This window comes from Legionella sp. W05-934-2, assembly GCF_964199965.1.
Lineage (GTDB): Bacteria > Pseudomonadota > Gammaproteobacteria > Legionellales > Legionellaceae > JAFIFT01.
In genome coordinates this window covers 57,672-173,014 of record NZ_CAXMZT010000005.1, presented here as the reverse complement: position 1 = coordinate 173,014, position 115,343 = coordinate 57,672, and the positions used below count along the sequence as shown (strand labels likewise).

The following is a 115,343-nucleotide window of genomic DNA, read 5'->3' as shown; positions in this document are numbered from 1 at the left end:
TTTTTTTCTTGGGCAAGCCTTCTTGCGATTTTAGTTTCTTTTCTAGCTCATAATAGGCAACACGTCCCATTGGTGTTTGCGTCGCTGACGAAAGTTTAGGTACTTTTGCTTTATCCGTTGTTAAGATTAATCCCGTTTGCATTTTTGTGCCTTCAGCAAGTGCTTTGATCGGGAATGAGCCCCCTTGGGGAGGCAGTTGGACGATTAAATCCAGTCGATTGGCTGTGCCAATAGGGAATTCCTTACCTTCCATCGGCTGCACCGGTTGGCCATCAACAGCGATTAATTTGGCATTTAAAAGACCCGTATCTATCCTAAAATTTGTTGACGATGAAGCATTGATGATACGCAGTCTAACCGGATTGGAGGCGTTGACGGTGATAACATCAGGGGCAGCAAATGTCTTCTTATTAGTTAGGAATGCATCGTAGTTGACATCATTAATATCACCACTGCTTTTGGGTTTTGACATATCCATTTTTTGATTTTTTAATGCAGTAAATATTTTTTCCGGGGGGGTATAGCTAAAATCTTCTAAAAACATAATCACTTCTTGGCTGTTTTGATATGAGTCTTGCTCATCATACAAAATCAGTGGTGCTGACAGCTGCATTTGTTCTTGGAATTTCTGGTGGGAGTGCATCCAATAGGTTCCCGATTGCAAAAGACGATAATAAAAATGTTTACTCTTCCCCGGTTGGATTAATAGTTGGCTTACAAAAGGCACCCCATCTTGGCTGCTGGGCACAATTAATCCATGCCAATGTATCGTAATCGGTACGGTGGTTTTATTTTCGACGACGACATTAAACATATCACCTTTTTTAGCAAAATAGCCTTTCTCATCTTGAGAGCCGTCTGGGTGAGTGAAGGTTAATTTGAAATTTTTAGCTTTTTTACCTTTGCCATCCACTTGGAAATCGTCTTCCGTCACCGTAATCAGTGTCGGTTTTTCGTTGGTTGTTTGGGGGAACACACTCTGATTGATACTCATCATTAGGACTATCAAAAAAATAATCCCGGTTAGTTTCGTTTGTCGAATGCAATTTACCATAGTGCTACCCACCTCATTCCATTTGCGCGGTTATTTCTATCAATTAAAAAGGAGCTCAACAACCCTTTCCATTAATTCTAGTCAAAAAATGGCCCCCCCCGCTTGCGCGGAAGACAAAGGCTTGGTTTGATTTTTATACATTCCACTGGGGGGCGTGCCTAATGCTTGATAATGATCTTTAACGATCTGAGCTAATAACCCGGATTTGGATAAATAACTATTATAACAATCAATCAATTGTTGCCTGCTTTGAGGTGAATTCTCAAAAGAACGGATTAAATCACTGACGCCCAACGATAAATTCTTTAATTGTGCGCATAGGAAACGCTTAACTCGATTAAAGTCATTCACTTCAATTATCGGAAACGCTGGGCTGATAACAATGGCATGATCCCGTTTAGATGAAGTGGGGTTACTCGGTATGATAATGCAATCATCATGGTTTAGCTCAAATACACTAGCGTCTTTCGCAGGATCTAACACACCAACAACATCTAACGAACCGGCTTGAACAAATCCTCGTCGCTTAGGGTCTTCTGTCTCTTCGGTATTTTCTAAATGGCTATGATACGTGTTTTTCCCTGAAAAAAAATGATTCCCAAGCGGTGCGATTCTCATCCCTTTCGTATTGTCGTGTGCTTCGAGCCATGGGTTAATAATAGCTCCTTCAGAAATCACATTTCTCGTATTGGCGTCCATACCTGTTGAGAGCATATCCGGAATGATTGCAATTAATTCATCCCAGTGCATAATTCGCCCATGCGCATAGTTGTTAATAAGCTTGTACCAATCATAGGTTGCCTTTGCGGGTTTGTTTGAATCCAAATGGCCACTCACATGGTGATATTGATAGGACTTGCCTTCATGTATAATCGTAAACTTACTGATTAAACCACCCTTATTATAAGGGTGGGAATAATGAATTTTCGTTGAACGCCGGGATTTCAGCGTTTCTAATGGTTGTATTTCCATGCCCCCTTTTGCAATGATAAACGCTCCAATTCCAGTGGTTTTGTGAAAGAACTGAGATGGTTTCGTATGCGTGTGCATTTTGCCTAACTCGATCAGATGGTACTGACTGCCGGAAAATATTTGGCAAAATTGAGACTTGAACGTAGGAAAGTTAAATTCTTGACCACTTAGGATGAAGCAGTCCAGATCTTCCCGCTCTATTAACTGCTTTATCGTTTGAAGCGCATCGAGCCCCGGCCCATCATTACCGCAATTTGCCGTAGCAATGCGCACCTTTAATGGTATAGGCATCCTTTTACCATACCACTCATTTTTGTAACTTGGCAACGGGTAGCCCAACTCTATTCCATAGTATCGGTAAAAGCCTGGAGTTTAAGACAGCATGGCTATTAAAGAAAAGAAAATCAATAATATAAATACCATCGGCACAACGACATAACCAACCCGCTGACTAATCTTTTTCGCTTTCTCATGTTGGTCTGATTTTGCCAAATTAAAGACATAAAGTGTGGTAAATACAGCAATAAGAACTTGGGCAAAGGTTAAAAATTGAATGGCGTCGATTAACGTAAACTCTGTGACAGGCGGTATCAGTCCATCGATAATATATTTGTTTCCCACGGAAGCGAATAGCGAGCTTAATACATACCCAGAACGCGTACCGATCTCCTTAGGATCAATGAAAAATATGAGCGACGTTAAAATTAATGCCACGAAAAACCCAATAAAATAATTCACAAATAATCGCAAACCCTCTCGCTTCAGACTGATTGTGACTGTCAGTCTTGAATATAACCCATAGGAATAATCTTCATTTCCAAAATTGCTTTTATATTTAAACGGGTAAGTATTGATTTGCATACCTTGAACATCCCATCCTTCGACCTTAAGCGTGTGTATAATCCCACTTTCTTTGAGATCCGGTTTAAACTTGATGCTTAGCAAATCAGACGCATCTTCAATAATGATTTTTAGTTGTTGCCTATCAAATGGGAAATGTTTGACATTCCAATAGTGTAAGTTCGTATTGTATAAGTGGACGGTTGTATAGGTTGTACCATCGGGATTTTTCCCTCGTGTTTGATTGGCCATCCGATAGTCGATAGCGTTGACCACTTCTAAACTTTTTGTCGGGTCATAGTTGGGATCATCCGCGACGGTCCATAGGTAGTAGCCCGCGCTAAACGTGCCTTTGGAATAATCAAAATTATAAAGTGAAGTTAAGTAAATGCCGATGCGAATGGGTTTAACTGGCGCCTGTTTGGTTGCCGCAAAAAGACTTGTATTGAATAACAACAATAAAATCGCGATTCTTATCAATGTATCAATCTTATTGACAAAACTTAGTTAAAGTTTGGTCAAGCATAAAGCGGAAATCAAGTTTTGTGCTAGGAAACTTCATGCCATTAGCGCTTGCGCAGCTTTGGTAAAACCAATTAACAAAGCAACAGCACACGAACCATCACATCATCTGATTTTGCGCATTTTGCAAAGAAGAGAACGGGGTTGAGTTTGCAGGTGGAAAAAATCGTTTGACACCCGTTGGCGTCCCCAAGTCAGACACTTGTTTAACATCAGAGGTGTTCGTGACGCTTGATTGTAATTGATTCATTAATTGTGACGCGCTCAATCGTTTACTCGGTGTAACTTGCAACATCTGATGGACAACCTCCCACAATCGTCGCAAATGTTGACCATCCTCCGTTTGTGGTAAACGCTGTTTAATTTGCCGAATTTCTTCATCGATTTCCTCTTGCTCTAAACTGGCCATTTCTCCTAAATAAGTTTGTTCATGCTCTTTTCGTTGCAAGCGGTCTAAAATAAAATTTAATTGAGGAAAATAGACATTTTTTGCATAGGATTTATGCTTAATAATCTCACCTTGCAATAGACCGGCAAATACCAACCCTAAATTCCATATATCAATACCGGGACCTCTTTTTTTGTTAAAAGTAATAATATGATTGTTAGAATAATTGTTTTTATCCATTGCCTCTAACTTTAATATTTCCAATGCCAATTCCGGGGGCATATAACCCGAACTAGAGGTTAAGAAATCCCATTTGCCAATTTCCCCCAGATCACCAATAACCACATCATCGGCTGCTTTATCAAAAAAGATATTGTCAAGTTTGATATCGGCATGAAACAAAAATCCTTCCGTGTTTGAAAATTTATATGGGGTTTTATGAATCGCCTCCATCCCTTTGAGTAAAGACACCATCAATTTTTCTTTATACTCCGCACTCATCGGGGTGGATTTACAATCCATTATTAATTGAGTCAAATTTTTATCATACAGCTTGCCTATTTGAGAAGTAGCTCTTCTAAATCCACAAAAATCATAAATTTTCGCAATATGGGGATTCTCACTTAACTGCTTTAAATAGGGAATTAGACTTTTCAGCGTACTATTCTTTAAAACCATCCACTCCCCTCGCGAAAGGTTGTAAACTTTAAAAATAAGCGTATTTTTATTTTTATTTTCATAGATAATATCGAGGTTATCGGGATAAACGATAATCTCACCGTTATGCAAAAAGTCAATATTCACATGCGTTTTACAATTTTGATAGATGCCATTGATAGGTTCCGCATAGCATAATTCATAATCTAAATATTTAGGATTTGTGCTTATGTTCTTTCTTGCAATTGGATAGATAAGGCGGATAAATTCTTCTGTCTCAATTTTTTGCTCTTCACTCATCGCTAAACTTTTTTGGTAATCGTTAGGCCACTTCATTTCCTCATGCAATGCAGGTGAAAGCGTTTTAGGATATTGAGGATAAGTGGGTTTAAACAAGGTAGCGACATGACTTTTTAAGGGATTTGGATTATCTTTTGCGTAACCCACGTCCACAAACTGTTGATAAAAACGCTTGGCATCAAACCCACTCGTCAAAGAATAAATTGCCCCTTTTTCAAGGAGCTCATTGATAGCCCGATATATTTTTGTTCTTTCAACTGATTGGGGTGGGGTGTTTTCTGCATTAAAGGTTTGGCCTGTGTCTTGCAGTATATAGGCATTATCTGAATAAAATTGCGGATGGTCTTGTTTCAACGTCTCAAATAACGCCTTCCCGTTTTCTGTTTCCCAGAATCCCCCCCCAATAAGGCTTGAGATCAGTAAACATTTTAAGCTGGTAAACCGTTTTCGAATATCAAACGATGGAAAGTGGTTGTTATATGTCTGAGGGATGGTATCGCCGAGACTTGTTAATTCATTGAGAAAGCCAGGTTTTCGAAACCACCCCCGATCACTGCCTTCGGTTTCAATTCCTAAAAAAGGAAACCATGTGCCTCTTGAATGCGAATTTTCCCCGGAAGAGCAATAAAATGGCACACCATCAATAACGGATAATTTTCTCGATGTTCCTTGACTAGTTTTAAAAGTAACATAATGAACGGGTGACGCGACCATGCTATAACCAACCTTTTTTTGTATATTAATTCGCCAATATTGGTCGTGTATTATATTTGCTCATTGTTAAGGTAATATTAACAATTGATGCGCGTTTGCGCCACTCTGTACAAGGATAATTTCATAATAGCCCAGTCGTTGCGAGCTTTGCGAAGCAATCCAGTTCGATCTCTGAACAAATATCCGTTCTGGATTGCTTCACTACGTTCGCAACGACGGCTTATTTTAAAAATTGTCCGATACAAAGTTTTCCCGAAAATGGGAGCAAAGACATTAAGCAAAACTAATAACCAGAACACCACCCAAAATGAATAAACCACCAATAATCACCGAAAGATTGATGTGAACCTGATTAAATAAGAACCAAGTGAATACCATCGTAAACAAAGGATAGGTTAGCTCAACAATTCCCGCTGTCGTCGCATTTTTAAGCGTGATGGAGGTGACGATAAAATAACTGGCTATTAGGACAATGACTACCTCAGCTAACGTTAATAATAAGAGATTGGAATTCGTGGATAATAGCTCAACATCCTTTTTCATCGTGGTGAAATAAGAAATACCAGAAAACAAGACACTGCCGATTAACATTTCCATAGCCAATAAGGTAGCAGGGGAAATGCTGTTCACGATTTTTTCGGTTAATGCATAATTAAATCCCCATAAGATAGCGGCAAAAATAGCAAAGGCAAACCACATAACGGACTCCTGGGGTTATCATCGAATGGTTGTTTTATCCAATAATTTGCGACAAACTAGACATATTCCTAGAGACACAATGATGTTCAATTTATAAAAAATAGTTTCCGACATCCTACTGGTCTTTGAAACAGGTTGTTCATTTTATCATATATATGCATAATTTTCAACCATTCCTATTGCTTGCATAGATGGATAAACTAAAATCTTGATGATAAAATTAGCAACAAATCACTGTTTTATCCTGAGCTCACTTTGATTTATGTCGTTTTTTCTATAGGCCAATTTGTCAATTCAAATCTTGATTCCCTAAAAGAAGGCTTTTCTTCATGGTTTAAAGAAAATAGTAATCCCAACACTGGTGAAAGCGTGTGGGAATGGATGAGAACGTCTGGCCAGTTAAAATCGCTGAGGTTAGGTCAAATTACCACGAGTGACCTTCACAATGCTTTTAATTCAGAATTTGACGTAAATATGGATTTTAAGAAATTTAGCACTATTTTTAATTCGATGTGTCTGGTTAACCAAGAAATGTTAGATCGCATCAAGAATTACAAGGAATATTTAGACAAAACAGATGGCGTTCAATTTATTTTGGTATCGCATACCAACTATTCACACCTCAATTTTATCTTGTCACAAATAAGCCCCATTCTGCAAAATACAATCACCGTCATGAGCAAGGAGAAACCTTGGGATATCGACGCGAAATTTGTCTTGGTCCCCTCAATGGTTTCTCAATGCGAAGAGCACAAAGATACCCTGGCTTTTGCGATGAAAGAATTAGTTATAACTGAGAATGATCCGATCATCTCATTTTTAAACAGCATTAAAGGATTGGATCATGAGAAATTTCAGTATACAGACCCTGGCCAAGATCATGAACAAGTGACTGAAGCGATAGACAAAGCACACAGCTTGCATTTGTCAATTAGATATTAGTAGTACCCGCTTAAATTATTTTAACTTAAACACCTATCGAATCGTCATTCTCGAATACGGAGGATTCATGGATTATTGTTAACCCCTCTATTTAGTGATACACTCCGCTGCCAGGCCTCAAGAGGTTTTGCTAGATGGTGCGGGTGTAGTTCAATGGTAGAACTTCAGCTTCCCAAGCTGATAGCGTGGGTTCGATTCCCATCACCCGCTTATAAAACCAACACAATTACCAGTTCATCGTTTAGACGTTGCTTTTTAGACATATCACTTTCAAATAACTTTCTTCATTTTACCTTCTCCCCAAACATGGGGAGAAGGTGCCCGTAGGGCGGATGAGGGGTTACCGAATCGAAGTTATTATTTTGATGGATAGCACATTGTGCTTAAGATGCTATAGCCTAGCTAAATCCTGGCTAATGCCGATGAAAAGTTAATGTTTTTAAAGCTTGTTCTAAATCCTGACTCGATTGTAGCCATTTAATTGTGCTCTGATAAGAACGATCCATATAGTCTTTTGTTTGGGATAAATCCGTCGGGTTTGTTGTAATTGGGCACAGTGGCGGAATAACATGGAGTGCTTTATTCGTTTGATTAGCATGAATATCACTTAATAGCCGCTGTTGTATAAGTAAACTGATTGAATGCATCAACATGCTAACTGCTCTATCTGGGGGAGACGTTAAATCGCAAGCATACCCTGTGGGCAATACCCATATACTTTCTGCACCAAGTTTAAGTGCGTAAGATATGGGAGTATTGTTGACAACCCCGCCATCAACAAGTTGGTCCTGCCCGAAATTAACCGGGGGAAAAACACCCGGTATCGCAGCGCTGGCAGTAATGGCTTCAACGGCATTGCCTTCTGATAGAATGACTTCAGCCCCGCTTTTAACTTCTGTGGCAATAACATGGATTGGAATTTTAGCCTCTTCTAACAGCGTGTAATCCAAATTTTTGCGAATGATGGATTTAAGTCCTTCGTTGGAAACCAAGTGATTGCGGTGGCCAAAAATCCCCAAAAAAATGTTCTTGAAATTGCTTGGGAAAATATGGTGTCTTTTCATTTGCAACCATATGCTTTTTAGTCGATTTGCACCCGCGAGAGTCGGATCGCCTGCGATGAGTGATGCATTGATAGCCCCTACCGATGTTCCAACGATGAGATCAGGAAATATACCATTTTCCATCAGCGCTATTAGCATGCCTACTTGGACTGAACCAAGACTTCCCCCACCGGATAGAACAAATGCTGTTTTCATATGTATCCCTTTCAATAGTTCCACAGTATTTAGTTTAGATTATTCTATGATAGTTAGGGTTCGTAAATTAAAGTGGTATTTCATTCGAGTTGAATTATAATATTTGTTCCAAGACTACCCAACGGCTTGTATGAATGACCCAGCTCCTGATCTGGCAATAGCCTCCACACCCAGTACCGATGTTACAAAACATTGCTACGCCGTGATTGTCATAGGAGCAGGGATTGCTGGTCTTACTGCCGCGGAAAAGCTTATCGATGCGAATCAAGATGTCTTACTTCTTGAATCACGCGATCGTATCGGCGGCAGAATTGATACTAACTATTCCTGGGGTGAGCCAATCGAGCTAGGGGCTTCGTGGTTACATGGCAGTGAAGTCAATCCGGCTAAACATTTGTTTCGGCCCAATCAATTAGTCACCAACAGCTATCATGTTGACGACAGTGATGGCATGTTAGGGGATTTTGCCCTTTATGATCAAAAAGGACAGAAAATAGCGAGTCACGAAATAAGCGAGTTTAAGTCATTGATCAAGGATTTCCTTCACAGCATGGAAACCACCAATCCAGAGTTGGATTTTGATATGGCGTTTAATAATTATGCCATCTCTCAAAAACTCAGCGATAGACAAGAAGCCCTTTTATATTATGCATTACAAAACATCTATACCTATGAATATGCAGAAAGTCTCAAAAAATTAGGGTTTGCGAGCGAAGAGCCTTATATAAACACCACCTGTGACGGCAAAAACGCCTTAGTTGTCGGTGGTTTTGTTACGATATTAGAAGAAAAAAGTAAAAAAATTCCTATCCTCTTTCATCAAGGCGTTAGACGAATTGATTATTCAGGCAACGTCATTCACGTCGATACAGATAAAGGACATTTTCAAGCAAAGAAAGTCCTCATTACTGTCCCCTTGGGGGTCTTAAAAGCGAACAAAATTCAATTCTCACCCAATTTACCCATCGAAAAGCAACAAGCAATTAGGCAGCTTGAGATGGGCATTTATGATAAACTTTATTTAAAATTTGACCATGTTTTTTGGGATAGAGGGCATGAGTGGATAGGTTTATTACCAAAGCAGAAAGAGTACGGGTTTAATATTTTTAATTTTTACAAATACACCATGCAGCCGATATTGTTAGTCTTTATCAGCGGCCAGTTAGCCCATGAAAAGGGGCGTGAATCCTTAACCAGTTGGGCAATGAAACACCTACGGACCCTTTATGGTAATGATATACCCGAACCAACGAGTACCATGCAAACAAATTGGGCGGACGACCCCAACACGCTGGGTAGTTATTCGTACTTGCCCTATCAATATGACGCTGGCCTTTACCAAATCATGGCAAACCCTGTCACAGAAAAACTATTCTTTGCCGGTGAAGCAACCTCTACCACCGACCCCAGCACTATCCACGGTGCCTACCTTTCCGGCTTGCGTGCTGCAGATGAAATCCTTTCCTCAAAGACAGCAATGGGAAGCACCGATTCTTCCCTAAGCACTTTATAAACCCATATCAACATGCCAAACTTAGAAGCAAATTCGCTAAGGAACAACCCTAGCTTTGTTGAACAAACGATGTTACTTTAAAGATATTGATGAAATTTAACAGGGATGAATAAATATCACCAAACCCAGCTGTTCTGTAGCGATAGATGGTTAATGATGTTTTGTCTTGTATGTCCTGAAAGTGTTAGTAACCGTTAGTGCTCTAAACAAATTAGGAGAAAACGATGGCTTCTTTTCACTTCTTTAAACCTAACCAGGCTCAAAATAGCGAAGCAACTTCCCCCTCTTGCGAACACCGATTTGCACGATTGTACCATCACCTCATGGTATTATTTGCCAATGAAGACGACAAACGATTTCCTCATCAAACGGTTCTTAAAAAAGCCAATCAAGAATTAGAGGAATTGAAACAAACAGTTATTGATAAGATGCAGGAACATATGAATCAACAAGAAAATTTAACGTCCATACAACAAAAAGCGGATGAACTTTCGGCAGCATCTTCTTCTTTATTCAAAAAAGTTGAAGATGCGCCAGAGTCCTCTTTAGATATCCCAGCATCGCCTTAAAAAAACAGGCAGGTTAGTGTTTGAAATTTCTGCCATGCGTATTACCGTAAGAATGGTCATCCACTATTGAAACTAATTCAATATTTGAATTCTTCGCGATAGCATTTCGAATGCTTGTAATGACCTCTTCAGCACGTTGAAGGCCGACTAAATCAATGTCTGCCTCAACCATAGAGGGATCCTCTTTAAAAGCAGAAATACTCTTAATGGTAAAGGAAGCATTTGTTATATTTGTTAGCACGTTTGAAACGATTGATACCGGTGACTGAGAGGCATTTGCGGGACTAAAAAATCCATGAGGCCCTGTCGAAACCACTTGGCTTTTGGGTACGGATGGGGCTGGGTGTCCATGGTGGTGTGGTGGTTGATATGGCGCAGAGTGGGAATGGGATGAACTGGATGACGCGATTGGTGTTATTTGACCAAGCGGATTAAATTTCCCATAGGAAGATGGTGGAGGTACCGGGTTAGTTGTTGCAAGCGGAGCATAAGGAGCTGCAGGAACATAATAGCCAGTAGGGGCAAAAGGGCCTATTGGCGCATTGGGAGCTGTCTGCACAGTCGGTGAAGATACGACCACCGAAGAAGGAACCGTCACTTTAAAAATTAACTTCATTTCATTTCCTTTTTAAAAAGCCTGGCCCAATAGTATCGATTATTAGTCTATATGTATACCCAATTATTTATACTGCACAGGTTAGCGATGTTAAGTGTTCAGCAAAACGTGAAGCAGAATCTGGTTTAAACCTAAACCACAGCTCTGGTTCAATAAGTTCAAGCTCAGATAGATACCAACTGTCTGCCCCGTCTGCAATTAAATCCACACGTGCATAATGAGGGATTGGTTGACACAATGAGAGAATATTTTTTGCCAATGCGATTGTCGCCATATCCGCCTCATAGGCTGTTACCGTCCCACCAAAATCATCTTGCACGCGAAATTCTCCCTTCTTGGCTTGCTTGCGGATGGCATGCGAATAGTGTCCAGCGAAAAACATGAGTGAAATTTCACCAAATGACAACACCGAGGATTGGAATTGTTGAAATAATAACGATTCTTGTTTGATAAGGTCGGCAAAGATGGATTCATACATGTCGATGTGATCGGCTCTTATGCGATACGTATGATACCCACCTCCGCCAATCGCGGGCTTAATAACCACTTCGCGAAACCCTGTTTCCCTAAATAATGAGGATAACGTTTGTAACTCACCTTGGTTGATAAATCGTGTCGGTGCTATGGCAACGCCATGACCAGATAATGTTTGTAAATAATGCTTGTCCATATTCCAAAGCAATAATGGATAGGGGTTGATAAATCGGGTTAATTTGGTAGTGTTGTGCAGCCAAACCCGAAACGCATCAATTCTTTCAAAATAATCCCAGGTCGCTCGAATCAATACAGACGCTGTTGACGACCAATCAAAGGCCGCATCATCCCAACTGACCCGATGCACGTTAAGCCCCTGTGCTTTTAAGGCGGACATCACTAAATTATCTTCTAATAAAATATTGTTGACATAGGTATTGGGGTTAATTGGGTTGACATAGTCCGCTTTTGTTACCAGGGTTATGTCATAGGTATGGGACATATTTGTTCGCCTTAATTTTAGAGATTGGGGGACAGTCAAGGAGAAAGTCCTGGGTTTGTCATATAAACAGCCAAAGGACCTCTATCGTAATTATCCCCTTTTCCGAATTTATTATCCAGATCAACGACGTTGGATTGGGAATCATGACCATGGACATAATTGATGGAAAATGCTTTTCCTTCAGGCTTATGAACCCTCTCTAAAATCGTATAATTGCGATTCCATAACACCTGCTGGATAGGGCTTGGGGTATTCTCCGTTTTGTGTCTCTCATTCAAACGCTTATAATTGGTACTAAATTGATTTTGCATAATCCAAGATTGAATTTGCCGATTGATTGATGAATACGTTTGAACTAGATGATTCAAATCACTGTCTTGATAGTCAATATTGAGATCCTTAGCTAAATTCGAAAGGATTTGTAAGTCAACTGGCGCATGAGTGTAGAGCGTGATTTCCTGTTTGTTTTTATTCACCGTCATGCCGGGAAAGACCAAGTGTTTCAAATAGTTTGTTTGAATGATTTCAAGAATATCTTGTTTATCAACCAATCCCCTATCAATTAACTTGCCTAAATTTAACATAGAACGCACTAACGATTCGTGGTTGCCCTCCCCGTAAGGATTATAACTGAATGATTTTTCCGGCCGCTCATAGGCGCTTAGGAAAAAATTATTATGATTAGATAATACCACTTCAAAATTAACATTGGCTAAATCTAATTTTTTAAACAGGTGTAAAGTAAAATAATCGTTCATCCCTCTATCACAGAGATCATCGCCTAAAAATCTGACCGGATGGGCTGGATTAATCAACATCGCATTGATAATTGCATGAAATATGGCGATGTCTTTGCTAGTCAGATTGTCCGGGGGAGTATGATAAATTTCCACGAAATTTTGATAATCTTTGGCGGGCATACTGATAACTTCTTGATGAATTAAAAAATTCAGAAGCTTCAAGGCATTACCATGCAAATCACCAATGGTTATTTCCGTATCGGGGCCAAAGTGATTTATTTTTTCTGGATAATGATTTAAGTCAACATAGGCGATTTCTAATTCATTGTATGGCTGGAAGGCGATTGACTGAACGCTCAAAAATGAGCAAAAAATAATGACCCCCATTTTCCATGAATAGCGGTTCATAACAACTCTCCTATAATCATTCTATAAAACAGGAATTACAAAAACACCCATGATCGAGGCAAGACAAGTCTTAACACACCGCACTCACCTTCTCAGGTGGTGTATAAATCGTGTCAAACCTTGTTAAGATATCCTCAAGCAATTCTTTTACCTTAGAAAGGTTACTGATTCTATCTTCGTTTGACAATATTTGAATAGGCCAAAAACTGGGTCCTAGAGTGATTGGACCGTCTTTTTTACTTAAATCATATTCCATGATTTTTAACTCTAAAACAATCGCTTTTAACAACATCTTATGAGCATCCATATGACTCTCAAAAAGAAGGAAATTATCGATATATTGATTAACAGCGATAAATAAGTTGTTTTGGACTGTCACCAAATCAAGTCCTTTAAGCGCCACAATAATCGTATGAAAACTCAAATCCGTGGGAATATCATAGAGTGCATTTTGCAAATTGACTAATGCTGTTTGTTCAATGTCTAATAATTGGTTATCTTCATCGGTCAAAATGTTATTTATCCACAATCGTCCAAGCTCTATCGTCAAAGGTGTTTGTCCTTTTTTGCTATCTTCCTTATCTTTGACAGCCTGATTATCGATTTCTTTTAATGTTGGAATTTGCTCCAAATAGTTTTTAACCATTTCCAAGGTTAAACTCATACACCCTCCTTGTTATAAAAACACGGTACATCCATTACCGCCGTGAAACGAATTGTTAATAGCTTTATTAGTAACATAATTATGTAAAGGATAAAAATTGATGCAGAAACGCCACAGACAAGCAAAAAAATGGACGGTATGACGTTGCGCATGAGGACAAGCAAGCAAAATGAATCGTACTTGATCTTTAAGCCTATATTTAGCCCTTTGTGTTTGATATTTACAATTATGTGTTATAATCTACACACGAAATTATTGGCCATTCAATGCATTAAGGTTAAGAGATGAAATTGCAACGATTAAATGACTGTGAAAAAGGTATTAAAACGCTTCCTCCTGGAGAAATACAGTATTATCTTCATCTCGCTATTCTAACAGCGAAAGAAAGACACCAAGATGTTAGCGAAGAATTTATCCATGACCTTGCTGATTTTATCACCAAATTAAATCGTTTTTATGATAATACGGAAGATACCAATCTGAACACACTGGATGACGTATTGACGTCTTATCGTGCCTTACAATCCTCTTCAAAAACCAATTCTTATGGCTATTTGATTCAAACCTATCTTCTTCAGATAGGCTCACTGTTCACGGCAACCTTATTCGGAATTTTAGGTACTCAATTGGGCGGTTTCTGTGGCTTAATCCGTGGCTTATGGAATTTTAACCCGATAAGCGGAACGCTATTAGGAATGATGGCTGGGTTTTATATTGGTGCTGCGTTTGGTTTTAGAACGCCTAAAAAGCTCTTAAAAGATCCCTTGTTAAGACAAACGAAATACGCCCTTGATGGGATCGGGGTTGCAATCAAAGAGTTGCAAGAATCAATAACCATCGCTGACTATATAAAAGATCAAGAAACGTTGCTTATAGCAAACCATTTTGACAACGACCCCGAAAAGTATGCGGAATTCTTAGAAGAAGACATCACGTTTGAAATTCGAAGTTACAAGGCAAGCTTCATAGCAGCTTCCGCCCTGTATGGCTATGTCGGTCAACATGCTTATATTCGCATTCCTATCAAACAAGAAGAATGTTTAATTGAGTTTTCCCCAACTCCTTCGGATACATCCGATCCGCTGGATCAATGTGAAGCGAGGACGGTGAAAGGAAAGGTGATAGTCGAGATGCTAGCCTTACATAATAAATTGATTAAAACACATAGCGGCGATCTCAGTTTTGCATTGCATAAAATGAAACCTGGCGAAGTCGACTGTGTTAGCTACCTTAATAAAATTCTTCTTGGCACTCATCAGAAAGCAGCACAAATATCTCGCTTCTACGACATGAATATTGTCGGACGAGCGATCGGATTTTTTTCAGACTATCTTAGCCCATTTAGGGAATCCTTTTTACAAAAGGCCTTGGATGAGGATCCCATGAGCAGCCCAAGTCAATAACAGGGTTATCATCCTACGAAAAAATAATTTCTAATCAATGCGTTGCATAAACTTGATAAAAAGGGAACACTGAACTAGATTTAATAGTGTTAGTTATTTATGGAGAAAATTTACATGAAAGGAAAAAAAACAACAACACTACTTAAGGCGATTGCTTTTGGTACTATTTTACCAATGGCAACTAGCACTTATGCTGGTGCTGACCAGAGTGCGCTATATAAAGTCGTTTTTGTTCCAACGTGGAACGCTGCGTCTCACCCCGTTGAATACCCAACAGGCCTTGGGCATTTTTCACCCTTAATCGGTGCAACCCATGCTACTGGCTATCATATTTTTAAAGTCGGCACAAAACCAACACCCGGCTTAGAAAATCTTTCTGAGCATGGCCAACATAATCCACTAGATGAAGAAATCAATGCGGCTATCAAAGCAGGAAAAGCCGGTTCTTTAATCGAAACAAAAGAACCGCTAAAAGGTGAAGTTCACCAACCCGCCTCTACAACGTTTACCGCAACGACAAAATTTCCAATGGTCTCCATGGTCGCGATGATTGCGCCAAGTCCTGATTGGTTTGTCGGCGTTGGCGATGTGAACCTCTATAAAAATGGCAAGTGGGTTCCCACAGTCACTGTTGACGCTTATGCTTGGGATTCAGGCGGTGATGATGGCCAAACATATCAGGCTGATGATAAAGACACCAACCCTAAAAAACCAACGACCATGGCAAAAACGAAGCACTTCACGCAAAATGGTAAACAAGTCCCCGTTGGTGTGTTTGTTTTCACAAGAATACCGGGTCAATAATTTTGTAACCCAGATTAGTCCGACTACCTACGCTAAAAAGCGTGATTCAATTGAATCACGTTTTTTTTTTGCTAGTGATTCCTAGCAATCTAATTAATGGATACAATCAATTGTATAAAATAAGGGCTTTAGCCCAAGAAATTTCTTACAAAACGTTCCGCATTTCTCGTAAAGACAATTTGCTAGAATTTGGTATTCTAAGATCACGAGGCGAGTAATTGAGACGACATCATGGATGATGTTCAAGCCCAAGGACAAGGGTAGTTCTCAATTCCGACCTCGACCAATTATCCCCGACGTCTTGCCACGTCACTCTGATACACCATTAGCAATATTTTTTCCTCAACAGCCCTAGCATTTCTCAAAGGCTTATCGAGTCCATTGATAATAATGGAAAAAACTAACGGCGAATGCGCCCCGTCAATCACATAACCTGAGAGCGATGCAATGTCATGCATACTCCCCGTTTTAGCAAACACTTTTCCTTCAAGTGCCGTGCCATGCATTCGCCCTTCCAAACTCCCTGAGCGACTTGATTGCGGTAAGGCTTTTAATAGAAATTCTCTCATGGGCTTATCTTTGTAAACAGCCGCCAATAAACTAACCATATGGTTTGCCGTTATCAAATTATAGCGTGTTCCTTCGCCATCGTAGAGCCGAACCCCTTTCATATTAATTTTCGTGTTTTGTGAAATGAGTTTTTTAATGGCAAACGTCCCATGTTTATAAGATCCCTCTCCCGTTTGAGAATAGCCAAGTTCTTTTGTGATGCTATTGGCATAGATATTATTTGACTTCTTAAGCATGCGCTTAACCAATTTAAATAAGCTAACCGATTCTATTCGAGCGATCTCTTCTGCATCATTGGGTGTGATGCCATTGTTTATGGGCGTTGCTAGTTTAATGCCTTGTTCCGTTAAGCGACTCTTTATTTCCTGCTTTGCACGTAATAAAGGATTGGGAACGGCTAATTTCATGGTGATGGGATTTTTAGATTTGAGCATACATCCATAAAGACGCATGGTATTGTTAGGCTTCACTTCGATATTAAACTGGCAGTGATTATTTTTATCCTGTTTACTGGCAGTTTTTAGATGGTTGATAATGGTGATGCCCGTGTTTGCTTGATTGGTTGCTACCGCGACCGGCAAATTGGCCCGCTGGGATGGGAGAAATTGATAGGCAACGGCATTTTCATTGATAATCGCCGCTGTATCGGGTGCCGCATAATACCAACCCATATCATCATAGGACGTGCCGTCCGGATAATCAGGCGATTTAAAGCGAGAACTATCAATCACAACCTTGGTTTGATGATTCACCATGGACTGCTTTAAATTGGATAGTAAACTAGTCAGCTCTTCTTTTTTAAACGAAGGAGACCCCCCAAAGCGAAGATAATACTGGTTGGCCTTATGAAATAATTGCGTCACAAATCGATAGTTTGGCCCCAATCCATAAAGGGCTGCAATGGCTGTATAAACTTTAATGCCGCTGGCTGGCGATAATAATTTATCCGCATTCCTTTGATATAAAACGCGATTTGTTGCTATATCCTTCACGACAACAGCGACCGTTGCATTGGGCAATTGTTGCTTAATCAATTTCTCTATTTGTTCATTAAGCGACTGTCCAGCCGCTGCCGAATGAAAAAAAAATACCGTTGCAAAAAGGGTAATAACAATGCGATACATAAAATAAACCTGCATGGCGTTAGTCAATTAACCAGGTTGGGAATCATTCCTGGACTCCTGATCGCCCTCATCTATCAAATCAATTCGATTATTTTTATTTAAACATTGGATAGAACAGGACTTATGCAAAACATCAAAGTCTTGGCAAATAATGGTGTTTGGCATAGTCCAATAGGAGCAAGTCATTACTGATAAATTATCACCTTCGTCAATAATATGGTAGTTACGACGCAATAAAAAAAATGCTTGACTTGCTTGAAAGTAATTAAATTGACATTTCCATACATATCTGTAACTGTCAAAAGACATTCAATGCCTGTGAACAACAATGGATAACACACAACGATTTTCAAATCGGGTAGAAAATTACTTATTGGCTAGACCTGGTTATCCACAAGCTATCGTGGATTTGCTGAAAGAAAAATGTCATTTAACGGCTCACTCCCTCGTTGCTGATATTGGTTCAGGGACAGGAATATTTACCAAATTGCTATTGGACGAGGGAATTCAGGTATTTGGTGTCGAGCCAAACCAAGCCATGCGACAAGCTGCAGAGAAATATTTAGCCAACTATTCCCTCTTTCAGAGCATTGATGGACAAGCCGACCATACGCAATTACCCAAACATAGCATTGACCTTATCACCGTCGCCCAAGCGTATCATTGGTTTAACAAAGAACAAACGGAGGTTGAATTTTTAAGAGTTCTAAAACCCACAGGGTCTCTTTTTTTAGTTTGGAATCTTAGGGAAAACAATACCCCGATCATGAGAGACTACGAGCAACTGCTCATCGAATTTGGTACAGACTATCTCAATGTTTCTGCTGAAAATGCACAAAAGCAAGCACTAACGTTTCATGGCCAAGCGTTTAAGACGCATTCCTTCGATAACCATCAGGACCTCAACTGGCCACAGTTAAAAAGCAGATTATTGTCGTGCTCTTATATTCCGAGTGAAACAGCCCCTAATTATAACGCGATGATGCATACCCTTGAGAACCTATTTAATAAACACCAACGTAACGGTGTGATTCATTTTTCTTATATCACCAAATGCTATTATTTAAATCTCGTATTTTGAAAAGTCATTTATTATATCATTTTTGGTCATGTACAACAAATTTTGAACCATTCTGCCCTCGTTACCCTCCTTAATGGGGAATAGGGATTCTAATTCGCTTTTTTGCTCGCTTTGCGCTTGCCTATGCGAATCTTCATTGCCATAATTGGCGGCTTTTAACGAATTGAGAAGCAGGATGAAAAAACGATATTTAACGCTGGCCATTTTTTTGATTAGTTCAGTGCAAGCTAACCCCATTCTTTTAAAAGCAAAACGGTATTTGGATGTTCAAGCTGGCAAATATGTAAGTCCTGCAGCGATTTTAATCGAAAATGACACGATAACGGCTATCAATCCGCAACACGTTCCCAAATCGGCGCAAATCATCGAAAAACCACAGCTAACCTTATTACCTGGATTAATGGACATGCATGTCCATGTTCATTTTGAGTTTACACCAAATTATGCCTTGGAATATATTCAAACTGATGCCGCGATGGCAACCTTAAATGGTGTTAAAAATGCTCAAACGCTATTAATGGCTGGTTTCACCACCATTCGTGATATTAGTCAAGGTTATCCAGGCAATACCTTAGTTGATGTTGCCCTTGCAAAAGCCAGTGAAGAGGGAATCATTGCCGCCCCCCCATATCATTCCTGCGGGCCATGCGTTAAGCATCACTGGCGGACACATGGACCCGGAGATGGTCGGCAATTATCGCAGTGCTCATATTCCTAATAGCTATAAAAATGGTGTGGCGGATGGGGTGGATGAAGTTGTTAAATCCGTGAGATACCAAATCAAATATGGCGCAAAAGTGATAAAGGCGGGAGCGACAGCCGGCGTATTATCTCACGAGTCCACCGTGGGTGCCCAGCAATACTCCTTTGAAGAATTAAAAGCCATGGTTAACGAAGCGGCACGACACGGTGTGTATGTCTCGGTACATGCTCATGGCACCCAAGGAATAAACGATGCAATTAAAGCCGGTGTCCGCTCTATTGAACATGGATCCTTATTAAGCGATGAAAGCATCCGTTTAATGAAAGAAAAAGGAACCTATTTAGTGCCGACCTCTTACCTTGGCTATGCCATCAACTACGACATGTTACCCAATGATATCCGTCAAAAAGCAGAATATGTCATTCCGAAAGCACGGAAAAGCTTAGAAAAAGCGATACAAGCTCATGTGAAAATTGTATTTGGTACCGACACACCCGTCTTTCCTCATGGGGACAATGCAAAAGAATTTAGTGCCTTAGTCAAGCGGGGAATGTCTCCCATCGATGCCATCCGAACATCCACCACCAATGCGGCGGAAATGATGGATATTAAAAACAGGGGCCAAATTAAAATCGGTATGTTGGCTGATATCATCGGTGTTGAAGGTGATCCGATGACAAACATAACCGTCCTTGAAAAAGTGAAATTTGTGATGAAAACAGGTCGGACTTATAAAGACAGTTAATTTTTTTGGTTGATCATCATTATTGATGGACTTTCCTTATCCCACTATGCGTTTTTCCTGGAAGTTTTAGGTAAAAAATCCGGCGGATTTTCCCCTAGTTGTTTTTCGAGATCGATTTCTCGATCAGGGGATGCAGCTGGGAAAAATAGCCTCATCCAATAGTTTGCTGTTGAAGGGAAACAACATGCCCCATAACAAACCCCAAGCAGTACACTAACGGGAATGGTCCCCAGTGCCGCTCCTTTTTCTTCTCTCGTTAGAGAGTCTTTTATTAACCAATAGATCAGTGCATGGCTTCCACCCATCGCTATCGCTAATAAGAAGGAACAACATTTGCTGTAAATGGGGTGATGTTGAACATGATAAACAGCCTTTTCTATGCGCTCTTCTCGCTTTTCAAGCTCAAGTTGATAGTTTTGTTCTTCTGCTTCTTTAAGTTTTGCGATTCCTTGATCGACATACTTCTTAATTTCAGGAGGAATCTCCTTGTTATAAAAGCTAAAAAAGGTGCTCGGAGATGTTTGGTATAATTTTTTTGCAGCTAATTCAGATAGTTTTGGGAATGCCATTCTGTTTACTTTGAAATCAAAAGAGCGATGAGTATACAGGTTCCATAAAATACACTCAATTAAAAAATCACAAAGATCATTCCTGGATTCAATTGCTTGATTTTAACTCGTTTTTGACTAAAATTAAATAAGCAAGGACATTTTAAGGAAAACGATTATGAAGAAGGCAGTCTCAATCAGTCTGGTATTTGGTTCTATCTTATTATTAAGCGGGTGTGGCTTTAATTTCTGCCAACAGAGTGGCGGCTGCAGCACAGCTTATACCGGTTGTAACACAGGGTGCAATACAGGCTGTTCAACCGTTAGCTATGCAAGTACGTGTTCGAGCCCTTGCAATCGCATGAAATATTGCAACGATTATGACACTTGGTATCAAAACGATTATAACTAGTCACCTTCGGTCACCTCACACTTCGCATATAGATGGGCATTGGGTATTTATCTCAAATCCATCTTTATGTATTTCGCCTGTCTAAAAAGATAGCGAAATAATCATCCATAAGTTTCAACCACCTCTTGCCATTGTTACCCATTGTTTTTAGTATATTTTTTACAGTAAGATGGACATCAAATAACATCTAGACTTACGAAAAGGACATGTCATGTTATCACCCGAGCAAGTAAAAACCGTCGAAGACGCTAAACTCATTGTTGAACAACGTCAGTTAAGTCACGTCAAAGTAGGCATATGCGACATGGATGGTGTCCTACGTGGCAAATACATGCATAAAGATAAATTTTTCTCCGCTATCGACAAAGGCTTTTCCTTCTGTGATGTGGTATTAGGTTGGGACAGCAAAGATAAACTCTATGACAATGTCCAGTATACGGGCTGGCACACCGGTTATCCGGATGCGCCTGTTCAAATCATAGCAGATAGCTGCCGTAACATCGCTTTTGAAGAGGATCAGCTGTTATTCCTGTCAGAGTTTCAAGGGGAAGCGAAAGCCATCTGCCCTCGCTCCGTACTAAAGCGTGTTATCAAAAAAGCCAATGACATGGGATTTGAGCCTATGGCAGCTTTTGAATATGAGTTCTTCTTATTTGATGAAACACCGGATAGTGTTCGCGAGAAAGGCTTTCGTAATTTAAAAACCATCACACCGGATTTTTTTGGTTATTCGATGATTCGAAATTCTGTTTATGCTGAGCTGTATCATGATATTTTAAACATGTCAGAAATGATGCGTTTTCCAATCGAAGGCCTGCATACAGAAACAGGGCCAGGCGTCATTGAAGCGGCCTTAGTCGTCGATCATGCGTTAGAATCTGCTGATAAAGCCGAACTATTTAAAACCTTTATGAAAGTCCTGGCTCAGCGCCATCATCTGATGGCAACGTTTATGGCAAAATGGTCGTCAGATTACCCGGGTCAAAGTGGCCACATCCATCTCTCCCTTCGCGATAAAGCAACGGATAAATCCGCGTTTTACCAAGCGGATGCACCCCATGGCATGAGCCAAGTGCAGAAACATTTCCTTGGCGGACAACAGCAACTAATGCCACACTTTTTAGCTATGGTTGCACCGACAATTAATAGTTATACTCGATTAATTCCCGGCTTTTGGGCGCCAACCCATTCCACTTGGGGGATTGAAAACCGAACAACCGCATTGCGTCTCATTCCAGGACAAGACAAAAGTCAACGCCTTGAATACCGTATTGCTGCTGCCGATGCGAATCCCTATTTGGCTTTAGCGGCAGCTCTTGCGTCGGGACTTTATGGTATCGAGCATCAACTTGAACCGTCAGAACCGATTACTGGGAGTGCTTATGATGTTGACCACCCCGCACAGTTAGCCTTGCCAAAGACATTGATGGAAGCTGCACAAAATCTTCGGGATTCCGAAGCCGCACACCTCCTGTTTGGAAATGAGTTTGTGGATCATTTTGCCAGCACACGAGAATGGGAGACTCGGCAATATAACGCCCATATCTCAGATTGGGAACTCGATCGCTATTTTGAAATTATTTAGAGGAATGCATGAAATCTACGCTACAAGTCATTAGTCCCATCGATCAATCCATCTATGTGGAACGTCCCTATGCCAGCGAACAAGACATTTCAACCTGTTTGGAATTAAGTCATGCCGTTCAGAATCGCTGGAAACAGACTGCGCTTAATGTTCGTAAGGCGCTCTGCCGGGCAGCAGTTTTTAATCTTCTTTCGCAAAGACAAGCCATTGCCAGTGAGTTAAGTTGGCAAATGGGGAGGCCAATTGCCTATGCCGGCAACGAACTCGATGGGCTGGCCGAAAGAGCACATTATATGATAGATATTGCTGACACAGCGTTAGCCAACATTCAAGTGCCCCCAAAAACTGGGTTTAAGCGATTTATCAAACGAGAACCTCTCGGCACTTGTTTTATCATTGCCCCCTGGAATTATCCTTACCTGACAGCAGTCAATGGCATCATCCCAGCACTCCTTGCCGGCAATACGGTTATTCTAAAACACTCCGCCCAAACCCCGCTGGTTGCAGAGCGATTTTTTCAAGCGTTTACTGAAGCCGGTCTCCCCGAGGGCGTATTTCAATTCATGAACTTAAGCCATACCCATACTGAACAAGTCATTCAATCTGATTTAATCAATCAGGTTGTGTTTACAGGCTCGGTTAGTGGCGGCAAACAAGTTGAAAAAGCGGCACTGGGTCGGTTTATTCCCATTTGCTTAGAGCTGGGCGGCAAAGACCCTGCCTATGTTCGAGCCGATGCTAAGCTAGATTATGCCGTTGCAACAACGATGGATGGGGCATTCTTTAACTCAGGTCAGTCTTGTTGTGGCATTGAACGAATCTATGTTCATCGCGCTTGTTTTGATGAATTTATTCACCAATCAAAACTATTGGTGAACCAATATCGACTGGGGCCTGCAGACGATCCATCCGTTACCTTGGGCCCCATGGTCAGTGCCCAAGCCGCAGACTTTGTCCGCAAACAAATCCAAGAAGCGATTAAAAGTGGTGCCACACCCTTGATTGATCCTACTCATTTTGACCATGATAAACCCGGCACAGCCTACCTTGCCCCACAAATATTAGTCAATATCAACCATCAAATGCGCATCATGCAAGAAGAAACGTTTGGCCCTGTCGTTTGCGTGATGGCCGTGGATAGCGATGAAGAAGCAATTTACTTAATGAATGATAGCCAATATGGGCTAACCGCTTCTGTCTTTAGCGAAGATATTGATGCGGCAGTTGCTATTGGCGAGCAAGTGCAAACTGGGACGTTTTTTGTCAACCGCTGCGATTATCTCGACCCAGCCCTTGCATGGACGGGGGTGAAAGATTCAGGCCGTGGTTGCTCGTTATCCGAACTGGGTTTTGCCACCTTCACCCAACCAAAGTCATTTCACATTAAGCAGTTGAGTAAATAATTATGAATCAGTTTTTACAAGCCACTTGGAATTATCCAACATCCATCCATGTTGGAGCCGGAAAAGTCAATGAGCTCGGCAAATTATGTCACCAAATAGACCTGACTACCGTCTTATTGGTAACTGATCCAGGCTTAGTTCAACTGCCCTTTTGCCAACAATTGATCGCAAACGCTCAGCAATCAGGACTCACCATTCCTGTTTTTTCCAATATCCAATCAAACCCTACGGGTGAAAATGTTAATGCAGGCGTTGATGTCTATCGTCATCATCATTGCCAAGGTGTTATCGCTCTGGGGGGTGGTTCCGCAATAGATGCCGGTAAGGCAATTGCCTTGATGAGTGGCCAAGAACTCCCTCTTTGGACATTCGAAGATGTTGGCGATAATTGGCGTAAAATCCGTGTTGATGGTATTGCACCGAGTATTGCCATCCCAACAACCGCGGGCACGGGTTCAGAGGTAGGGCGCGCATCCGTTATCACCGATGCCAAACACCAAGTAAAACGCATTATTTTTCACCCACTCATGTTGCCTAAGCAGGTAATCCTTGACCCTGAATTAAGCGCAAGCTTACCCGCACCACTGACTGCCGCAACCGGCATGGATGCGTTATCTCATAGCTTAGAAGCCTATTGTGCCAAAGGATACCACCCAATGGCGGATGGCATAGCCATGCAAGCTATGGCTATGGTAAAAGATAATTTACTCAAAGCATATCAGGATGGACATAATTTAGAGGCTAGGACCCATCTCTTGGTTGCCTCAGCGATGGGGGCAACTGCATTCCAAAAGGGCCTGGGCGCCATGCACGCCTTAGCGCATCCGTTAGGCGCCGTTTATAATGCCCATCATGGCCGCTTAAATGCCATTTTAATGCCATATGTGTTAATGGCTAACCGACCTGCAATTCAATCCCGAATTGAAACAATAACGCCTTTTTTAAAGATTGCTAATGGCTTTAATGGGTTTGTCGATTGGATAATCGAACTAAGGCGCTCACTTGCCATTGAACCTTGCTTACGTGACATTGGCATCGATGAAGCACACGTTGAACGCATTGCCTACATGGCAACCGAAGATGCTGCCGCGGCCTGCAACCCTGTTTCGTTTACTGCCGCAGACTACGAACAGATATTGCTTGCTGCCATTGATGGGAAGGTTGGCTAATGGTACGCTTAGGACTCATAAATTGTGATCCACTATCACCACAGGTTATTGAACAGTATGGTGACTACCCAACGATGTTCGCCAACTTTTTTGCATCCACCCGCTACCCAATTACATGGACAGTTTTTGATGCCGTGAACCAAGCACTGCCGGAAAATGTGCATGATTTTGATGCGTATGTCATTACCGGCAGTCGTTATGGCGTGCTCGATCCCGATCCCTGGATCCAAATGTTGTTAACGTTTATACAACAGCTTTGGAAGTCACAAATCAAAACCATCGGCATTTGTTTTGGCCATCAAGCCATAGCGCAAGCCTTAGGCGGACAAGTCAATCGCGCAGCCAATGGCTGGGGGTTAGGCGTCAGTAAAGCAACGATATTAGAGCAAAAACCTTGGATGAAACCCTGGCAACCTGCGTTCCAGGTTTGTGTCAGCCATCAAGATCAAGTCCTAAAATTGCCGCCTCATGCACAATGTTTAGCTAAAACGAATCACTCACCGATAGCGATGATGGAACTTGGTGAAATATTCTTATCCTTTCAAGGGCATCCTGAATTTAACCAAACCTACGCTCGATATTTAATTGAAAAACGAAAGGGTTTATTTGAAGCTGAAATCTATGAAAACTTTATCAGCTCCTTATCCTTAAGCATTGATACCGAATTACTTGCAAACTGGGTAGTGAATTTTATAGTTCTTCCAAAACGCTAAACTCACTGCCTTACCACCAACCTATCTGTTCACATTTCAACAAATTCATTGATTAAAAGATCACATTATGTTATAAATGCTCATCATATTAACATTTATATCATTTTAAATTCAGAATCTCATACGGAGCAAAACATGCGTTTATCTCTACCACCGGCTAACTTTAAAGAGTTACATACACTCGTCGAACACTATAATCAGGTTCCCGAAGAGGAAAAGGTTAAGCAGCTATTTTATCTACAACAAATAAACTATCTATTAAATACGCTAACCTATGACGAGGATCTGTTTCTTTGGGTACACCAAAAAGGAGAGGAAGGTTGGCCTAAAGCTTTAAAACAAATGGGCATTAATGTGTATGGATCGTTTTTTCTAAAAACATTTCAATTTGCTCAAGCCGTTTCAGAAGCGGTTAAAGAAACCGTTGATTACGATAAAACGCCCATTGATGTCCATGAAAATCCATCCCTTCGCTATGATTTGATGCAAGAAAGAGATGCATTATTTGAGAAAAACACCCCATACGATGACTGTAAAGAGAAATATATCAAGCTATCTTGTCAATTAAATGCGATCAATCAGGCTGATGAACACACTAAAAGAAAAATAGCCAATCAAACATTAATTCTCGCAAACGCAAAACAAAAAATTCATCATATCGTCTATCCTGATACCGAAATGACGACCGGAACCGGCTATCAAACAAAAGCGCTAGGTAACCATGTCAATAATTACAATTATACATTCTCCATGAACGGTAGCCCTAAGAAAATGGTATTTCGTGCCGAAGACCGATTAAGCCGAAAAGACGACCAAATTTTGGAGAGTTTACCCGTCTCAAAGTACTTCATTGAAGATTATGCCATGTTCATGATGGCATTTAAGGAGAAAGAAGAAGATGAAATTGCTATTCAGCCAGTGGCATTAAGCCAATTTGCTAAAAAAGGTGATTTATCAAACATTGCCAAAACATTAAGAGAAAGTCCTACAAAAGCCAATGACATTGGGTCTCAAACGATCTACTATTTTGAGCAATTAGTTGATTTTTGTACGAAGTTGATTAACTCAGGGCACTACCATCCCGATATCAAGTTAACCAATTTCTTAGTAGATAATAATTTAATCCGCGTCAGCGATAGAAAAACCATTATCAAAGACAAGCAACCTAAGGCTGGAATGATACGTAGTACGCCAATGTTTGCACCAAATGAATATTTGCTATGCCTTAACCCTAGCATGGATGGATTTAACTTCCATGGCTTATTAAATAACATGGACATGGAAGCATTTATGGCTTTCCAATTAGGCATGGCATTAAAACAGTTTTTGATTTTAACCCAAATGGAAGAGCTTCCCAATGAATTCAGGGATCCCGACTTAAGCGTCGCATCCTATTTTAAAAAGCCCACCAATGTCATCCATAATTTATCCTTATTAATTAAAGAGCTTACCCGAGAAGACCCCAATAAACGCTTGAAAGTTACCAATATTCAAAAACTGCTAGGCCATCGAAACAAACCTGTTGATGAGTTTATGAAAGAAATCGAGAAGGTGCTCCCTTCTTCTGATTTAGGAGTTCAAGAGGATATTGATAAGATCCAAGAACTTCTTAAGCAGGACTTAACTGGCCAGGCATTGCTAGAAGGCGCAAACCCCCTCTTCAATAAAATAAAAACAATGCAACCTAAAGAGCATCGGGTAATCCGCTTGGCAGAAAAATTAGCCATCAAATGCTACGATAATGCTTCTAAGGATTTTTGCTCAAAACTTGTTAACGATATCGATAGTTTAATGGCAAAGCACGCCCAATATGATTGGGATAGTGCGCCTTGGTATCGGAAATTTCTTCATTATGTCACCTTTGGCTGGTTCAAAGTTAAGAGCACAACGACGGAAGAATATTTATCCAAGGTAAACCATGGATTGAATTTAAAAAGTGATGCGTTTCGAGCACACTTGCCACAATTTTTCTTCTTACCTGACAATCATCTTGATGCGTTAGGGAAATCGAAAGTTGAAAACTTGGGTATTTTTATCAATGTTCATCTAAAAGAAATTGATAAATCGTTTGACAAACAATCATCAAACTCAGGTTCTGCAAGCTCCGATTCAGAATCACCCAAAGGTAGCCCAAAAGCCTTAGGAACCCTTAGCTCTAAGGAAGATAACAGCAGCACTGGCTCATTACCAACAGGTTCTGTCCAGATTAACACTGGCAAGATTGCCGTTGAGGGGTCTAAAGAGGATGCTAAATGGTCTAAAATATGTGATAGCCTCCTGGATGAAAGTAAAAAAAAGCCATCGAAGTTAGAGTGGGTTGGTAGTCATAACTCTATTTTCTCCAAAGGAGATAGCGAAAGGCATAAAAAATTGAAGCGTCCTCCTCTTAGTGAAAAAACGTTTGTTCCACCAGAAGATGTAGCACCTGCTATTGGTAAATAGCTATTAGAGTGATGCCCTGAAAAGCCGCTGAATCACAGCTTCGCTTGATGCCTGCTTAATCCCGCATTAGGCGAAGCCGTGATGCGGGATTTCGGTGATAACAATTGCGATCTTTCAATCAAAAATATACGCCACCCGTAATCGATGCCCATCGGGGCATTGCCCTAAGAAAGTATATCCATACCCCATATTCATAGGCTTTTGGATAACGTCGACATGCCGTTGTTGCCAATGCTGATAATAGCTATCGACTGCTTCTTGATTATCAACCATCACACACAATTCACTAGAGCCAGGGACGCCATCGGTCTTCGGAGACACCGCTTGTTTTGACCAAAAACCAAGCTTGATACCGTTTTTAAGTAGAACAATGGAGTAATTCTCGGAAGAAGGGATATGCTCACCATCAAATAAGGCGGCATAAAACGCCCCACTTTTCGATGGCTTTTCAACATAATAAACAATATAATTGGGTAAACTCATAATACACTCCTATAACAAATAATTGGGATAACTTGACAGGCTAGCTATCAACCTTGATGTCATTTGATGAGAATACAAGAAGGGCATGACAGTTTCTGTCAGTAGTGATTAGGACGATGGAATATTATGAATGGCTCGCCATTGTTTTAATAATAACGCCTTGCTTTTGGGGTAACGGGTTTCATTCACTTCAATTTGGCATATTCGGTCGGCTCGAAAATGACGAAAATCTTGCCGCAACTGACACCAAGCAATCATGACTCGGACTTGATCAAAATAGGCAAGTCCAATCGGCCATACTGTCCGCTTCGTTTGCTGACCTTGGCCATCTTCATAGAGCATGCAAATTTCTCGCTCAAAACGTATTGCTTGTCTTATTAGCGTTAATGGCTCTTCTTCTGCGGATATGGTTTGGCTAGGCCCCACCAGTAAACTGGAGAGGTCTAATTGCCCTCGTAGCTTAGGAGGGAGAACCGCTGCAATTTTAGCCAAGGCATTGGTCGCGGCAGCCCCAAGGGTATCATCCGTTTTTTTACTCACCCAGCGAATGCCTAACACCAAGCTTTCAATTTCTTCTTCGCTAAACATCAACGGCGGCAACATGAAACTGGGCTTTAACACATAGCCAACGCCCGCTTCGCCACTAATCTCTGCGCCTTGGGCTTGGAGGCTGGCAATGTCTCGGTATAAGGTTCGTAAGCTGATATTTAATTCAGACGCAAGCCGTTGCCCACTGACTGGATGGCGGTGGCGTCTGAGAATTTGTAGCAGTTGAAATAATCGGTCAGTTCGGGACATGGTCAATCAATGTTGTAAAATGGATACCATACCAATTAATGAGAAACCTTGGTATAGTGCGCCTTTGCAATCATAACTTTGTACCGGACAATTTTTTAATTAAGCCGTCGTTGCGAGCTTTGCGAAGCAATCCGGTTCGATCTCTGAACTGAAATCTGCTCTGGATTGCTTCGCAAAGCTCGCAACGACAGGGTTAGTAAGAAATTATCCCATACAAAGCAATCATAACAGGATTTTGACAATGATTATATCTCACGGGCTAGATGAATCGATTGACCTTGACAGCATCAAAGAAAGAATATCCAAAAACCCAACGCCCATTTTACCGATTGACGTTGAGCTTCAATTAGCAGAAGAATTAGTGACATTTCCTTTAGGGCAATTTCTTCTGAAAAACAAAGGCCTCAATGGATTTTGGACTGCCTATATGATCCTGCATGGTCCTAAAGAAAAAAACCTATCCCCGCTTGAGTCGTGGATAGTGCATCAATCGCCTGGCTTTAAAGCCACTCAACAACGATTTGCTATTTTTCAACGCACACTGCAAGGATTGTTGTCGGATAATTGTCACTTGGCATCAGTTCCCTGTGGATTAATGGATGATCTGCTAAGGTTGGATTTTTCCTCTGTTAAAAATTGTCAGTTAACCGGCATCGATCTTGATGAAGAATCCTTATCCCTGGCTGAAAAAAATGCTAAAAATTTAGGCATAAAGCACGTCTCGTTTCTAAAAAAAGACGCCTGGCAATTAGCTATCGACAATCAATTTGATGCTATCACTAGTAATGGACTCAATATTTATGAACCCAAATCCAACCGCGTCATCGACTTATATCGCCAGTTTTATAAAGCACTCAAGCCAAAAGGGCATTTGGTCACTAGTTTTATCACCCCGCCACCTACCTTATCCAGCAAATCATCTTGGAAAATCGATAACCTCGATAATTTCATGAAACAAGCGGCCATCTTTACCGACATTATTCAAGCCGGTTGGCAATGCTTTCGCAGTGAATCCGAAACACACCAACAATTAGAAGAAGCGGGCTTTTCGGTTAAAAAAGTGATTTATGATGAGCAATGTATATTCCCGACGATTGTGGCTCAAAAATTACAATAATACCTTAATAATTAACATTTTTTTTCGTGAACGTTTGCGTTACCGATTGAAATTTTTCGGTAACGCAAACGTTCACGTACTTTATATATCAATTTTTAAGCTTTAGATCAGCAACAGTGATCAATACCCCGAATGCTTCGCACCAAACGACAACCGACTTCATCTTGGTGATATCCACATTATTAGGCACAAGATACACTTGGCTTCCTTTAAAACTCTTCAACATGCCAAGCTTGGTGTTTTTTGCCGATTTAAAATCTGCGGCCGTCCTGATATCGGCTTTATCCGATAAATAAATAACATACGCTGGGCCGGGGCCTACTTCAAAATCTTTTTGTAAAAACACTTCCGCTTGCTTTTTGCCTTGATAGATTTCAACGCCGCCTTTGCCATAGTGAATGGGATCCCAAGGCTTAAGGTGGATAAATTTACCCTCAGCAAAGACATGCTTGCCTTGGATATTTTGAACCTGTTCATTCACCTGTGGCGGAGGAAATATAAACGGATAGAAAAATACAGTACCAACAACTCCGATCACCACGCCGATAATTAAGGCTAATAAATAACTGAGCAATTTTTTCATACTTAGCCTCCTGGCTAGTGTTATACCCGCATTCCGCTACGCTCTATGCGGGCTACGACAAAAATTATCCCATATGCAGGCTTTAGGCCGGAATACGGGAAACAACGGCAAAGATACTTTCCTTTGTACTGGACAAAAACTCATATCTAAGACGTGCCCGTGCCCGGTTTTTTAATGTCAGAAATCACTTTTTTCGGTGCTCTGCTTCAAGATCAAAGTTTATCTTTTAATTTTTCAAAATCGGGCACGGGCACGGGCACGCTCACGGGCTCGTATTAGTTCTTTGTTTTTTGTCCGGTACAAAGGATACTTTCATTTACCGTTACCCTGATAATAAAACCTTAATCCTTTTCTATTATACTATAGCCCTTTTTTATCACTTTGAGCGCGCATGTCTGAACTTGTTGAATTATTTAAAGAATTTGAGTCTAAAAAGCTTGAACACAAGCAGGTAATCGAAAACAAAAACCTGGATTCGACAGCATTTACAATAAAAATTCTTGAAATAAATAACCAACTTTACCGACTCATGCAACAAATCTATGCGAAAGAAATAGCGACTTATACGCTTAAAGGACCCGCTAATGAAATGGGAGCATTAGAGGAATTAGGCTTGGCCGAAATTGGTGCTTTCAGGATAGTGCCTTGTACGCCAAATGAACATTGTTTTGTGTTTATCAAAAAGGCCCCCAACGTCATTGAGAAGTTATCCATCAGTGTGACAATCAGTGGGTATTCCGCTGAAGGAAAAATATGCCAAACATTAGACGAATCCCTCACGTATCTTAAGCAATTAGCAACCAAACCGAAAAGAAAACCAACAAACCAGCCAAGAAAGGTACAATATGCAAAGGAAAATGCATTCTACCTCATGTTAATTAACTCCCCCAATTTTATAAATAGCACGCAGAGTGAAGAAGTCCAGCAAAAGCGGAAAATGCTTAAAGAAGATGGTCAGTATTTAATACGCCCTAGCACAACAACGTTATCTAAGGGTCAGCCGTTATACACCATTGATATGAACGTTGGTGGCACAATTTATCGAAGTAAGCAACGGTTTACTCAGGGTAATCATGGCTTTACTTTTAATAAAAAAGTATATAAAAACTTGAGTGATATTGTTTCCATCATAAAAAAGAAGTTGAATAATTTGCATGAAAATATCCAAGCGATAAAAAAATCCCCTCGCTTCCGGCATGAAAAGCCTGAAATAGCAGAGATCAGTATATTGAATGCAAAAAATATTCCTGGCGATTATATTATTATCCCTCCCAATGTCGATAACGATGATTTTAGCTTATATATCCTTGGTAGCAATGAAAAATTCATCATCGCAGATTTCAAAGTCACCAATGAGGGGTATGAATACTTGGGCAAGCAATATGCCTATTTTGAAAATATCGTCAAAGAAGCCATTAGCCGATCACGCCAATGTCATTTTAAAGAAAAACTAAAAAATCATATGTCTGATTTGAGCCGGCATGTGCGAAGTTCTCAAGACGCTGAAACCTTGTTGGTAAATACAGACAACTATGTCGTCTGGACTGATAGCCGCATTGATCCGCTGCCAACTATCTATGTGTCTTTTGTCAAAGAAAACAAGGTTCATCATCAATTGCTTGGGAACCAGGGTGTGCCAGCTATTTTGATGAATAACCCAAAATTGACTAATCCGATTAAGCACTATAACGACCTTGTTGATGAAATTCGAGACGATCTCAGCAATTTTAGCACTTACTTTCATTCAAACATGATGTCTGTGACTGAGGTTAAACAATTGGAAAAAAGGATGTTAGAATTCCCTATGGGATCATTTATCATCCAGCCAACTCAAGAGATGTCCTTTAACCTAAATAAAAAGATTCAATTGGTTCTTCATAGTCAAAACGGCATTCAATATATTCCAATCAAACAAACACCCAATTTTCTAACCAACCTAAAAACTATTTTACGACAATTCCAAGCCACAATTCCTCTAACAGCCGAGCAGTTAAATCGCATTAAACCAAATGATCTCAAAACAAAAGTAAAAATCCAAATCGATGGCCATCCTGACGAAAGCGTTGAAATTGAGCTTTCTTTATTGCAGTGTCATTCTCAAATGGCTTTTGAATATTATGAGGAGCGCTCAGAAAGTGATATTCTGCTATTACCAAGCGATTTTTCTCTACAAACGGTACGTGACTGGGTGGACATCATCAAAGATAAGAAAGACATTTCTCAATTCGACCCATCTTCAATTAAGCATATTAAAATGCTGGCACACTACCTTGATGCATTTAAAGCCGTAACACTCATAAAAGATGATAAATATCAGCAGAAAATCTATGTAGCAAGATCCCAAGATAAAACCAGCAACTTCTCTCTCGTTTAGCGCCCCTCTTAAAAAGGCGTTGCAAAACGGAAAGCCACTGCTATATTGATTATTAATTATGCATTTTGATTATAATTAATCTATAATTTAGGAGGTAAGTCCCTATCTCGCCTAGATTGACTAAATAGCGGTACTCATGCCTTGAGGCGTTTGATGTGGATAAGGAGTGGTTTATGTTTGGCAAGTCCAATCCGGTGGCTGTTAAAGCGTTTTTTAGTATATGTCTTACTTTCTCCCTGATCAGTGATGTCTATTCTACGACGGCTAGCATTGAGCAATGCGCCAATCGATGCGCAATAAAATATTGCGGAATGGCTGCCGATACGAAGGTTTATACCTGCCAACCCAATCCTTCTCAAGATAATGGTGGCTATGTCAATTTTGAGCTTAGCGATGAAGATAAAATGAAGCTTCCTTATTGCTTTGAGTTAATCATTACCGGGACAGCGAATACTGACAATACGAATACGTTTAAAACACTTGAAAACAAGGCGAAGTTTGATGAGTGTCTACGAGCGTGCAAAATTGAGCTTGTTAATTGGTGTATACCATAACGAGGGAATAGGCTATGAAGCAATTGCTTTCGATTCTGTTTATGTTGGTCTCATTGCCATTAATGGCCACACAAACAGCCGCTCCCGTGCCAGACTTAGCATTTGAAACGCTGAAATATTGTTATGAGACAGAAAAAAAGCGCCAAACTGAGTTGATAAAATGCATGGTGTCTCGACTCAAGAGCCTCCCTAATCCCGATGGTTACCACGTCCAAGTGATTGAAGATTCAGATAGCAAAGAGCATCCCAATAAATTAACCTTTATTATTTACAATAAATTTGGGCAAAAACTTCATTGTGAAGGGGAAGCCACTGATATCATCACCATTAATCATTGCCAATTAACGGAGGGAAAATCGCTCACACCTGCCGAGCAGTTATCGATTACCCCCCCTAAATAATAACCCCTTATCGCATGGCAATTTCTTCCAGCGCTTCTATTCTCGTCATCATTAGGCCTATCAATACTGCAGGCGTAACCCCGGATACCATCTCAAAAAAAGACCATAAATGGGTATAAAAGACATAAAAGAAATAAATAACTTAAATCCAAGATCCACCCACGCAATTTCCACCCAGTGTGCCGCGAAAAAGGGATTGGTCGAATGGTAGAAGGCGATGAAGAAAAACCAAAAGGTATCGATAACATTGCCAACCAGACTAGAAGCAGAGGGAGCAACCCACCACTGTCGGTATTGCCTGAATCGCTGAAAGACAAAAATATCCATCAATTGGCCAAAAACATAGGCACTAAAACTGGCAAAGGCAACCCGAAAAGCAAGCGGATTCCAGGCAATAACGGCATGCAAATCACTACACCAATTCGCTAAGCCATAGGATATTATAAGTCCCGGAAACATGGCTGCTAAAACCGTTTGCCTGGCTTTTTCGGCACCTTGAAGACGCACTGTTAAATCAGTAATGATAAAAATCAACGGGTAAGTAAATACGCCATAGGTGCTGTGAAATCCCATTATGGTGATGGGAAATTGAACCGTCACATTGGTGATAGCAATAATAATGATATGCAAGACTGCTAACATAAGTCCTATTTAGTCATACAATTTGATTAATTTTTGTATGGTATCATAACTTTACCGATCAAAGAAGCACGAAGGTCTTTACCAATGTGACTATTTTTTGTTATAAGGATACTTTGGTAGGGCAAATCAGGCCCACTCAAAAACGTCCAAGATGGTTCGGTCAAGGAGTTTCAGATGTCAGGCTTAGAGACAGCATCGCAGGATTCAATGGATAGTCACCACATCCTAGCTCGCATTACCCATGTTGAGCCGCTTTCCAATGAGGATGTGCATACATTATGTCATCATTTATCCCTTTCCCAAATCATACAAGTCTACCTTGATTGCCGACAGCACCACAGGCTGATTCATGACGAAGCCCGCAAAGCGATTTATGAAAAACGATGCCACCAGCTTATTGACGTATTGATAGAGCAAGTTAAACAACAAGAATCGAATTTTGATGAAATATGTTCAAGCCATCCCGACCTTGCTAACCCAGTCATTCAAGCATTTCTAGCTAACCCAGTCCATTTAGCTAAAGTAATCGATCATCCTGAGTGGTTCGATTGGCAACATCCACAATTTGTGGAAAAAGTCGAAAAAGGGTTGTTAGCATCGTTGAAAAATGATCCGAGCAAGGAACATTCCCTGATATCGTATAGCGATTTTTGTCAAAAATCGCTTGGGTTGGAAAATTGGTATGGTTGGTTAGAACGTCTGTCAATTCACCTAAAACCTGCTGATTTTTTTCATCTCCTGGCGAAACGTGACCCTTCCCAAAAAAGCAGCATTCAATTTCTTAATCAGCACACGCGCGACACAGATACGCTATGGCAAGCTTTTTTTTTACAACTTAGCCAGGAGCAGTTAAACGATAAACTCTTTCAGTTTCTCTACATTGCTGACAGGAAACAATCCAACACCCTAATCAGAACCTGTTATGCCAAAGCAGTGATACAAAAAATACCTTCCAAAGAGGCATTAACAGAACTGATTCTAAAATTATTAGACCCGAGATTACCTTCCCAAGGAACCCTGTGGATCGAATCCATTATTTCTGAGTTGAATGACCAAAAAATGCTAAGCGAAGATTGCTTAGTATTACTGATAGAAAAATTGAACCTGCTCGGGTGCCTGACCCTTGAAAGCAAACAAACCTTAAATAAAGCGATTCAATTGTTATCTCAACAGTTTATCAGCCATGCCAAAGTCGTTTGGCCTAAATCCTCAAACGATGCCTTTCTGGCTTTTCAATTGTTGGTTGAACTGGATTCGCTCAAACTCATTGTCGGTGAAAAACCCTATTTACCATACCTAACTTCTTGGTATTCGGGAAAGAATCTTCATTTACAACATCTTATCGACACCTTGGATTTTAATAAACAGGGTGGAGATTTATTGGATCAATGGCTTATGCAAGGGTGCTCAGACTGGAAGCGTTTAAGCCAAATTATTCTATCAATATATGAGTTAGATTCGCCAAAAAGCTACAATCTCATTGGTAGTTTGACCAGTCGCTTAGGACTAAAAAGTGCCAAAAAATTAAAGGAGGCCTTTTCTAATGTGGATACTCAGAGTCGCATCTATCAACAGTATTTTTCTGCCGCCGTTGTGGCAAAACAAGTTGAATCGGGTCAAGTATCTGCTCGCTTACCCACCAATTATTGGCATAAAAATATAGCAGCTGTTGTCGAATCATTGGATGACAAATATTTATTCACATTATTCAGAATTTTACCCTATCCCGTGCTTGACCAATTTTGGCAACAACCCAAAGTCAAAAAAATCAGTGCCATTATGTTACTTCAGGCATTACAGACTAATGACATGAAAGCGACTACCAGCAGGAATTGGTGGGCTTGGCAAAATGAAAAACTTCTGGGAGAGGTGTTAAATACCACCGTGACCTTAGCGGCTCATACGCCACAGTCCGTAGAATGCCTCATTCAACTTAACAAATTAATCCTGGGTTATGGTGAAAATAAATCCGACTTGAATGATCTTCTTAACAATTGGCTGACCGCATGCGAGCAGGCCATTTCACAACCTGAAGGCATTAAGCCCCATCTGTGGAAAGAACTCGAACAAACGCTGGCAACAACGTTACCTGAGTTAATTAAATATGGCAAACTGTCTCAAGATATCACCACGAGTGAGTCGTTCACGAAAATTGCCGCCGCGTTAATGCAACAACAAAATAGCGCTTTTGTCGTTGTTAACCTGGCAATGCGGTATCCAACCATTCAATTTGATAACGCTATCAAACAGGATCCTGTTTTTTTGCATCAATTGCGCCTCACCTTGGCAAATTGGCCTTTATCGTTAAAACAACCCGATAATCGACATTTTCTATTTGAGCTACTACCAAAGACTGAACAATTTGATTTTGTTAATGCACAGTTAGGGAACCCAGAATGGGTCATTCAAAACTTTTCATTAAGCTGCTACCTTAGTCAGTATGTCGACAGCAGTTTTCTCTATACCCAAATTCAAAAAGCCCCTGATCCAAAGGCTTATGTCGACTTATTAATTCATAAGCCCTACCAGGAGGGCTTAGGAAAGCTAAATCATGCGCAAAAGGAACAAGTATTCCATATCATTCAAGACCGAGCGCACCTTGCAAGACTTTTACAAAGCAAGGCGCCCCCAGACAACAAGCGTCGTTTAATGACGGACTTACTTAATTACCACCTATCCTGTCATCAATTGGATGAATTTATAAGCCAATTACAACCGGATCTCACTTGCTTACTCCTGTTGCTAAATGATACTGACTTAAAAGCGTTAAAAGATAAGGTATACAGCGATCCTAATTGGTATCATTTAATTCAAAAATGGCTAATTAACCCGACCCCTCCTATTAAAATTCAGGCAAATAGCTTGCTCTATCAAATTGTAAAAGACAGTTTTTGTCAGGCACAATTTCATTATGTCCCGAATATTTCATTAATTAATCAATTGAATCCTTCTGATGCATGGGCAGCCCATCAAGCCGTTTGGAAATGGCAGCAATATGCTGACAGGGTGCATACTCTGTTTTCAGGTACATCCCATACGACCCCCCCGAAAATTAATTTCTTAAACAGCCGATGGGCCTATCAATTAGACTGGCTAACCCAATTAGTTTTCCCAATCATTAACACCTATCAAAACCAATCCAATTTAGCGATTAAAAAAATCATTGCAGAAACAGAACTGTTTAAACAAATTATTCACCCGCTCATACAAACCGAAGAGCCAAGTTATAGTGAACTTAGTAATTTATTTATTAAGAGCCAAACGCAATTAAGCGTCTTGGTGAGAGACTACTTAAAGCCATTGGCCTCAAAGTTGCCTCTTCACGTGACTCAAATGGAAAAGGTATTGACAGACATTGACACTCAATGCAAACAAGAAGCGGTCATTCTCCCCCCAAAAACACTGTCATTATTTCACCACTTGCCACCCTTTAAGGTTCAATCCAGCGGCAATATCCAATTTGAAGGCGAAGTGGATGAAACGGGATTTAAATTGGATATCGATGAAATCCCATATACGTTTTTGTTAGAGAAACAATGGCAAACTGATTGGCATAATCAAATCGCTGAACAACTCAATCTACTCAGCAAAGAACCGGATTTTATTCCTTGGTTCTACCAATTTGTATTGCCTTCTTTAAACGATAGTGAAAAAGTGAACCACTTTTTCCAACAACTCAGTTTAACGCAACTATTTGATTTATATCGGCAAACGAAAATGGACTTACGACATCTTCGGCAAGCGATGCCTCAATGGAAGGCTTGCCAATCTGAGACGTCGATATCCAATATCATGGCTAAATTATACCATGCAAGCCCAGAGCAACTGACACGATGGGCTAATTTCGCACTGCAAAATCATTGTCGCTTGTTAAGTGACCTTTTTCAGTTTCTGGCAAAATCCAAGAATGCTGGCTTAAACCTCACTCAACTCAATGGACTTTTACTGCCGAGTCATATTGCAAGCGATTGCCAAATGGGTTGGTGGGGGAAGGAATGGGAAATCCTCATTCAAACGAGTGAAACCACCCAACAAAGAATGTTCCAGCAAATTGAGCACGCTGTTTTACAACACAACACCACAGATACATTGCCGCAACTGTGTCAATTCCTTGCTGAAACCGACGATGATATGACAGAAATTTGGGTCAGACTCTATACGCAATACCAAAAGGATCGCATCAAATTAGGCCTGTTGATAGCACATACGCCAACGCACGTTGTCAACGTGCTATTACAACATGCCAACATCCCCTACACACCATTTATGAGTGCTTTCATTGACAATCTAAAAACAAATCTGAGTCCTTTTAACAAGCCGACGCTCTTTCAATCTTGGATCAAGCATCAATGGCCGTTGCATGCGTGTTTAGAAGGGATAGAAAATAGCAAAAACCCCCAACTGACTCGGTGCCTTTCATTATATTGCTTAACCTTAAAAGACTTTAGTCTTTTAGAAGGTATTTCGATAAGAGATGCCTTGGTAAAACAAACAGACACCCATGTCCTCTCTGCCTTTTGCCAGGCTATTTCAGCCAATGAATTAACTGATAACGAATGGCAACAAGTTTCAGAGGTCGGGGCGCTTGCTTTAATAATGGAAGCGCACCAATTTGGGAAACTATCCGATGAAACCTTTCAGCGTTTAACAACCAAAACAAAACCCGATCACGCCGTGTTAATCCATCGATTACTGATGTTACAAATGAATCGAGCGAACGCAAACCATCGCTTACGCCAGTGGTATCAATTTTATCCAGAGATCACCTTATCAAGCATCGACAAATTATTAGGAAATCATCGAACCGCTGCTTGGTTAAATTTGATTGACGCACTGGCCCCATCCGCCCCAGATGAGGCACTAATGAGGCGTTTACCTAAAAACGATCCCCAGTTATATTTTGCCATTTGTGAGCGGGCTTACCTGATTAAGGACGCCAATCATCCATTCATCTCATGGCTATGTGAGCAAGGTTCTGAGAAAATGCCGGACCTGGTGATGAAGCATCCCAATATAGTCCAAGTGGCAATGGCGCTTGCACAAGATAAACGATTTAACCCACAACTTATTGATCTCAATCAACTAGCAAGCTCTATTTTGTTAGCACAATCAAGCAATCCTGCCAGTCAAAAGGTATTATTCGAAGCATTGCTAAAACAGATTCATCATGCAGACGGTCAATTAATCGCAACAATGGCAAATCATGATGCCGAGACAACCCTGAAAACGCTTGCCAGCCAAACAAAATCCTATTCACAACTCAGTCAATTACTCAAACAAGCCGGTCCCTTTCTTAAAGATGCGCCTGACATTCAAAGCAAATTTGAGTTGGCCTATCAACACGCAGCACTGGAAAACACTATCCAAGAGATGACTGGTCTTTTTAAAGGTCTGCGTGCCTGGATTTTACGATTGTGGCATCAATGGTGGGTCGGAAATTCTCCTTATATACACCCAGATAGTAATCACCCAAACCCTTCGGATGCGCCTATCAAGGCCGTTGTGCAATCAACGCCCTTTAACGATATACCGGCACCCTTTAATCAATTCCTAAGCAGCGCCCCAAAAGCAATCATTGATTCACCGATTGCCACTTGGCCAAAACTTAAGAATGATTCCAATAAGGGGGCTAAGCTTCATGCGCATATGATTGAAGATTATGTGCCTGCTAACGAAAAAAGCAGCCCCATAAGCGTTTCATCTGCTAGCAAATATTCGCCAATCCTATTTTTTGGCAGTGAGGATCCGTTGCCTTCATCACCGACAAGTAGCAAGCAACATTCGCTTTAAGTCGATGAGGACTTACTTTGATTAGGCAATGCCTGTTTGATTGATGATCGTTGATGCCAAGCACAGGCCATCATACCCAATTCAAACAACATCCATAAAGGAACTGCCAGCAATATTTGGGAAACCACATCGGGTGGGGTTAACAACATGCCGACAATAAACGCACCCACGATAACATAAGGACGTGAACGTTTTAATGATTGGTAAGCCATGATATGGGTGCTTACCAACAAAAAGCACACCAACGGCACTTGAAAGCAAATGCCAAATAAGAGCAGCATGCGCGTGATAAAATCAATGCTGTAGGCCATATCGGGCATCATTTGAACTTGCGGTGGTAAATAACTGATAAAAAATTGGAACATAAACGGCAAGATCACCCAATAAGCAAAAGCCATTCCTAGAAAGAGTAAGCCCAAGGAGGCAAACAATGGCATTCTTAACCATGATTTTTCATGCCCGTATAAAGCAGGATGAATAAATTGCCATAGCTGCCACAGCAAATAGGGCATTGTTAAAAGGCAAGCCATATGAAAAGCAATCGACAATGGGGTAAAGACAGCGCTAGTCAGTTGGATGGCAATCAGGGTATGACCCGGCGGCAATTGGTGTTGCAAAGGGTAAATTAAATAATGAAATAACGGTTCCGAAAAATAAAAGCTCGCTATTAACGAAACAGCAAAAATAACAAATACGCGCATTAACCGATGGCGTAATTCAAGGATATAACTCATCATCTGGTCATTACCTATCTGAAAGATTAACCTTACTGTATCGTCAAGCTTTCCCTATTACAACACTTGCTTTTTAAGTCAAACTCATCAACAATTATATTAAGAGTATGTCATATTTCTTACCGAAGCTGTTGATATACTCCTAATAATTCAAAAAGGCGTTAACCCTTTAATCGTAGGAGGGAGCCATGTCAAATCGAATGCGTATGCCGTTGTCCCCCCAGGAATTATTTCGTATAGCCAGCGACCATGCCCAGTATGCCAATTATTTGTTGCAAAGTGATGTTCAGCAAAAGCTATCTTCAACCAATACATTGCTCCCTGTCATTAGCTTGCTATATACCGCCATAGAACTCAGTTTAAAAGCGTATATTATTCATGACACCGGGAAATTATTACCCAGTAAAAATTTGCTTGATTTATTACACGCAAACTTGTTTCTTGAACTTTCTCGCCAAGAAGAAGATTTAATCAGAGCCTTGCAGCAACAAAAAGCATTTCGCAAAGGCATGAATTATGATCTTTGGGAAAACGAACAGCAATTACTGGTGTTTTGTCATCAAATTCTCGATCTGTTTGCGGTCATCGACGAGCAAAAACCCATTGAGCTTTGTGACGAATATTTATAAGCGCATCGCCAAATCTAACCTTATTTAACGATTATTTGAGGCAAGCAGGGTATGTCTTGCATATAATTTAGAAAATATTCTGTTGTACTATGGTTATTGTGATGACATTCGTAACAAAAAATGCTATTAAGGGAGTAAAATTTATTGGGACAATTTCAAAGGGTTTGAAATGATAGACCGTAAACCAACTCTCAATCATAAATCATCAGGACATATCCTTTTCAAAGGTTTATTATTCAGCTTTATTTTGATATCCCATGGCCATGCAGCAGATAATCCGTGCGGTGTATCCTGCACTCAAACGATCGCGAATAATACATCTGCAAGCGCAATTAATCAGGCAAACAACTATACTGATAATGAAATTAATACCCGGGTATATGAAAAAATAGTAATATTTGCAGAAAATACTGCAAATATAACGACAGGCGGTGGGAATCAATGGGCATTTGGTGATGGCGATACTGGCGCGATCGGGATTCCGGTGGCTGAAGATTGGGAATTATTTGCCATTAGTTTCCAAGCGCGGTCTGTAACCGCTGCCACTACTGTGACTATGTTCGTTCGCAATATGAATGATGCCTCGAATTTATACACATTTACAGCTCCTCTAGCGATAACACCGCCATCAGCTAGCGGTGTTTATACAGAATTACTTGCCAATCCAGTTCCAATCCCTGCCGGGACAACCATTGGCTTCGTCACCTCGGCAGTATCTGCAGGAGCAGTGACGGGGGCTCGCGTGGCGGCTTGGTTAAGAAGGCATCCCGATTAATCAGTGTAAATGGAAATAATGTAACTGGGGATCATCCCAAATATTGGAGACCTAACCCAGATATTTGTAGTAATGAGGAACCCCCATGATAGTATTTAAATTTCGTGTCCCAACCATTTATAAATTTATATTATTAAGCAGCCTAATTTTTTCAATGATAACCGCAGGTTATGCTAATGAAAGCATGGCGTCTCAAAAATTAGAAAATACACTTACTCTAAATCAAGGCAGCAATGAACATATAACCGCCAGCAGCACAAAAACCTCCAACGGTGATAGCAATTTTCAGGCAAAATTAAGCGCGCCCGGAGTAAGCATAACCGAACAAGTCGATCAGCAAGCCCAGGGTGGAGTCATAAAGAAAAATAAAATTGTTGTCACCATTGGTAAAAACGAGTCCGTTGAATTTGTTCAGGAGTTTGATGGAAATGGCAGAAAAGCTTCTCGCTCCGTGATAAAACGACCAATTACAGTCTCTGAATTGCAGAGTACCCGTCGCGCAGGAAAGCATCATAAAAATTTGGTGGCCAGTAAAGGTGGTGCTGATAATTTAGCTATTGAGCATCAAACAGACATCAATGTCGATGGGAAGTATACTACAACAACAGTGCGGTCAAATAATTTTTCTTTTACTTCTGGAATTAAAAATTGGATGCTGATTGCAAGTGCTGGTTATGCTCGCTTCTCTAATGCTGTCAGTTCAGATGGTTCAACAGGGGTGGGACGTCTTGCGTTGAATCGCAGCTTCTCTTGTATGAAAGGTTTTGATTTTGGTATGGAAGCGGCAATTCAAAATGGCCTCAACATGAGGCCCATTGTTCAACAAAAGGTATTGGATGCGTTGGGTGGCACTCCAATTTTAGCAACTATTAAACCTGTAATAGAGCTCCTCCCAACTCTTTCAAAGCGATTTTCTGAAAATGGTCGGATTACTGGCTTTGCAAAGTTAGGAATAGCGTATCGTTCCATGACATTTGACCGCGATACGATTCCCAACATCAATAAAGTGTCTCCTGATTTACATTTAGGCTTGAGTTCGAATATATCTGACACCATCATTATGATGATTTATTACCAAGCTATTTTTGGCAAATCCCCTAATATAAATGCAACTTTGATTCCTCTTCCTGCAAATAATCTGGGGAGAGCAGCTAATATTCCGACCCAACAAGCCATTCTGTTAGGGATTGCTTTTAATTTTTGAGTATTTTCCAAAGGGCGAGGCTACTATTTTCTCATTCACACAACGAGAGAGATTTAACTGATGCAGATAATTAAATTTTCCCGTGTATACATCTCCCCTTGTTAAATCCTTCTTTCTGGGCGACAATATCGCTTTTTATAAAGCAACAAGAGCGATTTGTTATGCCTTCACATCAGCAATTAGCCAATGCAATCCGTTTTTTAAGTATTGATGCCGTCGAAAAAGCCCAATCTGGACATCCCGGCATGCCACTAGGAATGGCTGATATTGCCACGGTCTTATGGCATAAATTCATCAAACACAGCCCCGAGAACCCTCATTGGTATGACCGTGATCGATTTGTGCTTTCCAATGGGCACGGTTCGATGTTGTTGTATGCCTTGTTGCATTTGACTGGCTATCGTGTATCCATCGACGATTTAAAACAATTTCGTCAATTAGGATCAAAAACCCCAGGGCATCCCGAATACGAGGAATGCCCTGGGGTTGAAACCACCACAGGACCCTTAGGGCAAGGATTGGGAAATGCGGTGGGAATGGCTATTGCAGAACGGAAAATGGCCGCCGAATTTAATCGGCCCGGTTATGAACTAGTCAATCATTATACGTATGCATTCACCGGTGATGGATGCCTCATGGAAGGCATTTCTCATGAAGTATGCTCGCTTGCTGGCACATTAAAATTAGGCAAATTAATTGTATTTTACGATGACAATAACATATCCATTGATGGCCCGGTGGATACCTGGTTTACTGACGACACAGCTCAACGCTTTCATAGCTATCATTGGCAAGTGATTGGACCCATTGACGGCCATGACCCCGCGGCGATTGAACAAGCGATTCTTCAAGCCCGCGCAGACCAACAACGCCCGAGTCTGATTATTTGTAAAACAACCATTGGCTATGGATCGCCCGTCGCTGGGAGTGAAAAATCCCATGGTGCGCCTTTAGGCGCTGAAGGTGTCCAAGCCGTTCGCGACAAACTCCACTGGCCATACCCTGCCTTTGAAATTCCCAATGAGATAGCTCAGAGTTGGAATCAGAAAGAGCAAGGTAGTGTGATTGAAAATGCTTGGCTACAGCGATTACATGACTATGAGAAGGCATACCCAGCATTTTATGCAGAATTCTTACGCCGCAGCAATGGTGATTTACCCGATGATTGGTCCGAGTTTAGCCAGAGCTTACTTGATAAGACACTTGCATCACAAACCGATAAAGCCACTCGAAAAGCGTCGCAAGATTGTTTGAATGTCTTGGTTCCCAAATTACCTGAATTGCTGGGCGGATCGGCTGATTTGACTGGCAGTAATAATACCGACAGTAAAAAATGCATTGCTATCAATAGTGGTGAAGATGAGGGGAACTATTTATATTATGGTGTGCGTGAATTTGGCATGGCCGCCATTATGAATGGTCTTGCCCTTCATGGCGGTATTATTCCCTATGGTGGCACATTTTTAGTATTTAGTGATTATGCAAGAAACGCCATGCGTTTGGCGGCATTGATGCGACAACGTGTTATCTATGTCCTAACCCATGATTCCATTGGCTTAGGTGAAGACGGTCCGACCCACCAACCCGTTGAACATGCATCCATGTTGCGAATGACACCTAACTTTCACGTTTGGCGGCCCGCGGATACGGTTGAAACCACTGTTGCCTGGTTACAAGCTATTTCCCGCCATCAAGGCCCATCAGGCTTATTATTGAGTCGACAAACATTGCCTACCCTGGAAATTAATAAAGAAACAAGCCAGCAAATTCACCGGGGAGGATATATATTAAAAGATTGTGATAAAGAACCTGAATTAATCATCATTGCCACGGGCTCGGAGGTACAATTAGCATTGGAAGCAGCAAAGGCACATCCTAAACATGCCATTCGTGTGGTTTCAATGCCTTGCTGCGAACAATTTTTAGCTCAAGATTTGAGCTACCAACAATCGGTATTACCGAATAGTGTGCGCAAACGCGTCGCCATTGAGGCTGGCGCCAGTGCCTGGTGGTATCAATTTGTTGGATTAGATGGTAAAGTAATCGGATTAGATCGCTTCGGTGTTTCTGCAAAAGCCAAAGACGCATACAACTATCTTGGCTTTTCCCAATCAACCATCAATGAGCAGGTCTCTTCCTTACTCAAACAAACAGACTAAAGAGTTGGAGAAATTATCATGGCTATTCGTGTTGCTATTAATGGCTATGGCCGCATCGGTCGCTGCATTTTATGGTCAATTTTTGAATATAATCGTCTAAACGAGTTTGAGATAGTCGCGATCAATGACTTATCTGGGATGGAAGTGACAGCGCATTTAACTCAGTATGATTCAACTCATGGGCGTTTTAATCGAAAAGTTGAATCTCAAGGCCAAGATTTAATCATTGATGGCCACCCCATTCGTATTACCTCCGAGCGCGATCCCAAAAATTTACCTTGGGCTGAAATGAAGGTTGATTTAGTGTTTGAGTGTACCGGAAAATTCACTCGCCGCAGTGATGCACAAATGCATATTGATGCGGGGGCAAAGAAAGTGTTAATTTCAGCACCCGGAAAAGATGTCGACGCCACGGTCGTCTATGGCGTGAACCATGAGCAAATTACAGGTGGTCATACGATTATCTCCAACGCGTCTTGCACAACAAACTGCCTGGCACCAGTTGTCAAACCCCTTCACAAAGCCATTGGTATTGAAACAGGCTTGATTAACACCATTCATGCCTACACCAAAGATCAAATGTTATTGGATGGTTGTCATAAAGATCTTCGTCGTGCGCGATCAGCAACCCAATCAATCATCCCGACCAAAACCGGCGCCGCTGCCGCTGTTGGTTTGGTTTTGCCAGAACTTAATGGCCGTTTGGATGGCTTTGCCATGCGCATACCAACTATTAACGTATCAATCGTTGATTTAACCTTTAATGCCTCTCGAGAAACATCCGTAGAAGAAGTCAATCAAGTCATGAAGCAAGCTGCCAACGACATCCTCGAATATACTGACCTCCCTTTGGTTTCCATTGATTTTAATCACAACCCTGCCTCGGCTATTTTTGATGCAAGCCAAACAAAAGTTTTAGGTAAATTAGTCAAAGTCGCAGCATGGTATGACAATGAGTGGGGCTTTTCTAACCGAATGCTGGATGTTGCGTCGGTTATGATGTCTCGGTAAGGAGAATACAATGAAGGTGCTGACGCTTGATGATGTTTCTTTAAAAAATAAACGCGTTCTCATTCGTGAAGATCTCAATGTGCCCATCAAAGATGGCTTAATTACCAGTGATCAACGTTTACAAGCGGCTATACCCACATTGACGCGCTTGCTGGATGATGGGGCTGCGGTGATTGTTCTGTCGCACTTAGGCCGCCCCAATGAAGGCATGTATGATCCAAGATATACTTTACAACCCGTTGCTGACTATCTAAGCAGCCATATCAATTACCCAGTCCGATTTGTCAAAGATTACCTGGAAGGGGTCGATGTCCATCCCGGCGAACTCGTGTTGTGCGAAAACGTGCGATTCAACGCCGGTGAGAAAGAAAATGACGTCGAATTATCCAAAAAAATGGCCGCTTTATGCGATATTTTTGTCATGGATGCATTTGGTACAGCCCATCGTTCTCAAGCCTCTACTGTCGGTGTTGCTCATTACGCACCGATTGCTGTCGCAGGTCCTTTATTGGTGAAAGAATTAACGGCTATTGAAGCGGCGTTAAAAGCGCCTGAAAAGCCCATCGTCGCCATCGTGGGCGGGGCAAAAGTCTCCTCCAAATTAAGCTTGCTTCGCCAACTCGTCACCCAGGTTGATTACTTGATTCCAGGCGGTGGCATCGCTAATACATTCTTAAAAGCACAAGGCGTTGAAATCGGACGATCATTGGTCGAAGAAAATTTACTAAGCGAAGCGGCCGACATCTTACAGCTTGCCAAAGTTAATAATTGCCAAATAACCTTACCCGTCGACGTCGTGGTTGGCAAAGAATTTGCCGAAAGCTGCCCCGCTTTTAATAAATCATTAGCCAATATTTCAGGTAACGATATGATATTTGACGCAGGTCCGGAATCAGTTGGCCGTTATATCGACATTATTGAATTAGCTAAAACCATTATATGGAATGGGCCTATTGGCGTATTTGAATTTCCACAATTCGCTTATGGTACACGCGCTTTAGCCTTCGCCATTGCTGAATCTGAAGCATTTTCCATTGCCGGCGGCGGCGATACATTAGCAGCCGTCGATCAATATGGCATTCAAAATCAGATTTCCTATATTTCAACGGGTGGTGGCGCATTTTTGGAATGCTTAGAAGGCAAAACCTTACCAGCAGTTGCCATGTTAGAGCATCGTGCTAGCGAAAAATCGAACAAATAGTGAAAGATAACGCATCAGCTCACTGCTTGTTTCCGTCATCACCGATGGAGGGGATTCATACGCTAGACCAGCAGGATAGTTCATCCCCCGTTTCTGCCTCGTTGTTGATCACAATTTTCAGCTCAAAAAGCACACTTTACCTCATCATTGCATTATCTTCTGCGTTAATAGGCCTATCGACGGGGCTAGTCATCTTTGCGGGATTAACCGGTATTGGCACAACCGCTTTTGCGTTTGCCGAATCGATTGTTGCTGGTGTTGGCGCAGCTTTGGTTTGCGGTTTCGGATTAAGTATGCTCGCAGATTGTGCGGATAAGGCTAACCAAGCACCCCAGACCGGAAGCATGTTAGGGTAAATTTTAAATGGGCATAACGCTGATGATTAATCATCGTTTTCATTTTGACGATACAAGACCAAAATATTGCCGATGTGTTGCACCAATTCAGCGGCAACAGCCGGACAAATTTGCTCTGCCAGCAAGGCGCGGTCTTGCTTTTCCTGACCTCGAATTTTAACTTTTATTAATTCATGTGCCTTTAATGCGTGATCAACTTCACTAATGACGGCATCTGTTAAACCTTTATCGCCAATTAACACAACCGGTTTTAAAGAATGCGCTCGCGCTTTTAATTGTTGGCGAAAATCACTTTTCATGGTCTGGTTTCTCTTCGGTAAGGTTGATCAATCAAATAAATGACGAATTATTGCACGTTTTGCTAGAAAAAGATAGCGTAATTGTGTACCATTTACCTTTTCATCCATTTTTACCATCATGGGACGTTCAAAAAGCTCAAAAAGCTGGCTTAAGGAACATTTTTCAGATACCTATGTTAAACAGGCGCAAGCTGAAGGGTATCGCAGCCGAGCAATTTATAAACTGATCGAAATCGATGACAAGGAAACATTGCTTTATCCTGGAATCACCGTGATTGATCTGGGCGCTGCCCCTGGCGGATGGACTCAGTACGTCAGTCAAAAACTTGATGGAACAGGCAATATCATTGCATTAGATATTCTGCCAATGGATGCGCTAGCCGATGTGACGTTTATTCTAGGGGATTTCCAAGACGAACTTGTCTATCAAAATCTACTTTCTCATATCCCAAATGAAGGTGTAGACTTGATTTTATCGGATATGGCCCCAAATATGAGTGGCAATCCCGCGATTGACATACCCAGAGCAATGGCGTTAGCAGAGTTAGCATTCGATTTATGCTCGCAGGTACTAAAAAAGGATGGCAATGTGCTAATGAAGCTTTTTCATGGTGAAGGATTTGACCAATTAATTAAAGATGCGCGACAGCAATTTAGCAAAGTCGCTATTAAAAAACCCAAAGCGTCCCGTTCCCGATCAAGAGAAACCTATATGCTGGCAAAGGGATACAAAATGGGTTAATTTATGAGGATAATAGACTACACTTATAAATAGACATAAAATATTTGCGGACTTCCTTGAATACGTTATGTCGGGTCATAGACCCTTCTTAAGACAGTATTTTGTAGTTTTTTAGCAACGGTTAAACAACCTATCGCTTGATAAGAATAATAATATATACTTTCAAGCACAAAGTAAGTTATCTGACAGACCAACCATGAGGTTATTATTTTGAACGACATGGCAAAAAATTTATTCTTATGGCTTATCATAGCCATTGTGCTTGTTTCAGTGTTTAGCAACTTTGGCCCCCGGCACGCCGCAACTGAAAAAGTATCCTATAGCCAATTTTTGACCGAGGTCGGTCAAGGCATGGTGAGTTCTGTAACCATTGAAGGCGATAAGGTTGTTAAGGGCGTGACTAAAAATAATCGTCGTTTTGTCACCTACATGCCGATGAAAGACGATGCGCTGCTTGGCGAGTTGTTAAAAAATAAAGTCGACGTCAGTGGCGAAGAAAAGCAACAACAAAGTTTGTTATTGCATTTATTCATTAACTGGTTCCCCATGCTGCTATTAATTGGTGTATGGATTTTCTTCATGCGGCAAATGCAGGGTGGCGGCAGTGGCCGAGGTGCTATGTCCTTTGGCCGTTCAAAAGCACGATTAATGGGTGAGGATCAAGTCAAAGTCACCTTTAAAGATGTGGCAGGCGTTGAAGAAGCAAAAGAAGAAGTCGTTGAATTGGTTGATTTCTTGCGTGATCCGAGCAAATTCCAAAACTTAGGTGGACGTATTCCCCGTGGTGTTTTACTCGTTGGCCCGCCAGGAACAGGTAAAACGTTGCTCGCTAAAGCGGTTGCTGGGGAAGCCAAAGTACCGTTCTTTACCATCTCAGGTTCAGACTTTGTTGAAATGTTTGTTGGGGTTGGTGCCTCCAGGGTGCGCGATATGTTTGATCAAGCAAAGAAACATGCCCCATGCATTATCTTCATTGATGAAATTGATGCCGTGGGTCGCCACCGTGGCGCAGGGCTAGGCGGAGGCCACGATGAGCGTGAACAAACCTTAAACCAACTTTTAGTTGAAATGGACGGTTTTGAGGGTAACGAAGGGGTCATTGTTATTTCAGCCACCAACCGACCCGATGTCTTGGACCCAGCACTGCTTCGTCCTGGCCGCTTTGACCGACAAGTCGTTGTTCCTTTGCCCGACATCAAAGGTCGCGAACAAATTCTGAAAGTCCATTTACAAAAAGTCCCTCTGGAAAAAGAAGTGGATGTCATGGCCATTGCTCGTGGTACACCCGGATTTTCAGGAGCAGACCTGGCAAATTTAGTGAATGAAGCTGCGCTGTTTGCCGCAAGAGGAAATCGACGCACGGTAAGCATGAAAGAATTGGATGCAGCAAAAGACAAGATCATGATGGGTGCTGAGCGCCGCTCAATGGTCATGGATGAAAATGAGAAAAAATTGACGGCTTATCATGAAGCAGGCCATGCCATTGTTGGGCTTGTCGTGCCAGAGCATGATCCCGTCTACAAAGTATCCATTATCCCACGAGGGCGCGCATTGGGTGTTACCATGTTTCTTCCCGAACAAGATCGATATAGCCATAGTCGACGTCGTTTAGAAAGCCAGCTAGCCAGTTTATTTGGCGGTCGAATTGCTGAAGAAATTATTTTTGGCGAAGACAGCGTGACAACCGGCGCTTCAAACGATATTACCCGTGCAACCGATATCGCACGCAAAATGGTAACCTCTTGGGGTTTATCCTCATTAGGGCCATTAACATTTGGCGAAGAGGAAGGGGAAGTATTTTTAGGCCGATCAATGCAACAAACGCGAGAATTTTCGGATAAAACAGCCGAAGCCATTGATAAAGAAGTCAAAGCAATTATTCAGCGTAATTATGAACATGCTAAAACAATATTAATGGAAAATAATGATAAATTGCATTTGATGGCAGATGCTTTGATTAAATATGAGACCATTGATACGGCTCAAATCAAAGAAATCATGGCAGGCAAGGAACCCTCTCCTCCACAAGATTGGGAACCCAAAAAAGTTGTCCATGACGATTCTGACTCAAGCGGAAAACGGGCGCATAGTCCAAAAAATAGTAAGCCTATTGAAGATGTCTAATTAGATAGCTTACTAAAACGGAATATTGGTATTAAAAACAACAAGGTATCATAAGTTGAACATTCAGCAGTATCGACTTTGGCATCAACAATTGCTTGATGCCTCCCTACCGAAGCCCAAGCCTTTAGTGATGGGTATTGTCAATGTCACCCCCGATTCTTTTTATGACGGCGGAAAACACGATAAATGCGAGCAAGCCATTGAACATGCTCGCCTTCTCATCGCCCAAGGGGTTGATATTTTAGATATTGGCGGGGAATCATCTCGGCCAGGTGCCAAGACTGTCTCCGCACAAGATGAAATGGACCGAATTTTACCGGTCATCAAAGCCATCCGCGAAGAAAGTGATATCATAATTTCTGTCGATACCTATAAAACCTCGGTTATGCAGGCATGTGTTGAGTTCGGCGCCAATTTAATTAACGATATCACCGGCCTACCGGATAAGGCGACACGCCAATGGTTGGCAACAACCAACATTCCCTTGTGCATCATGCATATGCAAGCTAAGCCAAAGACCATGCAAGTCGCGCCACACTATCCCAACGGGGTGGTCCTAGAAATTAAAAACTTTTTGCAAAATCGTGCCCAGGAGTGCTTGGATGATGGTATTGAAAAAGAAAATATTATCCTCGATCCGGGTTTCGGTTTTGGTAAATCTGTTGAGCATAATTTATTAATGATAAAGCATCTAAAAGAATTTACAGCAATGCCTTTTCCTGTTTTACTGGGAGTATCCCGAAAAAGTACCCTTGGTGAAGTCACAGGCTGTCCTAAAGAAGACCGACTTGCACCGAGCATTGCAATAGCAATCTATAGCCAATTACAGGGCGTAGGGATCATCAGAGTTCATGATGTCGCCGAAACCGTTGCAGCAATAACGATGTTAGATGCTATCACCAAGCAACAAGCGAGTAAGGAAGTTTAAGGATGAATATACGACAATATTTTGGGACAGATGGTATTCGTGGTCATGTTGGCAGCGATCACATTAACCCTGAGTTTGTTTTAAAACTGGGTTGGGCAGTTGGCCGTGTATTGGCAAATGGTGATCGCAAAAAAGTCATTATCGGCAAAGATACCCGTATTTCAGGCTATATGTTTGAATCTGCATTAGAAGCAGGTTTATCCGCTGCTGGCGTTGATGTTCGTCTGCTTGGTCCTATGCCAACCCCTGCAATTGCCTATCTCACGCAAACCTTACGAGCCAATGCTGGCATCGTTATCAGTGCATCTCACAATCCATTTGAAGATAATGGCATTAAATTTTTCACTGCCGATGGTTCTAAACTCGATGACGACATTGAACTTCTTATCGAAGCAGAAATTAATCAACCATTAAAGTGTGTTCCTTCGGCAAAGCTAGGCAAAGTGGCTCGGATAAATGATGCGCCTGGTCGATACATTGAATTTTGCAAATCCACCATTCCGTCCCTGACACGATTGAATGGGCTGAAAATTGTCGTGGATTGCGCCAATGGCGCCACTTACCACATCGCCCCCAACGTGTTTGCTGAATTAGGTGCCGATGTGGTTACCATCGGCGATAAGCCCGATGGTTTTAATATTAATCAATCATGTGGGTCCACCAATCCCGAACAACTTCAGCAGGCCGTGCTCCAACATGGAGCAGATGTAGGCATAGCCCTCGATGGCGATGGCGATCGCTGCATCATGGTTAACCATGCCGGTGAGATCGTTAATGGTGATCAACTGCTCTATATTATTGCCTGCGATAGGTTACATAAAAATCATCTGCAAGGTGGAATCGTCGGCACAGTCATGTCCAATTTTGGATTGGAGAAGGCTTTTACCCAGAAACAAATTCCTTTTAAGCGAGCCAAAGTGGGCGATCGCTATGTCATGTCGATGTTAAAAGAAAACAACTGGAAAATTGGTGGCGAACCATCGGGGCATATTGCCTGCTTGGATAAAACCACCACCGGCGATGGCATCATCACAGCACTACAAGTGTTAGCAGCCATGATTAAACAACAATTGTCATTAATTCAGCTGTGCAAAGAACTGACTCTACTACCTCAGCATTTAATCAATCTAAGAACCGACCATGCCCAGCATTTGATGCAACTCCCCGCTACCCAAGACGCCTTGCTGCGCATAGAAAATGAAATTGGTAGCAGTGGCCGAGTCTTATTACGCCCATCCGGGACTGAACCACTCATCCGAGTGATGGTGGAAGGGCAAACCATGGAGCAGGTTCAATTGTATGCTGAAACGCTCGCGAACGATATCAGATCCATTGAAGCCGGGTTAAAATCCCCAACCCAATAAAATGGACACCCCATCTTGAGTATTTCCACCTACCAATTCCCGGATGAAGGCGCAGCCGTAATCCGGGAAACATAGCTTCAAACTCCCTAATTTTTTAGCATATATTCGGCTGGCAATCATAGATCCATTCGGTAACGCAGACGCTAACGCAAACGTTCACGTAAAAGGTCTTTTAATGGGAAGGCTTTTCAAGAAGGTCTTATAAACCTGGATTTTTAACAGTACTCCAGTATAATGTGTCGCGAACTACAATTTGAACTTTTGGTGTTAATAATGCGTCATATTTTACACTCTTTCTATGTGATAACCGCCTCGGTGTTATCCACAGCTTACTACGCATCTTGGACGGTATTTTGGCAATTGATTTCAAAACAGCCGCGTCAATGGACCGATAAGATTGTCACTTCATGGGCAAAGAGCATGGTTCGCATTGCTAAAATAGACTATACGGTTTCAAATCCGAACAATGTCGAAATCAATTCAAATCAACCAACTATCATCATGTGTAATCATAGTAGTAACTATGATATCCCGCTAAGCTTTATGATTTTTCCCAAAGCATCGATGCGAATGCTTGCAAAAAGAGAACTTTCTCGCATACCCGTGTTAAGCACCGCCATGACTCGCCTTGAATTTTTATTTGTTGATCGCAAAAACCATAATCAGGCAGTCAAAGATCTCGCTGAAGTTCAAAAATTGATGAAAAGTGGTATTGTCATGTGGATTGCCCCCGAGGGCACGCGTTCTCGATCAGGTCATTTGTTGAAATTTAAAAAAGGGGGATTTGTCACTGCCATCAACGCCAAAGCAACCATTATCCCCGTTGGTATTCGTGGATCATATAGCATAATGAAACCTGATTCCGCATGGCTGTCACTTAACCCCAAAGCCGAGCTACATATCGGCACCCCTGTGGATGCTTCTCAATTTAGTATGGATGATAAAGACCGCTTAATTGAGCAAGTAAGAGAACAAATTGCCCAGCTAAGCGGTGAAACCAAAATTGAAGAGGTCGGTAAAGCGCCTGCTTAACATCAATGGCTGAAACCATAGTTATCATCATTCACCGCAACGACAGCCCCTTGACCAATGTGTCTGGGGTCACTTGCTGCGGTAATAAAGTTTTTCGTTTGATCCCACGTAATAGCCTGCATATCGCCATAATATTGATTAAGCGACATCAACGCATACCCCATGCCGCGCAATTCATCTTGTTCTGATTTTGTTAGCGTCTCGGGTTCAAATTGAAGAAAATCGGGCAAATACTGATGATGGAACCGCATTTTTGATACCATGGTAATTGCCCCTTTCCCTTCATAAAATGTCAAAGCAGCTAATAACATCATTGACGGTATTCGGCTGCCACCCGGTGTGCCACAAATAGCCACCCGTCCGGGCATCAGTAAAAACGTTGGCGCCATACTTGAAAGTGGCCTTTTGCCCGGGTCAATGGCATTGGCAACGCTACCAACCAAACCAAAGACATTGTGAACACCGGGTTTGATACTAAAATCATCCATTTCATCATTGAGGAGAACCCCGGTGCCTTGCGCGATGACACTGGAACCAAATATGTAATTGACTGTGAGCGTTGCCGCCACACGATTGCCTTCTTTATCCAAAATTGAAATATGGGTCGTATTGCCTGCTTTTGCTTCCTGGCCCATCTTAGGCAGGGTGTCACTAGCAGTTGCTCTGTCTGGTTTAATCAATTGCCTTAATTGTTTGGCATTATCAGCAGATAACAAAAATGACAACGGTATCTTGTGAAAATCGGGGTCGGCTAAATAGGTATCTCGTTGCCAAAACGCTAATCGCATCGCTTCAGTTAAATAATGAATCCATTGCACCTTATTCATTTCAGGCAAGGAATAGCCTTGTAAAATATTTAACATGGTAATTAAACCAACACCCCCTGCAGAGGGTGGCGGGGCGGTTATAATCAACATATTTCGGTACGCACTGACTAAGGGATCGCGAATTTTTACCTGATAATTTGCTAAATCTTCTTCAGTCCAAATACCCCCCAAGTCCTGTACACTTTTAACTAATTGTTTGGCGACAGGGCCTTTATAAAACCCATCATGGCCTTGTTTGGCAAGTTGCTTTAATGTGTTTGCCAGATCTGGCTGCACTAAGCGCTCACCTATCTTATAAGGACGTCCCTGGTTGAGAAAGACGCTTGCTGTGGAGGGGAAGCGCTTTAATTGAGCGAGCCTGTCACCCATGGTAGTAAAATAAACAAATTGATGATCGACTTTGAAACCCTTTTCTGCCAAAGCAATGGCTGGCGCCAAGGATTTAGACAGGGGTAGTTTGCCATAATGCTTCGCCACATAAGCGATTGCAGCTGGTTCGCCAGGAATCGCTGCCGCTAACGGCCCATTAATGGATAACCCGGGAATAGGTTTGCCTTTGCTATCCAAATACATATCGCGACTTGCTTTGCTGGGCGCCGTTTCTCGACTATCGATAAAACTGTTTTTTTTATTCTTAGCATCATACATCAACCAAAACCCACCTCCCCCAAGTCCGGAATGATAAGGCGCAACAACCGCTAACGTCGCAGCCACCGCAATTGCTGCATCAAACGCATTACCACCTTGCCCTAATATGGTTAATCCCGCTTCGGTGGCTAAAGGGTGGGCACTACTAACGGCCATCCCGGATGGATATTGTGCAAGTTTTAGCGGTTCTTTTTTGGGTATATCGGCAAAAACCTGGAAGTTAGCCAAGCAAACCATTACTAACCCTATCCATTTTTTCATCAAATTTCCTTATTGATATTTTTTTATTAACTCTGAATGAACATTTTTAGGCACAAACGAGCCAATATCGCCACCCAAACTTGCTATTTCTCTGACCAAAGACGACGAAATAAACATGTAATTTTCAGCGGGTGTTAAAAACAGTGTTTCAACGGATTTATCCAATCGTCGGTTCATTCCGGCTAACTGAAACTCATATTCGAAATCCGACACCGCTCTTAAGCCTCGGACAATCACTGTTGCATTATGCTGTTTAACAAATTCAATTAATAGATTATCAAAGCCGATTACCTCGATGCCCTGGAGATGGCTCGTAGCCTGCTTTATCATCTGCAATCGCTTTTCTAGGGAAAAACAGGGTTTCTTTGTTTTGTTTTTAGCCACACCGATAATTAATTTGGGGAACAGCCCCGCCGCACGTTCAATCAAATCCAAGTGGCCATTGGTTAATGGGTCAAACGTCCCTGGGTATATCGCCGTATGAGAAATATTATTGGTCATGTTTTATCTCAAGCATTGAAAATGCTTTTAGTCTATCGTAAAGTAGTGCAAATGCAACTTTTAGCCGATGATTGACAAACTTAACGGGAAGGGATTACCAATGAAAAAACTATTTTGCCTCCTATTTATAAGCACATTCCTCACTGCCTGCGCACCACCAAGACCGGCTGCTGAACCACCCGAAAATAAACCCATGCCGGTTGAAGAAAGACAAGCAAAAACCCGGGTTGTTTCCAGCTGGGAATTAAATGGCGCCATGGCTGTCAAAAGTCCCAAAAAATCGTTTACTGCGACCGTAAACTGGCTTCAACGAGGTGGCGGTCAATACCAAATTCGCATGCTAGGACCACTTGGAAGTGGCGCATTAGTCATCAATAAATCGGGAAGCGCTGTCACCATTCAAGATGGTCCTAAAAAATTTAGCTCAAACAGCGCGGATAAATTATTTCTTCAACAAACAGGGGTTGCGCTGCCTGTGAGTAACCTGTTCTATTGGGTAAGAGGCCTAGCCGCCCCCGGTGCTGTTGATTCAACAAAACGGGACGCCTATAACCATCTCACTATGCTAAAACAAGCGGGTTATTCCATCCAATATTTAAGCTTCACATCAGTCAATGGCACAGACTTGCCCAGCAAAATTCAGCTCACTGGTCGCGGATTATCGATTAAATTCATCATCAAACATTGGCGGGTATAACTATTCGCAGGGTAGTCTTTATAATTGTAGCCCGCATGCGCGAAGCGGAATGCGGGAGATAAACCTCGGCGCAGTTGAGTTCCTGTATTACGGCTATGCCTGCATACGGGCTTCGATTTTTAAGACTATTCCTCCCTTAGCTTGAGGGCTATGGGCCTCGGTCCGACCTTGCATTTCTCCTAGGTTAATTGTTTAAACAACATATTTTAAAAAGCAGTTAGCCTTCAGATCAAAAAAATGTATTCAGGCGTTGACAAACGCATCAATTCTTAGCAAAATACCAACCAGCACTGACATAGATGTCTTCTGTCATCCAGGATGATGAGAGGCTTCTTATTTTGGGGTGTCGCCAAGCGGTAAGGCACAGGGTTTTGATCCCTGCATACCTAGGTTCGAATCCTAGCACCCCAGCCACTTTCTTGACGCGCATCAAGTGAACAGACGGCAGAAGATAACTCGTAAGGATAAGCTTACGCTTTCAAATAATAATAATATCTTGCTGGCTGTCTTCTGCTATGTGTTTAGTAACGACGTATGGTAACTATACTATGTCAACAATGATGATCTTTACCGGTAATGCAAATACCGAACTCGCCTTAAAAGTTGCTTCACATTTACAAATTTCCATCGGTCAAGCTAACGTTGGCACCTTCAGTGACGGTGAAACGATGGTTGAGATTTTGGAAAACGTCCGAGGTCGTGACGTTTTCATTGTCCAATCCACCTGTGCACCGGCTAATGATAACTTGATGGAACTCCTAACCATGGCAGATGCAATACGGCGTTCTTCTGCAGGAAGAATCACAGCAGTTATGCCCTATTTTGGCTATGCCAGGCAAGACAGGCGCGTTCGCTCTGCAAGAGTACCTATCACGGCAAAAGTAGTTGCTGATATGATGGCAACCGTTGGCATTTGTCGCGTTTTAACTGTTGATCTTCATGCAGACCAAATCCAAGGCTTTTTCTACATGCCAGTGGATAACGTCTATGCAACACCCGTGCTGCTTAATGACATTAAACAACAAAATTTAAAAAATTTAATGGTGGTTTCTCCCGATGTCGGTGGTGTGGTCAGGGCACGAGCCATGGCAAAAAAATTAAATGATGCCGAAATGTCCATTATTGATAAGCGCCGTAGTGGTCCCAATAAGTCCGAAGTGATGCATATTATCGGGGAACCTGCTGGACGCAACTGCTTAATTATTGATGACATCGTTGATACCGCTGGAACCATGTGCTCAGCAGCTAAAAAGCTCAAAGAATTTGGTGCAGCAAGTGTTCGCGCTTACGTTACTCACCCCGTATTGTCTGGAAATGCGATTGAAAATATCCAAGAATCCGTCATTGACGAAATCGTTGTGACTGATACCATCCCACTGTCCAAAGAAGCAAGCCAATGCAAAAAGATTCGCGTTGTCAGTTTAGCCGACATGTTAGCTCAGGCCATCAAACGCATCAATGTGGAAGAATCCGTTAGCATCATGTTTGAAGAAGACAAAAGCCTATAAGTAGGTCGGGCCTTGGCCCGACGACTCGAAATATTGTTCAAAGAATCCGACATTTGTCGGGCCAAGGCCCGACCTACTACATCCTATCCAACGGTGGTACCGGGCATTTCACCCCTACTTCTGCAAACGAATCAATAACCGCTTGCTTGTCCCAATGGCGATCATGAGCGGCTTGAATCACGCCACAGGCGGCAAAATCAAAATAGGCAATCGGTGACCAATAATTTCTATTAGCATCGACCATTAATTGAAACGCCCTTTGAACACTGTAATTGGGTTTATGCGCCAAGTTATAGAACGCTTTATTAAACACACCACTAGTTTGGTGAACATTCAGCGAATCCACATAACTATCCATATGAGCAATCGAGATCCCATCTTTCGTTGGATCATCCATATAACGAATAGGTTGCAGGCCTCCAATCATTGCCTCACGCCCTATGCTCCAATCTTCGCCATCCCAATACCAGGAATAATCTTTGCGTAGATAGTCTAATAATGCGATTGCTGCCATATCTGAAAAGGCTTCATTAATGGCACCTGGTTGATTATCATAAATGAGATTACTATTCACTGCTGTGAATAAATGGGATAGCTCATGCGCTAAAACCGTTTGTGCTGGCGCGGTTAGAATATCACTTCCGTTGCCAATAACAATTTGTTGGTGAGCCATCGTAAGCCTACCTAACTTGATGGTGGGCACAGCAAAGGCATTGTCCATCAAACCGAGATGCGTATAAGCTTTAAGTGGCAAATCATCGCCGATGGGCTTAGGCACACCATAGACTTTTTGATACATTTCCAAGGTTTCAGTCGCAAAATACATCGTATCATTGACAGGTGAAAACGCATAGTTAACAGGGCCCGTCGCACCATCTGAGTAGTTAAGATTAAGGCCACCCTCTTCACATGGGAACGAAAAAACAGGAAGTTTTAATTTCTTTTCAGCAAAGGTGGTAATTGGAAATGCGTCAAAGCCAAGCGGAACATTGGCTAAATTGAAAACTTTGATATTATCATTTTCTACAAAACACTGTCCGTCACGTAATTGCACATCGACTTTTCCAAGCGATGGTAATCCAGGTAGCGCATCACCATGCTGGAACATGCCTGGCCGATAAGGTAGGGGAAAAGAATTTCCACCTGGCCCCTGACCAATTTTTTGCGAACGTGCAGCATCCCACTGTTTGAGAATGGCTCCAGTATTGGCATCAATAATAGCATTAATCGACTGGATGGGCTTCTGGGTGCTCGCCGCAAAAAATGCGATGTGGTACGCAAGATGGGCTTTGTTATTTTGATCTAGATAGATCACCTTTTCAGCTTGCTGCAACTTAGGGTTTTGATAAGCCGACATTACCTTCTGTTGTGCCATTTCAGCGCTTAGTTTCCCTTCAATGGATGTCACATCATTTTCGATGCCACTGACTTGAATGCCAGTCATCAACGGTTTGCTGCCTGAGCGTGTGTGTGAAATTAATTGGTGCCCCCAAACAGGGATACCTTTGTACATAATTTGATAACGGATATGATCGTTGTTATCGGAAGGCAACTGTTGTAATTGATAATCTTGTTGTGGTGAAACGACAGAAAATTTATTGTGTTTCCCTTTCTTTTGGAATAAATCAGGTCCGTGACCCTGTTCCCCCCAAATCATGTTTCGCGAAGCTGCGTGACTTAATGATAATGCGCATGAAGTGACTAGCGTTAATACAATCCGTGTTTTCATAAGCCCACCTTAATTAGGAGACGAAATTTTAAAGTATCGCAAATACAAATTGGATGCAAGAATAATTTTTAACGCCGCTGCATATGGTCGCATCACGCCTGGTTTTAAGCTAGAATTATAATCAAGTGTCGGATGATTATGTTTTTTTAGAGTAGCGCAAGTTCTAAGTATAAACTATTTTTGGATATCCAATGTTAGCTTCAACCATTATCAGTTTGATATGGATTGTCATTTTGATTGTTTTTTTCATATTCTTTTTTAATCACTACCGTCGATTAAAAAACATTTCCCGCTGGCCAATTACGGAAGGTAAAGTGGTGCACTTTACCATGGAAGAACAAAATGAAAACTACTGGCCTAGTATTTCTTACCAATATCAAGTGAACGGGCAGACCCATGAAAGCGAGCATTTTTTTGCTGACACAGCCCATTATTCACCTCAAACACCAAGGGCAAAGCGACTTGCCTATGACATCGCTCAAGCATATTTAAAAGAACAGCCTGTGGTTGTTCACTATAATCCGCTTGCACCCGAAGAGGCCGTGTTGGATGTCAAAGTGCCAATAAAACTCATTGCTATTATGGTTGTCTTATTCGCACTCATGCTTACGGAAGTGATTTTATTGCTATTAAAATAGTTTATTCAGGACTTACCTTCATTGGGTGTTGGTTTGTCACTAGATAGGTTTTCTTTTCCCTTTTCAACCATGCATTGACAGGGTTTATCCATATTTTTGGAAAGAAAGCTAACCATTTGATACCCTAACACGCCTTGACCCGATGGGGCGGGTTTAAATTGTATGGTTACTTCGACTGTTTGCAGTTGATTATATTGGGGGTTTGTATATTGTACTAAAACTGGCATCGACGCCTGCCAATACCCCTGCTCAAGCGGCTTCAAGGTAACCGGTTTGAGAGCAACCGCATCCAAATGATAATTATTCTTTTCGATAAATTGTTGAAATTGAACTTTCTCGAGAACTTGTAAATATTTTTTCCAGGCATCGGCGGTAAAATATTTTGCAATTTCCCGCTGATCGGCAATATAACTGCTATTACTGACTTGGTAGGTTGCCAAAATTGCCTGTTGCGCCCATATTTTTTTTCCTAAGTCGGCTTGCCCTGCAAAGGCCGTCGCCGCCAAAACCAAACTCATAAACCAGAAAATTGCTTTCATATCATCCTCTTACAATGTATCGATAATCTATCGTAACCTTAAAGAAAAAAAAAGCCCAGCATAAACTGGGCCTGATCATTGCCCTAATGGGGATTAAGGGCAACTTCCCGCAAGAAAAGGGGGGTTGCGGGAATTCTTAACGAATATGTTATATTATAGAACAATATGGTAATTTGGCAAGCAGGAATGTCGACATATCCGGAAACAGTTGCGGGTGTGCTAAAAAAGAAGCCGCATCCTTGCGGCAAAGCCTATCCATGTGCTGGTCCCTGGTATGTTTGACCTCCTGTCAGACAAATCCGTGTCATCCTTTGTTATTTTCAGTATAGATAAGCTGTAAGAACTGTCATCAAGTCAAACGATGTAAAACGTGTAAGAAATTTCTCAATTGGAGGCAAGATATTGTTCGGAATTTGAACAGCTGTTGGTTTGCACAAAGCCCTTCTAAATTTAGCCCGCATTAGGCGAATGCCATAATGCGGGAATTTGATTATGCGAAAATTAAACTCCGCATTAAAGTTTAAGCTCAGAGGAAGATGAAGCGGAATCGCATAGTTCTGGTTGCACTGATTTAAAAAAGGAATTTCCCATTATCTTACTAACTGTGGCTAGAATTTCCTGCTGGGTTGGTCGAACAATGGCAAAAGCGCCACTCATGATTGTAAAAATATTATCGCAATGATTGATCCGATTAATTCCTTTGAATGCCTCATCCAATAGATGCAAACCTTGGGTCACCATTTCTCTTTTCTCTTTCGGTGTTCCTTGCAATTTTTGTCCAATGTCAATGGCTTCTGCTTCGGTTATCATCGTACTAACTAATGAGGCGTGCTCCAATACCACATCGGCATTAAAGCCTCTTTCTTCAAATATACGCCATGGACTGTCGCCTTTTAATAGTTCAACCCACCCTTTCACCACATTGGCTGAATTAACATATTCGTTAATTAACGATTCTGAACGAAAGGCTTTTGATAACTCATTTCGTTGTTTAGGATCTTTAATTTTAGCGACTAAGAAATCCATGTTTGGCAGGATCATTTTTTTTATAAGGCACTCTTTTAATGCCGGCATATCATTAAGATCATCAAACGTCTCAGGGGTTAGTTCTTGGATCATATATTCCGGATGCGGGTTCTTTGCATCAAATAACCCATTAAAATTGGCAAACAAATTAACCGCCTGGAGAATGCATCGGTTAAAACCAGTCAATTCAGAATCATGTTTTGATGCAGGGATATCGCGTTTGATGCTTAATAGCTCTTTGACCTCTAATCCTTTTTCTATCCAATTAATCACAATTTTTTGAGCCAACTCGTTTTGGTCATCAACGCTCAGATTGTTTAATAGTTGCTGTTTGTTAGGATCGTTTAATTTATCAATAATGCCTTGGCAAGCGAATTGATTCACTAACTCCTGTATCTGTGGATTATTATCCGTCATATCGATCTCCTTGTCGTTTAATTGTTATCAGCTCCATGGGCGAGAAACTGTGTGGCATAAAAATATAGCCTTCTTCTATGGTAACGAATTCTTGCTTTCATGCAACTCTTAAGATGCTTGCTATACTAATAGTATGGAGGTTAGGCCAAAGGCCTAGTTATTGATGATAATAGGATTTTCGTAATTTAGCCAGATATATAGATTGGTCTAATGAAATGGGGAAGTAGTAAAAATAATAATAATAATAAAAGGAGGACTTGTTAACCGTTACGTTGATGCAAAAATGAAATGGAAAATGATGGGGAGTTTGCAGATTTGCACGTAATGTTGACAAGATCGCTATGGCAGGAGAATAAAAAATGTCGAAAAATCCTTGTTTACAAGACCCGTTCTTAAATGAACTTAGGAAGGAAAAGGTGCAAGTCTCCATCTTTTTGGTTAATGGCATCAAATTACATGGTGTGGTTGACGCGTTTGATCAGTATGTTGTCATGCTGAAAAACTCGATCACCCAAATGGTATACAAACATGCCATTTCAACCATTGTTCCGTCCAAGCCGATTACGTTTCCCACTGGAGAAACAAACGGAAATATGCCAGACTAAGCACCTTATTTATTATGATTGTGGTGTACTTTGTTTGAAAGACCAAAAGGCGGCGAAAAAGCCATTCTTGTGCAGTTGAAGTTACCTGACTTGGACGCCGCAGTTGCTTTGTCAGAATTTGAAGAATTAGCCCTTTCGGCAGACGCAATCATTGTTGGCAAAGTAACTGGCTCCCGCGCCGTGCCAGACTCAAAATTTTTTATTGGTGCGGGGAAAGCCGAAGAAGTCCGGCAATTGGTGGAAACCACCGGCGCTGAACTTGTCCTCATCAATCACGAATTATCTGCCCCCCAAGAACGAAATTTAGAGAAACTTTTTCAATGTCGCGTGGTCGACAGGTCTGGTTTAATTCTCGATATCTTTGCTCAGCGCGCGCGAACGTTTGAAGGGAAATTACAAGTCGAATTAGCGCAATTACAACATTTATCCACCCGATTAATTCGTGGCTGGACTCACTTGGAGCGCCAAAAAGGGGGTATTGGCTTACGCGGTCCTGGAGAAACCCAATTAGAAACAGACCGCCGTTTGCTAAAAGAGCGAATCAAAGCCATTAATAGCCGCTTGGCAAAAGTCCGTTTAACACGCGAACAAAATCGCAAGGCACGCGAAAAAGCACATCTGCCAACGGTTTCATTAGTTGGCTATACAAACGCCGGCAAATCGACCTTATTTAACAAACTGACCGAGAATAATATATTTGCCGCCGATCAACTCTTTGCAACCTTAGATCCCACCATGCGCAAACTTTCCATTCCCGGATCGGCACCCGTGATACTAGCGGATACGGTGGGCTTTATCCGCAATCTCCCCCACCAATTAATCGATGCCTTTCATGCCACGTTGGAAGAAACAGAACAAGCATCTTTACTATTGCATGTGGTTGATTTAGCTGACCCCAATTGGCGCGATCATGCTAAGGCTGTGGATGAAGTGCTCAAAGAAATCAAAGTGGAAAGCATCCCAATTATCCAAGTGTTTAATAAAATTGATTGCCTCGATAACATGCAAGCCAATTGGATTCATCATGAGGAAGGCAGTAAAGTCTGGCTATCAGCCCATACGGGGGATGGAGTTAAGGAATTATTAGAAGCGATAGTGACTATGTTGTATGGAGAAATACGTACTTATCAACTTCGTCTTGAGCCCCATCAAGGTAGGTTCCGTGCCAATCTTCATCAAGCCGGCGTGGTGGTAGAAGAAACCATCCCTGATGAGGGAGGATGGCTGATTACCGCTCGTATGACAAAAGCGTTATATCAACAATTGGTTATGAAAGTTCCCTAAAAAACAAGCCTTCTATCCCAGATTCCGCACCCCAAATAGAAGTTATTGTTTGGATGTATCGCAGTTTTTGCTTGAGATGGTTACGAATTCACTAAATCGATGATGTATGCCAAATCCCCATCTAACGGAAGCACATGGCCTGAATTTTCTAACCAATGGATGGTCGTTTTGTTATCCTGATGAAATCGTTGTGCCACATCATCACTTTGTACCACTTTATCATGCACACCAAGCAATAAGTCGGCCGGACATTGCAATGGATGATGCTCGTAATGATTAATTAAATTTAAAATTTCTTTGACCGTATTCATGGGCAAACGTCGATAAGCTAACTCCAAATGTTGCTTTTGATGCAAGCTCCCAGCCGCCGCCCGGTATTGATGAAAGCCAATAAAATCCATCAACTTAGAAAAAGCTAACGAGTAAGTAATATTCACCGTTAAATTAAGTGCCGGCGCCAACAGATAAGCGTGGTTAAACGGTAATCGTTGGCTCAACATCGTCGCAATCAATCCCCCGAGTGATAATCCCATAATATCGACCTGTTTATATTGGCTCAGCAAATCAAGGGCATACGCTTCTGCTGAAGCTATCCATTCACTGGCGTTGCTATTGGCAAATGAGGCGATTGAACGGCCATGGCCTGGGAGTCTGGGAATGATGATTCGGTCATAGTTGGTTAAATAAGGGTATAAGTGGCGAAATACAGCCGGTGTAGAGGAATAGCCATGGATCATTAACAACGCTTTACTTTGATTACCATTATCAATATCTACCGTCCGCACAAGCCGCTCATCCGTTGCCTTCGCGGGATGAATCGCTTGTCCTTGGAAAAACCAGCGAAAATCAGCCGGATTAAATGCATCTTGTAAAGAAATTGCAAAATGGTCAACGCTAGGTGATTGTTGCTTCATAATTTGCTACCATGAAATTCATTTTAATAGACGGTAATTCCTATGACTAGTGTACCATATAATCAAAACAACGCTGCAAAAGATGGTGAATACCAAAAAAAAATGATGGAAGAACTGGCAAAAATAGCGCAAATGATCAATGACTCAGTTAACCAATCGCTAGGGATTAAAAGCATTGGTGAGGATTTGAATAATGCCATGAGCATGATGAATGGGAATACGACCAGCTCACTGCAAGATAGCATTTTTAATAGTGACGATGGCCAACAAGCCATGAATAAACAAAATGCATCGGCAAACAAAAGTAATCAGTCCATGCAGATGGTAAGCAAAGTAGTCGAAGTCGTTGAAGAAAATCCCGAGCTTTTAGCTCTTGTTTGATAATTGCGATTCCAAACAAGATCACCCCACCTCTTGCTCCGTCGTTGCGAGGAGCAAAGCGACGAAGCAATCTAGGGCTCCTAAACAACTTCCTTCCTTATTCCTTCTCCCCAGACATGGGGAGAAGGTGCCCAAAGGGCGGATGAGGGGTTGCTGAATCGAAGTTAGTATTTTGATATTTAGCGCATTGTGCTTGAAATGCTTACCCCACAACTCTCAACATCAATATTTCACACTACACCCATAAGGCTGGGTCGATGAGACTTGTACCTTATTCCCTTTTTCGATCGCATCTAAGGCAGTGCTCACATAGTTGGTTGCTTTTTCGATGTCTTGATCTTTGGTGCTAGCGATTGAATCAATGGCACCGGTATAAGCGACCACGCCATTTTTACCAATAATGACAAATTGAGGTGTTGTTTTAGCACCATACTGTTTACCAACCTGGCCACTATCATCTCTTAAAACCGCATTGGCTTGATTGCCCATTTGCTGTGACACATCTTTTAATTGGCCATCAGGAAAATTACCTTGCTTACCTGGCGCTGAAGAAACCACAGTTAGCCACACCACACCCTGCTCTTTATATTTTTTCTGCATTGCAGGAATATTACCGGTTTTATAATGCTTTTTCACAAACGGGCATTCGAAGTTACTCCACTCCAAGACAACAATTTTATTGGCAAAGTCTGACAACTTAACATCTTTTCCTTGCACGCTTTTCAAACTAAAATCCGGTGCTTTCTCACCGACCTTGACAGCCGCATAACTGGTGCCGACAAACAAGCAGCATGCGAGTACCGCCTTGAGTATAGACTTTATCATTTTAAGCTCCTTTAATCGTATTAATAATAATCCCAGGGGTTAACAACTGTGGTAGCACGATAGGGGATTGTCCAGGTTGGTAATACACGTACAATGGCACCCCAGCCCTACCGAATTTTTGCAAATATTGCAAAATCATTTCATCGCGATTCGTCCAGTCCGCCTTGAGGACTTTAATATGATTTTCTTTAAAAAAATCCTTAACCGCCTGAGCATCGAGTGCTACGCGTTCATTGATTTTACAAGTAATACACCAGGCGGCTGTTGCATATACAAATACTTTTTCATTATTGGCTATGAGTTTATCCAGCTTAGCTTGGGAAAATTGCTTTTCCTGTGAAACCATTGCTTTCGTCTCATGGCCGTTCATCTTCCAGACTGCCGCTACTGGCCAAATCACCAATGCCAGAGTCGTAATGCTTGCTACACGCTGCCAGCTAATTTTTTTAATTCGCTTTCTTAGCCAAAAAAAGAATAACAAGGCGGTTAACGATAGTAACAACAAAATAATCGCATCAAAGGATTTTTGCTGCCCCAGCACCCATAATAACCAGATAACTGATAAAATCATTGGAAACGCCAGCAACTGCTTTGCTGTCTCCATCCAAGCACCGGGCTTGGGTAATCGTTTTGCTAAAGCGGGTATGAAGGCAATCAGTAAATAAGGCAGTGCTAATCCCAATCCCAGGAAGGTAAATATTAATACGGCAACAAAGGCATTTTGGGTTAATGCCACGCCAATGGCTGTCGCCATAAAAGGTGCTGAGCAAGGGGTTGCCACGACACAGGCTAACACGCCAGTTGCAAAGGAATAGAGCAGTTTATGTTGCTCTCGCCAGCGTTGGTTGGTGGATAATGAAAAGGGAATTTCAAACCATCCGAATAAATTTAATGAAATCAACGTAAAGATAAATATTAAAGTAATAACAAACGACGGCGATTGCAGTTGAAAACCCCAGCCAACTTGTTTACCAACGCCTTGTAAAATTAACATGATTAAAGCAATCGTAACGAAGCTTAAAACAACACCCAAGGTGTAAAATAGACCTTGCAGCTTTTTTTGGCTACTGGCTTGTAGCGTTAACACTTTCAACGACAAAACGGGAAAAACACAGGGCATTAAATTAAGAATTAAGCCCCCTAATAAAGCAAACGCTAACATCAATGGTAGCCAGAGGGCATCCTCACCCTGAGAGGCAAGGACGTGTTCCGCAGCATTGAGTGAATAATAATTATCACCTATCTCAAGAATGCCATTGACAGGAAATGATGCTTGCAAAGTCCCGCGGCTCATCGATAAAAGCGTATCGCCATCCTTGTTTGTTATATGTTGCTTTTGCGCCGGCTCAATAATGCCTTGTTGCAGTGGAAAAAAGTAAGTTTCTCCTGAATCAGACGATTTGAACTGCAATTGCATGCTGTCTTGATTGAGGGATGCGGTGGCATTTAAGGAAGGTAACTGGGTTTTTGCAACTAAGGCATTAATTTGATCAAAAGACTCACTGGGTTCATTCTCTAAAGCCCCCCGCAAATTAATCACTAAATCAGCATTTTCTGGAATACATTCCACTTCACAGACTAGCCATTCGGCTTTTAATTCGAGTTGAATAATACCATCAGCACTCACAGGCTTCGGTTTTACTTTCACTAAATGATACGCTTTGCCACTATACCCATAATTAATAAACGGACCTGCCGGAATTTTCGAAGGGGGCAGCCAATGAATCGAAGAAGCCTTCCAACCTTCTGGCAAATGCCATTGAAAATCAGGCGGCGTGCCCGAATCGCCGGGATTTTGCCAATATGTATGCCAACCTGGCTTAATATCAAATTCGACTAATAACCAAAAGGGGGACTTCCCATCAACAGCTTGATACTCACTTAAAAGACGCACACTCGTGTGATCGCGCACAACCCATTGGCCATAGGCAGACGATATACAAAGACATATTAAGAGGGCACTAAATAGCCTCTTTATCAACCGATATTTCAAAAGCGAATTCTCATCAAATTTTCGATTAATCTCAGTGATACCCAAGGCAAAGCCTGGATGAGTACCCAAACGATTAACCATCATAGCAGCTTTTTTTAAAGGGTGGTATGGCCTGGGATTTTACGCTAGAAATCAGAATCTATTTATGCAACCATCACTGCCATGTACTTAGCAAGGTACAACCAATTATATCACCCGCTGCAAATGCGGAGTGTCCAGGAAACCAACCTCTAAAGGCATGATTATGGATAGCTATTCCTATGTTTACATTATGGCAAGCAAGAAAAACGGTACATTATATGTTGGCGTTACGTCAGATCTTATTAGACGAACATGGGAACATAGAAACCACTTAGTGCCAGGATTTACTAAAAAATATGGCTGCTCTCTTCTTGTTTATTACGAACAGCACTTAGATATATACGAAGCAATTAGACGAGAAAAACGGTTAAAAAAATATCTTAGAAAATGGAAAATACGACTTATTGAATCGAAAAACCCTCAATGGAAAGACTTATTCGAGGATATATGTGGCTAATTCACCAAATATGGATCCTCCGCATTCGCGGAGGAAGACGACAAAAAGCCTGAAACGGGTTACCACTCTGGGACCCACCAATGCCGACCCCCGCTTTATGCGTGACCCCACCACCGTCAACCTCCACACTATGCGTGGCCCCACCACCTTCAACCTCCGCATTATGTGTGGCCCCTCGAACGTCGCCCTCCGCTTTATGCGGAGGGTCCAGGAACCAAGATTTTAGAATTGCGCTATTTAGTAACCTAAGTACTTCATTGATGGCTCACTGTACCTGGATCCTCCGCATTCGCGGAGGAAGACGACAAAAAGCCTGAAACGGGTTACCACTCTGGGACCCACCAATGCCGACCCCCGCTTTATGCGTGACCCCACCACCGTCAACCTCCACACTATGCGTGGCCCCACCACCTTCAACCTCCGCATTATGTGTGGCCCCTCGAACGTCGCCCTCCGCTTTATGCGGAGGGTCCAGGAACCAAGATTTTAGAATTGCGTTATTTAGTAACTTAAGTACTTCATTGATGGCTCACTCTGCCTGGATCCTCCGCATTCGCGGAGGAAGACGGACAACCTTTAAAGTAAGACTGAATCGGGCTTTTATTTCGTCGGGTTGAATTGAAATAAAATTGTCATTTCAAGATGAGGAATCGGGATAATAACAGTTTAATCTTGAAATGCTGCTTGAGTCTTCAAGGATCCATCGGTAAAAACCCGCCGGCTTGCATTTGCCATAGCTTATAATAATGTCCTTGTAGAGCAATTAATTGCTCATGAGTACCATCTTCAATAATTTTCCCTTGCTCAAAAACAAGGATACGATCCATTTGGGCAAGGGTTGATAATCGATGAGCGACCACGATGGTGGTCGCATTCCTCATCAGGGCAGCAAGACTACTTTGCACTGTTGACTCAGTGATTGAGTCTAAGGAAGATGTCGCTTCATCTAAAATCAAAATAGGCGCTTTTTTTAAGATGGCTCTGGCGATAGCAATGCGCTGGCGCTGGCCTCCGGATAGTTTAATGCCCCGCTCCCCCACCAACGTACTATAACCTTTTTCCAGGCTGATAATAAAATCATGACAATGGGCTTGTTTTGCCGCATCAATGACGTCTTTTTCAGTCGCATCTAAACAACCATAGCGGATATTTTCTTCAATCGTTCGGTGAAATAAGGTGGTATCTTGCGGAATAAAGGCGATATTTTGTCGTAATGAGGCTTGTGTGACTAAACTGATATCTTGGCCATCAATCATAATACGTCCCCCATCCAAATCAAAGAAGCGTAAGATTAAATGAACAAACGTACTTTTCCCAGCGCCTGAATAGCCAACCAGCCCTACCTTCTCACCAGGCAAAATCACGACCTTTTTATCGCGAAATAACTGGGTATTCTCGTGATATTGAAAACTAACGTGATCAAATTCAATGCGGCCCTTGGTCACAACAAGCGGTTTTGACTCCGGATTATCAATAATGCTATGAGGGCGGCTTAGCAGTTCCAAAGCCTGGTTAGCAACGCCAATTTCTTTAAACAACTCCGCCAACGCATGCCCCATCCACCATAACTGATTCATGACTGCAAAGGTAATATTAAAAATAAACACTACATCGCCGGTCGAAATCTTACCCAAAGACCAATAGCGAACAATATAATAAATCGTAAAGCCCAGCATGATGGTGACAGGAATATCAATGCATAAGCGAAATAGGTTCATTTTTAGAATCAATTGCTTTGAACTACTTGCCTCAATTCGCTGCTTAAATCCCACCGAATCCAATTCAAATTCCTGATGAGCAAACAACTTCACCGGCATAATATTGGTCAAAATATCAACGATAGACCCACTCAACACACTCTTATCTTCCGCATTCTCGCTGGAAATGCGATTAATCTTCTTTGCTTGCGTCATAACAATGAGAATATGAATTGAAATCCACGACAACATAATTAAGCAAAACAAGGGAGAAACCAGATATAACATGATGAGCGAGGCAGACGTTACAGCAATGGAAGAGATGATATGCCAACAAATAATTTCACGCATACTTTCAACCGTGCGTACCAGGTCTGAAATTTTATTGGCAATATTGCCCGCAAACCGATTCAAAAAGAATTCAAACGAATGCTCCGAGACATAATTCAACAAATCCAAGCGCATTTTTGCTTGATATTTGGGGATGACAAACGCCTGCCACCCATATTGCAAACGCATAATCACAATCAAAGAAATCCAAGCCGTCCCAATCAACCAAATCGCAGACTGAACCGTCGCCCAAATATCCTGCCGATGCCCATCAAACTTGGTAAACGCATCAACAATCATCTTTAACCCATAAGGCATCAACGTCACTTCAAGAATCAAGGCAAAAGGCGCTAAGAAGAAAATCGTAAACGAGATGGGATATTGCTTGAAATAGCGGAAGAAGAATTTGGGAAGGGTTTGGGGGAGTTTTGACATTGGTATCTGTGCTTTTTTATTTGTTTGATATTTTAGCTATGATACATGTAAATGTGTAGCCTTATTATTCTTGATTAGATTAATTCCAACATTACTATCCATATAAAGAGAACAATCTAGCCTCAGAGATTCAATTTAATTGCCTAGAGCTGAATAAAATTGCGAAACATCTGCAAACCAAACTTATGGCTTTTTTCTGGATGAAATTGAACCCCATAGATATTTTCTCGTTTAACCGCACAAGGGTAGTCAAATCCATAGGTTGAGACAGCTAAGATGTCTGCAGAATGCTGTGTATCAAAGTAATAGGAATGGACAAAGTAAAATCTAAATTCATCCTCTCCATTAAATAAAATATCTTTCATCATGGGCTTAACCATATTCCATCCGATACAAGGGACCCGTAGTTTTTTGTCATCTTGCTGAAAATCGAATTTTTTGACTTCAGCATCAAACCAACTAAGCCCTTTCCTAACGCCCTCTTCACTTGACTTAGCCATTAGTTGCATCCCGATACAAATGCCTAAAATAGGTGTTTTATCTTTTAAAACTTTCTCATTGAGGACATCAATCAAATCAAGTTTTTCTAGATGAGTAATGCCCGTATCAAATGCACCAACCCCTGGCAAAATGAGTTTGTCGGCCTGTAAAATATCCTTTTTTTGATCTGAGACAGTAACGTCTTCCCCCAACTTTTTAAACATATTGACGATGGAGCCGATATTACCCATTTTATAATCAACAACAACGATCATAGGTTATCCTCTATTATAACTGGTTAATTTAGCAAACCAGTCAAGTTAGCCGAGTAATATAGAGATATAAGTACTCAGAAGTGCCATATTAGTATATTATTATTCCTATTCTTAAGCACCTGGGCTTTATACATGATTTTACCACGAGTTATACCAGTCTTGTTATTAAAAGGCACTGGATTATACAAAGGGGTTAAATTTAAAAATCATACATATGTTGGAGACCCCATTAATGCCATCAATATCTTTAATGATAAAGAAGTCGATGAGCTAATTCTGCTGGATATTTTAGCGACTAAAGAAAATCGTTTTATCTGTCCCAAATTTGTTGAAGAAATTGCCGGCGAATGCATGATGCCCCTAACCATTGGTGGTGGCATAACTTGCGCCTCCCAAGTTGGGGAACTGTTAGCAGCTGGCGCAGAAAAAGTAGTCATTAATTCAGGCTGGATAAAAAAACCCAGCTTAGTGACTGATATCGCAAAACTGTATGGGTCACAAAGTGTCATTATTTCAATTGATGTCAAGAAAAATTGGCTCGGAGCCTATAAATCTTATTCAAATAATGCGACGACAGCCATCAATACGCACCCTGTTCAATTAGCGCAATATGCCCAATCGTTAGGGACGGGCGAAATCATGATCCATTCAATCGATAGAGATGGTACCATGTCTGGGTATGACCTTGATTTAATAGCTTCCATTTCTAATGCAGTAACTGTCCCTACGATTGCTGCAGGAGGGGCTGGAAAGCTAGATGATTTTAAAGCCGCATTAGATTGTGGTTGTTCTTCAGCTGTTGCAGCTGGAAGTTTCTTTGTATTTCATGGCCCAAGAAGAGCTGTTTTAATAAGTTATCCGAGTAGAGCAGAGGTTGAATCTGCCTTATCGGTTTAAATATTAAACCGATAATTAACTGATATAATAGATTTAGGAAAATCCCTATTTGTTAGGTAAAAGGAAAATCCATCTCTTTTTTAAATCCAACTTCTGCCACAAATGTTTCCAATGGGCATAAAAGCTGGAGATGCGTGTGCGCAGAAGTCCTGTAATCAGGCAATGCACACTTATTTTCCAACAACAATTCTTTCACTAAGTTTGCCGTCAAAACACTTTGAAAAGGGATTTCTGCTGAGACTTCTTGCCACTTCCAATCATAATTCTCACCAGTCACCCACGCTGCATGCTCCCATTCTCTAGAAATAGCTCGATGCTCATTATTATAAATTTCAATTTGAATCGGTGCGCCACCGGCTTTATTGCAATGGATAGATGCTATGGATCCATTCGAAAACTCGGCAATAAGTGTACCAGTCAGTTCATAATAACCAGGCCGTTTACTGTTAACGACTTGCTTATCAAGATGGGATAAATTTAATTTAAAATCATTATCCCCTGTTAAATACGCCACGTAGTCGAGATAGTGAATTGCATTGGTAACCAGTCCATATTGGCTACCATAAACATGAAGTTGCATGGGCTTATTATGGTATAAGGGTTGTAACTGTTGATAAAAAGCCATTTGCCTCATAGGGCAGTTGACCCATGTTTGAATTTGATGGTTCTCAATTAACGAGCCAATTGCTTGATAATCGTCTTTCTGGTTAAAAAGTAATTTTTCTAACACCAAATGTTTTACATGTGCTTGAGAAACTAAATTTTCAATTATGCTTCGCCTAACCTTTGCAGTGCTTGCGATGATAGCAACATCAACGTCTCCTGAAATCACCAATTCTTGTGAATAGTGGATAGTATGTCGAACACTCGATATTGTTGCTTCAAATCGAGATTTAGCAGTATTTAAAGACTCTATGTTTGGATCGACCACCAGAATATCTAATTCAAAATCCAATAAATTTAGAGATTGAAGATGTCGACTGCCGAGTTGGCCTGCACCAATGATAACGATTTTTTTCACAATTCTAGACTTTTTATTAACTGAAGCCGCATTTTAACCGAGTGGCTAAAGAAGATCCAGCAGCGAGTTTAAAGATACCTTATTCTCCACTTGCTTAAATCAAAATGATAATCCTATAATAGGTCACCTTAAAAGATTGTCTTTAAAGTAGCCATTTGTATGATAGGTCAGAAAAAAATAGTCGCCTTGATACCTCTTAGAGGTGGTAGTAAATCGATTAAAAACAAAAACCTTGCTCTTTTAGGCGGCAAACCTTTACTTGCCTGGCCTATTGAAACAGCTCAAGCTATTCCAGAAATTGATAAAATCATCGTTTCTACAGATAATGACGCTATCAAACGAGCCAGTGAATCCTATGGTGCCGAAGTGCATGACCGCCCAGCCCATCTTGCAACGGATGAAGCAGTTGTTGCAGATGTCATTCGTTACACGCATAAAACGTTAATGGAAATAGGCGAAACCTATGACTATATGATTCTCTTAGAAGCAACGTCCCCTTTCAGGGATAAACATGTCATTCAAACGTGTTTAAAACGACTCGAAGAGGAAGATCTCGATTCAATTGCTACTTTTAATGAAGCGGAGATCAACCCCCATCGAACCTGGGAAATTACCGAAGGAATCCCCCAACCATTTATTAAAGGAGCGATCCCTTGGTTATCTCGGCAAAAGCTGCCGAAAGCTTTTCAATTAAATGGCGCAATGTATGCGTTTAATCTAAAAACGTTTCCTAAAGATGGTCCTAATGTCTTATATGGAAAAATGGGCGCAGAAATCATAAATAGTGACTCTGTGATAGATATTGATACTAAAAAAGATTTGGTGATAGCAAATGCAATACTCGATACCAGAGAACTCCCCGAAACTGTCTGATTTACTTTCATTAAAAAATAAAACCGCTTTAATTGTTGGCGGTGCGGGCTTGCTTGGCAGTGAAATTTCTTATTGTTTTGCCGAGCTAGGTGCTAATTTAATTATCGCAAGCCGAGATATTGAAAAGTGCAATCGATTTGTTGAGACATTAAAAACACGTTTTCCGTCTCAAACGATTATTGCCTTATCGGTGGATATTTCTAAAGCTGAATCAATCGACGAATTCGCTAAGAATTTATCTAATATGTATCCAGAAGGCATTAACATACTGGTAAATAGTGGTTGGTCTGGAAACAAAAATACCTTCGAATCGATTTCAGACGACGACTGGAATTCTGACATTGAAATTTGCTTAAATGGCGTTTTCAGAACCATCAAGAAAGTTCATCCATTACTCAAAAAACAAAAAGGGAATATTTTAAATATCACTTCAATGTATGGACATGTTGCCCCTGACCACAGACTCTATGATAGTAGCAAATTTGCCAATCCACCCAGCTATGGCGCTGCAAAAGCGGGACTATTACAACTCACTCGCTATCTTGCCAGTTTTTTATCCCCAGATGGAATTCGGGTCAATGCGATTAGCCCCGGACCTTTTCCATTTGAAAAAACGCAACAAGAAAATCCGGATTTTATTGCAAGACTTGCGGCAAAAAATCCTTTAAATCGAATTGGTAAGCCTCATGAATTAAAAGGTGCCGCAGCTCTACTTTGTTCGGATGCAGGAACCTATATAACCGGGCAAAATATTTGCGTTGATGGAGGTTGGGCAATATGGTAATTAAGGCCGGCATTATCGGTTACAGTGCTGGTAATGGTCATCCTTATTCTTTCTCTGCTATAGTCAATGGCTATAATAAGTTAGCCTTTGAACAATCTGGGTGGACGCCCATTCTTGATTACCTTGAACGTCAACCCAAAGATGCTATCGGTATTGAAAATGCTCGTATTACTCACGCCTGGACACAAGATAAGACGATAACCGAGCAACTTTGCCAGTGCAGCAACATTCCCAATGCCGTTTCTAACTACCTTGACATGATTGGTAAGGTTGATGCCATCATCATTGCCCGAGATGATTACAGCTGTCACTATGATATCGCCAGGGAATTTTTACAACATAACATACCTGTTTTCGTTGATAAGCCCCTCACACTAAACTTGAATGAGCTAACTTACTTTGAACCCTATCTAAAAAATGGTCTATTGATGAGCACATCTGGTTTGAGGTACGCGCAGGAACTCGATTCTCTAAGAGCTGATATCTCTAGTTTAGGAGACATAAAACGAATTGATGCCGTGGTGTTAAATGATCTTGAAAAATATGGCATCCATATGATCGATGCCTTATTAGGATTAGGTTATGGTCCCCTCCATTCCGTGATGAGGTTGCCAACCCCGGTGGAGTCGTATTTGATAGAATGCAAAAGCGGTATTCCTCTAAATTTATCATGCTTAGGACAAGTCAATAAGACGTTCCATCTATCGTTTTATGGAACGAAAGCCCATCACCATGTTGATTTGCATAATAATTTCGAAGCGTTCAAAAGAACCTTGCAGCAGTTTTTTACCATGATTGAAACAAAATCGCCTGTCATTGACGCAAATGAAACCATCGAGGCCATGCAATTAATCGAAAACGCCAAGCAATTAAAACCTTTTGAAACATTCACCCTAAACCATGCTCACGAAAAAAAGGATATCCCTTGTTTAACCTGACGAATAAATCAGTCATCATAACCGGTGGCGCTGGCATACTGGGACAAGCGTTCACAAAATCATTATCTGATGCTGGCGCTAAGGTTGCTATTGTCGACATAAACCCGACCTCACTCGATGAAACAGCCCATATTCTATACCAGCATAATCCTGATGCAGAAATACTGCCTATTCCATGTGATATCACCAACAAAGATAGCATTGAAAAGATGGTTCAACTTGTTAAGAACGAGTTTGGACAAATCAATGTCTTATTTAACAACGCTGCAACCAAAACCAGCAACCTGAAAAATTTCTTTGATCCTTTCGAAGAATACAAGCTAGAAACATGGAAAGAAGTAATGTCAGTTAATATTGACGCCATGTTTCTTGTTGCCCAAGCCGTGGGAAAAGTGCTAATAAAACAAAACTCCGGCGGCAGTATTATTCAAACCAGTTCAATTTATGGGATTGTTGCCCCTGATCAAAGCATTTACGAGGGTTCAGAATACATGGGGGTTGCCATTAACACCCCTGCGGTTTATTCGGCATCGAAAGGTGCAGTGATTAGCTTTACCAACTATTTAGCAACCTACTGGGCCAAACATAATATCCGAGTAAACGCCATCACCCCAGGGGGAATGGAGAGTGGTCAAAATGATACGTTTAAAAATAACTACGCAAAAAAAGTTCCATTAGGACGAATGGGGCATGCTTCAGAATTGATGGGCGCCTTAATTTTCTTAGCCTCAGATGCTTCCTCGTATATCACCGGACAAAATATTATTGTGGATGGTGGGTTCACCTGCTGGTAATCCATATCATATGGCCTAAGCAAAGTTAACTCTTTTATACAATCACACGACTAAGATTTCTGATTGACTGATATCTGCTCAAACACCCATTTTGCCAGTACTCGATGTCCTTGCTCATTAAAGTGTGTCAAATTCATAAAATTATCTTTCGAATAGTTGAAACTTGGTGTCAAGCAATGAATATTGGAAAACTGTTTACAAATTCGATAAAGATCATCCAGTTCATTTTGGATATCCGATACCTTAAATTGAGTTTGTCTTACACCATTTTTATAAATCGGTGAAATGAAAAAATAGACATGATTTGCAATAGTGGAAGAAGACTCAAATAAAGAATTCAAAAATGCGGTATAGTTAGGTAATTTTATTTTAAAATCGCCATATCTTTCCATGTAATAAGGTATTGTAATAATTTTTTTGAGTCATTTCGGTAGTGGTAGCCTTTTAGTAATACTGGAAAGTATAATAGCATTTATTCTTTCAGTATTTTTTCCATCTAAAACACCCCACTCTCTCCTAATTTTCCCAATTTCATGAGAAACAGCAGAATATTGACTATCAGGCATCAGTGCCTGTAAGCAATTTCCTATTTTCTTTAATTCATTAAATGAATAAAACCCCTGCGTATGATCATATATTTTTAAGTTATGATTATAAGCATCATAATTGATTACCGGCTTTCCTGAAGCAATCCCCCATCGTATGGTAGAAGAAAAACTGATAGTGAAATAAATATCATGAGCCGGAATTTCTTCAATTAGCCATTTATCGGTTATCTTAAAACCCGCTTCTCTTATCATGTTTGTTTGCTCTTCAGAAACAGCAGGGTGAATTGATACAGATGTCTCACAATTAAGCACTTTTATTAGGTTAAAAATGTTAGTAATCATTTCACTGTATGTCGAAAACTCATTTTCACCAACTCTGGTTTCATGGTAGCTGGGTGGTATTGAAACAAGTATCGATGTCTTATTAGATTTTAACTTACATTTATTTGTGTATGCATTTTGATATATAGGATTGGTATTTAATGCTTCGTATAGCACATCACAATAAACACTCCCAGCTTCATAAATCTTATCAGGAATAATATTTTCAGAGATATAATGCTGGGTCATTATTTTGCTCTCAGAAATAAGTAAATCACTGCTACCACCATGAGTAGTCCAAGGGTCTGGTAAATCAAGAGAATTGATTAATCTTGCTGCGATATAGCTAACAGGAAATAAGGTGGCTTGTCCGTGGCTTGTATTCGTAATCCATTTTGAGTGGTTCTGAGCAATTATTTTGTGAAACCTTGATTCCCGTTTATTAAATAACAGAGCTTCATTATTTAAGTACTTTTCGTTTATAGCATTTATTAAATCCTCTTTGCCACTTATTTCATAAGGAATAGTCAAGGTTGGGATATTATGTTCTTTAGCCTTTTTTATAAGGTAACAATTGCCAGATAACCCATCTTCACCAAAAAGGATCGCGCTAGGCTGATAGTCTGATATTAATTTTTCTGCCGCTTTTAAATATCCCTGAAAACTCTTACAGAAAGCTAGCACCTGGTGTTTTATCATATTAGTATTATATCCATATGAAATACGATTTACATAGCAAAGGATTTTATCCAAATAACTTCTGTAAAGGAATTCATCGATTTGATTTACTTTAACATCTTCCGATGTTATAGATTCTTGTATATCAAAATTAATGTCATATTTGTTTGCTATGTATTTAATAGTATCGGCTCCATACTGATTACAATCGTATGCAACGAACACAATTTTATCATATGAATGTCGAATCTTTATAATCAGAGCCTCGAACATTCTTAATTGGGATATAGAGCTAATACAGATTATTATTGAATTTTTAGTGGCATATGATCTTGACATAGATTGCTTGATAAAAAAATTTGCTCTCAAGACTAACAAATAATTGAACACCTTTCAATTACGATTGTTTATCGTGTAACAAATTAAAATTGAAGTAGTTCTCAATAGACAGAAATTCAGTTATGCGTTATCTTTCCAAACCTTGATATCAAAATTCCAGTATGCTATCGTTGCCATCAATAATAATGGATAGGGGCAATAATTTTGAGTCTATTAGTTGGGGAGCGAATCGCTGATGATGGCATTTATTTATCAGAGGACAGAAGAAAAAATACAAAAGACATCTTTATCGAAGCTGTTAAGATCATCAATAATCGAAAAACCATATGTCTGAGTGACACTATCCTTGATATTGGATGTGCAACTGGGGAATTTATACACTATTTTAAATCGTTTTGCCCTAACAATAGTTTTATTGGTTTAGATGTTTCTGCTTCCCTAATAAATGAGGCTAAGAGAAGAGATCCTGACTCAGCCTATATAACAGGCAACATAGAAGATCAACATTGTTTTCACGCTGCGGGTGCAAACGTCATAACAATGTTTGGGGTCTTAGATTGCCTTGATGATCCCGATTTAATTTTAAACAATTTAATTAAATGGACTAAAAATGATGGTCTCATTTTAATCCTCGATATGTTTAACAATGACCCAATTGATGTACTAACCAGATACAAACGTGCGGACCAAAATCCCTTCACCTGGGAGTGTGGCTGGAATATTCACTCAAAATACACTCTAAGCAAAATATTAGAAAATCATGAACGCGTTTCTCGATTTGAATTTAAACCATTTACTTTATCTATTGAACTGCCAAAAAAAGAAGATCCTATGCGAACTTGGACAATCAAAACCGAAAATAATTCTCGACAGTTAATAAATGGTGCTAGCCAATTAGTTAATTTAGAATTTATAGTTATTGAAACTAAATAATATCTTAAAAAAATATGTTATGTAAGGAACTCCGATGGACAAAAAAAAAACTCCTCACGCCAATTTAACAGATATATTTAAAAATCTCGACTCTCAAAATAGCCATGTAGGGAAAAGGTTAGTAAATACTATTAGTTCAACTCAACGAATTAGCACCCCGCCTTTCCCTAAACAGATACAGATTGAGACTACAAATATTTGTAATCATAAATGTTCTTTCTGTGCCTATACATTAATGGAAAGAACAAAAGGGCAAATGAAACCGGAATTATTTAAAAAATTGGTTTCAGAAGCCTATGACAATGGTGCGAGAGAAATAGGTCTCTTTGCAGGGGCGGAACCTCTGACATGTAAGTGGCTTGATGAGTATGTAAAATATTGTCGCGACATTGGTTATGAATACATGTATATTTCAACTAATGGCTCAATTCCAAACCAAACTAGATTCAAAGAAATTATTGATTCCGGCCTAAATTCCATAAAATTCTCTGTAAATGGCGGCAATCGTCAAGTTTATAAACAAGTCCATGGCAATGACCATTTCGACAGAGTTATAGACAACATCCGGTTTGTCAGTAATTACCGAAAACAAGTTGATCACACAGTATATCTTGGCGTTTCATTTGTTGGTATGGAATCAAGCAAACATAGTTTTGATGAATTGAAAGAGCTAGTTAATGATTATGTTGATGAAATCATTTATTATGAAGCTAGCAACCAATCAGGGCAAATGTCTCACCTTCCTTTGCCTCCTTATCGGGAATGCCATTTACCTTTCAATAAATTGCATATCTCTCGAGAGGGCTACTTAAAAGCATGTTGCAATGATTATGAGAACCTCTTGTCAATTGAGGATCTTAATAAAATGCCCATGAGTGAAGCTTGGCAAAGTGAACGATTTCAAGAGTTACGACAAAAACATATCAATAATAAACTAGATGGTACCCTTTGTGCCAATTGCATAAGAGCCTCACAGGCAAAAGCTATGCCAATTAACGTTGATCTTATGGAACCATCAAAAGAAACAATTGTTGAACCAGCGTAATATTCTAAAATATTTAGTTTGCATCAACTGCATTATTTATATCTTTGCATAGAGGGATCATTATGAATATAGCTTTATCGGATTTTACAGTAACTAACACGATGGATTTTAGTAAAATTCTAACTACCATAAAAGAGTATGGCGTAGCGGTATTGCCTCACTGGCTAAGTAAGGAATCATTAATAAATCTCGATAACGATTGGCATGCAATGAGAGAAGTACGCAATGATCCCTCGGTTGAATGTGTTCTACGAGTTGGCGGAGATGTAGCAGACTATGCTGCTCTTTATCGATCGATTAAAGGATCAAAGCGGTTCAAATATGCGAACCAGGTATTTGATGATCCCCTTTTAGTTAAACTGGTCAACAAAATTATAGGGAATCCATCTCTTTTTAATGAGGAAATTTATGCTACTTACGATATTGGGAAAGGTGAAGAAGTGGCTCCATCCCATTTTGACAAAACCTGGAATATTAAATTTATGATATACCTTGATGATATTCTCGAACCTGGATTTGGTGCATTTGGTATTCACCCAGCGAGTCAGACTCTAGCAAGACATAAATTTCGATCTTGGTTTGACACTTTATGTAAAAATGACTTCATAGAAATTGGAACACCAGAATTTTATAAAATGGGCAATGAACTTATTGACTGTGACGATATAAAAGAAACCATTAACGATTGTGTCGAAATATACGCGCCGGCGGGATCCTTGATTATATTTAGTACCGACGTATTCCATCGAGGCGGCTTTTTGAAAGAGGGTTTAGAAAGACGTATTATGCGCGCTCACTCCTACCCTGGTTATCGATTACCTCGAACTGGGGATAAGCTGCGAAAATCATCTAGACAGTGGGTTCGTGGTGAACAATGGGAATTACATGATAAATCATACAGTCGATTCTCTAAAGGCGGACTTTTGGAATGGATAGATAGATAAAATATATTCCATTGCATTACATATAATTATTTAAGCACAACAATGAAGATTTTAATCGTTACAGGTGAGCTAGGACAACTTCGCTATTATGAAGAAGTTGCGCTACGTTTAAAAAAAGAAGATATCCAAGTAGGATTTTGCTGTGATCGTGATGATGAGGGGGTTGCAGAATCAATTAAAAACGTCGCGCAAAAGCATGGGATGCAATTTTTTCACCATAGAGAAAATAATCCAACTAAACATAAAAAATCGATTTTAACTTCAATTCAGATGTATATTCACAGCATGAATTTATATCGTAAATTCGCAAAGAAATTAAGCGATGCTAATATCTCAAAAATTCATTATCAATTATTCAGAAAAATACATTTTACTCGCCTATTGGCTGCAAATATAATAATCAAGTCGTACAATCCTGATGTTATTATGATAGGTGAAGATGGTATTGCATCAGATTTTTGGTTAATCAATGCTGCAAAACGAATGAAGAAAATAGTTGCGGTTTTACCTTATGGAATTGGTGACTCAACATCTTTAGTATATAAGGGCGTTGAAGAGCGCTATCATAGAAATGAATTACTAACAACGTCTCAACCTCTCGTTCAAGTTGTAAAAGAACTATTCCCAAAGTGGATAAAAGAAACGAAATATGGGGAAGTATTGTATTTGCCTCCTGAGTATGTTTTAGCACTTGAAGACTTGAAGATTAACATTCTTGACCCTTGGTGTATGCATGGCGGAATTGCTGATGTACTTATGGCGGAAAACAAAGCCATGCAAACAAGATATTTAAGTGAAGGGATCGACTCATCGAAAATCCGCGTCACTGGTTCCGTATATTGCGATATTTTGTTTGAATCCATGGAAAAGAACCTGCAGGCCTTAAATGCATATAAAAATTTGTGTAAATTAAAATCGGACAAATTAAAGGTCCTTTTTTGCATCCCGCCCAGTGACCATACCGGTTGGTCTCATAAATGTACTTTTAAATCAGTTGGAGAATTTGTTACTGCATTCGTCAATTCTTTTGAGAATAATAAACAAATTGAAATCATTTGTTCTTTGCATCCTAGGATGCTTAAAACCGACAGAGACAATATCAAACAAATAGATGCTGAAATAAGTGACGATTTCCCATTATATTTGATACCGCATTGCGATGTCATAATCTGTTGCGGCTCAAGTTTGGCTAGGTGGGCGTTAACGGCCAGAAAATTGGTGATTAACTTTGATTTATATAATTTCGGTGTCAATGATTTTCCTGAAACTCCATCTTATGTTCAAACTAATCAGTTTAACGAGCTTATTGAATTTATTAATAGAGCTTTTTCAGATAATACTTGGTTTGAAAGTTTACTATTTCAAACAAAAGCATTCTACGGTAACTTTGGTAAGGTGGATGGAAAATCAGTTAAACGTATTTCTCAAACCTTGAAAAATTTTTTGAGACATGAAACACCTCATTTGACAGGCCTTAATAATGAAAATGAAGTAGCCCAAATATAGGTAGTAAATCTAGGTTTAACATTTTAGGTTTTAAATACTCATTATCATTATATAATAATGATAATGTCATGGTGATTTTACTCACTCTATTATCTAACAATTAATATATCATAATATGAATGCCTCACAACATTTGCTATTCCTTTGTCAACGACCATCAGATTTCATCGAAATGCAGCGTGTGTCTGAAAATTTAAAGAAGTTTAATTATTCGGCGTCAATTCTATATTGCCGCAGTGGTTGTAATAACCATAATGATTATATGGATGAACTTACAGACTCCTCCGTGAAAAAAGGGACATTTTCGAATAGGATATTTTTTAGTTCTTTTGTTATAACATACTCAACTAAAAAAAATAAGCATCTACTATCTAAAAAACAAAAAGTCAACCAATCTAAAAAGAATGAGAGTCACGGTCATAAAACGTCCCTCCAGAATATCGAGAGTAAATTATTTTTAACTTATTTAATAAAAAAACTTAAATTTGTTAAACGTACGTTAATCAAACTAATGAGTTGGATTAAAAACCGTGAGATAACCCCCGTTATTTTTATGGCCATCAATTACCTAGTCAACTTTAAAAATTTAAAAAAAATACTCAAAGCACATCAGATTGATTTGATTATTTTACCTGAGGATATCGTTGGTGATGTAACGCCTTTACTGGTTAAAGCTGGGCATAAATTAAAAATACCCAGTATCATATTACCCTATACAATTGCCAACCAACGTGAAGCATTTGAATCGTTAAAAAATAACCCTTCCATTTCGATGGCTTTAAAATACAATCGCATTATGGGGAAATATTTTAAATCGTGGGTAATGGAAGAAAATCAACATCAAGTTTTAAGACTGCCGGCAGGTCATGTTATTGGTCATCTTCTAACAAAAACATCGCCCCCGGATCCATGGATGATGAATAGTTCATTTGCCAATATTATTGGTGTAGAAAATACAAAAATGTTTGAGTACTATCAAAACAGTGGAATTCCTGCTTCTAAAATGGTTATTACAGGTGCCTGCTATGATGATGAGCTTGCGCATTACCTACTCAATAAAGACCAAGAACTAAGAAAGTTACACACTCGGTATAATTTAAATAAAATAAAACCCATCCTTCTTATTGGTGGCTTTCCAAATCAATTAGTATCAAACCCACCCGGGTTTGATTTTGAATCAATCGAAGCAGCTGTCGATTTTATTTATTATTCCTTAAGGGATCTTTTAGATAAATATCATATCATTGTAAGACCTCACCCTAATTATCCCGAACTTAGCCATATGTTCGAAAAGAAGGGATTTATATCGTCTGAGATAGACACCTTAAAACTTGTTGCTTTGTCGGACATCTACATTGCATTTGCCTCAGCAACAATCCGCTGGGCTATATCCTGCGGGATACCCTCTATCAATTATGATATCTTCCATTATAATTATGGCGACTATGCATCTGTCCGAGGCGTCATCAATGTGGAATCAAAAGAAGATTTTGCTCAAGCAATCATCAACATAAACGATAAACCATACCTGGATAACCTGAAAAATCAACTTCAAATTGAAAAATTAGATTGGGGTAATTTAGATGGTCATTCTTCTCAAAGAATACATCAATTAATACAGCAATTATTGACTCACAAAAAACTAGTTAGCACCAATTTTCAGACTGTAAAAGAGGAGCGTTATGAAATCGATTAAAATAGCCATTATTGGTGCTGGTAACATGGCCAGAGAACACATCAAAGCCTTTCAAGCAATTGAAAATGTCACGATTGCGGGGATACACAGTCGAACTTATCAACGAGCATCTGAATTAGCTATAGAATTTCATATTCCAATCAATACTTCTTCCATCGGTGAACTCCATCAAGCCACACAAGCAGATTTGGTCATTGTCACCGTTCCTGAGCTGCAAGCTAATAAAGTAGCCAAGGAGTGTTTTAAGTTTGATTGGACTGTCTTGCTTGAAAAACCAGCTGGCTATCACCTAAAGGATGCCTATGACATTGCTGAAGCGTCATTAACATGTAAAAAACCAACATTTGTTGGGTTAAACAGACGGTTTTATGACTCCTCACGAAAAATTCTCGATGACTTAGCTCAAAAAAATGAAGCAAGGTATGTACATATCCAAGACCAACAAAGTTATGAAGAAGCCAGGCACTATAATCATCCCGAGGAAGTTGTCGAAAATTTTATGTATGCTAACTCGATTCATAATATTGATCTGATTAACTACTTTTGTCGAGGCGACATCATTGACGTTAATCCGATTGTCCCCTGGCAAGGAGAAGCCTCTCAGATCGCATTGGCTTATATCACATTCAGTAGCGGGGATAGTGCTTTGTATGAAGGAATATGGAAAGGTCCGGGGCCATGGGCGTGCACCGTGAGCACACCATCGCGAAGATGGGTCATGCAGCCGCTTGAAACAGCAAGTTTCCAAAATGCTGGGGAAAGAAAATTAAACAGCATTGAAATTAATTCGATTGATAAGAGCTACAAAGCGGGCTTTTATCTTCAAGCACAGGAAATTTGCAAGGCGGTCCGCAATGAACCAAACAATGCTATTACGATTAAAGAGAGCTTAAAAACGATGGAATTAATTAGTCAAATATTTAATAAAAATTAACCCAATCCATGCGAAAAAAGCTAAAGTTATCTTTAACAAAATTATCCAGTGATTTTGCAGGCTTTTGTTTATCTGGACTAGGAAGGCCATTTGGCATTGGTCGGGACAGTATTGGAAACTACTATATCACCGATATGGATCTGAATACGGTATTTCGATTATCGCCTAAGCTGGATTTTATTTCGTTTCTTAGCGACGACCATCCATTCTGGCAGCCAGAATACTCCATCACTAGCACCCCCATTGAAATCAATATCAATCCTCACTCCCTTTTGCATGGACCTCATGCGCTGGATTTTGATGCGATGGGAAATATTTTTGTAACTACTTATTACACACCCAAGATTCAAGTTTTTGCTCGAGATGGGCGTTATATCAAAACGATTGGCAATTATTTTTTACAAGGACCTGCTAGTAGTTTTTTTAATCATAAAAAGGAATATTTATTAATATCGGAGTATTGCAAAAATGCCATTTTGAAAGTTTCTAAGGAGGGAGAATATTTAGGTGGTATTGGTTTAAGTGATGCAAACCATCTCTGCCCTGAATTTCAATTAACACATACTTTCAAAGCATCAACTATCATAGGAGCATTTGATCGTCCTCATATGATCAAAGAATCGCCTGATGGTATATTATATTGTGCAGACACCTGGAATCATAGAATCCAGACATTCCAGTTATCTGGCAATGTTCTCGATGAGATTACACATAAAAGATTGAAACATCCCGTCGCTGTCACTTTCTCAAATCACCAAGAATTAGTAGTTACCTCATGGAGTAATAATTCGTTATTATATTTTGATTTAGAAGGTAGTTTTATAAAAGAAATAACTCATTTAAACATCAATTGTCCCTATGATGCCCAATTTTACCATCCGTGGTTAATTGTCCTTGATTCGCATGGAGGAAATGTCTTATTTATTGATCCAGACCAATATTAAATTAACTTTATTTTCAATTGACAGAAAAAAAACCGGACTACTAGAACATATCAGAGTAAAATTGATACAAATTGCGAGTAGTTTTCTTTTGACAATAAATTTCAGAACGGTATCATTTATGCTACAAAGATCTAATTGGCAATATCCCAAGTAACGACAAAGCTAAACAAGTAATTTTGAGCCTAACGAATTGAAAAAAATATTATATTTAAAACAAGTAGTATTAATGCTTGTCATAAGGAGAACATAAAATGATACGCTATCCAGGCAGTGTAGATTTAAGTAAATATGAACCCGATGCTAATATTGATGACACATTTTATGGTCTACCCAAGGACGTAAGTTTTTGCTCTAAATGCACATACAGCAACCAAAAACCCAATTCAGAAAAAGAATATAAACATACAATTAATGCGAAAAAACCAACGGTCAATTTTGATGAAAACCATGTTTGCTCAGCCTGTCTCGTTGCTGAAAAAAAGAAACAAATTGACTGGGATCTGAGAAAAAAACAATTAAAAGAAGTTTGCGATAATTATCGCAGTAAAAATGGGGAATATGATTGCCTGATACCAGGTTCAGGTGGCAAAGATAGTTTTTATACAGCCTACGTCCTTAAATACGAATATGGGATGAACCCTCTGACCGTTACCTGGGCGCCACATATCTATACCCCATGGGGATGGAATAACTTTCAGTCATGGATTCATGCAGGATTTGATAATTATCTTTTCACGCCTAACGGCCAAGTACACCGATTGTTAACCAGGCTGGCTTTGGAAAACCTGTTCCATCCATTTCAGCCGTTTATCATGGGACAAATGTATTATCCACCCAAAATGGCAATGCAACTTAATATACCGTTAGTATTTTATGGTGAAAACCCCACTGAATATGGTAATAATGCCAAAGAAAATGATAGCGCGACGAAAAGTTTGGAGTATTTCACAGCAGACAATACGGCCGATCTTTTCCTTTCAGGCACTTCTGTTTTGGAATTAAAAGAGGCTTTTGGATTGAACGAGGTTGAATTACACCCCTATTTACCTCCTAATCCAAATAAAGTTGCTGAAAAGAAAATTGAAGTACAGTATTTGGGGTATTATTTACCATGGCACCCCCAAGAGTGTTACTATTATGCTGTTGAAAAAGGCGGGTTTACACCCTCCCCAGAACGAACCCCGGGAACTTATAGTAAATATAGCAGCATCGACGATAAAATAGATGACTTACATTACTATTCAACTTTCGTTAAATTTGGCATTGGCAGAGCAACCTATGATAGCTCGCAGGAAATCAGAAACGGAGAACTTACTCGGGATGAGGGTGTCGCTTTAGTTAAACGTTTTGATGGCGAATACCCCACCCGTTTTGAAACTGATAATTTCAATTACTTAAGTATTGATGAAGAAAAACTACCCGTTGCTGCTAAACAATTCGAGCAACCCCGTATGACAAAAGAATATTTCCATTTACTGACCAATAAGTTCCGATCCCCCCACCTTTGGGCGTTTGAAAATGGGAATTGGAAATTAAGACATACAATATATAAATAAAAATATGAATAATACACCAATAAAATTGTTCTTGAAGCAAGAATGCCATCAGTTGAAACTTAAAATATTTGTGTTTTTTGTCATGAGCTTGATTATTGGTGTATTAGAAGTTTTGGGTATTGCTTTAATATTTCCATTTATTTATGTCTTAATATCGCCAGAGTCTATCAATAAGTTTAGAATACTTAAGTATCTTGCCAAAACGTTTCAACTAAATGACCCGCATACTTTAAATATTGTTTTGTTAGCTACGATATCAATTCTGATAATCTTAAAAGCTGGGTATACAGTTTTCTTTCGCTATTTACAATTTAGAGTGCTAACAAATTTCAAAACAAATCTAAGTCGTCGTTTGATGAAAATGTATTTGTTCTCAGATTATGCCTTACACATGAAAAAATCCAGTGCAGAAATCATGAAAAATATAGCCTTAGCGCCATTGATTTATGATCAATACATTATGTCTTACTTTAACTTAATTGTTTCTTCAATCATATGCCTAGGTTTGTGCGCGTTATTATTTTTTGTCCTTCCGATGAGTGCCATCCAAGCTCTAATAATTATGGTTTTGGCAGTGTATGGCATTAACAAAGGGATGAAAAAGTATTTTAAAAAAATTGGTAAAGAAGCGACAGAGCTATATAAGGATAGGCAAAAAGTCATTACTCAGTCTCTTGGTGCTTTTAGAGATACAAAATTGCTAGGAAGAGAAACCTATTTTGAAAATCTTTATACAAAAACTGAGCGATCGAATTTTATTAATCAGCATTTTTATAATTTCCTAGCTAGCTTGCCACCCGTTATCATGGAAGCATGGATAATGTGTGGCGTTCTAGCAGTAATATTATTCAATAACTATCAAACCGCCTATGTGAATACTTTGGCAATTTTTGGTGTATTAATTGCCGTGATGTTTAGAATGTTGCCTCAAGTTAATAAAATATTTATTAGCCTCCAATTAATTGATAGTAGCCAACCTATTCTTGAATCGATCGCTAACGAATTTTACGAGCATGAAAAAAATATATATATCCCCGACCAAAGTGTGAAAACTGCAAAGCTTAATTTAGATACAATGATTACATTTCGTGATGTGACTTATTGTTATCCTAAAAAAAATGTTCCTGCTTTATCTAATATCAATATCTCCATAAAAAAATATGAATTCATAGGTCTTACCGGGCCATCTGGTAGCGGGAAATCAACGTTTATGAATTTACTGCTCGGATTGATCGATCCTTCGGAAGGCGGAATTTTTATCGATGAGGAAAACATCCATAATAAGCGAATCAAACGAATGTGGCAAAATAACATTGGCCATGTGCCTCAGGCCCTTTATATGACTGATGATACCATCAAAAACAATATAGCCTTTGGTATTGAAGATGGTGAAATTGATATCAATCGCGTTGATGAAGTTGTTAAAGAATCATTGCTGAATGAATTTGTTAATACTCTTCCTAAAGGGATTGATGAAAAAACAGGGGAAACTGGCTCAACCCTTTCTGGCGGTCAGCGTCAACGTATTGGCATTGCCAGAGCTCTTTACCATAATCCGGATGTTCTCGCTTTTGATGAAGTAACAAATGGGTTGGATGCTAATCTTGAATATCAATTTATTCAGGCTTTAAATAACCTTAAAAATAAGCGCACCATTTTCCTAATTAGTCATAAACTCGATACCTTAAAGCTTTGTGATCGTATTTTAGTCTTCAATAGAGGGAGCATAATCGATGATGGTCCCTTTGAAGTGATTGCTGAACGTTGCGATTTATTTAAGGGACTCATTCAGAGTTCAAAAATTACTAAAATGCCCGCAGAGAAGCAAACGGAATTGCTGTCTTAACAGATTTCGATCAGCAATGACTGAGCAAACTATCGATTGCCTTTTTTGCCGATAGTTTTGGATTTTGCAGTTTTTTCGAAGAAAGCCAAAGTTCTCTTTTACAGTCCTCAGATAACAAATAGTCAATTGTTTTTGCATCCGGCGCAGATTCATCATATATTTTTGCAAGGTTATGACTTTTATAGGGCGATGAAGAAATCATACTAAAATTATTTAGATGCCGAAGCAAATCCTCCTCATAACATAACGCAACTGGAGTGATCAAAGGAACTTCTGAAAAGAAATTCAAATAACAACTGTCATATAAACAATTTGACAAAATACTGACGACTACATCAGACATTAACAGTGAGTGCTCAACTTTATCATTTTCTGTAATCACATACGTTAGGTTTGATTCTTCAAGCATCGCTATACTCTTCTGGCGCTGACTTTCTGTCTCACGAGGATGAGGCCTGTATAACAACACTAGCTCATCTTTCTTATGATTTAGAGAATTAAGGAAATTTAGAATTGTCCGACTGTACCCTGGGATATGGTGCAGAGACTGGCCAAATAAACCAATCACTTCGTCATCGTGTCCTAAGTCATATTGATGCCTAAGGCTTAATTTTTTGCTAAATAAATCCGCATCGCCATACCAGGCATGCCTTGGGGATCCAATGACAATGCCTTCGCAATTATATTTTTGCTCAGAAAGAAATTTTGCATGATCACTAAGGCATAAATAAAAATCGGCACAGTGGCCAAAAAAATCATTCACTTCGCCCCAAAAATCCTGCATAACAAACGTTGGAATTTTATTCTTAGCAGCGAAAATGATTGCTTCATCTATACCACCATCACCTGGGGTAGATAATCCACAGAGAATGACATCGGGGGAAATTTCTTTTATAAGCTTATCTGCATAATTTAATAATAAAAGACCATCAGCATCCGTGGGTGAATGAGAAATGTTTAACAGCACAGGATTAATAGCAATATTTGCATTTGCAAAATATTTAGCAGCAGGATTTTGAACATATAAATGCAACTCAATATTCTTTAAACTATGAGCATATTTTACAATTTCAATGATATTAATTGCGGCGCCAACATCCCTTGCGGTGATTAATAATTTCTTTTTCATTTTTTATGCTAAGTTCTTATAATTTCATCAAATAAAAGGGCTGTTTTAAACCCCAGCTCGGCTAAATATTCAAATTTAAGCCATTCATTTTTATCAATTGTTTTACCTTCCAGTTCACACAAAGTCAGAACACAAAAGGAACGCAATGCTAATAAGGGCAAGACTTTGGCGTGATGCTCATGATAAATATATTGACCATTATTAGACAAATAAGCCTTCATAAAAGCTTTACCCAAAGAAAGTAGTTTATTTTTATCAGATACCTTAGTAAATAAAAATCTCTCTAAAACATAGCCGATTTCAAAAATTGTAGGTAAAAAACTGTGGAGGGTATCTTCAAAATCTAAATACATAATGGCATGATTATGATAGAGAATATTGCCATAATTCAAATCGCCGTGTAATGGTTGAATACAGTTATCTTCTAAAAAAGGGTGATGAATTTTTTTTGCCAGTTTGTGAACAAAGTCGGAATTAGGTCCGAATTGATAGTGTCCATTCACTAATTTTTTCCTGACTTCTTCCAATAATTCAATCCGCCAATTGGTTTTGTTGATAATCTCATCCTGCTTTGGGAGTTGCTTTAACGTTGTGTGGAGCGTGGCGAGTGATGAGCCTAGTTTCGCCATCGAGTTTAAATCAGCTGGAACTCGCTGGCCTTCATTTAAGGGGTAAATGAAAAAATAACTGGCTTTATCTTGTTTTATGATTTTTGAAGCGTAATTAGTGGGCACACCCTGCTCATCCAACCATCTGGCAATATTATTTGCGGCATTGTTTCGCTGGTAGTCCTCTTTATTAATGCGCTTTATGAAGTAATTTTGCTTTGACACTGCATCATCAAATCGGAAAAAATTAGTGCCCGCACCTTCCACGTAAACTCGATACCATTGTCCTAATAAGGGCATGATATCCACTATCGCTGCTTCTTCCCTGTTATTAATTGGAATATATTGAGGCAATCCCGGGGATAAGGATTGCCATGTTGGATTACCTAAATACATAGTTAGTTATGATTTCCTTTGAACCGGCGCATGATATTAATTTACTATGGATATAACGCGCTAACGATGCTAATTCATCATTACACCAGTTCAACATGTTCCCACTTCACAGGCTGATCCGCATCAATTTTTGCTTTGACTTTCATACCAAGCACTAAATCCCATTGCTGAACAGGAATCCCCTTGCAAGGAAATGCAAAGCGAACATTATCAAGTGAAATTGTATCACCTGCATTCAATGACTTCTTAGCCACCACACATTGTCTTTGCGAACTGCCAATGACCCCTTTAATAGGAGTTCTTAAATTTCGCTCAGATTTCCCAAGCGCTACCCAGGAATCATATACTGCTTGAAGTACTTGAGGTAGGTCATCAATGCCCATGGTATGAGAGATATCTTGATCGAGTTCATCTGGGCGAACATGAACGCCTTTTTCGAGGATTGATGCACCCAGCGCAATAGAGATATACAACATTTCGCAGCCGGTGTGATGACAAGATAGTCCTACAGGCAAATTAAAGCATTGTGAATAGGTTTGTAATAACCGAAGGTTATGCGCCTCTGCTGAAGCAGGATGTCCATCCGGACTATGTTGAATCATGATATCTTGGCAACCCGCATCTCTTGCTGTGTTAACAGCATTAAATACTTCCGCAATGGTTGAACGACCTGTATCAATCACTAACGGTAATTTTTTTGAAGCAGCATAGCGAATTAATGGAATATGTACGATATTTGCGGAAGCGATTTTCAGAGCGCAAGCACCGTGTTTTGTTGCAAAATCAACTGCGGTAAAATCATAAACAGATACAATAAAGGGCATCTTTGCCTGATTAAGCATAGTAAATAACTTTTCGTATTCACTGAGAGGCATACATTTGCGCTCAATTAGCTCACGATAGTTTTCCTTTCTTATCTCGCCGGATTTACAGGTATATGTTTCTTCCAAATCACAGGGAAGGCAGATTTCTGGATCATTTAAAATTTCAGTTTTTAAAACGACCGGTTGATGAGGCACCATTTCTTGGGCTTTCAAAATGGTTTCCATCATATTGCGGGCTAATTCATAGTCGCCATTAAAATAACTACCAATTTCAGCAAGAAATATGGGAGGATGCTCTGTCCCGACTTGATAGGGGCCTAACTTCATTTGTCTTTCCATTGTTACCTCAAAGTCTATTAAAGAACGATTTTTATAAGATAGTGATCAACAAGCAATTTTAACCCATTGGTTAACTGCCTATCGTTATTTTCTGTTTTCATTGTCCAAGTTCTAATTTTATCGTCCCGTTGTGGTAAGTCAAAATTAATCTTGAATGGGTGAAAACTTAGTTCCTTGCAACGATTCTGCAAAATCTCTGATAATGTTTCTTGGCTATATATATTCCAACCTTTTTCCCAACTTCCTTTGTTGCCGCTTTTCCACTTACGATGTTTGAGAACACAATCAACACCGAATTCATTTAATGGGGACAAAATATAGATCACCCCATTTTCTCTACAAGCCTTGATTAGGTTGTCTAAAAACAACGGTAATTCGTCTTCATCAAAAATTGACATCACACCAACGGCAGTAACAAAATCAAACTGCCCATATAAGTGCTTTGGCAAATCGAGGGCCGATGCTTTGATAAATGTTTTATTCGGCTGAAGGGTATTACATTGTTCGATTAGGTCATCAAATACATCAATGCCTGTATAGTTATAGGCAGGGTAACGACTTGATAAATAATAAATAAATTCCCCAGTGGCACAACCAATATCTAATAAATTGATATTGCCAATTTTGTTATCATTGGCAATATAACTATCGACAAATTTGAATATCTCTTTGGGATTTTTAGACCATCCTTCATCAATATAGTGCTGAAAATTTTTATAGTTAGCTGGCATGAATCGCTTCTCCTGATGTCTTAGCATGTTGTAATAGAAATTCGCAAAAATTTAAATCGAATTGGCTATCGATATCGATGCTATTTTCTACTTCCATTAAATAGGGGAGACAAGGGGGTTGATAAAATTTTAACTGAGTTAAAAAATCGTTTGTTCGCAGGGCGTAGATCGCTCCATTTTGTCGATACACTACCTCCAATAGTTGCGTGCGCTTTTCGATATCATCGATCGTTGTATAAGGCGTCAAATAGTTTGGGTCTAGTTTTAAATACTTACCAGGATGGTGACTTGCTACACACACACTTAACGTGCTTTTAGCCGAAGACAGCAAAAAATTATCAAGACATTGTTGGATGTGGTTCGCATTTCTTAAAGGAGAGGTGGGCTGCAATAATACGATATACTCTGGATAACCATTGGTTATTAAGTATTGTTCAATAGCATGTTTCACCACAAATTCGTTTGACACAGTATCTGTAGCAAGTGCATCCGGTCTTTTAACAATTTGGACATCATAATCTGCTGCAACACGACAGATTGCATCATCCTCACTGCTCACAATAACATCTGAAATAATAGGTGCCTGAATTGCTGCTTCAATGGTATAAGCTAGTAACGGTTTGTTATTTAACAACCGAATGTTTTTTTTAGGCAATCTTTTGGATCCTCCCCGAGCAGGGATGATTGCTAAAATTTTTGGCTTAGACATAAACAGTCCTATTATTTTTGAATAGTACAGTTATTAAGATAACCATTGGATTTAGATTTTGGGATGCGTTAAAAAATATTATTTTGTTCACATTGAATTATCACTAATCTTTTCACCTACGTCTATAGGTATTTTAAACTTGTGCATAAGTTTACTTGCATCCATAAGCTCTTTAAACCCGTGTTCTTCGATCGCTAAATTATTAGTCTCAAGGTTAAAATTTGCTTTTTTGTGATTAATGTACAATTCAATAGCCCCGGCAATTTCGTTTTCATTTGGCGCATAAATTGCCTTTTTCGCACGAACTTGATTTTGAAAGAGCTCCCTGCCAACTTCACTTAATAAAATTGAGCAGATACCAAATTGGTAGGCTTCTAAAACCGTTGCAGAACTGTGCGTGACATGAACATGCATAACCGGTAGTAAATCATATAAGGCAACTTCCGAAGCAAGTTCTAACTCAAAATCATTGACTCCTTCAGACTGTAACATATGACGAACTTTATTTTTATCATTTAACATGGTTGGATGTAAACGTATCCACCAAACCCAATCTGGGCTGCTTTTTTTCATACACTCAAATAATGCTGAAAATTCCTTAATAGAAAAATAGATAGGTTGTAAAGTTACCAAGATATGTTTCTTATTTTTATAGGCTGGTGTTTGCAGTTTTGAATTTAATTCCTGACTTTGCTCATCACTACCTTGGTAATGATGCCAATCCCTTAGCCACAAATTTCCACCAATTATCGGTTGATGATATTTCGTTACTTTTTGATTCCACGCTGTAATAACTGCCGCCTCTTCCGCGCTCCAACACCAAAAATAGTTAGGCAAAGCACCATACCCTTCTGCGGGGATTTTAGTCCAATGTCCATAGGCTATATGTGCATCGGACTGGACACCATGTTGGATATCGACGCTAGGGATATCGAGCTCATCACAGGCTACGTTAAAGCCCAGCCCAGGTAGTGAATAGTAGCAAACGGAAAATGCCATGGTTGGTTCAAATTTTTTTAAAAGCTTTTTATAACGATTGGCCGCTGAACGCACATAGAAAATATCACCCACAATGTCCATTAATGAGATAGGCGTTTCGAATATTTTTTGTTTATTGAGAAAGTTAACAAAATGATTTAACTCGGTTAGATTTTTTTTTGACTTCCACCGAAAGGTAAGCAATTTAATAGCTTTAGCTAATTTTGCAAAATCAATATAAGGTTGAATAAAAATACTTTTTGATTTTCTAGGCACACAATATTCGTGCATGGGCGTTAGTAAACACGTTTTTAAACCAGATTGATGGCAGCGATCCATGATAGGATCGCAGTATTTATCGACATAACCTTGCTTCGTTGGAAAAAACGAAACACCATCACTTAGGAAAACAATATCCGCTTTTGTTCGCAGTGAGTCATTTTTATTGTTATCTTTAACCAATGCATGAAAATAGTTTTTTAAATCCTCAAAAATAGATGCCAATGATTTCCTTGCCTGGCCATCCCTTAAACCATTTTCAAGGTAGAGCGTTTTAAAAAACAAGCGAATTCTGATAATAGGCCATACATGAATATCCATTAACTTTATATCGTCAACGGCTATTGGACTTTCCGATTCAATTTGTTTAATCCATTCTATCATTTCGGAAGATTGCATCGTTTTCCTCGTCTACGTTAGATGTAGATAGTAATTTTATTACTTAGGCTAAGCCCTTATCAGGGATAGAATATCAAAACCTCAAAAAAGCATGTAATATGTCTAATCCCTTTTGACCACTTTTTTCCGGATGAAATTGACAACCCCATATGTGCCCTGAGGCGATAACAGCTGAAATCCGGCTGTCATCATAATAACAATCAGCAAGCCGATGGCGGACATCCTTTGGCCATGCCGTAAAAGAATGCACAAAATACATGGGCGATTTCGCTTTGGTATCTTCTAAAATGGTGTCCTTCCAGGGTACATCGTTATTTACAATATCAATTTCATTCCAGCCGATATGGGGAATTTTATGAATACCATGATCGGTTTCTTTCGGGATAGGCAGCACTTCCCCTGGGATCAAATCCAAACCTTGGTATATGCCAAATTCGTGACTATTTGTTAACAGCATCTGCATGCCTAAGCATATACCCAGTAAAGGATTACCTGTTTTGGCATAAGAAATAATAGATTCATCCAAGTTTTTATCCTTGAGCGCCTGCATCCCATCGGCAAACGCACCTACTCCAGGCAGTACTAATGAATTTGCTCTTACCACTTCTTCAGGGTCATCGGTGAATTTAACTTCAGCGCCACAATGAGTAAAAGCCTCTTTAACACTGAACATGTTGCAAACACCATAATCAATTACTGTCACTATTGGCTTCATAAATGTCTCACATGTAAATCATGGTCTAGGGCTGCTTGCCTGATATCTTGCAAGGGCATTCTATTATAATGCAAGACATCAGCCATCGCGACTGCATCTGCTTTACCATCTTTAGCCACGTCCACAAAATCTGAAATTTTACCCATGCCGCCACTTGCGATGACAGGAATTGTGACGGACTCCGAAACTGCTTTCACTAATTCAATATCAAATCCTTTTCGTGTGCCTTCTTGATCAACGGATGTTAATAGAATTTCCCCAGCCCCTAATCCTTCTGCTTTTTTTGCCCAATCAATGACATTAAGCCCTGTATGCTCTCGACCATTATCCGTAAATGCCTCCCATCCAAATTGGGCCGAACGCTTGGCTTCAATTGATAAAACCATGCATTGAGAGCCATACTTTTTAGCTATTTCGGATATCAAATCTGGTCTTCGCACTGCTGCCGTGTTAATAGCAACTTTATCGGCACCCGATCGCAAAATTTTTTTTACATCATCAACCGTTCTGATACCACCACCGACCGTAATGGGGATAAATACATTTTTGACGGTTTTAGCTAAAACATCTTCCAAACTATTACGCTCATATAAACTCGCGACGATATCCATATAAATTAATTCATCAGCGCCCGCTTCATAGTAACGAATGGCGTATTCACTGGGATCTCCTATGACTCTAAGGCCCTCAAGATGTATGCCTTTGATCAAATTGGGTGCTTTAATGTCTAATCTTGGGATTAATCGTAAATTACTCATATCAAACCTATACAAACCAATAATCTGTTTAAGATGCCTGGTTAATAAAAAACCTCATCAAATTCATTTTGTGCTTTTTTAAAATCGTTATGCTGTCCAATATCAAGCCAATACTCTCGTATTGGGAAAGTCTGAACGCACTCATCATTTTGTTTTAACGTTTCGAATAACGTGGTCATGTCATAACGGCAATTTTTCGGAATATAATCTAAAGCTGTCGGTTCTAGGGCGTAAATACCCGCATTAACCAAAAATTTATGAGATGGCTTTTCTTGTATCTCTTTCATGGAAAACTGGTCATCTAACGTAATCACACCATATGGCACTTTATAGTCATACTGACGAACACACATGGTCGCTTTCGAGTTATGCTTTCGGTGATAATTAAAAAGCTCTTTCACATTAACTTTCGATAAAATATCACCATTCATAACCAAAATCGGTTTTTTGGTCTCAACATCTAAGAGACTTAACGCCCCAGCAGTACCCATGGGCTCTGATTCTTTCAAATAATCAATTTTTACATCCCACTTTGAGCCATCCCCAAAATGATTCTGAATAATGTCTGCTTTGTAATTAACTGAAAAAAAGAAGTGCTTGATATTATAATCTTTTAAGTTACAAAGAATCGTTTCCAAGATTGGCTTGCCACCTATTTCAAGCATTGGCTTCGGGCAATCATTTGTCAATGGCTTTAGACGAGTGCCTAATCCCCCAACCATGATGACAGCAATATTTTCATCTTCAGCATCACTCCACATATCATAGACATAGTCCAAATCAACAACGATTCCATTTTCATCAACTACGGGAATTTGCCTTAAATGATGCTGTCTCATCAAGTGAAGAACTTTTTCTCTTTCTTCATTAGGACTGACTACAATGGGATTTTTGTTCATCACAAGGCTAAGGGGCATCTCTAAATCGAGGCCTTTGAGAATCGCTCGTCGGATATCACCATCAGTAATAGTTCCTAATAAATGATTTTGCTCATCAACTACTAATATTATTTGATAGATACTACTATCCAGAACGCTAATCGCCTCTCGGATAGATTTATCTGCGCTTATTATTGTTTTTTTCCAATCACTCACAAGACATTACCTCCTTCCCAGGAACGCCCATAACATATGCGCCTTCCGAGCAATCCTTAGTCATTACAGCACCTGCAGCTAATGTTGACCCTGAACCAATATTTATACCCTGTATCAAAGTTGCACCTGTTCCAATATGTACTTGGCGTCCCACTGAAACATTTCCTGAAAGCGTAACACCCGGGGCAATATGTGTATGTTCACCAATCACACAATCATGATCAATCGATGCGCGTGTATTTATAATGACATTATCGCCAATTGTCACCCCTGGCTGAATAATCACTCCTGCCATAATTTGAACACCTTCGCCAATATGTGTATTTTTCGCCACGATTGCACTGGGATGGATAATAGTAACAAATTTATAACCTTTTTGCTTGAGGCTTTTAAAAATATCTGTACGCTTTGAATAGGGCTTCAACGATCCTAATCCATTGACTAATGCAACCTCACTTGGCTTGAAATTGTCTAGCAATTTATCGCTTCCAAGAATAGGGACGCCATGCACTTCTTTTAAAGTCTCAGAATTATCCAAAACACCTAAAATTGGCATATTAAGGAGATGGATAGCTTCCAACAGAACTTTAGCATGACCGCCACCTCCTATTACAACAATGGGATTCAACATAGTGCTGTTATCACTTCATCTTCTTCAAAATTCTTATCAGCCACTTTACCAAGTAGATCCCAGTATAATATTGGCGATAAGCCTGATTCTGGTCGCTTTACATCTAAATTCTCTGGGGTAAATATTTCACCTTTCGTAATTTTTTTTGTAGCAATAATGCTTCGTCTGGCGATACCTTTATTTTTTAGTTCCGATTGTGTTGGCTTTTTAATACTCGACCCTTTCGCCATTTCAACATCTCGAATATTTTTTACCATTTCCTTTAATTCATTTGGCTCAAGTGAAGCTTTGTGATCAGGGCCATCCATATTTCTATCGAGGGTAAAATGTTTTTCGATCATCGTTGCACCCATCGCAACAGCTGCGATTGGGATATGAATTCCGGCGGTGTGGTCTGAATAGCCGACTTCCAAATCAAAACATCGGCGCAGTGTTTCCATAACATTCAGGTTAACTTCATTTAAAGGGGCAGGATATTCTGTCGTACAATGAAGCAATGTCACCCTTTCTTTTAACGCCTTTGAACCTTCTTCAGATTGATAAGATAAATGAAAATGAGACATACTCGGCTTTTCAGAGCATTTAGCAATTAACCCATACGCGATAACGCCTAACGCTTGCTCAATTTCAGATAAAGAAGCCATGCCAGTAGAAAGTATGAGGGGCAAGGCTGTTCTTGCCGCTGCAAGCAATAAGGGCGCATTAGTTAAATCACCCGAACTAATTTTTAAGCGCGATATGTTAAATTTTTTGGCTAACGATTCTAGGCTTGCGATATCAAAAGGGGTTGAAAGAAACTCAATTCCTTTTTGCGTCGCATAACTTTTTAGCAACAGTTGCTGATCGACATCAAGCTCTAATTTTTGCAGCATTTCAAACTGGGACTCACTATTTTTAGTGGCTTCAATTTGATAACTCGCTTTCTTGGAGCTAAGCGTTGCTAGTGCCTTTGCTTTAAATAACTGAAATTTAATAGCATCAGCACCTGCTTCTAGAGCAACATCAATTAACGATTTTGCTAATTCCATCGAACCATTATGATTCACACCTGCTTCAGCAATGATATATGTTCTTTTCATAAATTAAAAAATGGTTTAGTTAATAGTGATTTATAATTATCAAAGGATTTTAAGACAGAAACAATAGACTCCGATGCATGACCAGTGCCATAGGGATTTAATGTTTCACTACAATCTAACGCAAACCCTCTCTCCATTGCATGAACGACTGATTGTTCGTCCGGTTCACAATTAATAACAGAATTGGCCTGTAACCTTCCTTTCTGGCGGCTACCAATATTAATTGTTGGGATTTTAAATGATGGCGCCTCATAGAGCCCACTTGAGGAATTTCCCACGACCATATCGACAGTATTCATGACACTTAAATACCGCTCTTGCCCAAGTGATTCAAAAGCCTTCGCATTTTGATGCTCTTTGACAAATGCCTCAATCAGCGGAAATAAACTTCTTCCTTCTAAGTCAGCGTTTGGTTTGGTAATAATAATACCTACGTCTTCACCCAGATGATGTAGTGCAGATAAAAGCTGCGCAAACTGCTTCGATGCTGGAATAAAGTCTAACGTTGAAGGATGAAAGGTTACGAGAATATTTTTTTTCCTGAATAAAAACCCCAACTCTTCTTGAAGATATTCTTTTGCAAGAAATTTCTGATGAAGGATATTATCAATCCCTGTGCTGCCAACATTAAATATATGCTGGGGGTTTTCTCCGAGCTGCTTAACCCGATTGAAGGAACCTTGATTAGTCACAAAGTGTATATGAGACATTTTCGTAATTGCATGTCGAATTGATTCATCCCATGCCCCTTCGGTGATGTCCCCTCCCGCAATATGGGCTAGAGGAATTCTTGCAATCAAGGCGGCTTGTGCTGCAGCTAAGATCTCGAATCGATCGCCAAGTACAACTATCAAATCAGGCTTCAATCGTTGAAATGATTCTGCAAACGATATGACACCGAGGCCTATAGATTTAGAAATACCAACCGATGTGTCACTGGATAGCAACATTTCATTTTTTTCATCAATTGTAAAGCCATCGGCTTCTATTTCTTGATAGGTCATGCCGAATTCAGGAGACAAGTGCATCGCCGTTGCTATAATTTGTAGATGTAATTCGTTGTCTTTAGACACTTTCTCCATCACCGGTTTGAGCAAGCCATACTCAGCCCTTGTTCCAGTTATAAAACAAATCGTCCTTTTAGACATAAGGCTCTCCAATCCAAGCAGAGCTAGGGATATTAATTAATCTTTTAAATAGATCTTCAGCGATACTTAAATCCATTTGAGGACAATCTTTATACATTTCAAGCTTATGCATAGGATCCCAAAACGGACGTGTCATGATACCATTTGCATTCGTTTCTTCCAAAACGGTATCTATCACTGAATCCTTATTAAGGATTAAAGCATTAAACCAGTAATTGCTTTGTGCTTCAAATGGTTCAGTGTAAAATTTGCACTCATCGTTTTCGGAGAAGGCTTCTTGATAAGCCTTAGCAAGTGCTCTTTTGCATTTCAACTTGTATTCAAGCTGCTCTAACTGAGCCAAACCCAACGCCGCATTAATGTTAGGCAATCGATAATTATAGGCAACTGAGTCATGTATAAATCGCCAACTATGAGGTACTTTTGCCGTCGTCGTGAGGTGTCGGACCGTTTTGGCCAACGACTCGTCATTCGTCAGTATTGCACCGCCCCCACCACACGTAACAATTTTGTTTCCATTAAAACTCACCGCGGTGAGTTTTCCCCAGCTTCCGGTATGTTGCGATTGATAGAATGAACCTAACGACTCAGCTGCATCCTCAACAATCGTTATCTGATAAGCTTCACAGAGACGTTGTAAAACATCCATTTTAACCGGGTGGCCAAAGGTATGCATAGGAATGATTGCTTTGATTCTTCGTCCCGTATGTTTGTTATAACAAACACCATCCCCCATTTCAGCAATGTCTTCTAGATAATCTGCCAATTTTTCACAATTCACACCCAGCGTTTCATAATCACTATCGATTAAATGCGGTATAGCTTGGCAATATGCTACAGCATTCGCTGTGGCAACAAAGGTTAAGGTTGGGATAAGTACTTCATCGTCATTTGTAACGCCAATCACTTTCAATGCGATATGTAAAGCTGCTGTACCATTTACGACGGCAACGGCATGTTTAATCGACGTTAACTCGGCTAATTTCTTCTCAAAAGCCCCTACATACTGCCCAACAGACGATACCCAACCGGAATCTAAACATTCTTTGACATAGTCCCATTCATTCCCCATAAATTCGGGCTCATGTAGTGGGATAAAATCACGTTCACAAGGATAAAAATCCTTTAAGGTATGAATAATATGCTTAATTTGTTTAGCGTTCATATATTATACTGATTTGATTTATAATGTTTTAGATTATCTGGATTAGAGAACCAATCGATGGTTTCACTGAGACCTCTTCGAAAGCCCTCAATACCACTATATCTTGGCTCCCATCCTAGTAATCTTTTAGCTTTAGCATTATCAGCCCATAACCGCTCTACTTCACTTTTATCGGGGCGTATCCTTTCATTATCACATTCAATTTCAATGTCTTTATTCATAATATCTGCAATCAGATTCACCGTGTCTTTGATTGATATTTCATAATTGCTGCCAATATTAATGACTTCTCCCAACGATTTATCTGACTCAGCCACTGACTTAAAACCATTAACGGTGTCTGCAACAAAATTAAAATCACGCGTAGGATGAATTGCCCCAAGCTTTATTTTTTCTATATTATTGGCAAGTTGTCCAATGATTGTGGGAATTACTGCTCGGGCTGACTGCCGAGGGCCGTAGGTATTAAAAGGGCGAATAATAGCAACTGGGGTATTAAACGAACGATAAAATGATAATGCCATTTGGTCTGCTCCAATTTTGGACGCAGAATAAGGGGATTGCCCTTGCAATGGATGTTCTTCAGTAATTGGAACGAACTCAGCCGTGCCATACACTTCACTCGTAGAAGTATGAACCACCTTTTCAACCTGCAAATCTTTTGCCGCCTGTAAGATATTGAGGGTGCCTTTTATATTGGTATCCACATAGGTGTCGGGAGAATGATAGGAATAAGGTATGGCTATAAGCGCAGCTAAATGGAGCACCACATCGCATCCTTTCATTGCAGCCTTTACCCCATGTGGGTCTCTAATATCGCCTGCAAAAATTTCAAGTGAATCCAATATATGCTTATTGGCATGATCCAACCAACCCCAAGAGTTAAACGAGTTATACATCACAAACGCTTTTACATCATAGCCATCTTGCACCAACGTTTCAGTTAAGTGCGAACCGATGAATCCATCTGCGCCCGTAACAAGAATTTTTTTATTCGCAAGGTTCATTATCTACTTTTCCTCATTCTCTTGGTCTAACTCGCTACAAATTAGCGTTAATCGATTGAATTTATTTTGATTTTGATAAACAATCTCTTTTGACCCACGCATATCGTTCTCAAGCTCCATTTTATATGCTTAATTCAGTTTGTCCAGCCTATAATGAATAGCGAATATATTTCTTTAGTATTGGCATTAATGAGAAGCTGTTTTTATTTTGATTATCTTATTGAAAATTTAAATCATATTGTAGGCGACAGCTTTCTTTTTAATGCAATCAAGTGATGTGAGTATTTGGATAAGAGCGTACTCGTTTTATAATGGGTGTTATCTTTTGGTGGGAGATCAATGATTTCATCGAGCTCTTGCGGATTGAGTCCCAGTTTTTTTGCAATATAGGCTTTCTTGGGCGAAAGGACCTCATCAACGTAGGGAGGAGTATTCATTATATTTAACGCTTCTTCCCTCGATATTTGATTGGAAATAATAAGGCTGGAAAGGTGTGCGCGACGTTTATCATAACCAAATTTTTTCGGTAAATAATACGATTGAAAAAACTCGGTAAATTTTGACTCAAAGTGCTTCCCTAGATAATCTCTCCACCCCGCACATGCTTGTAAGAGTTTCATAGCTTCCTCTTTATTGTATTCAACATAATCCAGTAAATTGACTAGTTTAATTTTCTTGACTGTTCGGAAATAAGCTTCCCTGACTACCCCCAATTTTGGATAAGATTTTAAGCGGCTCTTTCCAAATGATTGATTGATACTTTTGAGATTAACAAGATCGCGATTCGAATGCCCCCACGCTTTTGGTAATATAAATTCCGTTGCTAGATTACTGCCACTTAAAATATATTTAATGCCGTATTTATTAGCTATTTTAAATAAACTTGCCAGAATCGCATGGTCGGAAGGAACATCCAAATTGGCAACAGATGCCTTGAAATAGGATAATTGCAATGATCGCATTTCTTCCCAATCAATCACAATCGTTTCTAGGTCAAAGGATAATTTTTTCAGCAACCCTTCTATGTTTTTTACAGCAAGCTCTGAATCCCATCCTGTGTCCACATGCAAAACAAGGGGCCTAAGACCATGTTGGTGACACAAATAAGCCACATATGAACTGTCAACCCCGCCACTCATACCAATCAGGCAATCATATTTTTTATTCTTGCCCTCTTTTTTAATTTTATGTATGAGATGATTAACTTCCGATATCGGATTAGAACTTTTCATTTTTTCATCATAAGCCAAGCAATGGCTACATATTCCTTCATGATTAAACGTGATCCCAGGGTCTGAAGTATCCATGATACAACGGGAACAGATTTGATAGTTTGGAGTGAAGTTATGCATAGTTAGGTCTATTAGTGTTTGTTATCATCACAGGATTACCATTTTCAAGGAATGGTTGCGGTCTACAGGATAATATCGTTCTTAATTTAAAGGCAAGAACTTTATCTTGTTTCTCGAAAAGCCATTAGTCACCAGCCATGCTCAAATTTCGATTAATCGAGTAAAATTCTGCGTATAATTATATCGGCCTGTTTTATGGCCTTAATTTTCTAATCTTAGAGAAATAGTGTTATCTTTCCATTCTTTGTTATAAACTGACAAAAGAGCTCTAAACTCCCTTTCCCAATTCAACTCACCCATCACAGCCTTCAGACCATTTTGCCCCATTTGATAGGCTTTCTCCGGATTATTTAGAAGGTATAACATAGCCTGTTTGATTGCTTCTTCATCAAGTGGATCGACCACTAAACCACATTGATAGCGGTTGATGATTTCTTCCCATTCTGGGAAGTTTGCGGCAATCACGGGGATGCCTGCGGCCATGTATTCGAATAATTTGAGGGGGTAGCTTGTCAAGAACGTCGGTGTAGGGTGAAGGACTACCAGTCCGACTTTGCTGTTCGCTAAGTTTGTTAATAGCTGATTAGAGGGCATCCAAGGGATATGTTTGACATATTTATCTGCTTGTAAATATTCACTGATTAACGTTGGCGAGGCATTCCCTATCATGACGAAATTTTTATTGATTTCCTTTGCAGCAGTGGTCATCTGAGTTAAGCCACGGTTTAACGTGATGCTACCGATATAAATAAGGTCAATTTCACGTGCAAGGTATGCTTGATAGGTCGCTGCGGGTAAAATTTGAAACGGGTAGTTTCTCACTAATACTGTTTTATGGGGAGGAAATCGGCGGGCGATGTCGGGGGTGACCGTAATAATCGCATCGCAATATTTCGCCGCAAGGTTTTCCATAAAATTAGCCATTAAAGCAAGCGGTCGTCTTAGCACGGTGGGAATATGGGTTTTTAACAATATGTCTTTCGGCACATCTTCATGAACATCATAAATTACCTTGCGCCCCAAAAGTTTCAAGCATAATCCCGTTAAAATAAGTTCGGGATCATGGAAATGATATAAATCCGCTTTGATTCTGAATGCTGTCCACAATGCTCTGATTTGTTTAACGAGAACTCTATGTAATCTGCCGCGATTTTCCCCTATGGCATGAATGTTTACGCCATCCAGTTCAAAATCCTGTTTTGCTGGCGCTATCAAATGGGTATCGAAATGTTTAGCAAGGCTACAGCATTGTCTAAAAAAAATACGCGCATCTTGTGCATTATGGACGGTGGTAATATGAACAACTTTCTTCTTCATGGTTTGTATATCACCCTAACGAGTGCTGCTTTAGGTAGCAATTTGAAATAACTTAGGTATATACTACCTTACTTCCTATAAAATGTCTTTTTGACAATAACAAAGTTGCAATCATGTGTGGAATAGCAGGCATATATAACTTATCCGGCAGCCCCTTTTCTGGTTTAAACAACACTCGCATGATGGCAAAAAAAATGACTCACCGTGGTCCGAATGGCAGTGGGTATTTCATTGGCTATAAGCAACAGAAAAAGGGACAGTATCTATCTGATTCTGATACAAAATTCGATGACTCCCCCGCTGATCTTTTCCTGGCACACACACGCCTTTCCATTATTGATTTAAGTAATGCCGCCAGCCAACCGATGAGTTGTGACAATCAACGCTATTGGATAACCTATAACGGCGAGTTATTTAATTATCGAGAAATTGCTGCCGAACTTAACCAATTAGGCGTTCACTTTTCAAGTGATAGTGACACGGAAGTGCTACTAAAAGCGTATTGCCACTGGGGCCCAAAAGCGCTTGATAAATTTAATGGTATGTTTGCATTTGCCATTTGGGATGAAAAGGAAAAAACACTATTTTGTGCAAGAGACCGTGTTGGCATTAAACCGTTTTATTACACCATTCAAAATCAAAAGTTTATCTTTGCTTCTGACATCAAAACCATTATCGCATCCAATGAATACCACCCCGAAATTAACATTGAAGGACTGTATCATGCGCTAAGCTATGGGGTTGCACCACGCCCAATGACTTGCTTTCAAGGCATTCAAGCGCTTCCTCAAGGCCATTGGATGTTAATAAAGCCAAATGGTTCTATGCAGCTGCAACGTTATTGGCAAGTCCCTGTTGGCACACAAGATCATTCAATGACTGAGCAACATGCAGCTGAATTATTGGAAGATGTGTTAAAAAAATCCGTTAACCGTATGTTGGTATCCGATGTCCCCTTAGGAACTTTTATGTCGGGTGGGGTTGATTCAACACTCATCAGCGCCATGGCAGCCGAACTTCACCCGGGCATTAAAGCTTTCACCTTAGGCTATGAAGATTATGCCAACGACTATGACGAAATACCCCAAGCAAGGGCAACAGCAGCACTTCATCCCTTAGAACATATCGTTGAAACGATTAAAATGGATTCCATATTGGAAAATATTGACGATAATATACGCAATTATGAGGAGCCTTTTTATTCCCTGTCCCCCAACTACCTTATTTCCAAAATAGTTGCAAAAAATAATTTAACCGTTGTCTTAAATGGCCTTGGCGGCGATGAGTTGTTTGCCGGTTATCGACATTTCCGATGGGCTAATCGAGCGCCAATTTTTAAATTGGCAGCGCCTTTCGCCAAGCCCCTTAAAGGGAAAAAGGAATTTTTTGCCAGGATATCTGAATTCTCCCAAGCCTCATCGCCAGATAAATACCATAGTTTATTATTCACCATCATGTCTGAAAACATGAAACAACAGATGTTTAATTCACCCATCGTGAAAGAGTATAATACGTTTGATACGTTGCATAAGTTGTATGTTGGGGACGGTATTCGCTTTGAAGATTCGATCGAAGCGATGTCGTATATGGACTTGGTTCATTATATTGGCAATCATCATGTCTATCGGGTCGACCAATTTACCATGTTGTTTTCACTAGAAGGTCGATTTCCATTCTTAGATCATGAGGTGATTGAGGCAGCTTTCCGCATCCCATCGAAATTTAAAATAAAGCAAGGTCAGCAAAAATATATTTTAAGAGAAGTGGCGAAAAAATATATTGCCCCCGAATGCTTATCCATGAAGAAGAAAGGTTTCTCCTTACCCATGTCTTTCTGGCTCAAGAATGAACTAGCAAATTACTCGCAGAGTCAATTAAAAAAACTCGCCCATCATCCATTATTTTCTTCACAAGCAGTGAATACTATATGGCCTCGGTTTATGGCTGGCGAGCTCGATAGTCGCCATGTTTGGCAGTTTGTATCCGTACAAGCCTGGTTAGATATGTTTTTTAACTAACCTATTAGACAACCTCATCTGTACTAAAATTTTGAAGGTATTGTTTTGCTAGGTTTCCGTAATCGTATGCTTGCACTGCTTGCATACCTATTTTACCCATTTCTTCTAGCTTAGATTTAGGCATACTCATCACTTCTTCAATACATTCTGAAATTTGCACCGGATTAACTGCCTCACATTGAACACCACATCCTGATGTTCTAATAATCCCGTTTTGATCACCACCGGATTCGATAATTGGCTTGCCTGAGGCCATATAATCAAATAGTTTATTGGGGCTCACGCCGTATTGGTATATTTCAGATGGCTGCCAGCCAAGATATAAAGCGTCCATTTGATTTAAGAACGTTGGGATAGCACGTTTTGAGATTCTTGGTAGAAACGTAATATTATTTAGCCCCAATCTTTCTGATTGTTGAATAAGCTTTTCTTTTAAGTGCCCATCTCCGACAATGAATAAATGAACAAGGACTTTCTTTTCCTGCAATAAATGCATGGCATCGATTAAATAATTCATGGCATTGGGCTCACCTAACGCGCCAGCATAGCCCAATTTAAATAACTTTGAGTGTAAATTCTCTATCGCTTTCCAATGCAAATTGGGTAAATTTTCGCTTTTTTTTAGCTCGTCTAACCATATTCCATTAGGTATATAGCGAAATTTATCTTGGCTGAGTCCTCGACTTTGCATATAGCTCATTGAATTTTGTAGAACCGAAACAACAGAATCTGCCTGCTGGTAGGCCTGCTTTTCAAGATAGGCTAAATAGATAATCAAAGGATGCAAGGCACTGGTATGCAGCAAAAGCTGTAAAGATAAAGGCCAAAGATCGCGCACTTCAAATATCAATTTTGCGTTATATTTTTTAGCAAGCTTCTTTAAAATAGGAAAGTGAAACGGATGGGCTGAAGATACAATGATGACATCGGGTTTTCCTGTTAAAGCAATAATCTTTTTCTGCTGCTTTTTAATAACCCGAGCGTAATCTAACATATTCAAAATACGAGATAGTCCGTTTCCTTGATAAGGTCTAGTTTTCAAAGAAATAAATGGAACATCGTCAATGGTTTGTTTAACAACCTTTTCTTTTTGTTTTTTCGGGTTGAGTAATAAATGATGGTAAGCTGCATTCACAACATAGGCATTATGCCCCTGCTGACAAAATTCACGCGTTAAGTAATAGGGTCGATAAGACATGCCTAAGGTTGGGGAGCCAGCATAATGGTGACAATACCATATTGTTTTAGGTTGCGAATTAGGCATTATTTTTCTCAACTGCTGTTAACGTATTGTAACGGTATTGGACATAGTATCCAATTGATAGTGTTTGTCGGTATGGATGCACTTGGCAATCATTTGACCTTGATTATCTTTTTCAAATTTCAATTGTTCGCCAAACTCACTCATCCAGCCAATTTGTTTGGCTGGCACACCGACCACTAGGGCGTAATCAGGGATATCTTTATTGACAACGGCACCTGCTCCAATGAAAGCATATTTACCCACGGTCACCCCACACACGATGGTACAATTTGCACCCAGGGTGGCGCCTTGTTTAATCAGCGTATTGCGGTATTCATCTTTACGTGAAACAGCCGAGCGAGGATTATATACATTGGTGAAAACCATGCTGGGCCCGCAGAAAACATCATCCTCCAAAGTGACATTATCATACACTGATACATTATTTTGGATTTTGACGTTGTTGCCAATGGTGACGCGATTGCCAACAAACACATTTTGGCCTAAGCTGCACTGATTACCGATTTTCGCTTGGCCGCAAATATGAACCCAATGCCAAACGCGAGTGCCATCACCGAGTTGTGCGCCTTCATCAATGATTGCAGTGGGGTGAGCTTGGTAGGTCATTATAACACCAACGGTAATTGGACTGTGCGATTGTCTCTCGCTGCGATATAAGCTGCCGATAATAGTTCTAACGATCTCAGCCCTTCTCGTCCATCAACGAGTGGTTCAGCCTTTCCTTGTAAGCAGCTGATGACATTATCGTAATAGATAGGATGACCATGGCCATAGACCGAGTGGGTTTCATAACTGGCATTTTTTATTGGTTCATCTTCTGCTGTCATTTGCTCAAATTCCCAGTTATGAATTTCGTTAACAGCAACCCCGCCAACTCGAACCGTTCCCTTCTCGCCCAGAATAGTAATGGATCCTTCTAAATTTTTTGGATAAGTTAACATGGTCACACCCACAGTACCGATGGCCCCATTTCGGTAGCGAATATTTAACGCACCCGTATCTTCTGCTTCAATATCACGCGCTAACGTTCCCATCATGGCTTGCACGCTGTCAATCGGGCCACCTAACCAATGCATTAAATCAATGTAATGACTGGCTTGGTTCATAAATGCGCCCCCGTCAAACTCCCAGGTTCCACGCCATGCGCCTTGGTCATAATAATCTTGGGGACGGGTCCAAAACACATTGGCAGCCATCATGTATATCTTGCCAAATCGTTTTTGATCAATGGCTTTTTTAACATGCTGCAAGGTCGCATTTAAGCGATTTTGTTTAACAACAAATAAGCGAACACCTGCCTCATCACAGGCTTTGACCATATCTAACCCATCTTGCCATCGAGTAGCCATGGGTTTTTCCGTCAAAATATGCTTGCCAGCTTTGGCAATTTTGATGGTTTGGCTTGGATGCAAACCGCTGGGCGTGCATAAAACATAAAGGTCGGCATTCGATTTTGCAAGCATTGCATCCAAATTGTCATACCCTTCTACGCCATGATCTTGTGTCGCCTTTTGTAAGGTAGCGACATCGATGTCACACACGCCGACTAAATTGACTCTGTCTCGGTGTTCTGCAATAGCATTGACGTGATTTTTAGAAATGCGACCACAGCCAACCAATGCAATATTAATTTTTCGATCTTGTATTATCCAGTTGCTATTTAGCATGGTTAAGCACTCACAATATTTGGTTGGTTAAAGGTTTTAAACGCCCCACGCGTATCGACGATTAAATTTGCGTGAGCAGCTATTAATGAGTAATCAAAGGCACTATGGGCCGTTGCCAGAATCACACAATCGTGCTCTTTGATTGATTCTGGGGTAAGAGCCACACTTGCCAGATCAAAGTGGTGATGTCGCATACGAGGGAAAGAAGGAACATGCGGATCACTATAAGCTACTGTCGCCCCCTTACTAACCAATTGCTCCATGATTGTTACTGAAGGGGACTCTCGCATATCATCCACATTTTTCTTATAGGCAATTCCAAGCACTAAAATCTTACTTCCTTTGATAGGCTTTTCATGGTCATTGAGTATATCAGCAACTTTGCTAACGACCCAATTAGGCATATTGCTATTAATTTCCCCGGCCAACTCAATAAAGCGAGTATGCAAACCGAATTCCCTTGCTTTCCAGGTGAGGTAAAACGGGTCAATCGGAATGCAATGGCCGCCAATACCAGGGCCGGGATAATAGGGCACGAAACCAAAAGGCTTGGTTGCCGCGGCATCAATGACTTCATAAATATCAATGCCCATTTTGTCTGCCAATATTTTCATTTCGTTGGCAAGGCCAATGTTGACCGAACGATGGATATTCTCTAAAAGCTTTGTCATTTCAGCAACGCGGGTACTACTAACCTTAACCACTTTATTAATAACGGCTGAGTAGAGTGCGTCGCCTGCTTCGATGCACGCAGGC

At 40.2% G+C, this 115,343-nt stretch carries 104 protein-coding genes and 2 tRNA genes (2 of these 106 cut by a window edge); 55 read left to right on the top strand and 51 right to left on the bottom strand.

Annotation, left to right across the window (positions count from 1 at the left end; translation table 11 throughout):
- The 5 genes from AB3348_RS07615 to AB3348_RS07595 form a co-directional block, all read right to left on the bottom strand.
- Positions 1–997: the 5' portion of a multicopper oxidase family protein gene (locus AB3348_RS07615; protein ID WP_367607069.1), read on the bottom strand. The gene continues 452 nt to the left of window position 1, outside the view; 997 of the gene's 1,449 nt are visible here — the first part of the coding sequence; its start codon is at positions 995–997; its stop codon lies beyond the left edge, outside the window.
- 138 nt (positions 998–1,135) lie between these two features.
- Positions 1,136–2,317 (bottom strand): hypothetical protein, encoded by a 1,182-nt coding sequence (locus AB3348_RS07610; protein WP_367606981.1) that lies wholly within the window; start codon positions 2,315–2,317, stop codon positions 1,136–1,138.
- Positions 2,318–2,398: 81 nt separating this feature from the next.
- Positions 2,399–3,346, bottom strand: a complete 948-nt coding sequence (locus AB3348_RS07605; RefSeq protein WP_367606980.1) for a hypothetical protein — start codon at positions 3,344–3,346, stop codon at positions 2,399–2,401.
- A gap of 142 nt (positions 3,347–3,488) precedes the next feature.
- Positions 3,489–5,447 (bottom strand): hypothetical protein, encoded by a 1,959-nt coding sequence (locus tag AB3348_RS07600; protein ID WP_367606979.1) that lies wholly within the window; start codon positions 5,445–5,447, stop codon positions 3,489–3,491.
- Between the two features lie 273 nt (positions 5,448–5,720).
- Positions 5,721–6,146, bottom strand: a complete 426-nt coding sequence (locus AB3348_RS07595) for an EamA family transporter (protein WP_367606978.1) — start codon at positions 6,144–6,146, stop codon at positions 5,721–5,723.
- Between the two features lie 255 nt (positions 6,147–6,401).
- Between AB3348_RS07595 and AB3348_RS07590 the strand changes: the two genes are divergently transcribed.
- The gene (locus AB3348_RS07590; protein WP_367606977.1) at positions 6,402–7,088 is read left to right on the top strand and encodes a hypothetical protein; all 687 of its coding nucleotides are present in this window, start codon (positions 6,402–6,404) and stop codon (positions 7,086–7,088) included.
- A gap of 139 nt (positions 7,089–7,227) precedes the next feature.
- Positions 7,228–7,298, top strand: a tRNA-Gly gene (locus AB3348_RS07585).
- 203 nt (positions 7,299–7,501) lie between these two features.
- Here the strand turns inward: AB3348_RS07585 and AB3348_RS07580 are convergent.
- The gene (locus AB3348_RS07580) at positions 7,502–8,347 is read right to left on the bottom strand and encodes a patatin-like phospholipase family protein (RefSeq protein ID WP_367606976.1); all 846 of its coding nucleotides are present in this window, start codon (positions 8,345–8,347) and stop codon (positions 7,502–7,504) included.
- A 130-nt stretch (positions 8,348–8,477) separates the two neighbouring features.
- On the opposite strand from AB3348_RS07580, the gene AB3348_RS07575 reads away from it, so the two are divergent.
- A complete protein-coding gene (locus tag AB3348_RS07575) occupies positions 8,478–9,860 on the top strand; it encodes an FAD-dependent oxidoreductase (protein ID WP_367606975.1) in 1,383 nt (460 codons plus the stop codon).
- 224 nt (positions 9,861–10,084) lie between these two features.
- The gene (locus AB3348_RS07570) at positions 10,085–10,429 is read left to right on the top strand and encodes a hypothetical protein (protein ID WP_367606974.1); all 345 of its coding nucleotides are present in this window, start codon (positions 10,085–10,087) and stop codon (positions 10,427–10,429) included.
- Positions 10,430–10,442: 13 nt separating this feature from the next.
- Here the strand turns inward: AB3348_RS07570 and AB3348_RS07565 are convergent, their stop codons facing one another.
- The 4 genes from AB3348_RS07565 to AB3348_RS07550 all read right to left on the bottom strand — a co-directional run bounded on the left by AB3348_RS07565 (position 10,443) and on the right by AB3348_RS07550 (position 13,833).
- On the bottom strand, positions 10,443–11,045 hold the full coding sequence (locus tag AB3348_RS07565) for a hypothetical protein (RefSeq protein ID WP_367606973.1): 603 nt from the start codon (positions 11,043–11,045) through the stop codon (positions 10,443–10,445).
- A 67-nt stretch (positions 11,046–11,112) separates the two neighbouring features.
- The gene (locus AB3348_RS07560) at positions 11,113–12,021 is read right to left on the bottom strand and encodes a RimK family alpha-L-glutamate ligase (RefSeq protein WP_367606972.1); all 909 of its coding nucleotides are present in this window, start codon (positions 12,019–12,021) and stop codon (positions 11,113–11,115) included.
- A gap of 35 nt (positions 12,022–12,056) precedes the next feature.
- A complete protein-coding gene (wip, locus tag AB3348_RS07555; protein WP_367606971.1) occupies positions 12,057–13,169 on the bottom strand; it encodes a Dot/Icm T4SS effector Wip in 1,113 nt (370 codons plus the stop codon).
- A gap of 70 nt (positions 13,170–13,239) precedes the next feature.
- Positions 13,240–13,833, bottom strand: coding sequence for a hypothetical protein (locus AB3348_RS07550; protein ID WP_367606970.1), 594 nt, complete (start codon positions 13,831–13,833; stop codon positions 13,240–13,242).
- Positions 13,834–14,117: 284 nt separating this feature from the next.
- Between AB3348_RS07550 and AB3348_RS07545 the strand changes: the two genes are divergently transcribed.
- Positions 14,118–15,236, top strand: a complete 1,119-nt coding sequence (locus AB3348_RS07545) for a hypothetical protein (protein ID WP_367606969.1) — start codon at positions 14,118–14,120, stop codon at positions 15,234–15,236.
- Between the two features lie 114 nt (positions 15,237–15,350).
- Positions 15,351–16,040 (top strand): spondin domain-containing protein, encoded by a 690-nt coding sequence (locus AB3348_RS07540; RefSeq protein ID WP_367606968.1) that lies wholly within the window; start codon positions 15,351–15,353, stop codon positions 16,038–16,040.
- Between the two features lie 287 nt (positions 16,041–16,327).
- Here AB3348_RS07540 and dacB read toward each other — a convergent pair whose 3' ends face one another.
- The gene (gene dacB, locus AB3348_RS07535) at positions 16,328–17,734 is read right to left on the bottom strand and encodes a D-alanyl-D-alanine carboxypeptidase/D-alanyl-D-alanine-endopeptidase (protein ID WP_367606967.1); all 1,407 of its coding nucleotides are present in this window, start codon (positions 17,732–17,734) and stop codon (positions 16,328–16,330) included.
- 328 nt (positions 17,735–18,062) lie between these two features.
- Here dacB and AB3348_RS07530 point away from each other — a divergent pair, with 328 nt between their 5' ends.
- The 3 genes from AB3348_RS07530 (at position 18,063) to AB3348_RS07520 (ending at position 20,263) form a co-directional block, all read left to right on the top strand.
- Positions 18,063–18,815 carry a class I SAM-dependent methyltransferase gene (locus tag AB3348_RS07530; RefSeq protein ID WP_367606966.1) on the top strand — a complete coding sequence of 251 codons (753 nt, stop codon included), beginning with the start codon at positions 18,063–18,065 and terminating at the stop codon, positions 18,813–18,815.
- Between the two features lie 175 nt (positions 18,816–18,990).
- Positions 18,991–19,533 (top strand): amidohydrolase family protein, encoded by a 543-nt coding sequence (locus tag AB3348_RS07525; RefSeq protein ID WP_367606965.1) that lies wholly within the window; start codon positions 18,991–18,993, stop codon positions 19,531–19,533.
- Positions 19,487–20,263, top strand: a complete 777-nt coding sequence (locus AB3348_RS07520; RefSeq protein WP_367606964.1) for an amidohydrolase family protein — start codon at positions 19,487–19,489, stop codon at positions 20,261–20,263. Before AB3348_RS07525 ends, AB3348_RS07520 begins: the two co-directional genes overlap by 47 nt.
- 44 nt (positions 20,264–20,307) lie before the next feature.
- Here AB3348_RS07520 and AB3348_RS07515 read toward each other — a convergent pair whose 3' ends face one another.
- Positions 20,308–20,832 (bottom strand): hypothetical protein, encoded by a 525-nt coding sequence (locus AB3348_RS07515; RefSeq protein WP_367606963.1) that lies wholly within the window; start codon positions 20,830–20,832, stop codon positions 20,308–20,310.
- A gap of 157 nt (positions 20,833–20,989) precedes the next feature.
- Here AB3348_RS07515 and AB3348_RS07510 point away from each other — a divergent pair, with 157 nt between their 5' ends.
- From AB3348_RS07510 to AB3348_RS07485, 6 genes are all read left to right on the top strand, one after another.
- Positions 20,990–21,223 carry a hypothetical protein gene (locus AB3348_RS07510; RefSeq protein ID WP_367606962.1) on the top strand — a complete coding sequence of 78 codons (234 nt, stop codon included), beginning with the start codon at positions 20,990–20,992 and terminating at the stop codon, positions 21,221–21,223.
- Positions 21,224–21,434: 211 nt separating this feature from the next.
- Entirely contained in the window at positions 21,435–22,808 is a 1,374-nt protein-coding gene (locus AB3348_RS07505) for a glutamine synthetase family protein (RefSeq protein ID WP_367606961.1), read from the top strand.
- Positions 22,809–22,816: 8 nt separating this feature from the next.
- Positions 22,817–24,211: an aldehyde dehydrogenase family protein gene (locus tag AB3348_RS07500; protein WP_367606960.1), complete on the top strand. Its 1,395-nt coding sequence runs from the start codon at positions 22,817–22,819 to the stop codon at positions 24,209–24,211.
- Between the two features lie 2 nt (positions 24,212–24,213).
- Entirely contained in the window at positions 24,214–25,380 is a 1,167-nt protein-coding gene (locus tag AB3348_RS07495) for an iron-containing alcohol dehydrogenase (protein ID WP_367606959.1), read from the top strand.
- The gene (locus AB3348_RS07490; RefSeq protein ID WP_367606958.1) at positions 25,380–26,093 is read left to right on the top strand and encodes a GMP synthase; all 714 of its coding nucleotides are present in this window, start codon (positions 25,380–25,382) and stop codon (positions 26,091–26,093) included. Before AB3348_RS07495 ends, AB3348_RS07490 begins: the two co-directional genes overlap by 1 nt.
- A 135-nt stretch (positions 26,094–26,228) precedes the next feature.
- Positions 26,229–28,535, top strand: coding sequence for a hypothetical protein (locus AB3348_RS07485; protein WP_367606957.1), 2,307 nt, complete (start codon positions 26,229–26,231; stop codon positions 28,533–28,535).
- Positions 28,536–28,649: 114 nt separating this feature from the next.
- Here the strand turns inward: AB3348_RS07485 and AB3348_RS07480 are convergent, their stop codons facing one another.
- Together AB3348_RS07480 and AB3348_RS07475 are read right to left on the bottom strand one after the other, a co-directional pair.
- Positions 28,650–29,018 carry a VOC family protein gene (locus AB3348_RS07480; protein ID WP_367606956.1) on the bottom strand — a complete coding sequence of 123 codons (369 nt, stop codon included), beginning with the start codon at positions 29,016–29,018 and terminating at the stop codon, positions 28,650–28,652.
- Positions 29,019–29,126: 108 nt separating this feature from the next.
- A complete protein-coding gene (locus tag AB3348_RS07475; protein ID WP_367606955.1) occupies positions 29,127–29,816 on the bottom strand; it encodes a helix-turn-helix transcriptional regulator in 690 nt (229 codons plus the stop codon).
- A 241-nt stretch (positions 29,817–30,057) separates the two neighbouring features.
- Here AB3348_RS07475 and AB3348_RS07470 point away from each other — a divergent pair, with 241 nt between their 5' ends.
- A complete protein-coding gene (locus tag AB3348_RS07470; protein WP_367606954.1) occupies positions 30,058–30,933 on the top strand; it encodes a class I SAM-dependent methyltransferase in 876 nt (291 codons plus the stop codon).
- Between the two features lie 88 nt (positions 30,934–31,021).
- Here the strand turns inward: AB3348_RS07470 and AB3348_RS07465 are convergent, their stop codons facing one another.
- Positions 31,022–31,516: a DM13 domain-containing protein gene (locus AB3348_RS07465; protein ID WP_367606953.1), complete on the bottom strand. Its 495-nt coding sequence runs from the start codon at positions 31,514–31,516 to the stop codon at positions 31,022–31,024.
- 391 nt (positions 31,517–31,907) lie between these two features.
- Between AB3348_RS07465 and AB3348_RS07460 the strand changes: the two genes are divergently transcribed.
- The 3 genes from AB3348_RS07460 (at position 31,908) to AB3348_RS07450 (ending at position 34,845) form a co-directional block, all read left to right on the top strand.
- On the top strand, positions 31,908–33,890 hold the full coding sequence (locus AB3348_RS07460; protein ID WP_367606952.1) for a hypothetical protein: 1,983 nt from the start codon (positions 31,908–31,910) through the stop codon (positions 33,888–33,890).
- Between the two features lie 173 nt (positions 33,891–34,063).
- Positions 34,064–34,444, top strand: a complete 381-nt coding sequence (locus tag AB3348_RS07455; protein ID WP_367606950.1) for a hypothetical protein — start codon at positions 34,064–34,066, stop codon at positions 34,442–34,444.
- 14 nt (positions 34,445–34,458) lie between these two features.
- Positions 34,459–34,845, top strand: coding sequence for a hypothetical protein (locus AB3348_RS07450; RefSeq protein WP_367606949.1), 387 nt, complete (start codon positions 34,459–34,461; stop codon positions 34,843–34,845).
- Between the two features lie 60 nt (positions 34,846–34,905).
- Here AB3348_RS07450 and AB3348_RS07445 read toward each other — a convergent pair whose 3' ends face one another.
- Positions 34,906–35,487 (bottom strand): queuosine precursor transporter, encoded by a 582-nt coding sequence (locus tag AB3348_RS07445; RefSeq protein ID WP_367606948.1) that lies wholly within the window; start codon positions 35,485–35,487, stop codon positions 34,906–34,908.
- Between the two features lie 174 nt (positions 35,488–35,661).
- Here AB3348_RS07445 and AB3348_RS07440 point away from each other — a divergent pair, with 174 nt between their 5' ends.
- Positions 35,662–41,277: a hypothetical protein gene (locus tag AB3348_RS07440; protein ID WP_367606947.1), complete on the top strand. Its 5,616-nt coding sequence runs from the start codon at positions 35,662–35,664 to the stop codon at positions 41,275–41,277.
- On the opposite strand, the gene tatC is transcribed toward AB3348_RS07440, so the two are convergent.
- Positions 41,274–42,014, bottom strand: a complete 741-nt coding sequence (tatC, locus tag AB3348_RS07435; protein WP_367606945.1) for a twin-arginine translocase subunit TatC — start codon at positions 42,012–42,014, stop codon at positions 41,274–41,276. The genes AB3348_RS07440 and tatC overlap by 4 nt on opposite strands.
- A gap of 185 nt (positions 42,015–42,199) precedes the next feature.
- On the opposite strand from tatC, the gene AB3348_RS07430 reads away from it, so the two are divergent.
- From AB3348_RS07430 to AB3348_RS07400, 7 genes are all read left to right on the top strand, one after another.
- Entirely contained in the window at positions 42,200–42,640 is a 441-nt protein-coding gene (locus AB3348_RS07430) for a hypothetical protein (RefSeq protein ID WP_367606944.1), read from the top strand.
- A 169-nt stretch (positions 42,641–42,809) separates the two neighbouring features.
- Positions 42,810–43,415 (top strand): hypothetical protein, encoded by a 606-nt coding sequence (locus AB3348_RS07425; RefSeq protein ID WP_367606942.1) that lies wholly within the window; start codon positions 42,810–42,812, stop codon positions 43,413–43,415.
- Positions 43,416–43,500: 85 nt separating this feature from the next.
- Positions 43,501–44,619 (top strand): hypothetical protein, encoded by a 1,119-nt coding sequence (locus tag AB3348_RS07420; RefSeq protein ID WP_367606941.1) that lies wholly within the window; start codon positions 43,501–43,503, stop codon positions 44,617–44,619.
- 161 nt (positions 44,620–44,780) lie between these two features.
- Entirely contained in the window at positions 44,781–46,778 is a 1,998-nt protein-coding gene (tkt, locus tag AB3348_RS07415; protein ID WP_367606940.1) for a transketolase, read from the top strand.
- Between the two features lie 18 nt (positions 46,779–46,796).
- Entirely contained in the window at positions 46,797–47,789 is a 993-nt protein-coding gene (gene gap / locus AB3348_RS07410) for a type I glyceraldehyde-3-phosphate dehydrogenase (protein ID WP_367606939.1), read from the top strand.
- A gap of 10 nt (positions 47,790–47,799) precedes the next feature.
- Positions 47,800–48,990 (top strand): phosphoglycerate kinase, encoded by a 1,191-nt coding sequence (locus AB3348_RS07405; protein WP_367606938.1) that lies wholly within the window; start codon positions 47,800–47,802, stop codon positions 48,988–48,990.
- Positions 48,990–49,346 (top strand): hypothetical protein, encoded by a 357-nt coding sequence (locus AB3348_RS07400; RefSeq protein WP_367606937.1) that lies wholly within the window; start codon positions 48,990–48,992, stop codon positions 49,344–49,346. Before AB3348_RS07405 ends, AB3348_RS07400 begins: the two co-directional genes overlap by 1 nt.
- A 26-nt stretch (positions 49,347–49,372) precedes the next feature.
- On the opposite strand, the gene yhbY is transcribed toward AB3348_RS07400, so the two are convergent.
- Positions 49,373–49,645 carry a ribosome assembly RNA-binding protein YhbY gene (gene yhbY / locus AB3348_RS07395; protein ID WP_367606936.1) on the bottom strand — a complete coding sequence of 91 codons (273 nt, stop codon included), beginning with the start codon at positions 49,643–49,645 and terminating at the stop codon, positions 49,373–49,375.
- A 118-nt stretch (positions 49,646–49,763) separates the two neighbouring features.
- Here yhbY and rlmE point away from each other — a divergent pair, with 118 nt between their 5' ends.
- The 5 genes from rlmE to AB3348_RS07370 all read left to right on the top strand — a co-directional run bounded on the left by rlmE (position 49,764) and on the right by AB3348_RS07370 (position 55,835).
- Positions 49,764–50,387: a 23S rRNA (uridine(2552)-2'-O)-methyltransferase RlmE gene (gene rlmE / locus AB3348_RS07390; protein WP_367606935.1), complete on the top strand. Its 624-nt coding sequence runs from the start codon at positions 49,764–49,766 to the stop codon at positions 50,385–50,387.
- A 210-nt stretch (positions 50,388–50,597) separates the two neighbouring features.
- Entirely contained in the window at positions 50,598–52,511 is a 1,914-nt protein-coding gene (gene ftsH, locus AB3348_RS07385) for an ATP-dependent zinc metalloprotease FtsH (protein WP_367606934.1), read from the top strand.
- A gap of 55 nt (positions 52,512–52,566) precedes the next feature.
- A complete protein-coding gene (gene folP / locus AB3348_RS07380) occupies positions 52,567–53,439 on the top strand; it encodes a dihydropteroate synthase (RefSeq protein WP_367606933.1) in 873 nt (290 codons plus the stop codon).
- Between the two features lie 2 nt (positions 53,440–53,441).
- Complete coding sequence (glmM, locus tag AB3348_RS07375) at positions 53,442–54,803, top strand: phosphoglucosamine mutase (RefSeq protein WP_367606932.1); 1,362 nt, start codon at positions 53,442–53,444, stop codon at positions 54,801–54,803.
- Positions 54,804–55,076: 273 nt separating this feature from the next.
- On the top strand, positions 55,077–55,835 hold the full coding sequence (locus AB3348_RS07370) for a lysophospholipid acyltransferase family protein (RefSeq protein ID WP_367606931.1): 759 nt from the start codon (positions 55,077–55,079) through the stop codon (positions 55,833–55,835).
- A gap of 2 nt (positions 55,836–55,837) precedes the next feature.
- Here the strand turns inward: AB3348_RS07370 and ggt are convergent, their stop codons facing one another.
- Positions 55,838–57,571 (bottom strand): gamma-glutamyltransferase, encoded by a 1,734-nt coding sequence (gene ggt / locus AB3348_RS07365; RefSeq protein WP_367606930.1) that lies wholly within the window; start codon positions 57,569–57,571, stop codon positions 55,838–55,840.
- A 9-nt stretch (positions 57,572–57,580) separates the two neighbouring features.
- On the bottom strand, positions 57,581–58,072 hold the full coding sequence (gene coaD / locus AB3348_RS07360; RefSeq protein WP_367606929.1) for a pantetheine-phosphate adenylyltransferase: 492 nt from the start codon (positions 58,070–58,072) through the stop codon (positions 57,581–57,583).
- A 100-nt stretch (positions 58,073–58,172) separates the two neighbouring features.
- On the opposite strand from coaD, the gene lolB reads away from it, so the two are divergent.
- The 3 genes from lolB to AB3348_RS07345 all read left to right on the top strand — a co-directional run bounded on the left by lolB (position 58,173) and on the right by AB3348_RS07345 (position 60,277).
- The gene (lolB, locus tag AB3348_RS07355; protein WP_367606928.1) at positions 58,173–58,769 is read left to right on the top strand and encodes a lipoprotein insertase outer membrane protein LolB; all 597 of its coding nucleotides are present in this window, start codon (positions 58,173–58,175) and stop codon (positions 58,767–58,769) included.
- Between the two features lie 339 nt (positions 58,770–59,108).
- Positions 59,109–59,183, top strand: a tRNA-Gln gene (locus tag AB3348_RS07350).
- Positions 59,184–59,317: 134 nt separating this feature from the next.
- Complete coding sequence (locus AB3348_RS07345) at positions 59,318–60,277, top strand: ribose-phosphate pyrophosphokinase (RefSeq protein ID WP_367606927.1); 960 nt, start codon at positions 59,318–59,320, stop codon at positions 60,275–60,277.
- A 76-nt stretch (positions 60,278–60,353) separates the two neighbouring features.
- Here the strand turns inward: AB3348_RS07345 and AB3348_RS07340 are convergent, their stop codons facing one another.
- A complete protein-coding gene (locus AB3348_RS07340; protein ID WP_367606926.1) occupies positions 60,354–62,006 on the bottom strand; it encodes a M4 family metallopeptidase in 1,653 nt (550 codons plus the stop codon).
- A gap of 191 nt (positions 62,007–62,197) precedes the next feature.
- Between AB3348_RS07340 and AB3348_RS07335 the strand changes: the two genes are divergently transcribed.
- Positions 62,198–62,644, top strand: a complete 447-nt coding sequence (locus AB3348_RS07335; RefSeq protein WP_367606925.1) for a DUF3592 domain-containing protein — start codon at positions 62,198–62,200, stop codon at positions 62,642–62,644.
- A gap of 5 nt (positions 62,645–62,649) precedes the next feature.
- Here AB3348_RS07335 and AB3348_RS07330 read toward each other — a convergent pair whose 3' ends face one another.
- Both AB3348_RS07330 and AB3348_RS07325 read right to left on the bottom strand, forming a co-directional pair.
- Positions 62,650–63,183, bottom strand: coding sequence for a DotI/IcmL/TraM family protein (locus AB3348_RS07330; RefSeq protein ID WP_367606924.1), 534 nt, complete (start codon positions 63,181–63,183; stop codon positions 62,650–62,652).
- 513 nt (positions 63,184–63,696) lie between these two features.
- A complete protein-coding gene (locus tag AB3348_RS07325) occupies positions 63,697–64,626 on the bottom strand; it encodes a hypothetical protein (RefSeq protein ID WP_367606923.1) in 930 nt (309 codons plus the stop codon).
- Positions 64,627–64,985: 359 nt separating this feature from the next.
- Between AB3348_RS07325 and hfq the strand changes: the two genes are divergently transcribed.
- Both hfq and hflX read left to right on the top strand, forming a co-directional pair.
- Entirely contained in the window at positions 64,986–65,231 is a 246-nt protein-coding gene (gene hfq, locus AB3348_RS07320; protein ID WP_367606922.1) for an RNA chaperone Hfq, read from the top strand.
- Positions 65,232–65,261: 30 nt separating this feature from the next.
- Positions 65,262–66,515, top strand: coding sequence for a ribosome rescue GTPase HflX (hflX, locus tag AB3348_RS07315; protein ID WP_367606921.1), 1,254 nt, complete (start codon positions 65,262–65,264; stop codon positions 66,513–66,515).
- An 80-nt stretch (positions 66,516–66,595) separates the two neighbouring features.
- Here hflX and AB3348_RS07310 read toward each other — a convergent pair whose 3' ends face one another.
- Positions 66,596–67,429 (bottom strand): alpha/beta hydrolase, encoded by an 834-nt coding sequence (locus AB3348_RS07310; RefSeq protein WP_367606920.1) that lies wholly within the window; start codon positions 67,427–67,429, stop codon positions 66,596–66,598.
- A gap of 42 nt (positions 67,430–67,471) precedes the next feature.
- Between AB3348_RS07310 and AB3348_RS07305 the strand changes: the two genes are divergently transcribed.
- A complete protein-coding gene (locus AB3348_RS07305) occupies positions 67,472–67,810 on the top strand; it encodes a hypothetical protein (protein WP_367606919.1) in 339 nt (112 codons plus the stop codon).
- Between the two features lie 222 nt (positions 67,811–68,032).
- On the opposite strand, the gene AB3348_RS07300 is transcribed toward AB3348_RS07305, so the two are convergent.
- Both AB3348_RS07300 and AB3348_RS07295 read right to left on the bottom strand, forming a co-directional pair.
- Entirely contained in the window at positions 68,033–68,635 is a 603-nt protein-coding gene (locus AB3348_RS07300; RefSeq protein WP_367606918.1) for a redoxin domain-containing protein, read from the bottom strand.
- A gap of 1 nt (position 68,636) precedes the next feature.
- Positions 68,637–70,712 carry a protein-disulfide reductase DsbD family protein gene (locus tag AB3348_RS07295; protein WP_367606917.1) on the bottom strand — a complete coding sequence of 692 codons (2,076 nt, stop codon included), beginning with the start codon at positions 70,710–70,712 and terminating at the stop codon, positions 68,637–68,639.
- A 160-nt stretch (positions 70,713–70,872) separates the two neighbouring features.
- Between AB3348_RS07295 and AB3348_RS07290 the strand changes: the two genes are divergently transcribed.
- A complete protein-coding gene (locus tag AB3348_RS07290; protein ID WP_367606916.1) occupies positions 70,873–71,166 on the top strand; it encodes a GIY-YIG nuclease family protein in 294 nt (97 codons plus the stop codon).
- Positions 71,167–71,858: 692 nt separating this feature from the next.
- On the opposite strand, the gene AB3348_RS07285 is transcribed toward AB3348_RS07290, so the two are convergent.
- Both AB3348_RS07285 and hisH (AB3348_RS07280) read right to left on the bottom strand, forming a co-directional pair.
- The gene (locus tag AB3348_RS07285; RefSeq protein WP_367606915.1) at positions 71,859–73,628 is read right to left on the bottom strand and encodes an ABC transporter ATP-binding protein; all 1,770 of its coding nucleotides are present in this window, start codon (positions 73,626–73,628) and stop codon (positions 71,859–71,861) included.
- 143 nt (positions 73,629–73,771) lie between these two features.
- Positions 73,772–74,383: an imidazole glycerol phosphate synthase subunit HisH gene (gene hisH / locus AB3348_RS07280; RefSeq protein WP_367606914.1), complete on the bottom strand. Its 612-nt coding sequence runs from the start codon at positions 74,381–74,383 to the stop codon at positions 73,772–73,774.
- A gap of 132 nt (positions 74,384–74,515) precedes the next feature.
- On the opposite strand from hisH (AB3348_RS07280), the gene AB3348_RS07275 reads away from it, so the two are divergent.
- A complete protein-coding gene (locus AB3348_RS07275; RefSeq protein WP_367606913.1) occupies positions 74,516–75,280 on the top strand; it encodes an AglZ/HisF2 family acetamidino modification protein in 765 nt (254 codons plus the stop codon).
- Positions 75,281–75,332: 52 nt separating this feature from the next.
- On the opposite strand, the gene AB3348_RS07270 is transcribed toward AB3348_RS07275, so the two are convergent.
- Positions 75,333–76,301, bottom strand: a complete 969-nt coding sequence (locus AB3348_RS07270) for a Gfo/Idh/MocA family oxidoreductase (protein ID WP_367606912.1) — start codon at positions 76,299–76,301, stop codon at positions 75,333–75,335.
- A gap of 159 nt (positions 76,302–76,460) precedes the next feature.
- On the opposite strand from AB3348_RS07270, the gene AB3348_RS07265 reads away from it, so the two are divergent.
- From AB3348_RS07265 to AB3348_RS07250, 4 genes are read left to right on the top strand one after another with little or no spacing between them, the layout of a single operon-like run.
- A complete protein-coding gene (locus AB3348_RS07265) occupies positions 76,461–77,174 on the top strand; it encodes a hypothetical protein (RefSeq protein ID WP_367606911.1) in 714 nt (237 codons plus the stop codon).
- Entirely contained in the window at positions 77,134–77,958 is an 825-nt protein-coding gene (locus AB3348_RS07260; protein ID WP_367606910.1) for an SDR family NAD(P)-dependent oxidoreductase, read from the top strand. The genes AB3348_RS07265 and AB3348_RS07260 overlap by 41 nt, the downstream gene beginning before the upstream one ends.
- Entirely contained in the window at positions 77,952–78,896 is a 945-nt protein-coding gene (locus tag AB3348_RS07255) for a Gfo/Idh/MocA family oxidoreductase (protein ID WP_367606909.1), read from the top strand. The genes AB3348_RS07260 and AB3348_RS07255 overlap by 7 nt, the downstream gene beginning before the upstream one ends.
- Positions 78,884–79,690 (top strand): SDR family oxidoreductase, encoded by an 807-nt coding sequence (locus AB3348_RS07250; RefSeq protein ID WP_367606908.1) that lies wholly within the window; start codon positions 78,884–78,886, stop codon positions 79,688–79,690. Before AB3348_RS07255 ends, AB3348_RS07250 begins: the two co-directional genes overlap by 13 nt.
- A gap of 50 nt (positions 79,691–79,740) precedes the next feature.
- Here the strand turns inward: AB3348_RS07250 and AB3348_RS07245 are convergent, their stop codons facing one another.
- Positions 79,741–80,082, bottom strand: coding sequence for a hypothetical protein (locus tag AB3348_RS07245; RefSeq protein ID WP_367606907.1), 342 nt, complete (start codon positions 80,080–80,082; stop codon positions 79,741–79,743).
- Between the two features lie 30 nt (positions 80,083–80,112).
- Positions 80,113–81,462: a hypothetical protein gene (locus tag AB3348_RS07240; protein ID WP_367606906.1), complete on the bottom strand. Its 1,350-nt coding sequence runs from the start codon at positions 81,460–81,462 to the stop codon at positions 80,113–80,115.
- A 318-nt stretch (positions 81,463–81,780) separates the two neighbouring features.
- Here AB3348_RS07240 and AB3348_RS07235 point away from each other — a divergent pair, with 318 nt between their 5' ends.
- From AB3348_RS07235 to AB3348_RS07195, 9 genes are all read left to right on the top strand, one after another.
- Complete coding sequence (locus tag AB3348_RS07235) at positions 81,781–82,509, top strand: trans-aconitate 2-methyltransferase (RefSeq protein ID WP_367606905.1); 729 nt, start codon at positions 81,781–81,783, stop codon at positions 82,507–82,509.
- A 34-nt stretch (positions 82,510–82,543) separates the two neighbouring features.
- A complete protein-coding gene (locus tag AB3348_RS07230; RefSeq protein ID WP_367606904.1) occupies positions 82,544–83,554 on the top strand; it encodes a radical SAM/SPASM domain-containing protein in 1,011 nt (336 codons plus the stop codon).
- A gap of 62 nt (positions 83,555–83,616) precedes the next feature.
- Positions 83,617–84,498: a hypothetical protein gene (locus AB3348_RS07225; protein ID WP_367606903.1), complete on the top strand. Its 882-nt coding sequence runs from the start codon at positions 83,617–83,619 to the stop codon at positions 84,496–84,498.
- Positions 84,499–84,540: 42 nt separating this feature from the next.
- Positions 84,541–86,004, top strand: a complete 1,464-nt coding sequence (locus AB3348_RS07220) for a hypothetical protein (RefSeq protein ID WP_367606902.1) — start codon at positions 84,541–84,543, stop codon at positions 86,002–86,004.
- 511 nt (positions 86,005–86,515) lie between these two features.
- Positions 86,516–87,700: a hypothetical protein gene (locus AB3348_RS07215; protein WP_367606901.1), complete on the top strand. Its 1,185-nt coding sequence runs from the start codon at positions 86,516–86,518 to the stop codon at positions 87,698–87,700.
- Positions 87,687–88,634: a Gfo/Idh/MocA family protein gene (locus AB3348_RS07210; RefSeq protein ID WP_367606900.1), complete on the top strand. Its 948-nt coding sequence runs from the start codon at positions 87,687–87,689 to the stop codon at positions 88,632–88,634. The genes AB3348_RS07215 and AB3348_RS07210 overlap by 14 nt, the downstream gene beginning before the upstream one ends.
- A gap of 8 nt (positions 88,635–88,642) precedes the next feature.
- Entirely contained in the window at positions 88,643–89,578 is a 936-nt protein-coding gene (locus AB3348_RS07205) for an NHL repeat-containing protein (protein WP_367606899.1), read from the top strand.
- 251 nt (positions 89,579–89,829) lie between these two features.
- Entirely contained in the window at positions 89,830–91,134 is a 1,305-nt protein-coding gene (locus AB3348_RS07200; RefSeq protein WP_367606898.1) for an N-acetyl sugar amidotransferase, read from the top strand.
- Between the two features lie 4 nt (positions 91,135–91,138).
- Positions 91,139–92,980 carry an ABC transporter ATP-binding protein gene (locus tag AB3348_RS07195; protein WP_367606897.1) on the top strand — a complete coding sequence of 614 codons (1,842 nt, stop codon included), beginning with the start codon at positions 91,139–91,141 and terminating at the stop codon, positions 92,978–92,980.
- A 10-nt stretch (positions 92,981–92,990) separates the two neighbouring features.
- On the opposite strand, the gene AB3348_RS07190 is transcribed toward AB3348_RS07195, so the two are convergent.
- From AB3348_RS07190 to AB3348_RS07115, 16 genes are all read right to left on the bottom strand, one after another.
- The gene (locus AB3348_RS07190) at positions 92,991–94,109 is read right to left on the bottom strand and encodes a hypothetical protein (protein WP_367606895.1); all 1,119 of its coding nucleotides are present in this window, start codon (positions 94,107–94,109) and stop codon (positions 92,991–92,993) included.
- An 8-nt stretch (positions 94,110–94,117) separates the two neighbouring features.
- Entirely contained in the window at positions 94,118–95,113 is a 996-nt protein-coding gene (locus tag AB3348_RS07185) for a phosphotransferase (protein WP_367606894.1), read from the bottom strand.
- Positions 95,114–95,193: 80 nt separating this feature from the next.
- Complete coding sequence (locus AB3348_RS07180; RefSeq protein ID WP_367606893.1) at positions 95,194–96,264, bottom strand: N-acetylneuraminate synthase family protein; 1,071 nt, start codon at positions 96,262–96,264, stop codon at positions 95,194–95,196.
- Positions 96,265–96,293: 29 nt separating this feature from the next.
- The gene (locus AB3348_RS07175) at positions 96,294–97,007 is read right to left on the bottom strand and encodes a class I SAM-dependent methyltransferase (protein ID WP_367606892.1); all 714 of its coding nucleotides are present in this window, start codon (positions 97,005–97,007) and stop codon (positions 96,294–96,296) included.
- Positions 96,997–97,716, bottom strand: a complete 720-nt coding sequence (locus tag AB3348_RS07170; protein WP_367606891.1) for a hypothetical protein — start codon at positions 97,714–97,716, stop codon at positions 96,997–96,999. Before AB3348_RS07170 ends, AB3348_RS07175 begins: the two co-directional genes overlap by 11 nt.
- An 87-nt stretch (positions 97,717–97,803) precedes the next feature.
- Complete coding sequence (locus AB3348_RS07165; protein ID WP_367606890.1) at positions 97,804–99,372, bottom strand: hypothetical protein; 1,569 nt, start codon at positions 99,370–99,372, stop codon at positions 97,804–97,806.
- Positions 99,373–99,445: 73 nt separating this feature from the next.
- Positions 99,446–100,087 (bottom strand): imidazole glycerol phosphate synthase subunit HisH, encoded by a 642-nt coding sequence (hisH, locus tag AB3348_RS07160; protein ID WP_367606889.1) that lies wholly within the window; start codon positions 100,085–100,087, stop codon positions 99,446–99,448.
- On the bottom strand, positions 100,084–100,845 hold the full coding sequence (gene hisF / locus AB3348_RS07155) for an imidazole glycerol phosphate synthase subunit HisF (RefSeq protein WP_367606888.1): 762 nt from the start codon (positions 100,843–100,845) through the stop codon (positions 100,084–100,086). The genes hisH (AB3348_RS07160) and hisF overlap by 4 nt, the downstream gene beginning before the upstream one ends.
- 41 nt (positions 100,846–100,886) lie before the next feature.
- Positions 100,887–101,939, bottom strand: coding sequence for a nucleotidyltransferase family protein (locus AB3348_RS07150; protein WP_367606887.1), 1,053 nt, complete (start codon positions 101,937–101,939; stop codon positions 100,887–100,889).
- Complete coding sequence (locus AB3348_RS07145; RefSeq protein WP_367606886.1) at positions 101,932–102,570, bottom strand: acetyltransferase; 639 nt, start codon at positions 102,568–102,570, stop codon at positions 101,932–101,934. Before AB3348_RS07145 ends, AB3348_RS07150 begins: the two co-directional genes overlap by 8 nt.
- Positions 102,564–103,649, bottom strand: coding sequence for an N-acetylneuraminate synthase (gene neuB, locus AB3348_RS07140; RefSeq protein ID WP_367606885.1), 1,086 nt, complete (start codon positions 103,647–103,649; stop codon positions 102,564–102,566). The genes AB3348_RS07145 and neuB overlap by 7 nt, the downstream gene beginning before the upstream one ends.
- Positions 103,646–104,797, bottom strand: a complete 1,152-nt coding sequence (gene neuC / locus AB3348_RS07135; protein WP_367606884.1) for a UDP-N-acetylglucosamine 2-epimerase — start codon at positions 104,795–104,797, stop codon at positions 103,646–103,648. The genes neuB and neuC overlap by 4 nt, the downstream gene beginning before the upstream one ends.
- On the bottom strand, positions 104,790–105,962 hold the full coding sequence (locus AB3348_RS07130) for a LegC family aminotransferase (protein WP_367606883.1): 1,173 nt from the start codon (positions 105,960–105,962) through the stop codon (positions 104,790–104,792). Before AB3348_RS07130 ends, neuC begins: the two co-directional genes overlap by 8 nt.
- Positions 105,959–106,969 carry an NAD-dependent 4,6-dehydratase LegB gene (locus AB3348_RS07125; protein WP_367606882.1) on the bottom strand — a complete coding sequence of 337 codons (1,011 nt, stop codon included), beginning with the start codon at positions 106,967–106,969 and terminating at the stop codon, positions 105,959–105,961. The genes AB3348_RS07130 and AB3348_RS07125 overlap by 4 nt, the downstream gene beginning before the upstream one ends.
- Positions 106,970–107,202: 233 nt before the next feature.
- On the bottom strand, positions 107,203–108,321 hold the full coding sequence (locus AB3348_RS07120) for an N-acetyl sugar amidotransferase (RefSeq protein WP_367606881.1): 1,119 nt from the start codon (positions 108,319–108,321) through the stop codon (positions 107,203–107,205).
- A 201-nt stretch (positions 108,322–108,522) separates the two neighbouring features.
- On the bottom strand, positions 108,523–109,638 hold the full coding sequence (locus tag AB3348_RS07115; RefSeq protein ID WP_367606880.1) for a glycosyltransferase family 4 protein: 1,116 nt from the start codon (positions 109,636–109,638) through the stop codon (positions 108,523–108,525).
- A gap of 113 nt (positions 109,639–109,751) precedes the next feature.
- On the opposite strand from AB3348_RS07115, the gene asnB reads away from it, so the two are divergent.
- A complete protein-coding gene (gene asnB / locus AB3348_RS07110) occupies positions 109,752–111,656 on the top strand; it encodes an asparagine synthase (glutamine-hydrolyzing) (RefSeq protein WP_367606879.1) in 1,905 nt (634 codons plus the stop codon).
- Between the two features lie 4 nt (positions 111,657–111,660).
- Here the strand turns inward: asnB and AB3348_RS07105 are convergent, their stop codons facing one another.
- The 4 genes in view from AB3348_RS07105 to AB3348_RS07090 are tightly spaced (at most 18 nt apart) and all read right to left on the bottom strand, a layout consistent with a single transcriptional unit that may run on beyond the window.
- On the bottom strand, positions 111,661–112,920 hold the full coding sequence (locus AB3348_RS07105; RefSeq protein ID WP_367606878.1) for a glycosyltransferase family 4 protein: 1,260 nt from the start codon (positions 112,918–112,920) through the stop codon (positions 111,661–111,663).
- Between the two features lie 18 nt (positions 112,921–112,938).
- The gene (locus AB3348_RS07100) at positions 112,939–113,526 is read right to left on the bottom strand and encodes an acyltransferase (protein WP_367606877.1); all 588 of its coding nucleotides are present in this window, start codon (positions 113,524–113,526) and stop codon (positions 112,939–112,941) included.
- On the bottom strand, positions 113,526–114,587 hold the full coding sequence (locus AB3348_RS07095; RefSeq protein WP_367606875.1) for a Gfo/Idh/MocA family protein: 1,062 nt from the start codon (positions 114,585–114,587) through the stop codon (positions 113,526–113,528). Before AB3348_RS07095 ends, AB3348_RS07100 begins: the two co-directional genes overlap by 1 nt.
- 2 nt (positions 114,588–114,589) lie before the next feature.
- On the bottom strand, positions 114,590–115,343 hold the 3' portion of the coding sequence (locus AB3348_RS07090) for a nucleotide sugar dehydrogenase (RefSeq protein WP_367606874.1). It continues 551 nt past the right edge of the window; only the last 754 of its 1,305 coding nucleotides appear in the window; its start codon lies beyond the right edge, outside the window; it ends in the stop codon at positions 114,590–114,592.

Bases quoted from the DNA above. Each gene is read 5' to 3' on its own strand.
- AB3348_RS07185 (WP_367606894.1), bottom strand. From the start codon at position 95,113: ATGTATTTAGGTAATCCAACATGGCAATCCTTATCCCCGGGATTGCCT.
- AB3348_RS07550 (WP_367606970.1), bottom strand. From the start codon at position 13,833: ATGAGTTTAACCTTGGAAATGGTTAAAAACTATTTGGAGCAAATTCCA.
- neuB (WP_367606885.1), bottom strand. From the start codon at position 103,649: ATGAAAAGAACATATATCATTGCTGAAGCAGGTGTGAATCATAATGGT.
- AB3348_RS07525 (WP_367606965.1), top strand. From the start codon at position 18,991: ATGAAAAAACGATATTTAACGCTGGCCATTTTTTTGATTAGTTCAGTG.
- AB3348_RS07210 (WP_367606900.1), top strand. From the start codon at position 87,687: ATGAAATCGATTAAAATAGCCATTATTGGTGCTGGTAACATGGCCAGA.
- AB3348_RS07470 (WP_367606954.1), top strand. From the start codon at position 30,058: ATGATTATATCTCACGGGCTAGATGAATCGATTGACCTTGACAGCATC.
- AB3348_RS07095 (WP_367606875.1), bottom strand. From the start codon at position 114,587: ATGCTAAATAGCAACTGGATAATACAAGATCGAAAAATTAATATTGCA.
- AB3348_RS07170 (WP_367606891.1), bottom strand. From the start codon at position 97,716: ATGTCTAAGCCAAAAATTTTAGCAATCATCCCTGCTCGGGGAGGATCC.
- AB3348_RS07450 (WP_367606949.1), top strand. From the start codon at position 34,459: ATGAAGCAATTGCTTTCGATTCTGTTTATGTTGGTCTCATTGCCATTA.
- AB3348_RS07425 (WP_367606942.1), top strand. From the start codon at position 42,810: ATGATAGACCGTAAACCAACTCTCAATCATAAATCATCAGGACATATC.
- AB3348_RS07175 (WP_367606892.1), bottom strand. From the start codon at position 97,007: ATGCCAGCTAACTATAAAAATTTTCAGCACTATATTGATGAAGGATGG.
- hisH (WP_367606914.1), bottom strand. From the start codon at position 74,383: ATGATCGTTGTTGTTGATTATAAAATGGGTAATATCGGCTCCATCGTC.
- AB3348_RS07255 (WP_367606909.1), top strand. From the start codon at position 77,952: ATGGTAATTAAGGCCGGCATTATCGGTTACAGTGCTGGTAATGGTCAT.
- AB3348_RS07300 (WP_367606918.1), bottom strand. From the start codon at position 68,635: ATGATAAAGTCTATACTCAAGGCGGTACTCGCATGCTGCTTGTTTGTC.
- AB3348_RS07520 (WP_367606964.1), top strand. From the start codon at position 19,487: ATGGACCCGGAGATGGTCGGCAATTATCGCAGTGCTCATATTCCTAAT.
- AB3348_RS07580 (WP_367606976.1), bottom strand. From the start codon at position 8,347: ATGAAAACAGCATTTGTTCTATCCGGTGGGGGAAGTCTTGGTTCAGTC.
- AB3348_RS07305 (WP_367606919.1), top strand. From the start codon at position 67,472: ATGACTAGTGTACCATATAATCAAAACAACGCTGCAAAAGATGGTGAA.
- rlmE (WP_367606935.1), top strand. From the start codon at position 49,764: ATGGGACGTTCAAAAAGCTCAAAAAGCTGGCTTAAGGAACATTTTTCA.
- AB3348_RS07460 (WP_367606952.1), top strand. From the start codon at position 31,908: ATGTCTGAACTTGTTGAATTATTTAAAGAATTTGAGTCTAAAAAGCTT.
- AB3348_RS07490 (WP_367606958.1), top strand. From the start codon at position 25,380: ATGGTACGCTTAGGACTCATAAATTGTGATCCACTATCACCACAGGTT.
- AB3348_RS07295 (WP_367606917.1), bottom strand. From the start codon at position 70,712: ATGATGGTTAATCGTTTGGGTACTCATCCAGGCTTTGCCTTGGGTATC.
- AB3348_RS07430 (WP_367606944.1), top strand. From the start codon at position 42,200: ATGTCAAATCGAATGCGTATGCCGTTGTCCCCCCAGGAATTATTTCGT.
- AB3348_RS07515 (WP_367606963.1), bottom strand. From the start codon at position 20,832: ATGGCATTCCCAAAACTATCTGAATTAGCTGCAAAAAAATTATACCAA.
- AB3348_RS07275 (WP_367606913.1), top strand. From the start codon at position 74,516: ATGATTTTACCACGAGTTATACCAGTCTTGTTATTAAAAGGCACTGGA.
- AB3348_RS07105 (WP_367606878.1), bottom strand. From the start codon at position 112,920: ATGCCTAATTCGCAACCTAAAACAATATGGTATTGTCACCATTATGCT.
- AB3348_RS07475 (WP_367606955.1), bottom strand. From the start codon at position 29,816: ATGTCCCGAACTGACCGATTATTTCAACTGCTACAAATTCTCAGACGC.
- asnB (WP_367606879.1), top strand. From the start codon at position 109,752: ATGTGTGGAATAGCAGGCATATATAACTTATCCGGCAGCCCCTTTTCT.
- AB3348_RS07485 (WP_367606957.1), top strand. From the start codon at position 26,229: ATGCGTTTATCTCTACCACCGGCTAACTTTAAAGAGTTACATACACTC.
- AB3348_RS07560 (WP_367606972.1), bottom strand. From the start codon at position 12,021: ATGTCCCATACCTATGACATAACCCTGGTAACAAAAGCGGACTATGTC.
- hisH (WP_367606889.1), bottom strand. From the start codon at position 100,087: ATGAAGCCAATAGTGACAGTAATTGATTATGGTGTTTGCAACATGTTC.
- AB3348_RS07310 (WP_367606920.1), bottom strand. From the start codon at position 67,429: ATGAAGCAACAATCACCTAGCGTTGACCATTTTGCAATTTCTTTACAA.
- AB3348_RS07120 (WP_367606881.1), bottom strand. From the start codon at position 108,321: ATGCATAACTTCACTCCAAACTATCAAATCTGTTCCCGTTGTATCATG.
- AB3348_RS07570 (WP_367606974.1), top strand. From the start codon at position 10,085: ATGGCTTCTTTTCACTTCTTTAAACCTAACCAGGCTCAAAATAGCGAA.
- AB3348_RS07100 (WP_367606877.1), bottom strand. From the start codon at position 113,526: ATGACCTACCAAGCTCACCCCACTGCAATCATTGATGAAGGCGCACAA.
- AB3348_RS07495 (WP_367606959.1), top strand. From the start codon at position 24,214: ATGAATCAGTTTTTACAAGCCACTTGGAATTATCCAACATCCATCCAT.
- AB3348_RS07565 (WP_367606973.1), bottom strand. From the start codon at position 11,045: ATGAAGTTAATTTTTAAAGTGACGGTTCCTTCTTCGGTGGTCGTATCT.
- AB3348_RS07600 (WP_367606979.1), bottom strand. From the start codon at position 5,447: ATGGTCGCGTCACCCGTTCATTATGTTACTTTTAAAACTAGTCAAGGA.
- AB3348_RS07445 (WP_367606948.1), bottom strand. From the start codon at position 35,487: ATGTTAGCAGTCTTGCATATCATTATTATTGCTATCACCAATGTGACG.
- AB3348_RS07265 (WP_367606911.1), top strand. From the start codon at position 76,461: ATGATAGGTCAGAAAAAAATAGTCGCCTTGATACCTCTTAGAGGTGGT.
- AB3348_RS07225 (WP_367606903.1), top strand. From the start codon at position 83,617: ATGAATATAGCTTTATCGGATTTTACAGTAACTAACACGATGGATTTT.
- AB3348_RS07455 (WP_367606950.1), top strand. From the start codon at position 34,064: ATGTTTGGCAAGTCCAATCCGGTGGCTGTTAAAGCGTTTTTTAGTATA.
- hisF (WP_367606888.1), bottom strand. From the start codon at position 100,845: ATGAGTAATTTACGATTAATCCCAAGATTAGACATTAAAGCACCCAAT.
- AB3348_RS07335 (WP_367606925.1), top strand. From the start codon at position 62,198: ATGTTAGCTTCAACCATTATCAGTTTGATATGGATTGTCATTTTGATT.
- AB3348_RS07285 (WP_367606915.1), bottom strand. From the start codon at position 73,628: ATGTCAAAACTCCCCCAAACCCTTCCCAAATTCTTCTTCCGCTATTTC.
- AB3348_RS07540 (WP_367606968.1), top strand. From the start codon at position 15,351: ATGAAAGGAAAAAAAACAACAACACTACTTAAGGCGATTGCTTTTGGT.
- AB3348_RS07340 (WP_367606926.1), bottom strand. From the start codon at position 62,006: ATGAAAACACGGATTGTATTAACGCTAGTCACTTCATGCGCATTATCA.
- AB3348_RS07480 (WP_367606956.1), bottom strand. From the start codon at position 29,018: ATGAGTTTACCCAATTATATTGTTTATTATGTTGAAAAGCCATCGAAA.
- wip (WP_367606971.1), bottom strand. From the start codon at position 13,169: ATGAACCGCTATTCATGGAAAATGGGGGTCATTATTTTTTGCTCATTT.
- AB3348_RS07465 (WP_367606953.1), bottom strand. From the start codon at position 31,516: ATGAAAAAATTGCTCAGTTATTTATTAGCCTTAATTATCGGCGTGGTG.
- lolB (WP_367606928.1), top strand. From the start codon at position 58,173: ATGAAAAAACTATTTTGCCTCCTATTTATAAGCACATTCCTCACTGCC.
- glmM (WP_367606932.1), top strand. From the start codon at position 53,442: ATGAATATACGACAATATTTTGGGACAGATGGTATTCGTGGTCATGTT.
- dacB (WP_367606967.1), bottom strand. From the start codon at position 17,734: ATGTATCGCATTGTTATTACCCTTTTTGCAACGGTATTTTTTTTTCAT.
- AB3348_RS07530 (WP_367606966.1), top strand. From the start codon at position 18,063: ATGGATAACACACAACGATTTTCAAATCGGGTAGAAAATTACTTATTG.
- AB3348_RS07180 (WP_367606893.1), bottom strand. From the start codon at position 96,264: ATGAAGTTAGGCCCCTATCAAGTCGGGACAGAGCATCCTCCCATATTT.
- AB3348_RS07115 (WP_367606880.1), bottom strand. From the start codon at position 109,638: ATGAAGAAGAAAGTTGTTCATATTACCACCGTCCATAATGCACAAGAT.
- AB3348_RS07510 (WP_367606962.1), top strand. From the start codon at position 20,990: ATGAAGAAGGCAGTCTCAATCAGTCTGGTATTTGGTTCTATCTTATTA.
- AB3348_RS07165 (WP_367606890.1), bottom strand. From the start codon at position 99,372: ATGCAATCTTCCGAAATGATAGAATGGATTAAACAAATTGAATCGGAA.
- AB3348_RS07230 (WP_367606904.1), top strand. From the start codon at position 82,544: ATGGACAAAAAAAAAACTCCTCACGCCAATTTAACAGATATATTTAAA.
- AB3348_RS07575 (WP_367606975.1), top strand. From the start codon at position 8,478: ATGAATGACCCAGCTCCTGATCTGGCAATAGCCTCCACACCCAGTACC.
- AB3348_RS07325 (WP_367606923.1), bottom strand. From the start codon at position 64,626: ATGACGGATAATAATCCACAGATACAGGAGTTAGTGAATCAATTCGCT.
- gap (WP_367606939.1), top strand. From the start codon at position 46,797: ATGGCTATTCGTGTTGCTATTAATGGCTATGGCCGCATCGGTCGCTGC.
- ggt (WP_367606930.1), bottom strand. From the start codon at position 57,571: ATGAAAAAATGGATAGGGTTAGTAATGGTTTGCTTGGCTAACTTCCAG.
- hfq (WP_367606922.1), top strand. From the start codon at position 64,986: ATGTCGAAAAATCCTTGTTTACAAGACCCGTTCTTAAATGAACTTAGG.
- AB3348_RS07260 (WP_367606910.1), top strand. From the start codon at position 77,134: ATGCAATACTCGATACCAGAGAACTCCCCGAAACTGTCTGATTTACTT.
- AB3348_RS07245 (WP_367606907.1), bottom strand. From the start codon at position 80,082: ATGGAAAGATATGGCGATTTTAAAATAAAATTACCTAACTATACCGCA.
- AB3348_RS07610 (WP_367606981.1), bottom strand. From the start codon at position 2,317: ATGCCTATACCATTAAAGGTGCGCATTGCTACGGCAAATTGCGGTAAT.
- AB3348_RS07205 (WP_367606899.1), top strand. From the start codon at position 88,643: ATGCGAAAAAAGCTAAAGTTATCTTTAACAAAATTATCCAGTGATTTT.
- AB3348_RS07130 (WP_367606883.1), bottom strand. From the start codon at position 105,962: ATGAACGCTAAACAAATTAAGCATATTATTCATACCTTAAAGGATTTT.
- AB3348_RS07595 (WP_367606978.1), bottom strand. From the start codon at position 6,146: ATGTGGTTTGCCTTTGCTATTTTTGCCGCTATCTTATGGGGATTTAAT.
- AB3348_RS07220 (WP_367606902.1), top strand. From the start codon at position 84,541: ATGAAGATTTTAATCGTTACAGGTGAGCTAGGACAACTTCGCTATTAT.
- AB3348_RS07290 (WP_367606916.1), top strand. From the start codon at position 70,873: ATGGATAGCTATTCCTATGTTTACATTATGGCAAGCAAGAAAAACGGT.
- tkt (WP_367606940.1), top strand. From the start codon at position 44,781: ATGCCTTCACATCAGCAATTAGCCAATGCAATCCGTTTTTTAAGTATT.
- AB3348_RS07345 (WP_367606927.1), top strand. From the start codon at position 59,318: ATGTCAACAATGATGATCTTTACCGGTAATGCAAATACCGAACTCGCC.
- AB3348_RS07195 (WP_367606897.1), top strand. From the start codon at position 91,139: ATGAATAATACACCAATAAAATTGTTCTTGAAGCAAGAATGCCATCAG.
- AB3348_RS07145 (WP_367606886.1), bottom strand. From the start codon at position 102,570: ATGTTGAATCCCATTGTTGTAATAGGAGGTGGCGGTCATGCTAAAGTT.
- AB3348_RS07405 (WP_367606938.1), top strand. From the start codon at position 47,800: ATGAAGGTGCTGACGCTTGATGATGTTTCTTTAAAAAATAAACGCGTT.
- tatC (WP_367606945.1), bottom strand. From the start codon at position 42,014: ATGATGAGTTATATCCTTGAATTACGCCATCGGTTAATGCGCGTATTT.
- yhbY (WP_367606936.1), bottom strand. From the start codon at position 49,645: ATGAAAAGTGATTTTCGCCAACAATTAAAAGCGCGAGCGCATTCTTTA.
- AB3348_RS07125 (WP_367606882.1), bottom strand. From the start codon at position 106,969: ATGAACCTTGCGAATAAAAAAATTCTTGTTACGGGCGCAGATGGATTC.
- coaD (WP_367606929.1), bottom strand. From the start codon at position 58,072: ATGACCAATAATATTTCTCATACGGCGATATACCCAGGGACGTTTGAC.
- AB3348_RS07330 (WP_367606924.1), bottom strand. From the start codon at position 63,183: ATGAAAGCAATTTTCTGGTTTATGAGTTTGGTTTTGGCGGCGACGGCC.
- AB3348_RS07545 (WP_367606969.1), top strand. From the start codon at position 14,118: ATGAAATTGCAACGATTAAATGACTGTGAAAAAGGTATTAAAACGCTT.
- AB3348_RS07505 (WP_367606961.1), top strand. From the start codon at position 21,435: ATGTTATCACCCGAGCAAGTAAAAACCGTCGAAGACGCTAAACTCATT.
- neuC (WP_367606884.1), bottom strand. From the start codon at position 104,797: ATGTCTAAAAGGACGATTTGTTTTATAACTGGAACAAGGGCTGAGTAT.
- AB3348_RS07440 (WP_367606947.1), top strand. From the start codon at position 35,662: ATGTCAGGCTTAGAGACAGCATCGCAGGATTCAATGGATAGTCACCAC.
- AB3348_RS07420 (WP_367606941.1), top strand. From the start codon at position 43,501: ATGATAGTATTTAAATTTCGTGTCCCAACCATTTATAAATTTATATTA.
- AB3348_RS07215 (WP_367606901.1), top strand. From the start codon at position 86,516: ATGAGTTGGATTAAAAACCGTGAGATAACCCCCGTTATTTTTATGGCC.
- AB3348_RS07370 (WP_367606931.1), top strand. From the start codon at position 55,077: ATGCGTCATATTTTACACTCTTTCTATGTGATAACCGCCTCGGTGTTA.
- AB3348_RS07500 (WP_367606960.1), top strand. From the start codon at position 22,817: ATGAAATCTACGCTACAAGTCATTAGTCCCATCGATCAATCCATCTAT.
- AB3348_RS07200 (WP_367606898.1), top strand. From the start codon at position 89,830: ATGATACGCTATCCAGGCAGTGTAGATTTAAGTAAATATGAACCCGAT.
- AB3348_RS07190 (WP_367606895.1), bottom strand. From the start codon at position 94,109: ATGAAAAAGAAATTATTAATCACCGCAAGGGATGTTGGCGCCGCAATT.